101 protein-coding genes, 2 tRNA genes, 15 pseudogenes and 2 riboswitches (1 of these 120 only partly in view) are annotated in these 111641 nt (G+C 71.0%); of the genes and pseudogenes, 67 read left to right on the top strand and 51 right to left on the bottom strand.

Annotation, left to right across the window (positions count from 1 at the left end):
* Window positions 1-32: 32 nt before the first annotated feature.
* Window positions 33-1013, bottom strand: a complete 981-nt coding sequence (gene galE / locus AB0N14_RS15070; RefSeq protein WP_366026075.1) for a UDP-glucose 4-epimerase GalE — start codon at window positions 1011-1013, stop codon at window positions 33-35.
* A gap of 290 nt (window positions 1014-1303) precedes the next feature.
* On the opposite strand from galE, the gene AB0N14_RS15065 reads away from it, so the two are divergent.
* The 20 genes from AB0N14_RS15065 (at window position 1304) to AB0N14_RS14970 (ending at window position 22502) form a co-directional block, all read left to right on the top strand.
* Window positions 1304-3112: a DUF5941 domain-containing protein gene (locus tag AB0N14_RS15065; RefSeq protein ID WP_366026179.1), complete on the top strand. Its 1809-nt coding sequence runs from the start codon at window positions 1304-1306 to the stop codon at window positions 3110-3112.
* Window positions 3109-3861 (top strand): phosphocholine cytidylyltransferase family protein, encoded by a 753-nt coding sequence (locus AB0N14_RS15060; protein ID WP_366026074.1) that lies wholly within the window; start codon window positions 3109-3111, stop codon window positions 3859-3861. The genes AB0N14_RS15065 and AB0N14_RS15060 overlap by 4 nt, the downstream gene beginning before the upstream one ends.
* Window positions 3849-4910, top strand: a complete 1062-nt coding sequence (locus AB0N14_RS15055) for an iron-containing alcohol dehydrogenase family protein (RefSeq protein ID WP_366026073.1) — start codon at window positions 3849-3851, stop codon at window positions 4908-4910. Before AB0N14_RS15060 ends, AB0N14_RS15055 begins: the two co-directional genes overlap by 13 nt.
* Window positions 4888-5667, top strand: coding sequence for a CDP-alcohol phosphatidyltransferase family protein (locus AB0N14_RS15050; RefSeq protein WP_366026072.1), 780 nt, complete (start codon window positions 4888-4890; stop codon window positions 5665-5667). The genes AB0N14_RS15055 and AB0N14_RS15050 overlap by 23 nt, the downstream gene beginning before the upstream one ends.
* A gap of 38 nt (window positions 5668-5705) precedes the next feature.
* Window positions 5706-6578, top strand: a complete 873-nt coding sequence (locus AB0N14_RS15045; protein ID WP_366026178.1) for a glycosyltransferase — start codon at window positions 5706-5708, stop codon at window positions 6576-6578.
* 102 nt (window positions 6579-6680) lie between these two features.
* On the top strand, window positions 6681-7610 hold the full coding sequence (locus AB0N14_RS15040) for an ABC transporter permease (RefSeq protein WP_366026071.1): 930 nt from the start codon (window positions 6681-6683) through the stop codon (window positions 7608-7610).
* Complete coding sequence (locus AB0N14_RS15035) at window positions 7603-8391, top strand: ABC transporter ATP-binding protein (RefSeq protein ID WP_366026070.1); 789 nt, start codon at window positions 7603-7605, stop codon at window positions 8389-8391. Before AB0N14_RS15040 ends, AB0N14_RS15035 begins: the two co-directional genes overlap by 8 nt.
* 360 nt (window positions 8392-8751) lie before the next feature.
* Window positions 8752-9654 (top strand): squalene synthase HpnC, encoded by a 903-nt coding sequence (hpnC, locus tag AB0N14_RS15030; protein ID WP_366026069.1) that lies wholly within the window; start codon window positions 8752-8754, stop codon window positions 9652-9654.
* On the top strand, window positions 9651-10601 hold the full coding sequence (gene hpnD, locus AB0N14_RS15025) for a presqualene diphosphate synthase HpnD (protein ID WP_366026068.1): 951 nt from the start codon (window positions 9651-9653) through the stop codon (window positions 10599-10601). Before hpnC ends, hpnD begins: the two co-directional genes overlap by 4 nt.
* The gene (locus AB0N14_RS15020; protein ID WP_366026067.1) at window positions 10598-10786 is read left to right on the top strand and encodes a DUF6380 family protein; all 189 of its coding nucleotides are present in this window, start codon (window positions 10598-10600) and stop codon (window positions 10784-10786) included. Before hpnD ends, AB0N14_RS15020 begins: the two co-directional genes overlap by 4 nt.
* Window positions 10787-10839: 53 nt before the next feature.
* Window positions 10840-12228 (top strand): hydroxysqualene dehydroxylase HpnE, encoded by a 1389-nt coding sequence (hpnE, locus tag AB0N14_RS15015; protein ID WP_366026177.1) that lies wholly within the window; start codon window positions 10840-10842, stop codon window positions 12226-12228.
* Window positions 12225-13361, top strand: a complete 1137-nt coding sequence (locus AB0N14_RS15010; RefSeq protein ID WP_366026066.1) for a polyprenyl synthetase family protein — start codon at window positions 12225-12227, stop codon at window positions 13359-13361. The genes hpnE and AB0N14_RS15010 overlap by 4 nt, the downstream gene beginning before the upstream one ends.
* 117 nt (window positions 13362-13478) lie before the next feature.
* Window positions 13479-15479, top strand: a complete 2001-nt coding sequence (gene shc, locus AB0N14_RS15005; protein ID WP_366026065.1) for a squalene--hopene cyclase — start codon at window positions 13479-13481, stop codon at window positions 15477-15479.
* On the top strand, window positions 15479-16120 hold the full coding sequence (locus AB0N14_RS15000) for a 1-hydroxy-2-methyl-2-butenyl 4-diphosphate reductase (protein WP_366026064.1): 642 nt from the start codon (window positions 15479-15481) through the stop codon (window positions 16118-16120). The genes shc and AB0N14_RS15000 overlap by 1 nt, the downstream gene beginning before the upstream one ends.
* Window positions 16121-16125: 5 nt before the next feature.
* Window positions 16126-17148 (top strand): adenosyl-hopene transferase HpnH, encoded by a 1023-nt coding sequence (hpnH, locus tag AB0N14_RS14995; RefSeq protein WP_366026063.1) that lies wholly within the window; start codon window positions 16126-16128, stop codon window positions 17146-17148.
* Window positions 17149-17152: 4 nt separating this feature from the next.
* Window positions 17153-18310: a flavodoxin-dependent (E)-4-hydroxy-3-methylbut-2-enyl-diphosphate synthase gene (ispG, locus tag AB0N14_RS14990; protein ID WP_366026062.1), complete on the top strand. Its 1158-nt coding sequence runs from the start codon at window positions 17153-17155 to the stop codon at window positions 18308-18310.
* 27 nt (window positions 18311-18337) lie between these two features.
* A complete protein-coding gene (gene dxs, locus AB0N14_RS14985) occupies window positions 18338-20254 on the top strand; it encodes a 1-deoxy-D-xylulose-5-phosphate synthase (protein ID WP_366026061.1) in 1917 nt (638 codons plus the stop codon).
* Complete coding sequence (locus tag AB0N14_RS14980; protein WP_366026060.1) at window positions 20251-21648, top strand: aspartate aminotransferase family protein; 1398 nt, start codon at window positions 20251-20253, stop codon at window positions 21646-21648. The genes dxs and AB0N14_RS14980 overlap by 4 nt, the downstream gene beginning before the upstream one ends.
* Before the next feature lie 75 nt (window positions 21649-21723).
* Window positions 21724-22359 carry an XRE family transcriptional regulator gene (locus tag AB0N14_RS14975; protein WP_366026059.1) on the top strand — a complete coding sequence of 212 codons (636 nt, stop codon included), beginning with the start codon at window positions 21724-21726 and terminating at the stop codon, window positions 22357-22359.
* Window positions 22356-22502 carry a DUF6126 family protein gene (locus AB0N14_RS14970; protein ID WP_366026058.1) on the top strand — a complete coding sequence of 49 codons (147 nt, stop codon included), beginning with the start codon at window positions 22356-22358 and terminating at the stop codon, window positions 22500-22502. The genes AB0N14_RS14975 and AB0N14_RS14970 overlap by 4 nt, the downstream gene beginning before the upstream one ends.
* A 21-nt stretch (window positions 22503-22523) precedes the next feature.
* Here AB0N14_RS14970 and AB0N14_RS14965 read toward each other — a convergent pair whose 3' ends face one another.
* Window positions 22524-23321, bottom strand: coding sequence for a tyrosine-protein phosphatase (locus AB0N14_RS14965; protein ID WP_366026057.1), 798 nt, complete (start codon window positions 23319-23321; stop codon window positions 22524-22526).
* Between the two features lie 189 nt (window positions 23322-23510).
* Here AB0N14_RS14965 and AB0N14_RS14960 point away from each other — a divergent pair, with 189 nt between their 5' ends.
* The 3 genes from AB0N14_RS14960 to AB0N14_RS14950 all read left to right on the top strand — a co-directional run bounded on the left by AB0N14_RS14960 (window position 23511) and on the right by AB0N14_RS14950 (window position 28082).
* The gene (locus tag AB0N14_RS14960) at window positions 23511-25583 is read left to right on the top strand and encodes an alpha-galactosidase (protein WP_366026056.1); all 2073 of its coding nucleotides are present in this window, start codon (window positions 23511-23513) and stop codon (window positions 25581-25583) included.
* A 313-nt stretch (window positions 25584-25896) separates the two neighbouring features.
* A riboswitch (cyclic di-AMP (ydaO/yuaA leader) is annotated at window positions 25897-26053 on the top strand.
* A gap of 4 nt (window positions 26054-26057) precedes the next feature.
* Window positions 26058-26993, top strand: a complete 936-nt coding sequence (locus tag AB0N14_RS14955; protein WP_366026055.1) for a peptidoglycan DD-metalloendopeptidase family protein — start codon at window positions 26058-26060, stop codon at window positions 26991-26993.
* A 303-nt stretch (window positions 26994-27296) separates the two neighbouring features.
* On the top strand, window positions 27297-28082 hold the full coding sequence (locus tag AB0N14_RS14950; RefSeq protein WP_366026054.1) for an SGNH/GDSL hydrolase family protein: 786 nt from the start codon (window positions 27297-27299) through the stop codon (window positions 28080-28082).
* Window positions 28083-28495: 413 nt separating this feature from the next.
* On the opposite strand, the gene AB0N14_RS14945 is transcribed toward AB0N14_RS14950, so the two are convergent.
* Window positions 28496-29026, bottom strand: coding sequence for a carboxymuconolactone decarboxylase family protein (locus AB0N14_RS14945; RefSeq protein WP_366026053.1), 531 nt, complete (start codon window positions 29024-29026; stop codon window positions 28496-28498).
* 203 nt (window positions 29027-29229) lie between these two features.
* On the opposite strand from AB0N14_RS14945, the pseudogene AB0N14_RS14940 reads away from it, so the two are divergent.
* Window positions 29230-30857: pseudogene (locus AB0N14_RS14940) on the top strand (IS200/IS605 family accessory protein TnpB-related protein).
* Window positions 30858-31104: 247 nt separating this feature from the next.
* Window positions 31105-32343 (top strand): MBL fold metallo-hydrolase, encoded by a 1239-nt coding sequence (locus tag AB0N14_RS14935; protein WP_366026052.1) that lies wholly within the window; start codon window positions 31105-31107, stop codon window positions 32341-32343.
* Window positions 32344-32609: 266 nt separating this feature from the next.
* Here the strand turns inward: AB0N14_RS14935 and AB0N14_RS14930 are convergent, their stop codons facing one another.
* A complete protein-coding gene (locus tag AB0N14_RS14930) occupies window positions 32610-32831 on the bottom strand; it encodes a hypothetical protein (RefSeq protein WP_366026051.1) in 222 nt (73 codons plus the stop codon).
* Window positions 32832-33779: 948 nt separating this feature from the next.
* On the opposite strand from AB0N14_RS14930, the gene AB0N14_RS14925 reads away from it, so the two are divergent.
* Window positions 33780-36905 carry a DEAD/DEAH box helicase gene (locus AB0N14_RS14925; protein WP_366026050.1) on the top strand — a complete coding sequence of 1042 codons (3126 nt, stop codon included), beginning with the start codon at window positions 33780-33782 and terminating at the stop codon, window positions 36903-36905.
* Window positions 36902-38242, top strand: a complete 1341-nt coding sequence (locus AB0N14_RS14920) for an SWIM zinc finger family protein (protein ID WP_366026049.1) — start codon at window positions 36902-36904, stop codon at window positions 38240-38242. The genes AB0N14_RS14925 and AB0N14_RS14920 overlap by 4 nt, the downstream gene beginning before the upstream one ends.
* Before the next feature lie 253 nt (window positions 38243-38495).
* Here the strand turns inward: AB0N14_RS14920 and AB0N14_RS14915 are convergent, their stop codons facing one another.
* Complete coding sequence (locus AB0N14_RS14915) at window positions 38496-39029, bottom strand: AAA family ATPase (RefSeq protein ID WP_366026048.1); 534 nt, start codon at window positions 39027-39029, stop codon at window positions 38496-38498.
* An 85-nt stretch (window positions 39030-39114) separates the two neighbouring features.
* Between AB0N14_RS14915 and AB0N14_RS14910 the strand changes: the two genes are divergently transcribed.
* Together AB0N14_RS14910 and AB0N14_RS14905 are read left to right on the top strand one after the other, a co-directional pair.
* Entirely contained in the window at window positions 39115-39531 is a 417-nt protein-coding gene (locus AB0N14_RS14910; RefSeq protein WP_366026047.1) for a hypothetical protein, read from the top strand.
* A 58-nt stretch (window positions 39532-39589) separates the two neighbouring features.
* Window positions 39590-40116: pseudogene (locus tag AB0N14_RS14905) on the top strand (DUF4232 domain-containing protein); the annotation flags it as partial.
* Between the two features lie 75 nt (window positions 40117-40191).
* Here AB0N14_RS14905 and AB0N14_RS14900 read toward each other — a convergent pair.
* Both AB0N14_RS14900 and AB0N14_RS14895 read right to left on the bottom strand, forming a co-directional pair.
* Window positions 40192-40842, bottom strand: a complete 651-nt coding sequence (locus AB0N14_RS14900) for a DUF4360 domain-containing protein (protein ID WP_366026046.1) — start codon at window positions 40840-40842, stop codon at window positions 40192-40194.
* Between the two features lie 270 nt (window positions 40843-41112).
* A pseudogene (locus tag AB0N14_RS14895) lies at window positions 41113-42161 on the bottom strand (LacI family DNA-binding transcriptional regulator).
* A gap of 668 nt (window positions 42162-42829) precedes the next feature.
* Between AB0N14_RS14895 and AB0N14_RS14890 the strand changes: the two are divergent.
* The 12 genes and pseudogenes from AB0N14_RS14890 (at window position 42830) to AB0N14_RS14835 (ending at window position 51975) form a co-directional block, all read left to right on the top strand.
* The gene (locus AB0N14_RS14890) at window positions 42830-44713 is read left to right on the top strand and encodes an ATP-binding protein (protein WP_366026044.1); all 1884 of its coding nucleotides are present in this window, start codon (window positions 42830-42832) and stop codon (window positions 44711-44713) included.
* A 56-nt stretch (window positions 44714-44769) separates the two neighbouring features.
* Window positions 44770-45204, top strand: a complete 435-nt coding sequence (locus AB0N14_RS14885; protein ID WP_366026043.1) for a roadblock/LC7 domain-containing protein — start codon at window positions 44770-44772, stop codon at window positions 45202-45204.
* Window positions 45201-45577, top strand: a pseudogene (locus AB0N14_RS14880) (DUF742 domain-containing protein). Before AB0N14_RS14885 ends, AB0N14_RS14880 begins: the two are co-directional and overlap by 4 nt.
* Window positions 45555-46154, top strand: a complete 600-nt coding sequence (locus AB0N14_RS14875) for an ATP/GTP-binding protein (RefSeq protein ID WP_366026042.1) — start codon at window positions 45555-45557, stop codon at window positions 46152-46154. The pseudogene AB0N14_RS14880 and the gene AB0N14_RS14875 overlap by 23 nt, the downstream one beginning before the upstream one ends.
* On the top strand, window positions 46151-46720 hold the full coding sequence (locus AB0N14_RS14870; protein WP_366026041.1) for a GAF domain-containing protein: 570 nt from the start codon (window positions 46151-46153) through the stop codon (window positions 46718-46720). Before AB0N14_RS14875 ends, AB0N14_RS14870 begins: the two co-directional genes overlap by 4 nt.
* A gap of 266 nt (window positions 46721-46986) precedes the next feature.
* Window positions 46987-48015 carry an L-threonine 3-dehydrogenase gene (gene tdh, locus AB0N14_RS14865; RefSeq protein WP_366026040.1) on the top strand — a complete coding sequence of 343 codons (1029 nt, stop codon included), beginning with the start codon at window positions 46987-46989 and terminating at the stop codon, window positions 48013-48015.
* A gap of 40 nt (window positions 48016-48055) precedes the next feature.
* Complete coding sequence (locus AB0N14_RS14860) at window positions 48056-49255, top strand: glycine C-acetyltransferase (protein WP_366026039.1); 1200 nt, start codon at window positions 48056-48058, stop codon at window positions 49253-49255.
* A gap of 32 nt (window positions 49256-49287) precedes the next feature.
* Complete coding sequence (locus tag AB0N14_RS14855) at window positions 49288-50193, top strand: LysR family transcriptional regulator (RefSeq protein WP_366026038.1); 906 nt, start codon at window positions 49288-49290, stop codon at window positions 50191-50193.
* A gap of 87 nt (window positions 50194-50280) precedes the next feature.
* Window positions 50281-50868: an XRE family transcriptional regulator gene (locus AB0N14_RS14850; protein ID WP_366026037.1), complete on the top strand. Its 588-nt coding sequence runs from the start codon at window positions 50281-50283 to the stop codon at window positions 50866-50868.
* Window positions 50865-51395 carry a GNAT family N-acetyltransferase gene (locus tag AB0N14_RS14845; protein ID WP_366026036.1) on the top strand — a complete coding sequence of 177 codons (531 nt, stop codon included), beginning with the start codon at window positions 50865-50867 and terminating at the stop codon, window positions 51393-51395. Before AB0N14_RS14850 ends, AB0N14_RS14845 begins: the two co-directional genes overlap by 4 nt.
* Window positions 51396-51437: 42 nt before the next feature.
* Window positions 51438-51809 (top strand): MmcQ/YjbR family DNA-binding protein, encoded by a 372-nt coding sequence (locus tag AB0N14_RS14840; protein ID WP_366026035.1) that lies wholly within the window; start codon window positions 51438-51440, stop codon window positions 51807-51809.
* Window positions 51810-51901: 92 nt separating this feature from the next.
* Window positions 51902-51975, top strand: a tRNA-Pro gene (locus AB0N14_RS14835).
* Between the two features lie 225 nt (window positions 51976-52200).
* On the opposite strand, the gene AB0N14_RS14830 is transcribed toward AB0N14_RS14835, so the two are convergent.
* On the bottom strand, window positions 52201-52488 hold the full coding sequence (locus tag AB0N14_RS14830; RefSeq protein ID WP_366026034.1) for a hypothetical protein: 288 nt from the start codon (window positions 52486-52488) through the stop codon (window positions 52201-52203).
* Between the two features lie 409 nt (window positions 52489-52897).
* Between AB0N14_RS14830 and AB0N14_RS14825 the strand changes: the two are divergent.
* From AB0N14_RS14825 to AB0N14_RS14810, 4 genes and pseudogenes are all read left to right on the top strand, one after another.
* Window positions 52898-53734, top strand: a pseudogene (locus AB0N14_RS14825) (biosynthetic peptidoglycan transglycosylase); the annotation flags it as partial.
* A 103-nt stretch (window positions 53735-53837) separates the two neighbouring features.
* Complete coding sequence (locus AB0N14_RS14820) at window positions 53838-55343, top strand: penicillin-binding transpeptidase domain-containing protein (RefSeq protein ID WP_366026033.1); 1506 nt, start codon at window positions 53838-53840, stop codon at window positions 55341-55343.
* A gap of 315 nt (window positions 55344-55658) precedes the next feature.
* Window positions 55659-57164 (top strand): hypothetical protein, encoded by a 1506-nt coding sequence (locus AB0N14_RS14815; RefSeq protein ID WP_366026032.1) that lies wholly within the window; start codon window positions 55659-55661, stop codon window positions 57162-57164.
* A 4-nt stretch (window positions 57165-57168) separates the two neighbouring features.
* The gene (locus AB0N14_RS14810; RefSeq protein WP_366026031.1) at window positions 57169-58107 is read left to right on the top strand and encodes a lysylphosphatidylglycerol synthase domain-containing protein; all 939 of its coding nucleotides are present in this window, start codon (window positions 57169-57171) and stop codon (window positions 58105-58107) included.
* A gap of 51 nt (window positions 58108-58158) precedes the next feature.
* Here AB0N14_RS14810 and AB0N14_RS14805 read toward each other — a convergent pair whose 3' ends face one another.
* Together AB0N14_RS14805 and AB0N14_RS14800 are read right to left on the bottom strand one after the other, a co-directional pair.
* Window positions 58159-58905, bottom strand: coding sequence for a response regulator transcription factor (locus tag AB0N14_RS14805; RefSeq protein ID WP_366026030.1), 747 nt, complete (start codon window positions 58903-58905; stop codon window positions 58159-58161).
* Between the two features lie 56 nt (window positions 58906-58961).
* Window positions 58962-59744, bottom strand: a complete 783-nt coding sequence (locus tag AB0N14_RS14800; RefSeq protein ID WP_366026176.1) for an ABC transporter permease — start codon at window positions 59742-59744, stop codon at window positions 58962-58964.
* Between the two features lie 124 nt (window positions 59745-59868).
* Here AB0N14_RS14800 and AB0N14_RS14795 point away from each other — a divergent pair.
* A pseudogene (locus AB0N14_RS14795) lies at window positions 59869-60132 on the top strand (mobilization protein); the annotation flags it as partial.
* 83 nt (window positions 60133-60215) lie between these two features.
* Here AB0N14_RS14795 and AB0N14_RS14790 read toward each other — a convergent pair.
* The 5 genes and pseudogenes from AB0N14_RS14790 to AB0N14_RS14770 all read right to left on the bottom strand — a co-directional run.
* Window positions 60216-61220 (bottom strand): hypothetical protein, encoded by a 1005-nt coding sequence (locus AB0N14_RS14790; RefSeq protein WP_366026029.1) that lies wholly within the window; start codon window positions 61218-61220, stop codon window positions 60216-60218.
* Window positions 61221-61513: 293 nt separating this feature from the next.
* Window positions 61514-62059, bottom strand: coding sequence for an HAD domain-containing protein (locus AB0N14_RS14785; protein WP_366026028.1), 546 nt, complete (start codon window positions 62057-62059; stop codon window positions 61514-61516).
* 35 nt (window positions 62060-62094) lie between these two features.
* Complete coding sequence (locus tag AB0N14_RS14780) at window positions 62095-62787, bottom strand: class I SAM-dependent methyltransferase (protein ID WP_366026175.1); 693 nt, start codon at window positions 62785-62787, stop codon at window positions 62095-62097.
* Between the two features lies 1 nt (window position 62788).
* A pseudogene (locus AB0N14_RS14775) lies at window positions 62789-63109 on the bottom strand (aminoglycoside phosphotransferase family protein); the annotation flags it as partial.
* A pseudogene (locus AB0N14_RS14770) lies at window positions 63109-63552 on the bottom strand (hypothetical protein); the annotation flags it as partial. The pseudogenes AB0N14_RS14775 and AB0N14_RS14770, both read right to left, overlap by 1 nt.
* Here AB0N14_RS14770 and AB0N14_RS14765 point away from each other — a divergent pair.
* Both AB0N14_RS14765 and AB0N14_RS14760 read left to right on the top strand, forming a co-directional pair.
* Entirely contained in the window at window positions 63446-63763 is a 318-nt protein-coding gene (locus AB0N14_RS14765) for a hypothetical protein (RefSeq protein WP_366026184.1), read from the top strand. The pseudogene AB0N14_RS14770 and the gene AB0N14_RS14765 overlap by 107 nt on opposite strands.
* 81 nt (window positions 63764-63844) lie before the next feature.
* Window positions 63845-65133: pseudogene (locus AB0N14_RS14760) on the top strand (helix-turn-helix transcriptional regulator); the annotation flags it as partial.
* On the opposite strand, the gene AB0N14_RS14755 reads toward AB0N14_RS14760, so the two are convergent.
* The 16 genes and pseudogenes from AB0N14_RS14755 to AB0N14_RS14680 all read right to left on the bottom strand — a co-directional run bounded on the left by AB0N14_RS14755 (window position 65110) and on the right by AB0N14_RS14680 (window position 77590).
* Window positions 65110-65475: a DUF6000 family protein gene (locus AB0N14_RS14755; RefSeq protein WP_366026174.1), complete on the bottom strand. Its 366-nt coding sequence runs from the start codon at window positions 65473-65475 to the stop codon at window positions 65110-65112. The pseudogene AB0N14_RS14760 and the gene AB0N14_RS14755 sit on opposite strands and share 24 nt — an antisense overlap.
* A gap of 3 nt (window positions 65476-65478) precedes the next feature.
* A complete protein-coding gene (locus AB0N14_RS14750; protein WP_366026027.1) occupies window positions 65479-66144 on the bottom strand; it encodes a HEAT repeat domain-containing protein in 666 nt (221 codons plus the stop codon).
* Window positions 66145-66281: 137 nt separating this feature from the next.
* Window positions 66282-66653, bottom strand: coding sequence for a hypothetical protein (locus AB0N14_RS14745; RefSeq protein ID WP_366026026.1), 372 nt, complete (start codon window positions 66651-66653; stop codon window positions 66282-66284).
* A 48-nt stretch (window positions 66654-66701) separates the two neighbouring features.
* The gene (locus tag AB0N14_RS14740) at window positions 66702-67001 is read right to left on the bottom strand and encodes a muconolactone Delta-isomerase family protein (RefSeq protein ID WP_366026025.1); all 300 of its coding nucleotides are present in this window, start codon (window positions 66999-67001) and stop codon (window positions 66702-66704) included.
* 44 nt (window positions 67002-67045) lie between these two features.
* Window positions 67046-67654 (bottom strand): NAD(P)H:quinone oxidoreductase, encoded by a 609-nt coding sequence (gene wrbA / locus AB0N14_RS14735; RefSeq protein ID WP_366026024.1) that lies wholly within the window; start codon window positions 67652-67654, stop codon window positions 67046-67048.
* Window positions 67655-67816: 162 nt separating this feature from the next.
* A complete protein-coding gene (locus tag AB0N14_RS14730) occupies window positions 67817-68437 on the bottom strand; it encodes a TetR/AcrR family transcriptional regulator (protein WP_366026023.1) in 621 nt (206 codons plus the stop codon).
* A 123-nt stretch (window positions 68438-68560) separates the two neighbouring features.
* Window positions 68561-69958: a dihydrolipoyl dehydrogenase gene (lpdA, locus tag AB0N14_RS14725; protein WP_366026022.1), complete on the bottom strand. Its 1398-nt coding sequence runs from the start codon at window positions 69956-69958 to the stop codon at window positions 68561-68563.
* A 136-nt stretch (window positions 69959-70094) separates the two neighbouring features.
* Window positions 70095-71537 carry an NADP-dependent phosphogluconate dehydrogenase gene (gndA, locus tag AB0N14_RS14720; protein ID WP_366026021.1) on the bottom strand — a complete coding sequence of 481 codons (1443 nt, stop codon included), beginning with the start codon at window positions 71535-71537 and terminating at the stop codon, window positions 70095-70097.
* A gap of 156 nt (window positions 71538-71693) precedes the next feature.
* The gene (locus AB0N14_RS14715; RefSeq protein WP_366026173.1) at window positions 71694-72950 is read right to left on the bottom strand and encodes an arsenic transporter; all 1257 of its coding nucleotides are present in this window, start codon (window positions 72948-72950) and stop codon (window positions 71694-71696) included.
* Between the two features lie 113 nt (window positions 72951-73063).
* On the bottom strand, window positions 73064-73861 hold the full coding sequence (gene thiD, locus AB0N14_RS14710) for a bifunctional hydroxymethylpyrimidine kinase/phosphomethylpyrimidine kinase (RefSeq protein ID WP_366026020.1): 798 nt from the start codon (window positions 73859-73861) through the stop codon (window positions 73064-73066).
* A complete protein-coding gene (locus tag AB0N14_RS14705) occupies window positions 73858-75276 on the bottom strand; it encodes a cytosine permease (protein ID WP_366026019.1) in 1419 nt (472 codons plus the stop codon). Before AB0N14_RS14705 ends, thiD begins: the two co-directional genes overlap by 4 nt.
* Window positions 75268-75362: riboswitch (TPP riboswitch) on the bottom strand. Its footprint overlaps the gene before it by 9 nt.
* Before the next feature lie 91 nt (window positions 75363-75453).
* A pseudogene (locus tag AB0N14_RS14700) lies at window positions 75454-75636 on the bottom strand (jacalin-like lectin); the annotation flags it as partial.
* Between the two features lie 171 nt (window positions 75637-75807).
* Window positions 75808-76464, bottom strand: coding sequence for an endonuclease (locus AB0N14_RS14695; RefSeq protein ID WP_366026018.1), 657 nt, complete (start codon window positions 76462-76464; stop codon window positions 75808-75810).
* Between the two features lie 7 nt (window positions 76465-76471).
* Window positions 76472-76810 carry a DUF3140 domain-containing protein gene (locus AB0N14_RS14690; RefSeq protein ID WP_366026017.1) on the bottom strand — a complete coding sequence of 113 codons (339 nt, stop codon included), beginning with the start codon at window positions 76808-76810 and terminating at the stop codon, window positions 76472-76474.
* 43 nt (window positions 76811-76853) lie between these two features.
* Entirely contained in the window at window positions 76854-77336 is a 483-nt protein-coding gene (locus AB0N14_RS14685; protein WP_366026016.1) for a DNA starvation/stationary phase protection protein, read from the bottom strand.
* The gene (locus AB0N14_RS14680; protein ID WP_366026015.1) at window positions 77333-77590 is read right to left on the bottom strand and encodes a WhiB family transcriptional regulator; all 258 of its coding nucleotides are present in this window, start codon (window positions 77588-77590) and stop codon (window positions 77333-77335) included. The genes AB0N14_RS14685 and AB0N14_RS14680 overlap by 4 nt, the downstream gene beginning before the upstream one ends.
* 168 nt (window positions 77591-77758) lie before the next feature.
* On the opposite strand from AB0N14_RS14680, the gene AB0N14_RS14675 reads away from it, so the two are divergent.
* Window positions 77759-78952: a thiolase family protein gene (locus tag AB0N14_RS14675; RefSeq protein WP_366026014.1), complete on the top strand. Its 1194-nt coding sequence runs from the start codon at window positions 77759-77761 to the stop codon at window positions 78950-78952.
* Window positions 78953-79057: 105 nt separating this feature from the next.
* A complete protein-coding gene (locus AB0N14_RS14670; RefSeq protein ID WP_366026013.1) occupies window positions 79058-79831 on the top strand; it encodes a sulfite exporter TauE/SafE family protein in 774 nt (257 codons plus the stop codon).
* 1 nt (window position 79832) lies between these two features.
* On the opposite strand, the gene AB0N14_RS14665 is transcribed toward AB0N14_RS14670, so the two are convergent.
* Window positions 79833-80612 (bottom strand): HAD-IIA family hydrolase, encoded by a 780-nt coding sequence (locus tag AB0N14_RS14665; RefSeq protein ID WP_366026172.1) that lies wholly within the window; start codon window positions 80610-80612, stop codon window positions 79833-79835.
* Window positions 80613-80715: 103 nt separating this feature from the next.
* On the opposite strand from AB0N14_RS14665, the gene AB0N14_RS14660 reads away from it, so the two are divergent.
* Window positions 80716-81462: a cobalt-precorrin-6A reductase gene (locus tag AB0N14_RS14660; RefSeq protein WP_366026012.1), complete on the top strand. Its 747-nt coding sequence runs from the start codon at window positions 80716-80718 to the stop codon at window positions 81460-81462.
* Between the two features lie 61 nt (window positions 81463-81523).
* Here the strand turns inward: AB0N14_RS14660 and cobF are convergent, their stop codons facing one another.
* Window positions 81524-82294 carry a precorrin-6A synthase (deacetylating) gene (gene cobF, locus AB0N14_RS14655; protein WP_366026011.1) on the bottom strand — a complete coding sequence of 257 codons (771 nt, stop codon included), beginning with the start codon at window positions 82292-82294 and terminating at the stop codon, window positions 81524-81526.
* A 47-nt stretch (window positions 82295-82341) separates the two neighbouring features.
* A complete protein-coding gene (locus AB0N14_RS14650; protein WP_366026010.1) occupies window positions 82342-82866 on the bottom strand; it encodes a DUF309 domain-containing protein in 525 nt (174 codons plus the stop codon).
* A 99-nt stretch (window positions 82867-82965) separates the two neighbouring features.
* Between AB0N14_RS14650 and AB0N14_RS14645 the strand changes: the two genes are divergently transcribed.
* From AB0N14_RS14645 to AB0N14_RS14625, 5 genes and pseudogenes are all read left to right on the top strand, one after another.
* Window positions 82966-83039, top strand: a tRNA-Pro gene (locus tag AB0N14_RS14645).
* Window positions 83040-83177: 138 nt separating this feature from the next.
* Window positions 83178-83354: pseudogene (gene araD, locus AB0N14_RS14640) on the top strand (L-ribulose-5-phosphate 4-epimerase); the annotation flags it as partial.
* A gap of 361 nt (window positions 83355-83715) precedes the next feature.
* Window positions 83716-84258, top strand: coding sequence for a hypothetical protein (locus AB0N14_RS14635; protein WP_366026009.1), 543 nt, complete (start codon window positions 83716-83718; stop codon window positions 84256-84258).
* Between the two features lie 29 nt (window positions 84259-84287).
* Window positions 84288-84665, top strand: coding sequence for a DUF3566 domain-containing protein (locus tag AB0N14_RS14630; RefSeq protein ID WP_366026008.1), 378 nt, complete (start codon window positions 84288-84290; stop codon window positions 84663-84665).
* Window positions 84666-84708: 43 nt separating this feature from the next.
* Entirely contained in the window at window positions 84709-85497 is a 789-nt protein-coding gene (locus AB0N14_RS14625; RefSeq protein WP_366026171.1) for a DUF429 domain-containing protein, read from the top strand.
* An 87-nt stretch (window positions 85498-85584) separates the two neighbouring features.
* Here the strand turns inward: AB0N14_RS14625 and AB0N14_RS14620 are convergent, their stop codons facing one another.
* From AB0N14_RS14620 to AB0N14_RS14610, 3 genes are all read right to left on the bottom strand, one after another.
* Window positions 85585-87555: a collagenase gene (locus AB0N14_RS14620; protein WP_366026007.1), complete on the bottom strand. Its 1971-nt coding sequence runs from the start codon at window positions 87553-87555 to the stop codon at window positions 85585-85587.
* Between the two features lie 78 nt (window positions 87556-87633).
* Window positions 87634-88677: a LysR family transcriptional regulator gene (locus tag AB0N14_RS14615; RefSeq protein ID WP_366026006.1), complete on the bottom strand. Its 1044-nt coding sequence runs from the start codon at window positions 88675-88677 to the stop codon at window positions 87634-87636.
* Window positions 88678-88779: 102 nt separating this feature from the next.
* Window positions 88780-90222, bottom strand: coding sequence for a SpoIIE family protein phosphatase (locus AB0N14_RS14610; protein ID WP_366026005.1), 1443 nt, complete (start codon window positions 90220-90222; stop codon window positions 88780-88782).
* A gap of 45 nt (window positions 90223-90267) precedes the next feature.
* Between AB0N14_RS14610 and AB0N14_RS14605 the strand changes: the two genes are divergently transcribed.
* From AB0N14_RS14605 to AB0N14_RS14595, 3 genes are all read left to right on the top strand, one after another.
* On the top strand, window positions 90268-91080 hold the full coding sequence (locus tag AB0N14_RS14605; protein WP_366026004.1) for an SAM-dependent methyltransferase: 813 nt from the start codon (window positions 90268-90270) through the stop codon (window positions 91078-91080).
* 328 nt (window positions 91081-91408) lie between these two features.
* Window positions 91409-92398: an aldo/keto reductase gene (locus AB0N14_RS14600; RefSeq protein WP_366026003.1), complete on the top strand. Its 990-nt coding sequence runs from the start codon at window positions 91409-91411 to the stop codon at window positions 92396-92398.
* A 160-nt stretch (window positions 92399-92558) separates the two neighbouring features.
* Window positions 92559-93011: a DUF6098 family protein gene (locus AB0N14_RS14595; protein WP_366026002.1), complete on the top strand. Its 453-nt coding sequence runs from the start codon at window positions 92559-92561 to the stop codon at window positions 93009-93011.
* A gap of 66 nt (window positions 93012-93077) precedes the next feature.
* Here AB0N14_RS14595 and AB0N14_RS14590 read toward each other — a convergent pair whose 3' ends face one another.
* Complete coding sequence (locus AB0N14_RS14590) at window positions 93078-93251, bottom strand: CsbD family protein (RefSeq protein ID WP_366026000.1); 174 nt, start codon at window positions 93249-93251, stop codon at window positions 93078-93080.
* A gap of 248 nt (window positions 93252-93499) precedes the next feature.
* On the opposite strand from AB0N14_RS14590, the gene AB0N14_RS14585 reads away from it, so the two are divergent.
* The gene (locus tag AB0N14_RS14585; protein WP_366025999.1) at window positions 93500-94333 is read left to right on the top strand and encodes a hypothetical protein; all 834 of its coding nucleotides are present in this window, start codon (window positions 93500-93502) and stop codon (window positions 94331-94333) included.
* A 16-nt stretch (window positions 94334-94349) separates the two neighbouring features.
* Here AB0N14_RS14585 and AB0N14_RS14580 read toward each other — a convergent pair whose 3' ends face one another.
* The 3 genes from AB0N14_RS14580 to AB0N14_RS14570 form a co-directional block, all read right to left on the bottom strand.
* Window positions 94350-94817, bottom strand: a complete 468-nt coding sequence (locus tag AB0N14_RS14580) for a hypothetical protein (RefSeq protein WP_366025998.1) — start codon at window positions 94815-94817, stop codon at window positions 94350-94352.
* A 108-nt stretch (window positions 94818-94925) separates the two neighbouring features.
* Window positions 94926-95492: a cysteine hydrolase family protein gene (locus AB0N14_RS14575; RefSeq protein ID WP_366025997.1), complete on the bottom strand. Its 567-nt coding sequence runs from the start codon at window positions 95490-95492 to the stop codon at window positions 94926-94928.
* Between the two features lie 155 nt (window positions 95493-95647).
* Window positions 95648-96538: an LLM class F420-dependent oxidoreductase gene (locus AB0N14_RS14570; RefSeq protein ID WP_366025996.1), complete on the bottom strand. Its 891-nt coding sequence runs from the start codon at window positions 96536-96538 to the stop codon at window positions 95648-95650.
* 264 nt (window positions 96539-96802) lie between these two features.
* Here AB0N14_RS14570 and AB0N14_RS14565 point away from each other — a divergent pair, with 264 nt between their 5' ends.
* From AB0N14_RS14565 to AB0N14_RS14555, 3 genes are all read left to right on the top strand, one after another.
* Window positions 96803-97903 (top strand): hypothetical protein, encoded by a 1101-nt coding sequence (locus tag AB0N14_RS14565; protein ID WP_366025995.1) that lies wholly within the window; start codon window positions 96803-96805, stop codon window positions 97901-97903.
* A 131-nt stretch (window positions 97904-98034) separates the two neighbouring features.
* Entirely contained in the window at window positions 98035-98871 is an 837-nt protein-coding gene (locus AB0N14_RS14560; protein ID WP_366025994.1) for a universal stress protein, read from the top strand.
* A 200-nt stretch (window positions 98872-99071) separates the two neighbouring features.
* Window positions 99072-99755: an OsmC family protein gene (locus AB0N14_RS14555; protein WP_366025993.1), complete on the top strand. Its 684-nt coding sequence runs from the start codon at window positions 99072-99074 to the stop codon at window positions 99753-99755.
* On the opposite strand, the pseudogene AB0N14_RS14550 reads toward AB0N14_RS14555, so the two are convergent.
* From AB0N14_RS14550 to AB0N14_RS14535, 4 genes and pseudogenes are all read right to left on the bottom strand, one after another.
* Window positions 99712-99822, bottom strand: a pseudogene (locus tag AB0N14_RS14550) (PucR family transcriptional regulator); the annotation flags it as partial. The gene AB0N14_RS14555 and the pseudogene AB0N14_RS14550 overlap by 44 nt on opposite strands.
* 159 nt (window positions 99823-99981) lie before the next feature.
* Window positions 99982-100848 carry a sugar phosphate isomerase/epimerase gene (locus AB0N14_RS14545; protein ID WP_366025992.1) on the bottom strand — a complete coding sequence of 289 codons (867 nt, stop codon included), beginning with the start codon at window positions 100846-100848 and terminating at the stop codon, window positions 99982-99984.
* Window positions 100845-101864 carry a Gfo/Idh/MocA family oxidoreductase gene (locus tag AB0N14_RS14540; protein WP_366025991.1) on the bottom strand — a complete coding sequence of 340 codons (1020 nt, stop codon included), beginning with the start codon at window positions 101862-101864 and terminating at the stop codon, window positions 100845-100847. Before AB0N14_RS14540 ends, AB0N14_RS14545 begins: the two co-directional genes overlap by 4 nt.
* 30 nt (window positions 101865-101894) lie before the next feature.
* Window positions 101895-102730 (bottom strand): annotated as a pseudogene (locus tag AB0N14_RS14535) (MFS transporter); the annotation flags it as partial.
* A gap of 283 nt (window positions 102731-103013) precedes the next feature.
* Between AB0N14_RS14535 and AB0N14_RS14530 the strand changes: the two are divergent.
* A complete protein-coding gene (locus AB0N14_RS14530) occupies window positions 103014-104036 on the top strand; it encodes a Gfo/Idh/MocA family oxidoreductase (RefSeq protein WP_366025990.1) in 1023 nt (340 codons plus the stop codon).
* 104 nt (window positions 104037-104140) lie between these two features.
* On the opposite strand, the gene AB0N14_RS14525 is transcribed toward AB0N14_RS14530, so the two are convergent.
* Window positions 104141-105178, bottom strand: a complete 1038-nt coding sequence (locus AB0N14_RS14525; RefSeq protein WP_366026170.1) for a YihY/virulence factor BrkB family protein — start codon at window positions 105176-105178, stop codon at window positions 104141-104143.
* A gap of 257 nt (window positions 105179-105435) precedes the next feature.
* Between AB0N14_RS14525 and AB0N14_RS14520 the strand changes: the two genes are divergently transcribed.
* Window positions 105436-105795 carry a hypothetical protein gene (locus tag AB0N14_RS14520; protein ID WP_366025989.1) on the top strand — a complete coding sequence of 120 codons (360 nt, stop codon included), beginning with the start codon at window positions 105436-105438 and terminating at the stop codon, window positions 105793-105795.
* On the opposite strand, the pseudogene AB0N14_RS14515 reads toward AB0N14_RS14520, so the two are convergent.
* Window positions 105779-106243: pseudogene (locus tag AB0N14_RS14515) on the bottom strand (hypothetical protein); the annotation flags it as partial. The gene AB0N14_RS14520 and the pseudogene AB0N14_RS14515 overlap by 17 nt on opposite strands.
* 390 nt (window positions 106244-106633) lie before the next feature.
* On the opposite strand from AB0N14_RS14515, the gene AB0N14_RS14510 reads away from it, so the two are divergent.
* Complete coding sequence (locus AB0N14_RS14510; protein WP_366025988.1) at window positions 106634-107179, top strand: hypothetical protein; 546 nt, start codon at window positions 106634-106636, stop codon at window positions 107177-107179.
* A gap of 293 nt (window positions 107180-107472) precedes the next feature.
* Here AB0N14_RS14510 and AB0N14_RS14505 read toward each other — a convergent pair.
* From AB0N14_RS14505 to AB0N14_RS14490, 4 genes and pseudogenes are all read right to left on the bottom strand, one after another.
* Window positions 107473-108275, bottom strand: a pseudogene (locus AB0N14_RS14505) (MBL fold metallo-hydrolase).
* Window positions 108276-108417: 142 nt separating this feature from the next.
* A complete protein-coding gene (locus tag AB0N14_RS14500; RefSeq protein WP_366025987.1) occupies window positions 108418-108666 on the bottom strand; it encodes a LysR substrate-binding domain-containing protein in 249 nt (82 codons plus the stop codon).
* Window positions 108667-108714: 48 nt separating this feature from the next.
* Window positions 108715-109359 carry an FMN-binding negative transcriptional regulator gene (locus AB0N14_RS14495; RefSeq protein ID WP_366025986.1) on the bottom strand — a complete coding sequence of 215 codons (645 nt, stop codon included), beginning with the start codon at window positions 109357-109359 and terminating at the stop codon, window positions 108715-108717.
* 8 nt (window positions 109360-109367) lie between these two features.
* Window positions 109368-110324: a MerR family transcriptional regulator gene (locus tag AB0N14_RS14490; RefSeq protein ID WP_366025985.1), complete on the bottom strand. Its 957-nt coding sequence runs from the start codon at window positions 110322-110324 to the stop codon at window positions 109368-109370.
* A gap of 1011 nt (window positions 110325-111335) precedes the next feature.
* Between AB0N14_RS14490 and AB0N14_RS14485 the strand changes: the two genes are divergently transcribed.
* Window positions 111336-111641 carry the 5' portion of a phosphatase PAP2 family protein gene (locus AB0N14_RS14485; protein WP_366025984.1) on the top strand. 369 nt of this gene lie beyond the right edge of the window, so the window shows 306 of its 675 coding nt (coding positions 1-306); it begins with the start codon at window positions 111336-111338; its stop codon lies beyond the right edge, outside the window.

The following is a 111641-nucleotide window of genomic DNA, read 5'->3' as shown; positions in this document are numbered from 1 at the left end:
CGCGTACCCCCGCCGAAGGGCTCGCATCCCGCTCAGTCGTGGCGTGCCTCCGGGTGGTGCAGCAGCCACCCCTGCCAGGCCGACTCCACCATGTCGCGCACCCCGCGCCGGGCCCTCCAGCCCAGCTCCCGCTCGGCGAGCGCGGACGACGCGACCGCGCGGGGCGCGTCCCCGGGGCGGCGCGGCTCGACGACCGCGGGCGTGCTGTCACCGGTCACCTCGCCGATGAGCGTGACGAGCTCCCGTACCGAGACGCCCTCGCCGCGGCCGACGTTGACCGTCAGGTCGCCCGTCGCGCCCCCGGCCAGCCGCCGGGCCGCCGCGAGGTGCGCCTCGGCGAGGTCGGCGACGTGGATGTAGTCGCGGATACAGGTGCCGTCCGGTGTCGGATGGTCGTCGCCGAAGATCCGCGGGGCCTCGCCGCGGGTCAGTCGGTCGAAGACCATGGGCACGACGTTGAACACGCCCGTGTCGGCCAGCTCCGGCGCCGCCGCGCCCGCCACGTTGAAGTAGCGCAGACACACCGTCGCCATGCCCTGCGCCCGGCCCGCCGCCCGCACCAGCCACTCGCCCGCGAGCTTCGTCTCGCCGTACGGGCTCATCGGGGCACAGGGTGTGTCCTCCGTGATGAGGTCCACATCCGGGTCGCCGTACACGGCCGCGGACGACGAGAACAGAAACCGCCTGATCCCGGCCTCCGCGACCGCGTCCAGCAGCGTGGCGAGACCGCTCACGTTCTCCCGGTAGTAGTGCGTCGGCCGCTCCACGGACTCGCCGACCTGCTTGCGCGCCGCGAGGTGCACCACACCGGTCACCTCGTGCTCGGCCAGGACACCCTTGAGCAGCTCCCCGTCCAGCGCGGAGCCCCGCACCAGCGGAACGCCCTCCGGAAGCCGGGAGGGAACGCCGGCCGAGAGGTCGTCCAGGACCAGGACGCGCTCACCCTCGGCGACCATCGCCCGCGCCACATGGGCTCCGATGTACCCGGCCCCGCCGGTGATCAGCCATGTCATGGAGCCTCACCCTATGCCCGTCCGGCGAACGCCGTCCGGCCCCGCCCGCTGCTGCCGGGAATGGGTGGATCCGCACCCACGGTTTGTGGCCTGCCCGTCCCATCCCCGATGATGATCGCGGCGGTGGCCGCGCAGGCCGGGTTGATCAGCCCGTGAACGCCCGGTGAACACGGGCTTCCAGGCATCCGATAGCCTCTGCCGACATGCCGCCCGGCCCCTGCCCGGGTCTACCGCATCGCACACATGACCGGCGCCGGTACGCGCGTCGGGCCTCCAGGGAGTGAGTTCGTCTGTCGACCGCCATCCTCACCGGACAGCCGGTCCCCGGATCGTCGCTCGAGGGCGATCTGCGGTCCCTCGGCTTCGACGTGCGGGTCGCCACCGGCACCGGTGACGCCGAGGCCCTCGTCGCCGCCGTGCCGGCGGGCCAGCGGGTCGCGATCGTCGACGCACGCTTCGTGGGGCATCTGCACGCGCTGCGCCTCGGTCTGACCGACCCCCGCTTCCCGGCCGCCGCCGTGCCCGGTGCCGTCACCGCCCAGCCCGCCGCCCGCCAGGCCCTGGCCCGTGCTCTTGCCCGCGAGAACTCCGCCGCGGCCGGCGGTGCGGCCGTGGTCACCGACAACCTCGCCGAGCGCGTCACCGCAGCCCTCGACGCCGACGGGATCCCGGTCCACCGCCCCGAACTCGGCACCCTGGTCGCCGCCGTCCCCACCGACCCGCAGTCCCGCAACGAGGCACGGCAGGCGGTCGCCGCCGTCGACGACGAGGCCGTCCGGCTGCGCAGCGCCGTCAAGGCCCGCGACGGGTTCTTCACCACCCACTTCATCAGCCCGTACTCGCGCTACATCGCGCGCTGGTGCGCCCGCCGCGGTCTGACCCCCAACCAGGTCACCACCGCCTCGCTGCTCACCGCCCTCATCGCGGCGGCCGCCGCGGCCACCGGCACCCGCGGCGGGTTCGTCACGGCCGGCGTCCTGCTGATCCTGTCCTTCGTCCTGGACTGCACCGACGGCCAGCTCGCCCGCTACTCCCTGCAGTACTCGACGCTCGGCGCCTGGCTGGACGCCACCTTCGACCGGGTCAAGGAGTACGCCTACTACGCGGGCCTCGCCCTCGGCGCCGCGCGCGGCGGCGACGACGTGTGGGCGCTCGCGCTCGGCGCGATGCTCCTGCAGACGTGCCGGCACGTGGTCGACTTCGCGTTCAGCGAGGCCAACCACGACGCGACCGCCAACACCAGCCCCACCGCGGCCCTCTCCGACCGCCTGGACAGCGTCGGCTGGACGGTGTGGGTGCGCCGGATGATCGTTCTGCCGATCGGGGAGCGCTGGGCGCTGATAACCGTCCTGACGGCCGCCACCACCCCCCGTATCACCTTCGTCGTGCTGCTCATCGGCTGTGCGTTCGCGGCGACGTACACCACGGCGGGCCGGGTGCTCCGGTCGGTGACGCGCAAGGCGCGCCGCACCGACCGGGCGGCTCGGGCGTTGGCGGACCTCGCGGACGGCGGGCCGCTCGCCGAGCTGCTGACACGCATCGCGCGCCGGGTGTCCCTGCGAGCACCCGCCTGCACCGCACTGGTCGGCGGCGCCGTCGTCGTGCTCGCGGCCTCGCTCGCCGGATACGGCAGCTGGTGGCCCGTCCTGGGCGCCGTCCTCTACGTGCTTCAGTCGCCCCTGGCCCTCGCCCGGCCCCTCAAGGGCCCCCTCGACTGGCTCGTCCCCCCGCTCTTCCGGGCCGCCGAATACGGCACCGTCCTCATCCTCGCGGCGAAATCCGGAGTGAACGGAGTGCTACCGGCGGCTTTCGGACTCGTGGCGGCTGTCGCCTACCATCACTACGACACGGTGTACCGCATCCGCGGCGACGCCGGCGCGCCGCCGCACTGGCTGGTGCGCGCGATCGGGGGGCACGAGGGCCGGACGCTGCTCCTCACGGTTCTGGCCGCAACTCTCACCGCGGCCCAGTTCAAGGTCGCCCTCACGGCCCTCGCCGGGTACGTGGCCCTCGTGGTGCTCGTCGAGAGCATCCGCTTCTGGGTGGCCGCACACAAGGACGGCGCACCCGCCGTACACGATGAAGGAGAACCCGCATGATCGGCCTCGTGCTGGCGGCCGGCGCCGGACGGCGCCTGCGCCCCTACACCGACACTCTGCCCAAGGCTCTGGTGCCGGTGGGGCCCGAGGGCGCGGAGGACAACCTCACGGTCCTGGACCTCACGCTCGGCAACTTCGCCGAGGTGGGCCTGACCGAGGTCGGCGTCATCGTCGGCTACCGCAAGGAGGCCGTGTACGAGCGCAAGGCGGCCCTGGAACAGAAGTACGGCCTGAAGCTCACCCTGATCGACAACGACAAGGCCGAGGAGTGGAACAACGCCTACTCGCTGTGGTGCGGCCGTGACGCCCTCAAGGACGGCGTGATCCTCGCCAACGGCGACACCGTCCACCCGGTGTCGGTCGAGAAGACCCTGCTCGCCGCCCGCGGCGACGGCAAGAAGATCATCCTCGCCCTCGACACGGCGAAGAACCTCGCCGACGAGGAGATGAAGGTCGTCGTCGACCCCGAGAAGGGCGTTCGGCGGATCACCAAGCTGATGGACCCGGCCGAGGCGACCGGCGAGTACATCGGCGTCACCCTCATCGAGGGGGAGGCCGCCGAGGAGCTGGCCGACGCGCTCAAGGCCACCTTCGAGCGCGACCCGCAGCTGTACTACGAGGACGGCTACCAGGAGCTCGTCAACCGCGGCTTCAAGATCGACGTGGCGCCGATCGGCGACGTCCCGTGGGTCGAGATCGACAACCACGACGACCTGGCCCGGGGGCGGGAGATCGCGTGCCGGTACTGACGAGGCTCATCCCCTCGCCGGTCGTCGTCGACATCCGCCCGGGTGCCCTCGACGACCTGGCGGGCGTGCTCGCGGACGAGCGCATCTCCCACTCGGGGAAGCTCGCCGTCGCGGTCAGCGACGGCTCCGGCGCCCGCCTGCGGGAGCGGCTCTCCCCGAGCCTGCCCGGCGCCACCTGGTACGAGGTCGGCGGCGGCACCCTCGACGACGCGGTCCGGCTGGCCGGCGAGATGAAGTCCGGCCACTACGACGCGCTCGTGGGCCTGGGCGGAGGCAAGATCATCGACTGCGCCAAGTTCGCCGCGGCGCGCGTCGGCCTGCCCCTGGTCGCCGTGCCCACGAACCTCGCGCACGACGGCCTGTGCTCCCCGGTCGCCACCCTCGACAACGACGCGGGCCGCGGTTCGTACGGTGTGCCGAACCCGATCGCGGTCGTCATCGACCTCAACGTGATCCGCGAGGCACCCGCCCGTTTCGTGCGCTCCGGTATCGGCGACGCCATCTCGAACATCTCCGCGGTCGCGGACTGGGAGCTGGCCAACCGCGTCAACGGCGAGAAGATCGACGGCCTCGCCGCGGCCATGGCCCGGCAGGCCGGCGAGGCCGTCCTGCGCCACCCCGGAGGCATCGGCGACAACGACTTCCTCCAGGTCCTCGCCGAGGCGCTGGTCCTCAGCGGCATCGCCATGTCCGTGTCGGGCGACTCCCGCCCCTCCTCCGGGGCCTGCCACGAGATCAACCACGGCTTCGACCTGCTGTTCCCCAAGCGCGCGGCCGCCCACGGCGAACAGTGCGGCCTGGGCGCCGCCTTCGCGATGTACCTGCGCGGAGCGCACGAGGAGTCGGCGTTCATGGCCCAGGTCCTGCGCCGGCACGGGCTGCCCGTGCTGCCGCAGGAGATCGGCTTCACGGTGGACGAGTTCGTCCGGGTCGTGGAGTACGCCCCGCAGACCCGGCCCGGCCGCTACACGATCCTCGAACACCTCGACCTGAAGCCCGAACAGATCAAGGACACCTACGCCGACTATGTCAAGGCCATCGGTAGCTGAACTCCGGCCCGTCGTGCACCCCGCAGGGGTGAAGGACCGGCGCAGCGGCGAACACTGGATGGGACGCCTCTACATGCGAGAGGTGTCCCTGCGGGTCGACCGCTACCTGGTCAACACCAGGGTCACGCCCAACCAGCTCACATACCTGATGACCGTCTTCGGCGTGCTCGCGGCCCCGGCACTGCTCGTGCCGGGGATCCCGGGCGCCGTGCTCGGCGTGGTGTGCGTCCAGCTGTACCTGCTGCTGGACTGCGTCGACGGGGAGATCGCGCGCTGGAAGAAGCAGTACTCGCTGGGCGGGGTGTACCTGGACCGCGTCGGCGCCTACCTCACCGATGCCGCCGTGCTCGTCGGCTTCGGTCTGCGCGCCGCCGACCCGTGGGGCAGCGGCCGTATCGACTGGCTGTGGGCCTTCCTCGGGACGCTGGCCGCGCTCGGCGCCGTCCTGATCAAGGCCGAGACCGACCTGGTCGGCGTGGCCCGGCACCAGGCCGGGCTGCCGCCGGTGAAGGAGGCCGCCTCGGAGATGCGCTCCTCCGGCATGGCACTGGCCCGCAAGGCCGCCGCCGCGCTCAAGTTCCACCGGCTGATCCTGGGCATCGAGGCGTCCCTGCTGATCCTGGTCCTGGCGATCGTGGACACGGTGCGGGGCGACCTGTTCTTCGAGCGGCTCGGCGTGGCCGTGCTGGCCGGCATCGCGCTGCTCCAGACGGTCCTCCACCTCGTGTCCATCCTCGCCTCCAGCAGGCTGAAGTGAGCGGCTCCGCACAGGGCGGTGCCACCCCGGGCGGCACCATGAAGGTCGGGGCCGTCGTCATCACGATGGGCAACCGCCCGGCCGAGCTCCGCGCCCTCCTCGACTCGGTGGCCAAGCAGGACGGCGACCCGGTCGAGGTGGTCGTGGTCGGCAACGGCTCCCCGGTCCCGGACGTCCCCGACGGCGTCCGCACGGTCGAGCTGCCCGAGAACCTCGGCATCCCCGGCGGCCGCAACGTCGGCATCGAGGCCTTCGGCCCCGGCGGCACCGACGTCGACGTGCTGCTCTTCCTCGACGACGACGGCCTGCTCGCCCGCACCGACACCGCCGAGCTGTGCCGCGAGGCCTTCGCCGCCGACCCTCGGCTCGGCATCATCGGCTTCCGCATCGCCGACCCCGACACCGGCGAGACCCAGCGCCGCCACGTGCCCCGGCTGCGCGCCTCCGACCCGATGCGCTCCTCGCGGGTGACCACCTTCCTGGGCGGCGCCAACGCCGTCCGCACGAAGGTGTTCGCCGAGGTCGGCGGCCTGCCGGACGAGTTCTTCTACGCCCACGAGGAGACCGACCTGGCCTGGCGGGCCATGGACGCGGGCTGGATGATCGACTACCGGTCGGACATGGTGCTGTACCACCCCACGACCGCGCCCTCCCGGCACGCGGTCTACCACCGGATGGTCGCCCGCAACCGGGTGTGGCTCGCCCGCCGCAACCTGCCCGCCGTCCTCGTTCCGGTGTATCTGGGTGTCTGGATGCTCCTGACGCTGCTGCGCCGTCCCTCGCGGGCCGCCCTGAGGGCCTGGTTCGGCGGCTTCCGGGAGGGCTGGACGACCCCCTGCGGGCCCCGCCGGCCCATACGGTGGCGTACGGTCTGGCGGCTTACCCGACTGGGCCGGCCCCCGGTGATCTGACAAGCTCGGTACTCGGAAGCCAGCGGGCGGGGGCCCACATCGCGGCTCCCACCCGAGCGCGGGCCGTCCGCGCATCCCGAAAAACGGAGAGTCTGCCAACCTGTGAGTGAGACAACGCATGACGGGCGCGTCGCGGTGACCGCCGGCCCGTCCGCCGATGGCGGGCTGAGCCCGGCCGAGCTGGCCGCCAAGTACGGCCTGTCGGTCAGCGGTGCCCGGCCCGGACTCGTCCACTACGTCCGCCAGCTGTGGGGACGGCGTCACTTCATCCTCGCCTTCTCGCAGGCGAAGCTCACCGCCCAGTACAGCCAGGCCAAGCTCGGCCAGCTGTGGCAGGTCGCCACCCCGCTGCTGAACGCGCTCGTGTACTATTTCATCTTCGGGCTGATCCTGAAGGCCAGCCGGGGCATGTCGCACGGGACGTACATCCCGTTCCTCGTGACCGGCGTGTTCGTGTTCACCTTCACCCAGAGCTCGATCATGGCGGGCGTCCGGGCCATCTCCGGCAATCTGGGTCTGGTGCGGGCCCTGCACTTCCCGCGTGCCTCGCTGCCCATCTCGTTCGCGCTGCAGCAGCTCCAGCAGCTGCTCTTCTCGATGATCGTGCTGTTCGCCGTCGCCATCGGGTTCGGCAGCTACCCGAGGCTGTCCTGGCTGCTGATCGTCCCGGTCCTGGTGCTGCAGTTCCTCTTCAACACCGGCCTGTCCCTGATCGTGGCGCGGATGGGTGCCAAGACACCGGACCTCGCGCAGCTGATGCCCTTCATCCTGCGCACCTGGATGTACGCCTCCGGTGTCATGTTCTCCATCCACACCATGCTCGCCGGCCGCCCGGGATGGGTCGTCCGCGCGCTGCAGGCGAACCCGGCCGCCGTCTACATGGACCTGATGCGCTTCGCGCTCATCAAGAACTACGGCGCCGCCAACCTCCCTCCGCACGTGTGGGCCATCGCGCTGTTCTGGGCCGTCGTCGTCTTCGCCGGCGGGTTCGTGTACTTCTGGAAGGCGGAGGAGCGGTACGGCCGTGGCTGAGCAGAACACCGGGGCGAGGGTGCCCACCGTCATCGCCGACGACCTGCACATCGTCTACCGCGTCAACGGTGCCAGGACCGGCAAGGGCAGCGCGACCGCCGCTTTGAGCCGCATCCTCAAGCGGGGCTCCGACGATGCGGCGCGCGGTGTCCGCAGGGTGCACGCGGTCAGGGGAGTGTCGTTCGTCGCCTACCGCGGCGAGGCCATCGGCCTGATCGGCTCCAACGGCTCCGGCAAGTCCACCCTGCTGCGCGCCATCGCCGGACTGCTGCCCCCGGAGAAGGGCAGGGTCTACACCGACGGCCAGCCCTCGCTGCTCGGCGTCAACGCGGCCCTGATGAACGACCTGACGGGCGAGCGCAACGTCATCCTGGGCGGTCTGGCGATGGGTATGTCCCGGGAGGAGATCAAGGCCCGCTACCAGGAGATCGTCGACTTCTCGGGCATCAACGACAAGGGCGACTTCATCACCCTGCCGATGCGCACCTACTCCTCCGGCATGGCCGCCCGGCTTCGCTTCTCCATCGCCGCCGCCAAGGACCACGACGTCCTCATGATCGACGAGGCCCTCGCCACCGGCGACCGCGCCTTCCAGAAACGGTCCGAGGACCGCATCCGGGAACTGCGCAAGGAGGCGGGCACGGTGTTTCTGGTCAGTCACAACAACAAATCCATCCGTGACACCTGCGACCGCGTCCTGTGGCTGGAACGCGGTGATCTCCGGATGGACGGCCCCACAGAAGAGGTCCTCAAGGAGTACGAGAAGTTCACGGGCAAGTAATCCACACCGCCCCGGGCCCCGTCGCAACGTTTCGGCGGGGCCCCGCGTCTGCAAAGGAAACGTCAACTCGGGCTTTTCTCAGGAATCTTGGCGCCAATCGGTGTGTTGTTGTGATGTGCAGGACACCCCGCCGAAGCTTCCTGCGTTGTACAACGTAAGCTGTAACGGTGCTGATTCGCGGCAAGTGGGGCGATAATGCCATACACCCCCACACCTGTCGCGCTGCACGGGCAGCCGGGCGGCGTGTCCGAAAGAGGATGTATTGGGTCGGCGGTGTAGAACGGGAGATGTGACGGCAATGGCTACGGAAAGTCTCCAGCTCCGCGGGACATGCGCCGTCTCCGCGTCGGGCGGCGAGCGGTGACGCTAGCCGGGACGGCGCGCACCGGCGACCCGGAGCGCGGCACCCTCGACAAGGCCGTGGACGAGAACTTCCCCGTGGCACCGTTCTTCCTGCCGAGGGCCTGGCGGGAAGACCTCATGGCCGTCTACGGCTTCGCCCGGCTGGTCGACGACATCGGTGACGGCGATCTCGCCCCCGGTGGGTCCGACGCCCGCCTGCTCGGCGTGTCGCCCGAGGAGGCCGAGGACCGCCTGATCTTTTTGGACGCCTTCGAGGCCGATCTGCGCCGGGTCTTCGACGCGACACCCCGTCACCCCCTCCTGCGCCGGCTGCAGCCCACGGTCCGGCGCGCCGGCCTCACCCCCGAGCCGTTCCTCGGCCTGATTGCCGCCAACCGCCAGGACCAGCTCGTCAAGCGGTACGAGACGTACGACGACCTCCTCGCCTACTGCGAACTCTCCGCCAACCCGGTCGGCCGCCTCGTCCTCGCGGTGACCGGCACCTCCACCCCCGAGCGAGTCCGCCGCTCCGACGCGATCTGCACGGCGCTGCAGATCGTCGAACACCTGCAGGACGTCGCCGAGGACCTCGGCCGCGACCGCGTCTATCTGCCCGCCGCGGACATGAAGCGCTTCCACGTGCAGGAGGCGGACCTCGCCACACCCACAGCGGGCGCATCGGTGCGCGCACTGGTCGCGTACGAAGCAGAACGCGCCCGCGATCTCCTGAATGAAGGCGCCCCCCTGGTGGGTAGCGTCCACGGCAGGCTGAAGCTGCTGCTCGCGGGCTTCGTGGCGGGAGGAAGGGCGGCCATCCACGCGATCGCCGCAGCGCACCACGACGTACTTCCCGGCCCGCCCAAGCCCGGCAAGCTCCGGTTGCTGCGCGAGGTGGGCGTGACTCTGCGAGGAGAGGGGTGATCCGGACCGTGGAGTCGGAAGAACACGTGTCCCCACCGGTACTCGCCGCGTACCGCTACTGCGAGGCCGTGACCGGGCAGCAGGCCCGTAACTTCGCCTACGGGATCAGGCTCCTGCCGACGCCGAAGCGCCGCGCGATGTCGGCGCTCTACGCGTTCTCCCGGCGTGTCGACGACATCGGTGACGGCGCGCTGGCGGCCGACGTCAAGACGGCACGGCTGGAGGAGACCCGCGCGCTGCTGGCCCGTATCCGCGACGAGGAGGTGGCCGAGGACGACACCGACCCGGTCGCGGTCGCCCTCACCCATGCCGCCCGGCACTTCCCGATCCCCCTCGGCGGCCTCGACGAGCTCATCGACGGCGTCCTGATGGACGTACGCGGCGAGACCTACGAGACCTGGGACGATCTGAAGGTCTACTGCCGTTGTGTCGCCGGGGCCATCGGACGGCTCTCGCTCGGCGTGTTCGGCACGGAACCGGGGGCGCGCGGCACCGAGCGCGCGCCGGAGTATGCCGACACGCTCGGGCTCGCGCTGCAACTCACCAACATCCTCAGGGACATCCGTGAGGACGCCGAGGACGGGCGCGTCTACCTTCCCGCCGACGACCTGGCCAAGTTCGGCTGTTCGGCCGGGTTCCACGGACCGACCCCACCGGAGGGCTCCGACTTCGCGGGCCTCGTGCACTTCGAAGTGCGTCGGGCCCGCGCCCTTTTCGCCGAGGGCTACCGGCTGCTGCCCATGCTCGACCGGCGCAGCGGCGCCTGTGTCGCCGCCATGGCCGGCATCTACCGCCGGCTCCTGGACCGTATCGAGCGCGAACCGGAGGCCGTGCTGCGCGGCCGGGTCTCGCTGCCCGGGCGTGAGAAGGCGTACGTCGCTGTCCGCGGCCTGTCGGGGCTCGACGCGCGGAACGTGTCCCGACGGACCGTCAGGAGGCGTGTGTGATCGACACCCCGGAGAGCACGCACCTCACGCCGCTCCTTGACGGGCAAACGTTGCCCGCCGCGGCACTCGCCGCCTCTGAAAAGCGGCAGGCAACCCTCCGGTGCGGCGCGGCGTCCCTGACTGCGACGGCCTGCCGTGCATCGTTCAAGCACCACGGTGGACCGGCACGGGAGGAAGCACGATGAGCGACGGCACCCAGGCGGAGGACCCGGTCGCGGACACCGCGGGTCACCGCGGCATGCCGTCCTCGCCCGGGACGTCCGCCGTGGTGGTCGGGGGCGGGCTCGCCGGGATCACGGCCGCGCTGGCGCTCGCCGACGCCGGGGTGCGGGTCACCCTGCTGGAGGGACGGCCTCGGCTCGGCGGACTCGCGTTCTCCTTCCACCGCGGCGACCTGACCGTCGACAACGGTCAGCACGTCTACTTGCGCTGCTGCACCGCGTACCGCTGGTTCCTCGACCGCATCGACGCCTCCACGCTCGCGCCCCTGCAGGATCGTCTCGACGTGCCCGTCCTCGACGCGAACGCCGCACCGGGACGGCGGCTCGGCAGACTCCGGCGCGACGCGCTGCCCGTTCCCCTGCATCTCGGGCGCAGCCTGGCCACCTATCCGCATCTCTCGCTCGCCGAGCGCGCCAAAGTGGGGCGTGCCGCACTGGCGCTCCGGGCACTGGACCTCGCGGACCCCGCGCTCGACGCGCAGGACTTCGGCAGCTGGCTGGCCGCGCACGGTCAGTCGGCGCGTGCCGTCGAGGCACTGTGGGACCTGGTCGGGGTCGCCACCCTCAACGCGGTGGCCGGCGACGCCTCGCTCGGGCTCGCCGCGATGGTGTTCAAGACGGGCCTGCTGTCCGACCCGGGCGCGGCCGACATCGGCTGGGCACGCGTCCCGCTGGGCGAACTGCACGACCGGCTGGCCCGCAAGGCGCTCGACTCCGCGGGCGTCCGTACCGAGGTCCGTACACGCGCCACCTCCATCTCCACTGACGAAAACGGCCTCTGGAGCGTTCAGGTTCCCGGCGAGCGCATCGAAACGGACGCCGTCGTGCTCGCCGTACCGCAGCGCGAGGCCCACGATCTGCTGCCCCCCGGCGCCCTGGAGGCCCCCGAGCGGCTGCTGGACATCGGCACCGCGCCGATCCTCAACATCCATGTCGTCTACGACCGCAAGGTGCTCAACCGCCCGTTCTTCGCGGCCCTCGGGTCCCCGGTCCAGTGGGTCTTCGACCGCACCGAGGCCTCCGGACTGCGCGAGGGCCAGTACCTGGCGCTGTCGCAGTCGGCGGCCCAGGGGGAGATCGACGAGCCGGTCGCCGTACTCCGCGAGCGCTATCTGCCCGAGCTCCAGCGGCTGTTGCCCGCCACCTGCGGCGCCCAGGTGAAGGACTTCTTCGTGACCCGGGAGCGCACGGCGACGTTCGCCCCCAGCCCCGGCGTCGGGCGCCTCAGGCCCGGTGCCCGCACCAAAGCCCCCGGCCTCTGCCTGGCCGGAGCGTGGACCGCCACGGGGTGGCCCGCGACCATGGAGAGTGCGGTCCGCAGTGGCATCAGTGCGGCGGGCGCCGCACTCGGCGCGCTGGGCCGGTCCGGCGCCCACCTCCCCGATCTCTTCGAGGAGGCGGCATGAGCGTCGATTCGCCGGCAACAGGCCCCCGCACCCCCGGTATCGCAACAAGAGGAGAGACCGTGCCCACTGTGCCCCCGGCCGAGACGGCCGCCCCGAGGACCGCGGTGGACGTGTCCGCGCTCCTGGAGCGCGGCCGGACCCTGGCCACCCCGGTGCTGCGGTCGGCCGTCGACCGCCTGGCGCCGCCGATGGACACCGTCGCCGCCTACCACTTCGGCTGGATCGACGCCCAAGGCAACCCCGCGGACGGCGACGGCGGCAAGGCCGTGCGCCCCGCGCTGGCCCTGCTGTCCGCCGAGGCCGCCGGCCGGGCCCCCGAGGTGGGTGTGCCCGGCGCGGTCGCGGTCGAGCTGGTGCACAACTTCTCCCTGCTGCACGACGACCTGATGGACGGTGACGAGCAGCGCCGCCACCGCGACACCGTGTGGAAGGTGCACGGCCCCGCACAGGCCATCCTGGTCGGCGACGCGCTCTTCGCCCTGGCCAACGAGGTGCTGCTGGAGCTCGGCACCGTCGAGGCCGGGCGTGCCACCCGCCGGCTGACCACCGCCACCCGCGCCCTGATCGACGGTCAGGCCCAGGACATCTCCTACGAGCACCGCGAGCGGGTCACCGTCGCCGAGTGCCTGGAGATGGAGGGCAACAAGACCGGCGCCCTGCTCGCCTGCGCGTCCTCCATCGGCGCGGTCCTCGGCGGCGCGGACGACGCGACGGCCGACACGCTGGAGAAGTACGGCTACCACCTCGGCCTCGCCTTCCAGGCCGTCGACGACCTCCTCGGCATCTGGGGCGACCCGGAGGCCACCGGAAAGCAGACCTGGAGCGATCTGCGCCAGCGCAAGAAGTCGCTGCCGGTCGTGGCCGCGCTGGCGGCGGGCGGAAAAGCCTCCGAGCGGCTCGGCGAGTTGCTCGCAGAGGACGCCAAGAGCAGCGACTTCGAGAACTTCTCCGAGGAGGAGTTCGCCGCGCGCGCCGCGCTCATCGAGGAGGCCGGCGGCCGGGAATGGACCGCTCAGGAGGCGCGTCGCCAGCACGCGATCGCCATCGAAGCCCTGGACGCCGTCCGGATGCCCCCGGAGGTGCGCGACCGCTTCACGGCGCTCGCCGACTTCGTCGTCGTACGAAAGAGATGATCAGTATCGTTCGAATACACCTCGCGTAGTCGCCGGCCGATGCCCTGAGCGCACGAGCACCGGCCGACGGCGGACCCACAGCAGCACGATTTCGCACGACTGCACGAAGGGGAAGCCATGACAGCGACGACCGACGGAAGCCCCGGGGCCCTGCCGCCCCGTGCTGCCTCGGCCAGCGAAACCAGCGAACCGATCCCGGGGGCGGCCGGGGCCGGGGGCACTCGAGACGCCGCCGAGCGCGCCATGCGGCGCGCCACAGACTTCCTGCTCGCGCGGCAGGACGCCCAGGGCTGGTGGAAGGGCGACCTCGAGACCAACGTCACGATGGACGCCGAGGACCTGCTGCTGCGTCAGTTCCTCGGCATCCTTGACGAGAAGACCACCCACCCCGCCGCGCTGTTCATCCGCGGCGAGCAGCGCGACGACGGCACCTGGGCCACCTTCTACGGCGGACCCGGCGAACTGTCCACCACCATCGAGGCGTACGTCGCCCTGCGCCTGGCCGGCGACGCGCCGGACGAACCCCACATGGCCAAGGCGTCCGCCTGGATCCGCGAGCAGGGCGGCATCGCCGCCGCCCGTGTCTTCACCCGGATCTGGCTCGCCCTGTTCGGCTGGTGGAAGTGGGAGGACCTGCCCGAACTCCCGCCGGAGCTGATCTGGTTCCCGAAGTGGATGCCGCTGAACATCTACGACTTCGGCTGCTGGGCACGGCAGACCATCGTGCCGCTCACCATCGTCTCCGCCAAGCGTCCGGTGCGCCCCGCGCCGTTCCCGCTCGACGAGCTGCACACCGACCCGGACCACCCCGACCCGGAAAGAGACCTCGCCCCGGTGGCGAGCTGGGACGGGGTCTTCCAGCGGCTCGACAGGGCGCTGCACCAGTTCCGCAAGGTCGCCCCGCGCCGGCTGCGCAGAGCCGCCATGAACACCGCCGCCCGCTGGATCATCGAGCGACAGGAGAACGACGGCTGTTGGGGCGGGATCCAGCCGCCCGCGGTCTACTCGGTCATCGCCCTGCACCTGCTCGGCTACGACCTCCAGCACCCGGTGATGCGCGAGGGCCTCGCCTCGCTGGACCGTTTCGCCGTCTGGCGCGAGGACGGCGCCCGCATGATCGAGGCGTGCCAGTCCCCGGTGTGGGACACCTGTCTCGCGACCATCGCGCTCGCCGACGCGGGGGTGCCTGCCGACCACCCGCAGCTGGTCAAGGCGGCCGACTGGATGCTGGGCGAGCAGATCGTCCGGCCCGGCGACTGGTCGGTGCGCCGGCCCCAGCTGCCGCCGGGCGGCTGGGCGTTCGAGTTCCACAACGACAACTACCCCGACATCGACGACACCGCCGAGGTCGTCCTCGCGCTGCGCCGGGTCGAACACCACGACCTGGACCGGCTGGAGAAGGCCATCGGGCGCGGGGTGCGCTGGAACCTCGGCATGCAGTCGAAGAACGGCGCGTGGGGCGCCTTCGACGTGGACAACACGAGCCCGTTCCCCAACCGGCTGCCGTTCTGCGACTTCGGCGAGGTCATCGACCCGCCGTCCGCCGACGTCACCGCGCACGTCGTGGAGATGCTCGCGGTCGAGGGCCTCGCCCACGACCCGCGCACCCGCCGCGGCATCGAGTGGCTGCTGGCCGAACAGGAGCCGGACGGCTCGTGGTTCGGGCGCTGGGGCGTCAACTACGTCTACGGCACCGGGTCCGTGGTGCCCGCCCTGGTGGCGGCCGGCATCCCCGCGGCGCACCCGGCGATCCGCCGTGCCGTCGCCTGGCTGGAGAGCGTGCAGAACCACGACGGCGGCTGGGGCGAGGACCTGCGCTCCTACAAGGACGCCGGAAAGTGGAGCGGTAGGGGCGCCTCCACCGCCTCGCAGACGGCGTGGGCCCTGCTCGCGCTGCTGGCCGCGGGGGAGAGCGAGAGCAAGGCCGTGGAACGCGGTATCGAGTTCCTCGCGCAGACCCAGAACGAGGACGGCTCCTGGGACGAGCCGTACTTCACCGGCACCGGCTTCCCCTGGGACTTCTCCATCAACTACCACCTCTACCGGCAGGTCTTCCCGCTCACCGCACTCGGCCGTTACGTGCATGGCGAGCCGTTCGCCAAGGCCAAGGGGAGCTGATGAGCGTCAAGCCCGAGCCGACCCCGTTGCTGATCGCCTGCGCGCTCGGCATCGAGCACCTCGCCCTGCGCAGCGGCGGTCACAGCGGCGCGGACGGGCCCGTCACCATACTCCGCACGGGTATGGGACCCCGGGCGGCCGAACGCTCGGTCACCCGGGCGCTCGGCGAGCCGGGCTTCGCTCATGCGGCTGTCCTCGCCACGGGATTCTGCGCGGGACTCGCACCCGGGATGCACCCCGGTGACCTGGTCGTCGCCGAGGAGACCCGGGATCCGCGCGGCACCACGCCGTGCGAGGGCACCGACCTGCTCGTCAAGGAACTCCTGCACGCCGTCCCGGGGCGCACCGTCCACACCGGACCGCTCACCGGCTCGGACCACGTCGTGCGCGGTCAGGAGCGGTCCGAACTGCTCGCGACCGGCGCGATCGCGGTCGACATGGAGTCCGCGGCCACGCTCCTGAGCGCCGTTCGGACGGGCGCCCGCCCGGTTGCGGCCGTCCGGGTGGTCGTGGACGCTCCAGAACATGAACTCGTCCGTATCGGCACTGTTCGCGGTGGAATATCAGCTTTCCGTGTTCTTCGTGCCGTGCTGCCTGTTTTCTTTGAATGGCACCGTTCTTTGCTGCTCCCCAGGAGGTGAGCCAGATGGCCATGCCGCTGCGCCAGTCCATCAAGGTGGCGACCTATCTCTTCGAACAGAAGCTGCGCAGGCGGGACAAGTTTCCGCTCATCGTGGAGCTGGAACCGCTCTACGCCTGCAACCTGAAGTGTGAGGGCTGCGGCAAGATCCAGCATCCGGCGGGGGTGCTCAAGCAGCGCATGCCGGTGGCGCAGGCCGTGGGAGCGGTTCTGGAGTCCGGTGCGCCGATGGTGTCGATCGCGGGCGGCGAGCCGCTGATGCACCCGCAGATCGACGAGATCGTCCGGCAGTTGGTGGCGCGCAAGAAGTACGTCTTCCTGTGCACCAACGCCATGCTGCTGCGCAAGAAGATGGACAAGTTCACGCCGTCCCCGTACTTCGCGTTCGCCGTGCACATCGACGGCCTGCGTGAGCGTCACGACGAGTCCGTGGCGAAGGAGGGCGTGTTCGACGAGGCGGTGGAGGCCATCAAGGAGGCCAAGCGACGTGGCTTCCGGGTCACCACCAACTCGACCTTCTTCAACACGGACACCCCGCAGACCGTCATCGAGGTGCTCAACTACCTCAATGACGACCTGAAGGTGGACGAGATGATGATCTCGCCCGCCTACGCCTACGAGAAAGCACCCGACCAGGAGCACTTCCTCGGCGTCGAACAGACGCGTGAGCTGTTCAAGAAGGCGTTCGCGGGCGGCAACCGCGGCCGCTGGCGGCTCAACCACTCGCCGCTGTTCCTCGACTTCCTCGAGGGCAAGGTCGACTTCCCGTGCACCGCCTGGGCGATCCCGAACTACTCCCTCTTCGGCTGGCAGCGGCCCTGCTACCTGATGAGCGACGGGTACGTGCCGACGTACCGGGAGCTGATCGAGAAGACCGACTGGGACAAGTACGGCCGCGGCAAGGACCCGCGCTGCGCCAACTGCATGGCGCACTGCGGCTACGAGCCCACCGCCGTCCTCGCCACCATGGGCTCCCTGAAGGAGTCCCTGCGGGCCATGCGCGAGACCGTCCAGCAGAACAACGGGTGACGTGATGACCGCCGTTCCTCTGGGCGTCCCCGAGGTACCGGTCCGGCCGATCGCCGAGCGGCGCATGTCGCGGCAGATCCATGTCGGGCCGGTGGCGGTCGGGGGCGGGGCCCCGGTGTCGGTGCAGTCGATGACGACGACCCGTACGTCGGACATCGGCTCCACCCTGCAGCAGATCGCGGAACTCACCGCCTCCGGCTGCCAGATCGTCCGCGTCGCCTGCCCCACGCAGGACGACGCGGACGCCCTCGCCACGATCGCGCGCAAGTCGCAGATCCCGGTGATCGCCGACATCCACTTCCAGCCGAAGTACGTGTTCGCGGCGATCGAGGCGGGCTGCGCGGCCGTTCGGGTGAATCCCGGCAACATCAAGCAGTTCGACGACAAGGTGAAGGAGATCGCCCGGGCGGCCAAGGACCACGGCACCCCGATCCGGATCGGGGTGAACGCGGGTTCCCTGGACAAGCGGCTGCTGAAGAGGTACGGCAAGGCGACCCCGGAGGCGCTGGTGGAGTCCGCGCTGTGGGAGGCCTCGCTCTTCGAGGAGCACGACTTCCGGGACATCAAGATCTCCGTCAAGCACAACGACCCGGTCGTGATGATCGAGGCCTACCGGCAGCTCGCCGCCCAGTGCGACTACCCGCTGCACCTCGGCGTGACGGAGGCCGGTCCCGCCTTCCAGGGCACGATCAAGTCGGCGGTGGCGTTCGGCGCGTTGCTGTCGCAGGGCATCGGCGACACGATCCGGGTGTCGCTGTCGGCGCCTCCCGCCGAGGAGGTCAAGGTCGGCATCCAGATCCTTCAGTCGCTGGGCCTCAGGCAGCGGCGCCTGGAGATCGTCTCCTGCCCGTCCTGCGGGCGCGCCCAGGTCGACGTGTACAAGCTCGCGGACGAGGTCACCGCCGGCCTCGAGGGCATGGAGGTGCCGCTGCGGGTCGCGGTCATGGGCTGTGTGGTCAACGGCCCCGGGGAGGCACGGGAGGCGGACCTGGGGGTCGCCTCCGGCAACGGCAAGGGCCAGATCTTCGTCAAGGGTGAGGTCGTCAAGACCGTGCCCGAGTCGAAGATCGTGGAGACCCTCATCGAGGAGGCGATGAGGATCGCCGAACGGATGGAGAAGGACGGCGTCGGGCCGGGAGCGCCGGCCGTCACCGTGAGTTGAACAGCACGGACCGAGAGGGGGCCCGGCGTGACCATTCTGGAGAACATCCGGGGACCACGCGACCTGAAGGCGCTGTCCGAGGCGGAACTGAGTCAACTGGCCGAGGAGATCAGGGAGTTCCTGATCCACGCGGTCGCCAGGACCGGGGGACACCTGGGGCCCAATCTGGGGGTGGTGGAACTTTCCATCGCGCTCCACCGGGCCTACGAGTCACCGGTCGACCGCATCCTGTGGGACACCGGCCATCAGAGCTATGTGCACAAGATCCTGACCGGGCGTCAGGACTTCTCCAAGCTGCGCGGCAAGGGCGGTCTGTCCGGTTATCCGTCGCGTGAGGAGTCCGAGCACGACGTCATCGAGAACAGCCACGCGTCCACCGCGCTCGGCTGGGCCGACGGGCTCGCCAAGGCCCGCCAGGTGCGGGGGGAGAAGGGCCACATCGTCGCCGTCATCGGCGACGGCGCGCTCACCGGCGGCATGGCGTGGGAGGCGCTCAACAACATCGCCGCCGCCAAGGACCGCCCCCTGATCATCGTCGTCAACGACAACGAACGCTCCTACGCGCCCACCATCGGCGGCCTCGCCAACCACCTCGCCACCCTGCGCACCACCGACGGCTACGAGAAGGTCCTGGCCTGGGGCAAGGACGTGCTGCAGCGCACGCCCGTCATCGGCCCCACCGTCTACGAGGCCCTGCACGGCGCGAAGAAGGGCTTCAAGGACGCGTTCGCCCCGCAGGGCCTCTTCGAGGACCTGGGCCTGAAGTACGTCGGCCCGATCGACGGCCACGACATCTTGGCTGTCGAGTCCGCGCTGCGCCGCGCCAAGCGCTTCCACGGTCCCGTCCTCATCCACTGCCTTACCGAGAAGGGCCGCGGCTACGAGCCCGCCCTCGCCCACGAGGAGGACCACTTCCACACCGTCGGCGTGATGGACCCGCGCACCTGCGAGCCCCTCGCGCCGCCCAAGGCCCCGTCGTGGACCTCCGTCTTCGGCGACGAGATCGCCCGGATCGGAGAGGAGCGCGAGGACGTCGTCGCCATCACTGCGGCCATGCTGCACCCGGTGGGCCTCGGCAGGTTCGCCGAGCGGTTCCCCGACCGGGTCTGGGACGTGGGCATAGCCGAGCAGCACGCGGCGGTCTCCGCGGCCGGTCTCGCCACCGGCGGACTGCACCCCGTCGTCGCCGTCTACGCCACCTTCCTCAACCGCGCCTTCGACCAGCTCCTGATGGACGTCGCCCTGCACCGCTGCGGCGTCACCTTCGTGCTCGACCGGGCCGGGGTCACGGGCGTCGACGGACCCTCGCACAACGGCATGTGGGACATGTCCGTCCTGCAGGTCGTGCCGGGCCTGAGAATCGCCGCGCCACGCGACGCCGACCAGCTGCGGGCCCAGCTGCGGGAGGCGGTCGCGGTGGACGACGCGCCGACCCTGATCCGGTTCCCGAAGGAGTCGGTGGGCCCGGCGATCCCGGCCGTGGACCGGGTGGGCGGCCTGGACGTGCTGCACCGCGACGAGGCGCCCCAGGTGCTGCTCGTCGCCGTCGGCGTCATGGCGCCCGTCTGCCTGCGGGCCGCCGACCTGCTTCAGGCCCGCGGCGTCGGCTGCACGGTCGTCGATCTCCGCTGGGTCAAACCCGTCGACCCCTCCCTGCCGGGCCTGGCCGCCGAGCACCGGCTCGTCGCGGTCGTCGAGGACAACAGCCGCTCCGCCGGCGTGGGCTCCGCGGTCGCCCTCGCGCTCGGCGACGCCGACGTCGACGTACCGGTGCGGCGGTTCGGGATCCCGGAGCAGTTCCTCGCGCACGCCAAGCGCGGCGAGGTGCTCGCCGACATCGGCCTCACGCCCGTGGAGATCGCCGGGCGGATCAGTGCCTGCCTGGCCGCCAAGGACGAGCAGTCCAAGGACGTGCTGTCCCAGGAGAAAGTGAACGCGGAATGACCATCCCCACCGGGCAACGGGAGTTCGACCTCGGCGTGCTCCTGGCCGAACGCGGGGCCGAGCGCTACGAGCTGCACGCGAAGTACCTCAACCACCAGCTTCCGCGCATGCTGCACACCATCGGCTTCGACAAGGTCTACGAGCGGGCCGAGGGCGCCCACTTCTGGGACGCGGACGGCAACGAGTACCTGGACATGCTCGCCGGTTTCGGGGTGATGGGCCTCGGCCGCCACCACCCCGTGGTCCGCAAGGCGCTGCACGACGTGCTGGACGCCCAGCTCGCCGACCTCACCCGCTTCGACTGCCAGCCCCTGCCCGGCCTGCTGGCGGAGAAGCTGCTCGCCCACAGCCCGCACCTGGACCGGGTGTTCTTCGGCAACAGCGGCACGGAGGCGGTCGAGACCGCGCTGAAGTTCGCCCGGTTCGCCACCGGCAGGCCCAGGATCCTGTACTGCACCCACGCCTTCCACGGGCTGACCACCGGGTCGCTCTCCGTCAACGGCGAGGACGGCTTCCGCGACGGCTTCGCCCCCCTGCTGCCCGACACCCCCGTCCCGCTCGGCGACCTCGACGCCCTGGCCCGGGAGCTGAAGAAGGGGGACGTGGCGGCCCTCATCGTCGAGCCGATCCAGGGCAAGGGCGTCCACGAGGCCCCGCCCGGCCATCTGCGCGCCGCGCAGGAGCTGCTGCACAAGTACAAGGCGCTGCTCATCGCGGACGAGGTGCAGACCGGCCTCGGCCGCACCGGCGACTTCTACGCCTACCAGCACGAGGACGGCGTCGAGCCCGACCTGGTGTGCGTGGCGAAGGCGCTCTCCGGCGGCTACGTCCCGGTCGGCGCGACCCTCGGCAAGGACTGGATCTTCAAGAAGGTCTACTCGTCCATGGACCGGGTCCTCGTGCACTCCGCGAGCTTCGGGTCCAACGCGCAGGCGATGGCGGCCGGGCTCGCCGTCCTGTCCGTGATGGAGAACGAGCAGGTCGTCGCGAACGCCCGGGCCGTCGGGGAGCAGCTGAAGTCCCGGCTCACCGAGCTCGTCGACAAGTACGAGATGCTCAGCGAGATCCGCGGCCGGGGCCTGATGATCGGCATCGAGTTCGGCCGGCCCAGCTCGCTCAAGCTGCGCAGCCGGTGGACCGTGCTCCAGGCCGCCCGGAAGGGCCTGTTCGCGCAGATGGTCGTCGTGCCGCTGCTGCAGCGCCACCGGATCCTCACCCAGGTCTCCGGCGACCACCTGGAGGTGATCAAGCTGATCCCGCCGTTGATCATCGGTGAGGCGGACGTCGACCGGTTCGTGGACGCCTTCACCGCGGTGATGGACGACGCACACGGCGGCGGGCTGATGTGGGACTTCGGCAAGACTCTGATCAAGCAGGCGGTGGCGAACCGCTGACCCTCCGGGAGCCGGAGCTTTTGCCTCACAGGCAAGAAACTTGCCGCACAGGCAAGGCTCCGGCTCAATGGAGGCATGAGCTCTCCGGAGACCGATCCCGGCACCGGGCCTGAGGACGGGCCGTCCGAGGACCTGCCCGTCGTCGCGCCACAGCTGCGTGCGCTGCGCCGCCGCGCCGGGCTGACCCTGGAGGCCGCGGCCCGTGCCGCCGGGCTCTCGCCCGCGCACCTGTCCCGACTGGAGACCGGCCGGCGGCAGCCGTCGCTGCCCATGCTGCTGGCGCTCGCCCGTATCTACGGTACGACCGTCTCCGAACTGCTCGGCGAGACCGTCGCCGACCGGGACGCCGTCGTGCGGGCCGCCGACATGGAGCCCACCCGGGCGGGCGGCTGGGCGTACTGGCAGGCGGGCGGGGCCGGACGCGGCATGCAGGCCCTGCGGGTGCACATCCCTTACGGCACCCAGGGCGACATCGTGCGCGTCCACCCGGGCGAGGAATGGCTGTACGTCCTCAAGGGGCGGCTGCGGCTGCGCCTCGGCGACTCCACCCACGTGCTCGCGCCGGGGGACAGCGCGCACTTCGACTCGCTGACCCCGCACCGTCTCGCCGCCGCCGACCACGGCGGCACCGAACTGCTCTTCGTCCACACCCTGCTGCAGAGCCCGACCGCCGCGCTCTGCCTCGGCCCCACCCCTGGAGAGATGCCATGACCGAGCAACCGGAATCCCGCCCCCGCAAGGTGATGGAGGAGAAGTTCCCGCGCGGACTGTGGGTGCGGCTGATCGTCTACATCGCGGTCGGCCACCTGTTCGCCGCTTTCATCTACCTGCTGTTCCAGGTGGGCGCGAAGTGAGCGCCCATCCCGGACCGCGCTTCAGTCCAGCAGCCGGTCGCGCAGCCGCTCCCGCACCGCGGGCGTGATCCGCAGCCCCTTCTCCAGGTAGGTCTCGACACCGCCCCAGGTCTCCTCGACGGTCTCCAGCGCCGCCGCGAGGTACTCGGCGCGAGCGTCGAAGAGGGGGCTGAGCAGCTCCATCACCTCGGGGGAGTACGCGTCGGGCGACGAGCCGTTGCGGCGTACCTTGTAGCGGCGGTGCTTCGCGTTCGACTCCAGGTAGTCCGCGACGATCGCCTCACGCTCGACCCCGAGGGCGAGGAGCGTCACCGCGATCGACAGCCCCGCGCGGTCCTTGCCCGCGGCACAGTGCATCAACGCGGGCACGCTGTCCTCGGCCAGCGCGTGCAGCACCTGGGAGTGCTCGGCCGTGCGCTCCTTGATGATCGTGCGGTACGACAGGATCATCCTGTTCGCCGCCTTGCCGTCGGCGAGCAGCGCGCGCAGCTGCTCCAGGTCGCCGTCGCGGACCATCTTCCAGAACTCGGCGCCGTGCGCCGGGTCGGTCAGCGGCAGGTTGACGTTCCGCACGCCGGGCAGCTCGACGTCCGGGCCCTCCAGCTTCTTGTCCGCCGCGTTGCGGAAGTCGAAGATCGTGTGCAGGCCCAGCGAGGTGAGGAAGGTCGCGTCCCGCTCCGTCGCGTGCGCGAGGTGGCCGCTGCGGAAGAGCACTCCGCGCCGCACCCGCCGGCCGTCCACGGTCGGCAGGCCACCCACGTCGCGGAAGTTGCGTACGCCGGTCAGCTCGGGCTCGGTAGACGGGACCTGCTGCGTCACGAGGGCTCCTCCCATCCGTCCGCCGGCGCTGTTCGCCGGCGGGCCGCGCCTCGACGATACGGCACCGTGTGATCAGGCGATCGTCCCCGGGAGGGCGCACGCGTCGCGGACAGGCGTTGCCCGCGAGGCACCTCACAGCCGATGATGTTGGGGCCTGATCGCACCTGTTCGAATCTGTGGGGGCATGTGATGCTGGAGATCGCCGCGGACGGCCGCACCTGGCTGCTGTCAGGGCCCACGAGCAGCTACGCCCTGCGGCTCGCCGAGGACGACACGCTGCTGCACCTGCACTGGGGCCCGCGGATCACCCTCGCCGACGCCGAGGCGCTCGCCGCCCTGCCGGCACCGCCGTACCGGCCCTTCGAGTCCCCGCTCGACGGCCGCGAGGAGTACCCGGTCGAGGGCGGCCCCCGTTTCGTACGCCCTGCCCTGTCCGTGCGCACCGAGGAGCGCCGCGGCACCGAGTGGGCGTTCGAGGCGTACGAGGCCGACGGCGACGAACTGCGGCTGCGGTTCACCGACGCCGGACTACGGATCACCCTCCACTACCGGATGCGCGGCGACGTCGTAGAGCGCTGGGTGACCCTCGCCAACGACGGCCCCGCCCCCGCCGAACTCCTGCGCGCCGACTCCGCCACCTGGACCCTGCCCGAGCGCGGAGGGTGGCACCTCTCCCAACTGCACGGCCGTTGGGCGGCCGAGTCCCGGCTGGTGCGGTCCGACCTCACCTACGGCGAGAAGGTCATCGGCAGCCGCCGCGGCCACACCGGCCACCAGCACCTGCCGTGGGTCGCGCTCGACACCGGCGCCACCGAGGAGAGCGGCGAGGTCTACGGCTGCGCGCTCGCCTGGTCGGGCACCTGGCGGATCGCCGTGGCCCAGCTCCCGGACGCCCGGGTGCAGATCACCGGCGGCGCCGGGTACGACGACTCGGGTCTGCTGCTCCTTGCGCCGGGGGAGACGTACACCACCCCCGTCTTCGCGGGACTGTGGAGCGACGGCGGCCACGGCGGCGCGAGCCGCGCCTGGCACGCCTACCAGCGCGCGCACATCGTCCCGGACGCCGACCGGGACCGCCCCGTGCTCTACAACTCCTGGGAGGCCACCGAGTTCGACATCTCCGAGGAGCAGCAGGGGGCGCTGGCGCGGCGGGCGGCGGCCATAGGGGTGGAGCTGTTCGTGGTCGACGACGGCTGGTTCGGCACCCGTACCAGTGACCGCGCCGGTCTCGGCGACTGGCGGCCCAATCCGGACCGCTTCCCCTCCGGCATCAAACCGCTCGCCGACTACGTGCACGCCCTCGGCATGCAGTTCGGCATCTGGGTCGAGCCCGAGATGGTCAACCCGGACAGCGACCTCTACCGCGCCCACCCCGACTGGGTGCAGTACCAGCCGGGACGGAAGCGGACGGAGTTCCGCAACCAGCTCGTGCTCAACCTCGCCCGCGAGGACGTCCAGGAGTACCTCTGGGAGCAGCTCGACGCCCTGCTCTCCAGCGCCCCGATCGACTATGTGAAGTGGGACTTCAACCGCTGCTTCACCGACGCCGGCTGGCCCGGCGAGCCTTACCCGCAGCGGCTGTGGGTCGACCACGTGCGCGCCTTCTACGCCCTGCTGGACCGGTTGCGGGCCGCGCACCCCCATGTCGCCTTCGAGTCCTGCTCGGGCGGCGGCGGACGTGTCGACCTGGGCGTCATGAGCCGTACGGACCAGGTGTGGACGTCCGACAACACAGACCCGCTCGACCGCCTCGCCATCCAACACGGCTTCAGCCAGATCCATCCGGCCCGGGTGATGGCCGCCTGGGTCACCGACAGTCCGAACGCGATGCTCAACGGACGGGTGAGCTCGCTGCGCTTCCGGTTCGTCAGCGCCATGGCCGGAGTGCTCGGTGTCGGCGGCGACCTCGCGCAGTGGACCGAGGAGGAGCTGGCCGAGGCGCGCGACTGGGTCGGCCTCTACAAGGAGATCCGGCCCGTGGTCCAGCGCGGTGACCTGTACCGGCTGCGGCCGCCGGCGGGCGGGTTGAGCGCGGTGCAGTACGTCCTCGGCGACGAGACCGTCGTCCTCGCCTGGCTCCAGGCACAGCACTACGGCGAGCCGGTCGCCCCTCTGCGGCTGCGTGGCCTGGACCCGGCGGCGACGTACGAATGCCGGGAAACCGGCGAACTGCACCGCGGTGCGGTCCTTCTGCATCACGGGCTGCGGCCCGCGCTGCGCGGTGACTTCGACGCGACGGTCATCCGGCTGCGCCGGATCTGAATCTGAAAAATGGGCGTGCCCGAATTGACCGATTCCTTGTAACTCGCTCTGGATGAAGGGCTTCTGAAGAACCGACACGTGAGCAGTGTCATACGCGTGACGCTCCGCTGTCGCCATGTGCATGTAATTCGGTGATTGTTCAGGGAAATGGTGAAGCCCAGAGTCGCCGGATCGACGGAGCGTCACCGGGGGCTTCCGGTGAGGACAACGAGAAAGGTGCGCACCGGGAGGCGAACAGTTGTCGCTGCGCGTCCTGTTCGCTTACGTTTCCCATCCATCCGGGCGGAACGCCGAATCCTGCCGCCGTCCGGAGCCCGCACACACACCCATGCCCGGCAGGAGCGGGGGACCCACAGGAACCATGCCTGTTCCGGTCTCCGGAACGGCTAGGGGTAAAGCCGTGCGCGAGCACGGCCGGACATCTCCAGTCCGCACCCGACAGCTCACCTCGCAGGCGCCGGAGAGGAATTCACCATGCCCGCGAAGGGTAAGCACCGCCGTCCCAAGCCCCGGCGTTTCACCCGTTCCCTCGCCGTCGCCGGAACCGGCGGCGCCGCGTTCGCGCTGCCCCTGGTCGGGGCGGCCGGGGCCCATGCCGCCACCCCGGCCTCGTCCGTTGCCGAGAAGGCCGCCATCGCTTCCCAGGAGACCGTCACCGCTTCCCAGGGGACCGCAATCGCTACCGAGAAGGCCGCCACCGCGGTTCCCGTCACCGTGAAGCGGGGCGCGGACCGGGCGACCGGCAGCAGGACCTACACGGTCGAGGCCGGCGACTGGCTGGAGAAGATCGCCCGCGAACAGCACGTCGACGGCGGTTGGCACAGGCTCTACGAGGACAACCGCTCGGCCGTCGGCTCGGACCCGTCGCTCATCCACCCGGGCCTGAAGCTGACGTTGGACGGTGCCCGGGCCGCGACGAGGACGACCACCCCGCCCGCAGCAAAGTCCAAGGCCTCCAGGGCTGTCACGAGGAAGGCCGCCAGGACCGCCACGGTCTCCGCCGGTTTCACCCTGCCCGTCACGGGTGCCGTCCTCGGCACCGGTTACCACGTCGCGGGCGGCATGTGGTCCAGCGGCCACCACACCGGAGTGGACTTCGTCGTCCCGACCGGCACCAGTGTGAAGGCCGTCACCGAGGGCACCGTGGTCGCCGCCGGCTGGGGTGGCGCGTACGGCAACCAGGTCGTCATCAGGCTCGCCGACGGCCGCTACGCCCAGTACGCCCACCTGTCCCACATCTCCGTCGCCGCGGGCCAGACCGTCGCCGAGGGGCAGCAGGTCGGCCGGTCCGGCGCGACCGGCAATGTCACCGGACCGCATCTGCACTTCGAGATCCGCACGACCCCCGACTACGGGTCGGACGTCGATCCGGTGGCCTACCTGCGCTCCCACGGCGTGACCGTCGGCTGACGCCACCCGCCGCGATTTCCGCGAGGCCGGGCCCTGTTGGGGGTCCGGCCTCCGGCGTTCACGCGGTCCCGACAGGAGTGCGACCACGGCCCACAGTGATCGGGAAGCCACTTCCGGATCACCGGGTTCAGCGTCCGGCGGCTCGCCCAACACCCCTGATCGGGGGCGTATTCCTGATCGGCGCAGTTGCGGCGAGTGGTTTATCTCACCGTCCGTCAACCTTTTCCTACGGTCGCGTAGCTCACATCGCAAGGTGAATCATGGACCGATGTGGCAGACGATTCGAAGAATGACAACAGATCAGTGATCGGGTCGTACGTGGCGGTGGGGGACAGCTTCACCGAGGGTGTCGGCGACCCGGGGCCCGACGGGCAGTTCGTCGGCTGGGCCGACCGGTTCGCGGTCCTCCTCGCGGACCGGCGGCCCGAGGGCGACTTCCGGTACACGAACCTCGCCGTGCGCGGCAAACTGCTCGACCAGATCGTCGAGGACCAGGTCCCGAAGGCCGTCGAACTGGCTCCGGACCTGGTCTCGTTCTGCGCCGGCGGCAACGACATCATCCGGCCGGGCACCGACCCCGACGACGTCGCCGAGCGGTTCGAGCGGGCCGTCGCGGTCCTGACGTCCGCCGTCGGCACGGTGATGGTGACCACCGGGTTCGACACACGGAGCGTGCCGGTGCTCAAGCATCTGCGCGGCAAGATCGCCACCTACAACGGCCATGTGCGGGCGATCGCGGACCGGTACGGCTGCCCGGTCCTCGACCTGTGGTCGCTCAAGTCCGTGCAGGACCGGCGCGCCTGGGACGACGACCGTCTCCACCTCTCGCCCGAGGGCCACACCCACGTCGCCCTGCGGGCGGGCCAGGTTCTCGGCATGGAGGTGCCGGCCGACCCGGACCAGCCGTGGCCGCCCCTGCCGCCGCGCGGCACGTTCGAGGTACGGCGCGACGACATCCACTGGGCACGCGAGTACCTGGTGCCATGGATCGGACGGCGGCTGCGCGGAGAGTCGTCGGGGGACCGGGTGGTGGCCAAGGGGACGCTGTCGCCGGACGACATCAGGGTGCGGATCGCGCAGGCGGTGTGAGGCCCGGCCTCCTCCTCCCAGGAGGCCGGCCGTTCAGGCCGAAGCGGGGGTCCGTGGGCGGAGCCCCGGGCCGGTGGCTGGGGGCGGCAGCCCTCAGCCACCGGCCCGGACCGCGCCCTGCCGCCGGTGGCCGCGACCGGGGCGTCCACGCGGTCGATGCCCGCGCCGACGACCTCGGCGGCGACTGCCGAGCTGTCCGACGACGGCGTCGAAGCGCTCGCCGCCGCGGTCCACGGGCGAGGACCTGGGGCTCACCCAGGAGCTGAGCGCGGCGGTCCCGCAGAGCCGGGGCCGCTCATCCGGTCCGTCGGACACCCGCCTACGGAAGCCTCGAAGGAGTCGCCCGCTTCCTGTGGAGGGGCGGCACGGCGGTCGCCGGAGCCGGCCGGAACCGCATGCTCTCGGAGTGACCGCTACCGCGCGGAGGTCGTCCGCCGTTCCTCCACGGGCGGCACGTCGCAGGAGTCCTTGAAGCCCTGGCTCGTCAGTCCGAGCGCGGAGTTGGTGCGCGAGCGCAGGTTCTCCACCGCGACCATCGCCGTCAGCTCAACGAACGCCGGCTCGCCCAGGCGGCCCAGGAGCCGTGCCGCGAGGACGTCGTCGACAGCGGGCGGGGTGGCCGTCATCGCCTCGGCGTACTCCATGACGTCGCGCTCCAGTTCGGTGTACACGTCGCTGTCGCGCCAGCGCGGCACGTCGACCAGCTTCTCGCGCGCCATACCGCGCTCCCGGCTCACCCAGTACCCGAAGTCCATGCACCAGGCGCAGCCGATCGCCGCGGCCGACGCCATCTCGGCCAGCGCCTTCAGGTCCGGGTCCATCTTGTTCCACTTCGCCACCCACTGTTCGAACCGCAGATCGCTCCACAGCACGCGAGGCTGGTGGGCGAGCGCCTTGCCGGGGTCGAGGACCTTTCCGTACGTCCGCTTCGAGTACCACTCCATGATGCGGAAGAAGAGCGTGCGGCGCGGGGTTGTGAACTGCTGCCGCGGAACAGTGCACGAGCGTGATCTGGCGTACGTGAGTGAGTGGGCCGGCCACGGTGCGCGCGGGGGAACGAGGGTTCCCTTATCGCATGGGTGACCTCTTCGGGTGGTGGCGTTGAGTGCGGTGACGGAATTCTGCGGGTCTGGAGGGGGTGGTTTTGGTGGGTGGGCTGCGGGAGGTGGCGGCGCCGTTCGTGGTGCCCGGCCCGTGCGGGGTGGCCGTCCGGGACCGGCTCAAGCAGCTGACCGCGGATGACGAGCGGGTACTGCGTCTGGTCGGCGGCCACCTCGGGTCGCTCGCCTCGCGTGACCTGAAGGCGCGCTGTGCGGCTGGTCTGGATCATGACGGTGGTGCGTGGGCGGAGCGCAAGCGGGTGCTGACCGGGCAGTCGTCTGCGCGGTGGGCGGGGTCGATCACGAAGGCCACCCACGACCGGTGGGCCCTGGCCCGGCGCGCCCAGCTCGCGCATATCCAGGGCCTTCAGGCGCAGGTGCGCGCGGTCGCGCACCGGCTGTCCCTGCCCGTGGGCGACAAGGGCGGCAAGCATGCACCGGGTGGCTACCGCTCACGGCGCGAATGGCATGCGAAGTCGCGCCGCCTGCGCGTCCTGGAAGACCGGCTTCGGGCGGCGCGGGCCGACTGGCAGGCCGGGGTCGTGCATGTCGTACGCGGTGGCAAGCGGCGGTTGAACACCCGCCACCACCTTCAGGAAGCGGGACTCACCGAGGCCCGGTGGCGTGCCCGGTGGGAGGCCGGGCGCCGGTTCCTGCAGGCCGACGGGGAGTCGGGGAAGCGGTACGGCAACGAGACCATCCGCGTCACCCCCGACGGAGAGGTGAGCCTCAAACTCCCGGCCCCGCTCACCCACTTGGCGAACGCTCCGCACGGCCGGTACGTGCTCACCGCGCGGGTGGCGTTCGCGCACCGGGGCGAGCAGTGGCGCGACCGCATCAGCGTCAACCGGGCCGTCGCCTACCGCATCCACGAAGACCCGGTACGCGGCCGCTGGTACCTGACCGCCTCCTGGACCCTCCCCCCCGGCCACGACCGTGCCGCTCGCGGCGGCCCGCGCGAGGGGGATGGTCGGGGTGGACACCAACGCCGACCACCTCGCCGCCTGGCGCCTGGATGCCCACGGCAACCCCATCGGCGCACCGTTCCGGTTCGGCTACGACCTCACCGGTACCGCCTCCCAACGTGACGCCCAGGTCCGCCACGCCCTGATCCGTCTGCTGCACTTCGTCCAGCGCCACGGTCTCGCGATCGCGGTCGAGGATCTGGACTTCAGCGCGGACAAGACCCGCGAGAAATACGGGCGGCGCAAGCGGTTCCGCAAGCTGATCTGCGGCATGCCCACGGCCAGGTTGCGGGCACGGCTGGTGTCGATGGCCGCCGAACTCGGCATCCCCCTGATCGCCGTCGACCCCGCCTACACCTCCAAGTGGGGCGCGCAGCACTTGGCAGAAACCCCTGACCACGACCACCCGTACAACGACGCGCCACGACGCTGCTGCCGTGGCGATCGGACGACGCGCCCTCGGGCACCCGATCCGGCGACGGACGGCACCGCCCCTCGACGACCGGAGTGATCGTCGCGGGCATCGGACCGCCCAGGCCGGACCAGGCACCCCAGAGCGTGAGGGAACCCGCCCCCGCATCCCCGGCCCACGGACACGATCCCTGTCACCGGACGCGGAGCGAAGGCGGGCGACCAGGACATCCAACACCGTTCGGGATGTCCGCAGTGACCAGGCATGGGTCCAAGACCCACTCCTGCTCACTGGTTAGGAACGGTCAGGGAGATACGGGCCATGGGGCACCTCCAGTGCGTCGTTCCCGGGCGCTCAGTGCCGAGCGCCCACACGGGTACGACGGACCGGCGCGCACGGATGTGACATGCGGCGCGCACGGATGTGACATCCGGCCGGCGCGGCGAGTCGCGAACGGGACGGACGCCGCCGTGTGACATGGCCGACCCGGCACTGCCGTACGGGCCGACCATAATGAGGACCTCACCCACTCCACTGGAGGTGCCGTGACCGGTTTCGGTCCCCTGAGCTCCGGGCTCCGCGCGCTGCGACCCACCGCCTTCGGCGTGGATCCCAGCGGGGAGCGCCTTGCGCGCATCCGCAGATCACCGCACTTCGCGGACGGCGCCTTCGTGAACCCGGAGGGCACCCGGACCCGCCCCTCCGGCGGGTCCGCGCTGGAGCTGGCGAAGATGTACTTCCGCAAGGAGGACCGCGCCCGCCGCGCCCCGGCCGGCCCGATCCCGGTGCACCCGACGACCTACGCCGACCTGGCCAAGCCCCCGGCGAGCGGGCTGCGACTGACCTGGATGGGTCACTCCAGCGTGCTCGCGGAGATCGACGGGCACCGGGTGCTGTTCGACCCGGTGTGGGGGCAGCGCTGTTCGCCGTTCGACTTCGCCGGACCCAAGAGGCTGCACCCGGTGCCGCTGCCGCTGGCCGCGCTCGGCCCCGTCGATGTCGTCGTCATCTCCCACGACCACTACGACCACCTCGACCTGCCCACCATCAAGGCCCTGGCCGGCACGGACACCGTGTTCGCGATACCGCTCGGCGTCGGCGCCCACCTGGAGCACTGGGGTGTGTCCGCGGACCGCCTGCGCGAGCTGGACTGGCACGAGTCCACGCGGGTCGGCGGCCTCACGCTGACCGCCACCCCGGCCCGCCACTTCTGCGGCCGCGGCCTGCGCAACGGGCAGCACACGCTGTGGGCGTCGTGGTCCGTGGCGGGCGACGAGCACCGCATCTACCACAGCGGCGACACCGGCTACTTCGAGGGATTCAAGGACATCGGCGCGGCGCACGGCCCGTTCGACGCCACGATGATCCAGATCGGCGCGTACTCCGACTTCTGGCCCAAGAACCACACGGATTCTACGCCGCTGCCCGGTGCGTGGCCGGACATTCACATGTCGCCGGCGCAGGGGGTCCAGGCGCACCTTGACCTGCAAGGGGGCAGGCCGCATGGTGTGTTGCTGCCGATCCACTGGGGGACGTTCAACCTGGCTTTCCATGCGTGGGCGGAGCCGGGGGAGTGGACCAGGGACGCGGCTGAGGAGGTCGCGCAGGCTGTTGCTTCTCCCCGGCCTGGGGAGCCTTTCGAGCCGGCGGGGCATGTTCCCACGGGCCCGTGGTGGCGGTCCGTGTCCGGCCCGATCGCTCACCCGTGGCGCCGGCCGCGGCCGGTGGTGTCGGCTGCCGCTGAGGAGCGGAGCGAGGATCTCGACTTCGCGGGTGACGTGTGACACCGGGCGAGCATGAGATCGGCCCGCTCATAGAGATGTTGAGCCGGGTGTTCCGGTCCTGAGTATGACCGCGTGATCCGTGCGTTGGACGGGCCGCCTCGCAAGGAACCCTCGGATCCCTTTCGACAGTTCAAGGCCCCTGCCGACGTTGGATGGCTCGGCGCGGTTTTCGGTCCGAACGCACGTCGTGAGCCGCGGGGATGATGATCAGTGGCCGACCAACCGGTGACCTGACCGCAGCCCGTACCCACATGGTTGTGTCCGTACTACCCGATCACAGCCACGTGGAAGTACTCCCGTAGGCCTTCCTCCTTGGCACACTTGACGGACAGTTCGGTCAGCAGCCGGTTGATCGCGTCAGACACGACCTCGGCCCTCTGCTGCGTGACCTCACCGACGCGCAGGGGATCGCTCATGGAGGCGGACTGGTCCACGAGGAAGATGAAGCAACCCTGATTGGTCCGGCTGATCTCTGCTGTGTATGGCACTGCGCCCCCCTTGCTTCGAAGAGGATCACCATATCGAATGACCAGCACTTTCACATTGCCTTCACGGTCTAACGTCTGGAGAGGTGACCGCCGGTCACATGCAGTTCCACAGGTCGTCCGACATGAGCCCCAACAGCTTGATGGCCTCACGCCGGAGGGTCTGCTCGACAACGGTCGGAGCCAAGTGCTCCTCGGAGTCGTGGAGGACGTTCCCGACTTGTTTGGTGTCCAGGATTCAGGGTCAAGGCCCGGATACTGTGGCGCTGCACGTTGCATGAGCCGCGAGACGGCGAAGGCTCGACCGTCGGCGGGGGCCCGTAACTGGAACCGGCGGAGTGGGCGAGGGACGTGGCCGTGAAGGCCGGTCAGACCATCGCGTTCCCGGCCGGGCCAGCCGTTCGAGGCAGGCGGGGAGATCCCGACGGACCCGTGGTGGCGTACGGTATCCGCACCGCTCCCGCGGCCTTGGCGCCCCCATACCGTGCCAGCGGCTACCTCCACGGCCGGGCTGAAGTCGGCGGGGGAGCGGTGAGCATGGCGGCGGACGACCTGGCTGTCCTGGTCCAGATGCTCTCGGACATGGCACCCGAGAAACGCACACGCGTCCCGGATGCGGTCGACGGCCGCCACCGCGAGCGAAAGACGCCCGTGGAGCGGCATTTCGTGCCGTTGCCGACGCGAGGATCCGCGTCATGGTGCTTGGACTTTCACGTCCGGCAGGCGCCTGAGGAGGGCGCTGTCTCCTCAAGTACCTCGCAACGCCGAACGAGTCCCGACCGGTAGGCTGCGCCACGAGACAGAGTGTCCACCGATCTCGGAGAGCTTCACTACGGGGTTGTCCGCTCCGGTAGCGTTGAAGCAATCCGGTCGGTGGACTCACGGCTGGGGCAATCAGTAGGAAAACCGGCGGCAGGTGCGGCTGGGGGACATCGGCAGAGGAACCAGACGATGGCCACGGTCTACCGCGTGGTGACCATGAACGACGAAGGCCAGGAGCAGAGCGCTCGGTACTTCGATGTGGACGGCCGGGAGATCGATGATCCCCGGCTGTCCAAGGGGCGTATTCCTTCCCAGCATCGGCAGCCTGTGGACCCGCCTGTGACTTCCGAGCCGGGGTCCGGGACGGAGCAGGTATCACCCGTTCCCAGGACCGTCGTGTTCGACCCGGTGTGGTGGGAGGATCTGAGGGGTTGCGCGGCTGTATTCCTGCCGGGCGATCCCCCGCGCTCCGGACGGATCGCTTTCCACGCCCAGGGTGGGCGGCTGCCGGCCGGTGCTCCCACCGAAGAGCTCCTGGTGGTCCTGCCGCACGGTCGCGGCGGGCGGCGACGGACCGTTCCCGCGGTGGTGTGCTCGCTTGCCGACGTTCTGCCGTTGCTGCTGGACGAGCCGCCGGAGCGGCTTACCGCGACAGGGGTCGCATGGCGCCACGCGGCCCTCTACGCGCTGCACATGGCCGGCCGGGGACTGTTGCTGCCCGGGCTGAGTGCCGGCGGGTACGACGCGTGGAGGCTGGGGCCGTTCTCGCAGGAGGACGCCGGCTGGGTACAGGCATTGGCCGGATCCCTTGACCCCGCCGCGTACGCGACTCCGTTCGAGCAGGCCGGACGTGGACGTACTCCGCTGCTTCTGCCGCATCCGTACGACCGGCTGCGTCTGTTCCTGGACGCGGTGGCGGACTTGCTGCCGCGCACGCCCGCCGCTGCCGCCGCTGCCGGGCAGGCCGCTTTCGCCGGTCGGGACCCCAGGCATCTGCCGGGGCTGTGGGGCTGGGCCGTCAAGCTCGCCGACGGCCGGGACGCCGGTGTCCGGCTCTCTCTCCGGCTTGAACTGCCGTACATGGAGGGGTACTTCGACAGCGCCGACGACGGCACGGGCGCGGGCGCTGCGGACCGCCTCGGAGCGGTGGTGCGCTGTGTGCCCCAGGTGCGCTCGCTGGCGGATCCGTTGCTGCTCGCCGACCTGGCCGAGGTGCGGCGTGGGACCGTGGACGGATTCGGTCCGCGTGACCGTGCGCGGGTCGATGCGACGCTGCGTGCGGCCGCCGAGGTCTGGCCCGTACTCGCCGGACTGCGGGAACCGGCCGGGCAGGACGCACTGGACGTGGACGACGACGCCTTTCGCGCCCTGCTGGACGACGGCATTGGTGCCCTGGCACGGGTGGGTGTGGCGGTGCACCTGCCGAAGGACCTGGTCCGGGACCTCGTCGTACAGGCAGTCGTCGAGCCCGGGAGCGGTTCGCCGGACGAAGAACCGGAAGGATCGGGCTTCTTCACACCCGACGCGCTGCTCTCCTTCCGCTGGGAGCTGGCGGTGGGGGACCGCACTCTCACCCCTGCGGAGCTCGACCGGCTGGCACAGGCCGGGCGCTCGCTGGTGCGGCTGCGGGACCAGTGGGTCGTCGTCGACGAGGCGCTGGTACGCAAGGCCCGGAGCCGGCCACGCGAATTGGGCGCCCTGGAGGCACTGACGGCCGTTCTCACGGGCGAGGTGGCGGGCGGCGACGGATCCGTCACCCCGGTGCGGCCGAACGGATGGCTTACCATCCTTCGTGACCGGCTGACCGCACCGGAGCACGCCGCGGATGCCGAGCTGCTGCCTCCCGCCGGGCTGGAGGCCACCCTACGCGGGTACCAGCTGCGTGGGCTGGCCTGGCTCGACCGGCTCACCCGCCTCGGCCTGGGTGCTTGCCTCGCGGACGACATGGGGCTCGGCAAGACGATCACCGCCATCGCCCTCCACCTGCGCCGACAGGAGGATCCGAGGACGGCCTACGGCCCCACCCTGGTGGTATGTCCCGCCTCGCTGCTCGGCAACTGGGGGCGGGAGATCGACAGGTTCGCGCCCGGTGCGCCCTGGCGCCGCCATCACGGACCCGCACGCGACCTCGGCGACATCCGGCCCGGGGAGATAGTCCTCACCACCTACGGCACCCTCCGCCGCGACCTGCCCGACCTCTGCGAGGCCGGACCGTGGGGACTCGTCATCGCCGATGAGGCGCAGCACGCCAAGAACCCCGCCTCGGTCACCGCCAAGGCCATGCGCGCCCTCCCTGCCCAGGCCCGGGTAGCGCTCTCCGGCACACCGGTGGAGAACAACCTCACCGAACTCTGGTCGCTCCTGGACTGGGTTACGCCCGGTCTGCTCGGCCCGCTCACCGCCTTCCGGGACCGCTACGGCCGGGCCGCCGAACGCGCCGCCCGCGGCAGCCAGGCCGAGGCCGACGCGGCGGCCGCCGAACGGCTCGGCCGCCTCATCCGCCCCTTCGTGCTGCGCCGCCGCAAGACCGACCCGGGCATCGCGCCCGAACTGCCGCCCAAGACCGAGACCGACCACCCAGTCCGGCTGACCCGGGAACAGACAGTGCTGTACGAGGCACAGGTACGGGAGTCGATGGACGAGATCCGCAACGCACAGGGCATCACCCGGCACGCCCTGGTCCTCAAACTCCTTACTGCCCTCAAGCAGATCTGCAACCATCCCGGCCACTACCTGAAGGAGGACACGGCGGCCCGCCTCACCGGACGCAGCGGCAAGCTCGAACTCCTCGACGAACTGATCGACGTCCTCCTGGCCGAAAACGCTTCCGTGCTGGTCTTCACCCAGTACACGCGGATGGCGCGGATGCTGGAGGCGCACCTGGCCCGGCGCGGAGTGCGGACGCTCCTGCTGTACGGCGGGACACCGGTGCACCGCCGCGAGGAGATGGTCGACGCCTTCCAGAGAGGTGAGGTCCCGGTGTTCCTGCTCTCCCTGAAGGCAGCCGGCACCGGCCTCAACCTCACCCAGGCGTCCCACGTCGTCCACTATGACCGCTGGTGGAATCCCGCTGTCGAGGACCAGGCCACCGACCGCGCCTACCGTATCGGCCAGACCCAGCCGGTCCAGGTCCACCGCTTGATCACCGAAGGCACCGTCGAGGAGCGCATCGCACAGCTCATCTCGTCCAAGCGCGACCTGGCGGACTCGGTTTTCGGCGGAAACCGGCGGGAGGCCGCGATCAGCGATCTGACCGACGACGAACTCGCCGACCTGGTCGCCCTGCACACCACCACCGACCGGAGCAGCCGATGAGCCGCAACGGCACAGGGAAGCGCCCCGTTGATCTGGTCCTCCCGAAGCCTCCGCCGGTACCGGGACAGCGGAAGCTGACGGACGGGCCGTGGGGCATCCTGTGGATCACCGCCCTGGAAAGTCCCCGCAGACGGGACTCCGGGCACGCGGCCAGGCTCGACCGTGCCCGCACCTACGCCCGGCGCGGGGCGGTCGGAGACATCACCGTACGCGCGGGCGAACTGTCCGCCCGGGTCACCGGCAGCGGCCGCCGTCCGTACAAGGTCACGCTCCGCGTTTCCGAACTGCCCGAGGCGGAGGCGGACCGGCTGCTCGAGTCATGGACGGACGACGTCGACGCAGCCGCCGAACTGTCCCGCGGGGAGCTCGGCGAGGCAACCGCGCGCGTCACCGTCGCCGAAGACATCGCCCTGGTACCCAGACCCGGCCTCATCGACTACGAATGCACATGCCCCGACTGGGGCTTCCCCTGCAAACACGCGGCAGCGGTCTCCTACCAGTACGCCCGGGCCGTCGACGCCCGCCCCGACGCCCTCCTGCTGCTCCGCGGCCACCACTTCGACTTCGTGTGTGAGGAAGCAGCGCTCCGGTGCGCCGAACGCGAAGCCGCCGCTGCCGAACAGGCCGCCGAAGAAGCGGAACTGATCAGGGCGGGCGCGGCTCGCGGAGTCCCGGCCGGCGAGGCGTTCGCGCGGGCCAGGCAGGAAGGCGGACTGCCTCCCCTGCCGGAGCTTCCCGCCCCGGCGACCGGGCCCGTCACCGTCGGACCGTTCCCGGATCCGGGCCACGAGGACAGCCTTGTCGCCCCCGACCGGCTGCGCACACTGGCCGACGACGCGGCCCACCGTGCCGCCGACGCCTACAGCCACGCGGTCGCCACCGGAGGCACCCCCGCCGCCCGGCTCTGGCTCGACACCGACCCCTGGCTGGACACCGTCCGGCGCGCGGCACGAGCGGACGGCGATCCTCGCGTCGTCGGCCGCCTGCTGAACAGTTCAGACCGGGCGCGCGCCCGGCTCGCGCGGGCCAGCACCGCCTGGAAACACGGCGGCCAGCCCGCACTTGCCGTCCTCGACGGAGGCCAGGTGCCACCGCGTGCCGCGGAGACCGCGGCACGCGAACAACTCCTCACCCGACCGCTTCCCGGCCTGCCCGGCCCTCCCCTGTTGCGCCGCACCGGCGGCCGCCTCCAATTGGTCGGTCACGATGTCGAGTTGCGGTACGGACCGGACGGTCACTGGTACCCGTTCCGGAAGCAGTCCGGCCAGTGGTGGCCAGCCGGCCCTCCCTCCCAGGACGCCGGGGAGGCTGTGCTGCCAATCCTGCCGGGGACATGACCGGCCGGATCAGCTCCGATACCTCGTCCGGTGGATCACTCGGGTACGACTACCGCCCGTCCATGCCCACCAGCACACCGTAGGCTCGACCGACCGCAAGCCCTCAAACCGGACGACACCCAGCGACTCGCACAACGCCCACTCAGATCTCGAAGAGGCCCGGACCGGGTGAGTGCCTGAGCCGAAACACGATGGTTGTCACATAGGCAGGCTTGTTGTGACATGCGAGGTTTGACGCTGGAAGGTCGTTTTCTCAGCTCTTGACGGCATCTGCGATCTGCTGGGCGGCCTGGGCGGGAGTGAGGTGCGTGGTGTCGACGACCTCGGCGTCGGCATGCAACCACGTGCGGGCCGCCTCGGCGTAGGGCTCGAGGTATCGGAGACGGAACGGGGAGTTGGGGCCAAGAACGGTGTCGCCTGCGATGCGCTCGCGTAGGGTGTCCTGGTCGGCATGGAGGACGAAGTGCCGGACCTGAATGGCATGCTGGGAGAGGCCCGAGCTGATCTCGCGCCAGTACTTCTCGACCAAGACAGTCATGGGCATGATCAGGGTGCCGCCGGTGTAGTCGAGTACGCGGCGGGCAGTCTCGACCACGAGCGGCCGCCACGGCGGCCAGTGCTGGAAGTTGTCCGTCGTGGGCAACCCTGGCGTAATGTCCATGAGTGTCTCGCCGACCTTCTCGGCGTCGAACACCCGTGAGTCCGGGATCAGTTGCTGCACGAGTGCGCTGGTCGTCGTCTTGCCTGCGCCGTGGGTGCCGTTGAGCCATACGAGTACGGACTTCACGCTACTGAACTTGATCGGGCGATGTCGGGTGATTGCCCGACAGGTGGGGCATGGGTCGGGTAGATCTGTGCAGGTGACTGACTCCATGCCCCCCGAGGACGGCGAGCCCACCTCCTTCGTCGAGAAGACGAAGAACTGGTACGGGAAGCACAAGCCGAAGATCCGCGTCGCCCTCGGCGTGACTCTGGCCGTGGGCCTGGCGGTGGTCGCCCATCTCCACGAGAGGGCGGACGCCGAAAGGTACGACGCCGAGGACATCGGGGATTCCGAGTCGTTCTTTGATCGTGAAGCCACGGACGAGCCTCGTCAGTCCTTCCTCGACCCTGACCGCGACCCGTTCCTCCGCAGGCTCCCCGCCGGTCAGCGCGCCAGCGAGGAGGCCAACGCGATATACAGGGAGCTGAGGGGCTGCGATCTCCCTCCTGGTTACACCTGTGTTCGCCCGTGGTCCTTCCTGAGCCCGGACGACGAGGACGAGGACCCCGGCGAAGTCGCAGCCTGAGCGCCTGGGCGAGGGTCGCCGCGGCCTCGCATTCCTGTGCAGTGCCAGCGGATGCTCTATCGAGGTCGCCAAGGTCCGCAGCGTCCCCGACGACGAAGCGCCCTCCGCGGGGGGACCCTGCCCAGCCTCGGGGCTACGCCTGTACGCCGACGACGGCGACGCAGCCATGGGCCTGCGCGTCGTGAGCCTGCACCTGGAGAACTGCGGCACCGATGTCTACCGGCTCAACGGCTACCCGCAGCTCCAGGTCCAGGACGAGAGTCACGGGCGCGTCGACGGAGTGAGGATCGTCCACGGCGATGAGATCGCCTCCGGCACCGGAGCCGACGGCCTCCCTGAGCCGGTGACCCTGAAGCCGGGGGAGCGCGCCTACGCGGGTCTCGTGTGGCGGAACACCACCGAAGGCGGAACTCCCATGAACGCGCCGACGTTCGTGTGTGGGCCAAGCCCGGCGCACGCCCGGTGACGGTGACCCCGGAACTCGACCTCGGCACCACCGGGAAGCTCGGTGTCGGCCCGTGGAAGAAGGACACGGCATCGGGCTCCACCGGCACACGGCCGTCCACCGCGCCGTCCACGTCATGACGCCGGCCTGTCCCATGGGCAGCGGCGCCGCCGGCGGGCGGGCGGCGCCGCGCTCACTCGCCCGCCGGCTCTTGTTCAGGAGCGCGGACACTCCTTCCAGGCCATGTGGTAGACGGTGCTGATGTCTCCGTCGGTCGAGTCCATGGTCATGAAGCTGACCTTGCCCGGCGCGGACGTGCCCGCGGTGACCCGCAGTTCGGTGTTGATGTTGAAGTTCCGCTGCACTCCGCACGGTGCCCAGACGAGCTGCGCCCAGTCCGTACTGTCGGTGGCCTGCCAGTTGTCGTCGTAGGGGCCGTTGAAGGGGTGGCTGCGGTCCGCCGTGTTCGAGGAGCCCTGGAAGTAGTACGAGGCCCGCTGGGTGCCGCTCGCGCCCTGCTGGAGCGAGGCGAAGCCGCGGTAGTCGGCACTGGCGATGGCGTAGGTGAAGCCCTGCGGGACGTGCACGACCAGGTTGAGCTGGCAGTTCTTGCGGAAGGCGGTGGGGTCGGAGGTCCCACCGGCCTGGGCGAGGTAGTCGCTGTAGGTCACCGTGAAGGCGGTGTTGTCCTCCGAGACGGCGACGGCGGCGGTGCCCTGGGGGCAGCCGGAGCCGTTGACCGTGGCGATGTCGATGACGATCTTGTCCGGGGGCGGGTCGGTGAACACGGGTGAACTGTGCTGTGCCGGAATCGTGGTGGTGAGAAGAGCGGCGATCGCGCCGCTCAGGAGGAGTCCGCCGGCCATGGTTCTCCTTCGTTCGGTGGGGGGTGGACACACGTGGGCTGGTCATGAGCACGTCAAACTCGCCCGCGCGGACTCCCGGTCCGTGGAGAAACCATGAGCGAGATGTGAAGGCCGGGAGCGCTCGCATCGTACGCAGTCGCCCATCGGGGGGACAGGTCGATCCCCGGCCATTCATCGACGGGACCACGCGTGGAGGGTGTCGCAGGCGAACGCCGATTGCGGCCGCGCCTCGGCCCGTGCCGAGCCCTTGGTTGTGCCGCGCCGGTGGCTTCAGCGGGGGCGCAGTTCCCCCGAGCCGCGGGGGATGAGCCGGGTGGGTATCTCCGTGGTGCGGGCTCGGGAGCGGTCGCCGTCCAGGCGGGCCAGCGCGGTCGTCGCGGCCGCGGCGCCCATGGCCGCCGGGTCCTGGGCGACAACGGTGAGGGCGGGCTCGAGGACCTCGGCGAGCGGTATGTCGTCGAAGCCGACCAGCGCGACATCCCTGCGGCCCGCCCGGGCAAGGCCCAGCACGGCTCCCATGGACGCGAAGTTGTTCGCCGCGAACAGCGCCGTCGGCGGGTCCGCCAGGCTCAGCAGGCGCTCGGTGTCGGCGGCCGCCGACTGCATGTCGTGGCCGCCGGCCACCAGTGCCCTGTCGTACGGCAGCCCGGCTTCCGCGAGGGCGTCCCGGTAGCCCTGCAGACGCATGCGGCGGGTGTAGAGGTGGGTGGGCGTGTTGCCGATGAAGCCGATCCTGCGGTGGGCGTGTTGCCGATGAAGCCGATCCTGCGGTGGCCGTGCGCGATCAGGTGTGCGGTGCCCTCGCGTGCTCCCTGCCGGTTGGAGCTGAGCACGCTGTCCGCGGTCAGGCCGGTGCCGGGACGGTCGAGGAAGACCACCGGCAGTCCCGCGGAGCGCTCCGCCTTCAGGTACCCGTGGTCGGCTTTCACGATCGGCGCCATGAGCAGGGCGCTGACCCGGCGGGCAAGGAACGTCCCGACCAGAGAGCGTTCACGTTCGGCGTCCTGAGCGGAGGAGCCGACGAGGAGGGTGAGGCCCCGGCCGTGCGTCACCGACTCGATCCCGCTCACCACCGTGGCGAAGAACGGGTTGCTCATGTCCGGCACGATCAGCCCGATGGCGGTGTCGCTGCCGCCGAGGCGGATGTGCCGGGCCATGAGGTTGGGCCGGAAGCCCAGCCGCTGCACGGCCTCCATCACGCGCTCACGGGTCTCGGCGGCGACCGGCCCGTCACCGTTGAGCACCCGTGACACCGTCTTGGCGCTGACGCCGACCTGCTCCGCGACGTCGCTGAGCGTCGGTCGGCGTGCCACAGCCATGGTCGTATCCCCTCACATGAGGGTGGCGCGAGTGAGTCGTCCTCCTCCGCGCCACCCGTGGTGCTGTCAGTTCTCCGAGGGACCGGCCGCCCCCGCGGCCTGCTCGTCGGCAACGACAGTACCCGTGCCGTCGTCCTCCGGCGGAAGTGCACCCGTCATGATCGGCAGACCTCGGACGCCGGCTGGTCGCCCGGCTCGATCAGCTCCGTCCCGCGGCCGCCGATCAGCAGACGGCCGCCGACACTCCGGGTGACGATCCCGGGGGCGCCGTCCGGGGTTCCGAGGAGCGGAAGACCCCCGGCCCGGCTGACTCTTCGATCGGCGTTCGAGCGGGGCGAGGGCTGTGGGGCGGGAAATTCCTCAGCGACTCGCCTTTTGCATGTGACCGCTTCTGACCAGCTCTGATCGTTTCGATGACAAGCGGGAACGCGCGATCGACACGGTTATCGGTCTGTCGTACGACAGGTCATACCAGAGCGGGAAGCTCTCCGGGGGACTTTGTCAACAGCCCGCCCCGCCTGCCTCAAGGGTGACTACTCTGAGTGTCCGTCGGGCGACGCAGGGCCGGAACGTCGGCTCTCTCGACCGGCGCCGCGATGGCGCGTGCCCGAGTCGCGCAGACCCGCGGGAGCCCCCACGCCCCCGACGCACCCAGGACGAGGACGCCGATGTCTCACCTTCGCGCACCCGCCGCACGCGAAGACCGCCGCGAGGGCGGGCGGCACGGGCGGCCGGCCGCCCACGCGGTCCTTCCGCATCCCGAGATCCGGATACGGCCCCAACTGTGGCGTCTGGCCGTCCTGCCGCCCCTCGCGGTGGCCCTGGCCGCCTGCGCCGCCGTGCTCTTCGCGGTCCGTACCACCGGCGCACGCCCCACCCTCGCGCTCTGGGCCGTGCTCGCGGGCTCCCTCGGAGTCACCGTGGTGGGCATCGTGATCGCTGCCGTGGCCGCCGAGCGAGCCGCCCGGTCCGTGACCGGCCGGCTCGACGCGTTGCGCCGCGAGAGCGCCCGCGACGAGGCCGACCTGCGCGCCCTCGTGGAGGCGCTGCGCCACGGCGAGACACCGCCCCTGCGTGCGCCGCGCGGCACACCCGCCGCCGACGCCGACGAGTTCGAACAGCTCGCCGCCGAGCTGGCGCGCGCCCACGACGGCGCCGTCGCCGCGGTCGTCCAGGCGGCACAGCTCTCCAGCCGGGCGGGCAGCGAACAGAAGCTCGAGGTGTTCCTGAACCTCGCACGGCGGTTGCAGTCGCTCGTCCACCGGGAGATCTCCATCCTGGACGAGCTGGAGAACGACATCGAGGACCCCGACCTGCTCAAGGGCCTCTTCCACATCGACCACCTCGCCACCCGCATCCGGCGCCACGCCGAGAACCTCGCCGTCCTCGGCGGCGCCGTCTCCCGTCGGCAGTGGAGCAACCCGGTCCCCATGACCGAGGTGCTGCGCTCCGCGACCGCCGAGGTCGAGCAGTACACGCGGGTCCGGCTCGTGCCGCCGGTCGACGGCAGCCTGCGCGGACACGCCGTGGCCGACGTGATCCACCTGCTGGCCGAACTCGTCGAGAACGCCACGGTGTTCTCGCCGCCGCACACCCAGGTGGTGCTGCGTGCCAGCCTCGTCACCTCGGGACTCGCCGTGGAGGTCGAGGACCGCGGGCTCGGCATGCCCCAGGACGAGCAGAACAAGATGAACGCCCTGCTCGCCGACCCGGACCAGTTCAACGCCGCCGGTTTGCTGGCGGACGGCCGCATCGGCCTGTTCGTGGTCTCCCAGCTCGCCCGCCGGCACGGCATCCACGTGCGGTTGCAGACCAACCTCTACGGCGGTGTGCAGGCCGTGCTCGTCCTGCCGCAAGGGCTGCTCGGCCCGGCACCGGGGGCGGCCGCGACGATGACACCGGTGGCACCGCAGGGCACCGCGGTCGTTGCGGGCGGCTGGAGCACCGGAGGCGCATCCGGCTCCCGGAGTGCGGCGACCCGGACCAGCCCGCGGGACACGGCCATTTCCGCGAACCCGTGGCCCACCGTCACCGCGGCCGACCCGCACACCACGGCTGTCGCGGCCCCGCCCCACACCCGTCCCACCCCCCATCCCTCCGCCCGCGCGTCCGAACACCCCGTACCTCACGAACCGCGCTGGCCGGCACCCAACGGCATCCCGGCCGACCACGTCCGGAGCGCGTTGCCCGTCCGCGACACCGACGGACGACGGCCCACCCCCGCCGAGGCCCGGCCCGGCATCCACCCCGCCGACCGCGCGACCCTCGCCGATAACGCGACCAGACCGCCCGTGCCGCGCGTCGACACGGCGAGCGCGGGCCTGGGCAGACCCTCGCTGCCCCGCCGCCGCGCCCAGGAACACCTCGCGCCCCAACTCCGCGGCGGCCCGACCCCGCCCGTCCACCAGGACGCCAACCGGTACACCGGCCACGACCCGGGCCTGATGGCCGCGTTCCGGCGGGGCATCGGCCTCGCGGAGGCCCTTCGCGGGTCGAACCCGCCCGAACATGACCTGACAGACCGTCACGACGGGAGCGCTCCGGCCGGATGACCGTCCCGACCCCACCCGCTCCCGCAGACCCGCGTACCCCAAGGAGTCGATCCACCATGGCGAGCGAAGCGCCGACCGCCGGGGCTCATGACCTCGACTGGCTGATGAGCGGCCTCGTCCAGCGCGTACCGCACACCACGAGCGCGGTCCTCCTCTCCTGCGACGGGCTGGTGAAGGCCGGGCACGGCCTCGACCCGGACAGCGCCGACCACATGGCCGCCCTCGCCTCCGGCCTCCATGCCCTCGGCCGCAGCGCCGGCGTCCGCTTCGGGGACGGCGGCGACGTACGGCAGGTCGTCGTCGAACTCGACTCGACCCTGCTGTTCGTCACCACCGCCGGCTCCGGCACCTGTCTCGCCGTCCTGGCCGGCCGCGAGGCCGACGCGGCGGTCCTCGGCTACGAGATGGCGATGCTCGTCAAGAGCGTGCGGCCGTACCTGACGACCGCGCCCCGCCGAAGCGCCGACCAGCCCACGGCGATGCGGCCTTGAGCGTCACCGCGGCCGGTGACGGCCCTGGCTCGACGACGCTGCCGGGCGGCTGGTGCGTCCCTACACGATCAGCAACGGCCGCACCCGCCCGACCGCCGCGCTCGACCTCCTGTCACAGATGAGGGCCACCGGATCCACCCCCCTCGGCCCCCTCGGCCCGGAGCACGCCCAGGCGCTCGGCCTGTGCCGTTCGCCCGTCCCGGTCGCCGAGGTCGCCGCCCACCTGAGGCTGCCGGCGGCGGTCACGAAGGTGCTGCTGTCCGACCTCGTCGACTGCGGGGCGCTCACCACCAAGCCCCCCGCACACCACCACAACCCCACCGACCGGTCCCTTCTGGAGGCAGTGCTCGATGGACTACGACGACAGCTCTGATTCCTTCCCCACCGCGCTGAAGGTCCTGGTGGCGGGAGGGTTCGGCGTCGGCAAGACGACCTTCGTGGGCGCGGTGAGCGAGATCGCGCCGCTGAGCACGGAGGAACTGCTCACCACGGCCGGCGCCGCCACCGACCGCCTCGACGGCATCGAGGGCAAGGTCGAGACGACGGTGGCGATGGACTTCGGCCGTATCACCCTGGACCCGAAGCATGTGCTGTACCTGTTCGGGACGCCCGGACAGGAACGCTTCTGGTTCATGTGGGACGAGCTGTCGGAGGGCGCGCTCGGCGCGGTGATCGTCGCCGACACCCGGCGCCTGCAGGACTGCTTCGCCGCCGTCGACTTCTTCGAGCGCCGCGGCCTCGGAATCATCATCGCCGTCAACGGGTTCGACGGCGCCCACCGCTACGACCCGGAGGAGGTGCGCGCCGCCCTCGACCTGCATCCCGGGATCCCCGTCGTGCGCTGCGACGCCCGGATCTCCAGCTCCGGGATCCAGACCCTGCTCACGCTCGTCCGCCGCCTGCTCGCTCAGACGCCGGCACCCGCCACGAGCCGCGGAGCCAGCGCATGAGACTGAGCCGACTGCTCCTGACCCCTCAGGACGGGGACGCCCCCGAGCGCGTCCGCAGGCTGCGCCGACTCGGCCTCGGGGAGCGCGCGGAACCGGAATTCGACGCCTTCGCGGACCGGCTCGCGGGGCTCGCCGAGGTGCCGTACGCCATGGTGACCTTCGTCCAGGAACACCGTCAGTACTTCGCGGGACTTCACCAGCCCGACGACCGCCCCCTCACCGTGCCCGCGGACCCGGACGGCGCGGCCGGCGAACCGGCCCGCCACCTGGGCCGCGAGTACGGCTTCTGCCCGCATGTGGTCGTCCGGCGCAGGGCCCTGGTCCTGGAGGACGTCCGTGACTACCCCCGCTTCGCCGGCAATCCGCTCGTGGACGAGGCCGGCGTCCGCTCCTACCTGGGCGCCCCGCTCATGGACGGCACGGGCATCGCTCTCGGCACGGTCTGCGCCCTCGATGTGCGACCGCGCCCCTGGGGCCGCGCGGGCCTGGACACCATCAAGTCGCTGGCGGCGGAGCTCGCCGAGCGGATCGCCGCCAGGGAGACCGGTGATGCCGAGCGCGCCTGACGGCAGGACCCGAACGGTGCGGAGACGCGCGTGAAGGAAAGCGGTCGGCTGCGCGGGGCGTGAAGGAAAGCGGTCGGCTGCGCGGGGCGTGAAGGAAAGCGGTCGGCTGCGCGGGGCGTGAAGGAAAGCTGCGGTCGCGCTTAAGAAATCCTCGATGGACCGCCGATCCCCCATGCGGCAGATTTCTGAGCGACTTCACATCCTTCCCCCGGCGCGGGCCCCTTCGGCATGCCCTGCGCAGGGCCTCACTCCCAGGAGCCGTAGCGTTGAAGGCGCTGGTCAAGGACAAGGCGGAACCAGGGCTCCGGCTCACGGACGTTCCGGAGCCCACCGTCGGCCCAGGCGACGTACTGATCAAGGTGCTGCGGACCGGGATCTGCGGAACCGACCTGCACATCCGCGCCTGGAACGGCTGGGCGCGGCAGACGATCCGCACGCCCCTGGTCGTCGGGCACGAGTTCGTGGGCGAGGTCGTCGCCACCGGACGGGACGTCACCGATGTGGGCGTCGGTGACCGGGTCAGCGGCGAGGGCCACCTGGTGTGCGGGAAGTGCCGCAACTGCCTCGCCGGGCGCCGTCATCTGTGCCGGGCGACCGTCGGGCTCGGTGTCGGGCGGGACGGGGCGTTCGCCGAGTACGTGGTGCTGCCCGCCACGAACGTCTGGGTGCACCGCGTCCCCGTCGACCTCGATGTCGCCGCGATCTTCGACCCGTTCGGCAACGCCGTGCACACGGCCCTGTCCTTCCCGCTGGTCGGCGAGGACGTCCTGATCACCGGTGCCGGCCCCATCGGCCTGATGGCCGCCGCCGTGGCCCGGCATGCGGGCGCCCGCAACGTCGTCATCACCGACGTCAGCGAGGAGCGCCTGGACCTCGCCCGCAAGATCGGCGTGAGCCTCGCCCTGAACGTCTCCAGGGCGACCATCGCCGACGGCCAGCGCGAACTCGGCCTGCGCGAGGGCTTCGACATCGGCCTGGAGATGTCCGGCCGCCCCGAGGCGATGCGCGACATGATCGCCAACATGACGCACGGCGGCCGCATCGCGATGCTCGGTCTGCCGTCCCAGGAGTTCCCCGTCGACTGGGCGCGCATCGTCACCTCGATGATCACCATCAAGGGCATCTACGGCCGCGAGATGTTCGAAACGTGGTACGCGATGTCCGTCCTGCTGGAGGGCGGCCTCGACCTGGCACCCGTCATCACCGGCCGGTACGACTACCGCGACCACGAGGCCGCGTTCGCCGACGCGGCGAGCGGCCGCGGCGGCAAGATCATCCTCGACTGGGCTGCTTGATTTGTGGCTCGGTTCGCCTCTGCACTTGAAGGAGTGCTTCATGTTCACCTCCGTGCGCGACGACCTGCGCGCCACCCTCGACGAGATCCGCGCCGCCGGGCTGCACAAGCCCGAGCGCGTGATCGGCACCCCGCAGTCCGCGACCGTCAACGTCACCGCGGGCGGCCGCCCCGGCGAGGTGCTCAACTTCTGCGCCAACAACTACCTCGGCCTCGCCGACCACCCCGAGGTGATCACCGCCGCCCACGCGGCGCTGGACCGCTGGGGCTACGGCATGGCGTCGGTGCGCTTCATCTGCGGCACCCAGGAGGTCCACAAGGAGCTGGAGGCGCGCCTTTCGGCCTTCCTCGGCCAGGAGGACACCATCCTGTACTCCTCCTGCTTCGACGCCAACGGCGGTGTGTTCGAGACCCTGCTCGGCGAGCAGGACGCGGTCATCTCCGACGCCCTCAACCACGCCTCCATCATCGACGGCATCCGCCTGTCCAAGGCCCGCCGCTTCCGCTACGCCAACCGTGATCTCGCCGAGCTGGAACGGCAGTTGAAGGAGGCCGCCGAGGGTGGCGCCCGCCGCAAGCTGATCGTCACCGACGGCGTGTTCTCCATGGACGGCTACGTGGCCCCGTTGCGTGAGATCTGCGACCTCGCGGACCGCTACGACGCCATGGTGATGGTCGACGACTCGCACGCCGTCGGCTTCGTCGGCCCCGGCGGTCGCGGCACCCCCGAGCTGCACGGCGTCATGGACCGCGTCGACATCGTCACGGGCACCCTCGGCAAGGCGCTCGGCGGCGCCTCCGGCGGTTACGTCGCCGCCCGCGCCGAGATCGTCGCCCTGCTGCGCCAGCGCTCCCGGCCGTACCTCTTCTCCAACACCCTCGCCCCGGTGATCGCCGCGGCCTCCCTCAAGGTGCTCGACCTGCTGGAGTCGGCGGGCGATCTGCGCGAGAAGCTGAATGAGAACACCGCTCTCTTCCGCCGCCGGATGACCGAGGAGGGCTTCGACATCCTGCCGGGCGACCACCCGATCGCCCCGGTCATGATCGGTGACGCCGCGAAGGCCGGACGCATGGCCGAGCTGCTCCTGGAGCGGGGCGTGTACGTCATCGGCTTCTCCTACCCGGTGGTTCCGCAGGGCCAGGCCCGGATCCGGGTGCAGCTGTCCGCGGCGCACTCCACGGACGACGTCCACCGCGCCGTCGACGCCTTCGTGGCGGCCCGGGCGCAGCTGGACGTCTGAGGCGACCCGGACCTCTTGCGATAATCGTTCGCATGATCGAAGCGCGGCGGCTGCACATCCTCCGTGCGGTGGCCGACCACCGCACGGTGACGGCCGCTGCCGCCGCGCTCTACCTCACCCCCTCCGCGGTGTCCCAGCAGCTCACCGCGCTGGAACAGGAGACCGGCCACCGGCTCGTCGAGCGAGGCGCCAAGGGAGTACGGCTCACTCCGGCCGGCGAGATCCTGCTCAGCCACACCCATGCCGTCCTGGCCCAGCTGGAGCGCGCCGAGGCCGAGCTGGCGGCCTACGGCGCGGGCTCGGCGGGCACGGTGACGCTGGCTTCCTTCGCCACCGGCATCGGTCTGGTCGTCGCCCCCGCGCTGGCCCGGCTCGCCGGCAGCGCGCCCGGCATCCGGATCCGTGTCCAGGACGCGGAGGGCGACGAGAGCCTGCCGATGGTCCTCGACCGGCAGGTCGACGTGGCGGTCGCCGTGGAGTACCGGGGCGCGCCGGACGCCGACGATCCCCGGCTCACGCACATCCCGCTGTACGCCGAGCCCTTCGACGCGGTCGTACCGGTCACCCACCGTCTGGCCGGCGCCCCCGAGGTCCCGCTCGCCGAACTGGCCAAGGATCCGTGGATCGGCCCGTATCCCGGCAATCCCTGCCATGACGTGGTGGTCCTGGCCTGCGAGCACGCGGGGTTCCAGCCCCGCCTCGAGCACTCCTCGGACGACTTCCGGGCGGTCGTCGCCCTCGCCTCGGCGGACGCGGGGGTGGCGCTGGTGCCCCGCTCCGCCCTGTGCGGCATGGACCTCAGCGGCGTGATGGTCCGTCCGGTCGACGGTGTCGCGCCCACGCGCCGGGTCTTCGCGGCCGTGCGCCGGGGCGCGGAGGAGCATCCCCTGATCCGCCCGGTGCTGGACGCGCTGACGGAGGCGGCGACGGCGGACTGACGGGCTCGGCCTGTCTCCGGCGATCTGGAAACCCCCAGCGCCCGGACACCCCCGCGTGCCTCTCAGATCCGGGATACGATCCCGAATATGGGAACAGGAAACGGCCTCATCGACCTCATCGACTCCGTCGACGCCCGGCTCGCGGCCCGTCTCGCCGAACTGCGGGCCGAACGCGGCTGGTCGCTGGACGAGCTGTCCGAGCGCAGCGGCGTCAGCCGCTCGACCCTGTCCCGTGCCGAACGCGCCGAGATCAGCCCCACCGCCGCGCTGCTGAACCGGCTGTGCGCCGTCTACGGCCGTACGATGTCCCGGCTGCTCAGCGAGGTGGAGGCGGAGGCCGCGCAGGTGGTGCGCGCCGCCGACCAGTTGGTGTGGCAGGACACGACGTCCGGCTTCGTACGGCGGTCGGTGTCCCCTCCGCACCCCGGACTGCGCGGCGAAGTCGTCGAGGGACGGCTCACGGCGGGAGCCGACATCGCCTACGACCGGCCGCCCGTGCCAGGGCTCGAACAGCACATATGGGTCCTCGACGGAACGCTGCACGTGACCGCACAGGACGTCGAACACCGCCTCGGCGCCGGCGACTGCCTGCGGATGCGGGCCTGGGGGCCGACGCGGTTCCGCTGCCCGGGACCGGACGATGTGCGGTACACGCTGGTGGTGGTGCTCCCATGACCGTGATCGACAGACTCGGTGGGGAGGAGCTGCGGGCACGCTCCGAGGAACTGGCCGGTCTGCTGACCGACACCGTGCACAGCGGGGCGTCCATCGGCTTCCTCGCACCGCTGGACCGGGCAGCGGCCGTGGCCTGGTGGAAGGCACGGGCGGACGCGGTCGACGCGGGCGGCCTCGCGGTGTGGGTGGCCTGGGCGGGGGACCGGGTGACGGGCACGGTGAGCCTCGCCTTCCCGGACAAGCCGAACGGTCGCCACCGGGCCGAACTGGTCAAACTCATGGTGCACCGCGAGGCCCGCGGCAAGGGCCTTGCGCGCAGGCTGCTGGCCACCGCGGAGTTGGCCGCCGCCGAGGCCGGGATCACCCTGCTCCACCTGGACACGGAGACCGGCAGCCCCGCCGAGTCGCTGTACCGCTCCGCGGGCTGGACCAGGGTCGGCTCGATACCGGACTTCGCGGCGACCCCGGCGGGCGTCCTGCAGCCCACGACGATCTACTACAAGCAGGTGGCGCCGCTCCCTCGTTGACCGGCCGCCCGGTTGTCAGTGGTGTTGGCTACGGTGCGAGACATGCCGGACGCCGAAGACGTACGCCGTATCGCCCTCTCCCTGCCGGACAGCACGGAGAAGATCGCCTGGAGGATGCCCACGTTCCGGGTCGCGGGGAAGATGTTCGCCACGCTGCCCGAGGACGAGTCGTCCATGGCCGTGCGGTGCCCCAAGGAAGAGCGGGACGAACTGGTCCTGGCGGAGCCCGGGAAGTTCTGGGTCGCCGACCACGAGGCACAATTCGCCTGGATCCGGGTGCGCCTGGCCGTCCTGGAGGACGAGAGCGAGCTGCGCGACATCCTCGCCGACTCCTGGCGCCAGGCGGCGCCGCCCCGCCTCCTCGACCTCCATCCTGACTTGGGTCTCCCGGCGGGGGAGGGCTGCCGCGACTGAACGCCGGACAAAGGGATGCGCGACCAGGGCCCCGAGTGCGGTATTGTTTCTGTGCACGTTGGGCCAGGGGAAACCCCAGGTCAGACGGGCAACGGGACGTGGCGCAGCTTGGTAGCGCACTTGACTGGGGGTCAAGGGGTCGCAGGTTCAAATCCTGTCGTCCCGACTGGAGACAGTCGCAGGTCAGGGCCGGTTTCGGAGGCATCCGAAACCGGCCCTTGATCATTCTTGGGGACTAGTTGGGGACCGGCGTCGTTGACCGAGGTCAGCGGGTCACGACGATGGGGCTCGGCAGCGACCGCGGTGCGCGGAGCACGCTGAAGTGTGCGGAGAGCGCCGCCCCGGCGGCCGTGGTCTTGTGTACGTCCGGGTGCAGATAGCGCTAGCTTCGTCAGAAGGTGCCGGCAGCGCGCTCTCCACGCCGGTCGGCCTCGCCGGCGCCGCGGTCGTCATCGTCGCTCTCCTCGTGGTCGGCCTGCGGCGCCCCCTGGCCGAGCTCCCCACGAGGGGCTGAGAGCGTGTCCGAGATCGGGTGGCGGGGGATGTCCCGCCGGACTTCGGAGCCCTGTTTCCCGAGATCTTCGCTCATGACCTCCAGGGTGCGCCGCAGGGCGATGGCGGACCGGCCCAGGAACCGGTCCATGAACGAGTCGGCGAAGTCCTGGTCGGCCCAGGTCACCTCGACGACGCAGTGCAGTCAGCGTGTGCACGGCCAGTACCGCTCCCGGGCCGCCGGAGCCTGCGGCCCCGGGCGGGGCGGTCAACCCGCGCATGAACATTCGATGGGGACAGGGTGGGTCTGCAGGCAGATACCGAGACTGGAGCGGCGGCCTTCGAGGTCAAGTCAGATGCGGCCAGTGTCCGGCAGGTTTTGCCCACCGCATCCCCTCTTCTCAAGCAAAGACGACCCGCTGCCTTGCGCCTCTGGCCAGGGGGCGGCTGCATGCGTAGTGCGGGCGCACCTTACTCTTACAACATGTAGGAGCTGCCGGGGCGTGTAAGCGCGCTCCGGCAGACCCCAAGGGGGCACTCCGTGGGTGGCCTCTCGGCGCCGACGGAGCCGGGTCCTTGGCTGAGGAGTGGCGAGAATGAGCGAACACCGGCGCCGATCGCCGGGGAGGACCATACCGTCCGGCTCTGACGGTGTGCACAACGGTGGCCGGGCCGCGGCGCGCAGGGCTGCGCAGTCCCGGGACGGGCGTGCCCGCCGAACTGCGGGCACGCGACGTGCGGACGTCACACGGTCCCGTCGGCGGGGCCTGATCGACTACCCGCGGGCCGGCCGACGTGGTCTCCGGCGGTGGCTGCCGTCGTGGAAGCTGGTGTCGGGCACCTTCCTGCTGTTCGTCGTCGGCCTGCTGGGCCTGTTCGGCTATGCCTACGCCACGACGACCATTCCCAGCGCGAACCCCAATACCCAAGCGCAGAGCAACACCTTCTACTGGTCGGACGGCTCGGTGATGACCACGCAGGGGGCGACCAACCGGCAGAACGTCGACCTCGCCCAGGTGCCGAAGCTGGTGCAATGGGACTTCCTCGCCGCGGAGAACGCCACCTTCTACTCCGATCCAGGTGTTGATACGCAGGGCATGCTCCGAGCCGTTTACCACATGGCCACGGGCGGTGAGGTGCAGTCGGGGTCCACCATCACCCAGCAGTTCGTGAAGAACACCTACCTCAGTCAGGACCAGTCGGTCACCCGCAAGCTCAGGGAGATCATGATCTCCCTGAAGATCGGCGGGCAGATGTCCAAGCAGCAGATACTGCAGGGCTACCTCAACACCTGTTACTACGGCCGGGACGCCTACGGCATCGAGGCCGCGGCCCGTGCCTACTACCATGTGCACGCCTTCCAGCTGACCGTAAGCCAGGGGGCCTTCATCGCCGCAACGGTCAATGAGCCGAGCCTGCTGATGCACGCCGACACCGACCCGCAGGCCAAGGCCCAGGCCAAGGCGCGCTGGACGTACGTACTGGACCGCATGGTCAAGATCCACAAGCTCACCGACGCCCAGGAACAGCAGTACCTTGCGGCCGGATTCCCCACGCCCAAGCCGTACACGCCGTCGTCGGGGATGGCCGGGCAGACCGGTTACTTGGTGCAGACCGCAGAAAAATCACACGTCCCTCACGGACCAGCAGCTGGGCCACGGCGGCTACCAGATCTACACCACCTTCGACAAGAAGAAGGTCAGCGCCCTGGCGACGTCCGTCACGGCGATGGAGCAGAAGCACCTCGACCCGCAGTACCGCTCGGCCGACAAGGACGTCCAGGTCGGCGCGGCGTCGATCGATCCGTCCACCGGCGCGATCGTCGCGCTCTACGGAGGGCCCGGCTGGAACAAGGGGCACTGGACGGACAACGCGGACGCAACCGGCGTGCCGGTCGGCTCCACCTTCAAACCCGTCGACCTGGCCGCCGCCCTCGACCACGGCGCCGTCTTCTCGCCTGGGCAGCCGGCCGCACCGGTCACCCCGGATTCGAAGTTCGACGGCGACGACGGCATCACCATCAAGAACCGGCAAGGCCAGGAACTACCGGACCCGAAGGACCCCACGGGGCTCCTGCACCAGCGCAACGACGTGTCCACCAAGTGGGGTTACATCACTCTGCGCAAGGCGATGGAGCAGTCGGTCAACACCCCCTACGTCCAGCTCGGCGAATACGTCGGCTACGACAACGTGGAGGGCGAGGCCCTGAAGGCGGGGCTCCTGCGCACAAGCCTGCAGTACGACACCCCGGGCTTCTACATCGGTACCTCCACACCGTCGGCCATCCGGATGGCCGACGTGTACGCCACCTTCGACGACGGCGGGATCCAGCACGAGCCGTACTCGGTCACCAAGGTTGTCGCCGACGGCCGGCAGCTGCCCGGCTTCGACAAGCCCAAGGGCACCACGGCCATGCCCGCCTCGACCGCCGACACCGTCACCGACGTTCTACGAGGCGTCGTTGAACACGGCACCGGTACCAACGCCCAGGCCCTGGGGCGCCCGGCGGCCGGCAAGACGGGTACGACCGACGACTACAAGTCCGCCTGGTTCATCGGCTACACCCCGCAGCTGACCACGGCCGTGAGCATGTTCAAGGAGGACCCGAAGAACGCCGGCCTCCAGTCGATGCAGGGTGTCGGCGGCTACGCCAAGGTCTTCGGCGCCGACATGCCCACCGAGGTATGGACCGGCTACATGACAGCTGCCCTTCGGGGACAACCCGTTCAGCAGTTCCCGCCCGCACCGCAACTGGACCAGAGCACGGACGAATACGGCGCGCCCTCGCCCACCCCCTCCGCCACCGCGGCCCAGAGCACGCCCCCGGCCACCCCGACCGCGCCGGCCACCCCGTCCCCCACCACCGCACCGTGCCGCGGGCATGGGAAGCACTGTGTCAGTCCGAGTCCGACCGACACCGCCGGAACCACTGCCGGTACTGGCGGCGGCCTCCTCGGCGGCACAACCGGCGGCAATACGCCACCCTCATCCACACCGACGACCAGTACACCGGCGCCGACGAGCGTCCGGGGTGGGCCTTGAGCCGTCCCATGGCGGTAGGGCGCTGCCCAACTTGCCAGTGGGAGGGGGTCTGTACGGTCTTCGGGTCTGGCTCGTGGTCGGTGGTGACGCCGGGTGTCCGTCAGGGTAGGAGGATGCGGTGGCGGAGGAGGTCGAATCCGGCGCGTGCGTGCATCTGCCTCATGATCCTCTTGGTGCGGGTGTTGACGCCGCAGCGGCATGACCGCCGTGCCGGGCGCTTTGCGGAGAAGCGCGGAGGCGTCTTCTCACCCGTCTCTAACCCTACAAGTCGTAGTGTGGGGTGGCCTCCTACCAGTTGTAGGAGAATCCGGCTCCATGGCGTGCGACGACGAGAGGTGCAAGATGGCCGACGGCTCGAATGCCACGAAGACCAGCGCCCCACGCACCAGTCTTCCGGCGCAGTCCGCCGAGCCTCGTCGCCTGCGCGGGGAACCTTGGCTCGGAGCGGTCGCGGCCGCCTTCACGGTCGCCCAGCTCGTCCTCGTACGGCCGGATCTCGGTCTCGGCTGGGACGAGACGGTCTACGTCAGCCAGGTCAGCGGCCACGTTCCCGCCGCCTACTTCAGCGCGCCCCGCTCCCGCGGCATCTCGCTCCTCGCCGCCCCGATCGCATCGTGGTCCGACTCCACCGTCCTCCTCCGGATCTACCTGGCCGTCCTCTCCGGCCTGGCGCTCTACTTCGCCCTGCGCGTCTGGCGAGGACACTTCAGGCCCGGCGTCCTGGCCTTGGCCGGCGCCCTGTTCGCCTCCTTGTGGATGACGCTCTTCTACGGCCCCCAGGCCATGCCCAACTACTGGGTCGCCATCGGCGCCCTGGCCTGCGTCGGCTGCTTCCTGCGCGCTCGCGCGAACGCCCGGGACCGGGCGGCCTGGTGGGGAGTGTTCGCGGGCACGGCGCTGATGGCGTGCATGCGCCCGATGGACGCGGTCTACGTCGTGCTGCCCCTGCTCGTCCTCGCCCTGCGCCTGCTCGCCGTACTGGCCCTGGGCCTGATCGCGGGCGCCGGCGAATGGGTGATCGAGGCATACGTGAGCTACGGCGGTCTCGGGCAGCGCCTCTCCGCCGCCTCCGCCATTCAGGGCGGCCTCGGCTGGCACCTCGCCTTCGTCGACCAACTGCGCAGTCTGGGCGGACGTACCCTGTGCCGGCCCTGCACCGGATCGGCCCCCAGCCTGGTGGTGACCCTGTGGTGGTTCGCGCTGCCGCTCCTCGCCGTCCTGGGCTCTGTGGTCGCTGTCCGCGCCCGGCGCGCGCTGCCCGTTCTGCTCCCGGGGGCGTGCGCCGTCACGGCCGCTGTCCCCTATCTCTTCCTCATCGGCTACGCGGCCCCCCGGTTCCTGCTGCCCGCCTACGCCCTGCTCGCCCTCCCCGTCGCCCACGGCCTGGCCCACCTGGTCACCGCCCCGGCCCGTGGGACCGCGCGCACCCTGGCCGCCGGCCTACTGGCGGTCGGCCTGGCAGGCCATCTGGCCGTGCAGTACGTCGTCCTGGAACACACCGTGCACAGCTCCGCCGCCTCCCGTCGCGACTGGGCCCGCACCGCGGCCGCCCTCCACGCGCTCGGCGTACGGCAGCCGTGCCTGCTGAGCGGTTACGACGCCGTTCCGATCGCCTACTACACCGGTTGCGGCTCCGCACAGACGGCAGGCCACGACGCCAGCACCAGCGTCGCCGAACTGACGCGTGCCGCCCACCGCACATCCTTCGCCGTCCTCGCCCGACCGGGGGGACGTGCACCCGCGTACGCACGCACCTGGCCCGACGAGCGGGTCGGCGTTCTCCAGGCGTACGTGGCGCCCGACGCACAGCGGGGGAGGTGACCGCGTGTCCGCGACCGAGAGCCTGCCGGTCACCGCAGGCAGACGCCTGTACTTCCAACTGGGAATCACCCTGGTGGTGCTGGCCGCCGCCGGCGGGATGCTCGCCGCGCACCGGGCCACGCTGGACAGCGGTACCGACCGGCTGGCCGCTGCCGACGGGGAGTGGCTGGCGCTCGCCTGCATGGCCGCCGTGGCCACGTGGGTGTGCGCGGCCGTGGCGCAGCAGGGGGCGGTGGTCGAACGGCTGCCCAGGGGGCGGCTGGTGGCGGCGCAGTTCGCGGCCGGCGCCGCCAACCACCTCCTTCCGGCGGGGGCCGGAGCGGCGGTGGTCAATCTGCGGTTCCTGACGCGGTGCGGGCTGTCCACCCGGCGCTCGGCGACCGCGCTGGCGGTGAAGGCGGCCGTGGGCGGGATCGTCCGGTGCGTCCTGGGTGTAGCGCTGCTGGTCGCCTCGCCCGGCACGGTCCATCTCTCGGCGCGGGTCCCGCATGTGCTGGTCCTGCTGCCGGTGGCGGCCGGAGCCGTCGTTCTGGCAGTCGCGATCAGCCGCCGCCTCAGACGAGCGGTGAGCCGGGCCTTCGCCGACGTGCGCGACGTGCACCGGAGCCGGGCGCGGGCCTGTGCGCTGTGGGGCGGGTCGGTCGCGTTCGCTCTGCTGCACGCCGGTGTGATCGTTGCCGTGGTTCATGCGATCGGCCTCGGCCTCCCCACCGGCCGGGTCGTCATGGCCTACCTGGTCGCCAGCGGCGCGGCGGCGCTGCTGCCCACGCCGGGCGGACTGGGGTCCCTGGACGCCGCGCTCGCCCTCGCCCTCACGGCGGCCGGCGCGCCGGGACCGGCGGCGGTCTCGGCGGTCCTCGGCTACCGTCTGCTGACCGGGTGGCTGCCGATGGTCCCCGGGCTGCTGGTCCTGGCTCTGCTGGCCCGCCGCTCGGCACTGTGAACCGGCCGCCTGACTCGTACTCATCCTTCCCGGCCCTGTGAGTCCGGTTTCTCAGCCCTGCGGATCCGGCTGCCGCTCCAGCCGGTACCCGTGCCCGCGCAACGTGGTGATCCCTGGCAGCCGGGTGGGCTGTTCGCTCGCCTGCGCGGCCTCGGTGAGCCTCCGTCGCAGGCTCGCCATGGTCACGTCGAGGGTCTTGGTGGAGCCGAACCAGTTCTCGTCCCACACCTCGGCCATCAGTGTCTCGCGCGAGACCGCCTCGCCGATCCGCTCGGCCAGCACCGCGAGCAGGTCGAACTCCTTGGCCCGCAGCGGGACGTCGACGCCGTGCAGTGCGCAACGCCGGGCGGGGAGGTCGACGACCAGGTCGCCCAGCCGCACCGGCTCCCGGGCCGGTGCCGCCACCGCGTGCCGCCTGAGATGGGCCCGCAGCCGGGCGAGCAGCACGGTCAGGCTGAACGGCTTGACCAGGTAGTCGTCGGCCCCCACGTCCAGCCCGGCGATGATGTCGATGTCGTCGGTCCGTGCCGTCAGGACGACGATCAGCAGGTCGGGGAGGCGGGCGCGCAACTGCCGGGCGACGTCCAGGCCGTCCATGTCCGGCAGGCCCAGGTCCAGCAGCAGCACGTCGTACGGTGCCCGCGCTGCCTCCGCCAGCGCGCCGGCTCCGGTGCGGCACCACGTCGGAGCATAGTCGTGGCCGCGCAGGCCGGTTTCCAGGTGGCGGCCGATGGTTTCGTCGTCCTCGACGACGAGGACGCGCAGTCGGCTGCGGTCCGGTGCGGCGGACATGCGCATGGTCGACAGCCTAGAAGCCGCAGGGGCGAGGGGCTCGTCGCCGGTGTACGCCGAGTTCACAGCTCCCGGAGCTCTTCCACGGCGGGGCGGTGGCTGCCGCGGATGCCGTTGAGGGCCGCGGCGAGGATGGCGGCGAGGGCGGCTGCCCCGGTGAACGCGAGGTAGCCACCGGGGATCGACAGGGCCGCCGGTGGGGGATCGAAGACCCCGGTGAGGACCTTGACCAGCATCTCCGACAGGGCCCAGCCGATGAGGGCGCCTCCGGCCAGGCCGCCGGTGGCCAGGAGCGGGGCCTCGGAGAGGACCATGCCGCGCAGGTGGCGTGGCCGGGCGCCGAGGACGGTGGCGATGGCGAAGGTGCGACGGCGTTCGGCGAGTCCGAGGGCGAGGACGAGACCGCCGGCTCTGGCGGCGAGCAGGACGGCGAAGGCGAGCTCGATTCGGGTGAGGCCGGCCAGGTCGACGGAGGTCAGGCTTGTGCCGACGGTGCCGCGGGTCTGGGTGAGGTCGATGACGGTGGCCCGGGTGCCGAGCTGCTTGCGCAGCTGGGTGGCGATCTGTGGCTGGTTCGTGCCACCGGTGTCGAGGAGGAAGGCCCCGACCGCGTCGCTGCCGGTGGCCTTGGCGATGTAGGAGGCATTGGCGACGAAGAAGCTGTCCTTGGGGGCGGTGGGGAACTCCTTGGCGATACCGGCGTAGTGGAAGGTGACCGTGCGCAGGGCCTTGGTGCGGGCGTCCTGGATGCGCAGGTTGAGGGTGTCGCCGGGGGAGAGCTGGAAGTCGTTGACGGTCTCGACGCTGACCAGGAGGTTGTCCGGGCGCTGCGCGAGGCGGCGCATCAGCTGGTGGGCGGTGCCGCCCGCGAAGTAGGCGTCCTGGAGGGAGGTGTCCTTGGCGATGGTGTCCGGTCGGACGCCGTAGAGGTGCTGAAGGTCGGAGCCGACGTAGGCGAAGCGGTGCCCCACAACCCTCGCCCACGCCGAGACCGCCGGCCACAACCCCCGACGTCTCCTGGCTGAGGTAGGCGTCCAGCGGGAGCTCGACAGCGCCGAGCACCCCGCCGAGGTCCTCAACTGGCGCATCACCGCTCAGCCGAACAAGCGGTCGCAAGCGGCTCGCAGGCAAAGCACCATCAGCGGCGCATCGTCCATGTCCGCCACGCCACACCCGCCAGCCACACCAGTGGCCGATCGATCCCGGCCAGAATCGCTACGAAACGGCCGGTAACGCGGAGACCCACGCGCCCCCCGTGCGACATGTTCCCCGAGGGAACAGCGAACGTGTTCCCTCGGGGAACGCCCGACTCGTTGTCAGGACCACGGGTCATCGCAGTCTTCGACGTCAGCCATGCCCGGGTGCAGCATTGTGCGCAGGCAACGGTGGAGGCCACTGCCCCTGGCGGTCTCGACGGCGCGCATCCACGGCAACGGCGCCATCAACCGAGCTGTCTCGTCGGTAGCGAGGTCGTCCAGCATGGCGCGCAGTTCGTCCGGGACCGGCAGGTCGGTTAGGCACATCCATCCCAGCGCGGCGCTCACGCGTACCGCGGGCGGTCGTGCGGGGTCGGACCAGCGGGCCCGCATCCACACCACCGTCCCCCGGCCCTGGTGCGCCCGGGCCAGCTGCGCGATCGCCAGGACCAAGCCTGCGCGTGCGGCCGGGTTGTGCTCGGTGAGCAGGCGGGAGTGGAATGTAGTGAGGATGTCCTGCGCGCGGCCAGAGGCAGCCGCCAGGGCATATGCGGTGGCGATGCGCACTGCGGGGGCGGGGTCGTCGAGCCTGGCCAGGAGGAGATCGGTGTCCGCGGTGATCGCTTCGCGGGCGGCCTGCACCGACCAGTTCTGCAGGTAGCCGGTGACCTCGAAGGACCATTCGTCATCACTGCGGAACCGCAGCATGTCGGCACGCGTGCATACGCCCTGGTGCCGCATGCGCGCCACCTCGCCCACCACGGTCAGGGCCTCGGCATGGTGGCGGACCTCCGGACCGGTACCGATTCGAATCAGGAAAGGCACCGTCGGCGCGGCCGCCGCCCTCATATCGTTGGCACACAGGCCGATCAGCGTGCGGAGTGCACCATCAACGGCGGCGGCGTCGCCCGAGCGCAACCGTTCCATGGCCTCCCGGACCCTGGCACCCTCCGGGAAGCGGTCCCATGGCACCTCCTCAAGCAGAAGCCCGTCCTTGGCCCCCGGACGGATACCCGCCACCACCGCGCGAACGTCGAGGGGACCACCCACTTGGTCGAGCGGATCTCCGTCCACGAACGCCCGCCCCACCGCCCGGTACGCCGGGTCGCTCTCCCACGAATTCACCCAGCAACCTCCACGACGGCTCCTATGGCCCGGCGGCACGGTGCTGAAAGATGGAGCCGAATCATGCAGCTGATCATGCCAGTCGGCACAGACAGCACGCCGTGGCCAGCCAGCCCGGATGTCCCCGTTGAAGACGCTTCCGCAGGGTGCGCTCTGGGCGGGCAACGATCACGTACAACCTGGGAACAAGCCTCGCTCAGGGCTTACATGAGCGTTGATCAGCATGCTCCGCCAGTCCCCAGGCTCCGTTACCCCTGCGCTCTTGCTGCTCGTGGCAGCGAAGGCATCAGTCGTCAGGCGGCGCGGGCTGTGGGTAACTGCGAGGCCCACGTCGTGACCTCGGTCAGGTGCTCGGGCTGCAGCCCGAGGTGTGGGTCGGGCTGAACGAGGAGAGTCGCCGTTCCCTTGACGGTGCGCTCCGCCGCCCAGGCGTGGTCGAGGCCGGCGAAGTCGTCGTCGATCCAGACGGCGGGGGTGTCTGCCAGCCAGGCGTCGACGTGGTCGCGCTTCCAGAGGTAGCCGTTGGGGTGGCTGGTGGTGATCTGGGGGCGCGGCAGGTCGACGTACGGCAGGTTCGGGAGACCCAGGAGGGGGCCGATGAGGGTGGTGGCGTCCTGCCGCCAGCTGGTGCACCAGACGGGGGTGACCAGGCCGGTACGGATCACATCCGTGAGCAGGCAGCCGTGGTCGGGATGGAGCCAGACGGTGACCGGGTTGTCGGCGCTCCGCCCGGTGGGGACGACGTCGTGGCGGGCGTGAGTGGCCGGGATCGAGCCGTCCGCGTCGGGGAAGGGTATGAGGACGCCGTCGATGTCGAGGAGCAGGTAGGGCGGGCGCATCGGTTCCTCCAGGGGAAGCCGGGGCGAATGGCTGGTCAGAGCTTGCGAGCGCGGATCAGCAGGGTGGTGGGCCAGTGGCCCATGCGGGGGTCGTGGAACTCCTGGGCCGAGGTGAGCCAGAACCCGGCCTGGCTGAGGTGCCTCTCCCAGCGGTCGATGGCGAACTCCCAGCGGGCAATGGGGAGCCGGGTGCGGTCGGGGAGGGTGACGAAGTCGCGGCGGGGCCGATCGTCGCCGGAGGGGCTGCGGCCGCCGCGCTGCGGGTGGGGAACGGAGAAGGCGAGCACCCGGCCGGGCGTGAGGCGTTGGGCGATGGCCGGGAGCAGGAGCTCGGGGGCGACGAGCCCTACGGCGCCGAAGACGGAGTAGATCGCGTCGAACTGCTCGTCGGAGGCGTGCAAGTAGTGCAGGGCGTGGCTGGCGACGATGGTGAGGTTGTTCAGCCGTCCGTAGTGGGAGCGGGCGCGGCGGACCTGGAGGCCGACCAGGTCGACGCCGGTGACGTGAGCGCCGTGGCGGGTGGCGAGGTGGGCGGCGTTGTGGCCGGGGCCGCAGCCGAGTTCCAGGAGTCGCTTGCCGCGCAGGCCGGGGCCGAGGATCTCGGCTCCGGGACCTTGGCCGGGTCTCGTGGTCCATTCCATCCGGGCAGGTACGGCGAGGGGTTCGGCGAGTCCGGCGGTGATGCGCTGGAGGGCGTGGGTGTGCCATGGGGATGCCTGGGCGAGCACGTCAGATCTCCGGGAGGTGGAGGATGTCGGTGAAGTGGCGGCGGACGGCCTTGACGTAGGCGGGGTCGGTGGCCGGGTCGTCGATCCAGCGGACGGACTGCTCCATGAACCACTCGACGGCCCACATGCGGTGCCAGCCCAGGGCCCAGTTCTCGGCGGTGAGCCCGCCGCGCGGGGCGAGGACGTCGGGGGTTCCGCCGGCGGTGACGTACTGCTCCAGGAAGACACGCAGGCGCACAGGGTGCGGGGCCTCGATGGTGCCGTGCCAGCTGGCGAGGTCGAGCAGGCCGAAGCCGGTGAAGGCGCGGGCGAAGTCGAGCAAATCCCGCCCATCTCGTCGTCCAGGTCGAAGACGACGGAGGTGGCGGCGGGGAAGAACCAGCACGGGCCGACGTTGGAGATGTGCCCGTCGAGCTCGACCTTGTTGAGCGCCATGAGCGTGGCCGCCTCGCGGAGCATCCGCAGGTGATCGGCGGTGATCTGCGGGAGTCCGAGACCGGCGAGGTGCTCGTCACGTAAGAGGTAGGCGTACACCTCGTACGAGGTGGCCAGGACGCGGGCCGCGTCGGAGGTGGACTCGCCGTGGTTCTTGATGAAGTCGAGCGCGAGCTGCTCGACCGCACTCTCGGTCGTCTCGTCCACGTTCAGGAGCTGGGACTTGACCAGCTCCCAGTCGGCGACGAGCCAGGTGCGGGACTCGAAGCGGAAGAAGTACTCGGCCGGGTCGATGGTGATGCGCCAGCCGTCGACCTGGATGCCGGGCAGGCGGCTCCAGCGCGGGTCGAACGCCTCGGGCAGTTCGACCGTGATGGCCGTGGTGTCGATGGTGGTCACCGTGTCTCCGTCTCTGATCGGCCGGGTCCGGGCACAGGAATGCCCGAACCAGGTGTGGGCGTACGGAACTTCGGGGAGCCGCCCGGACCAAGGGGGAGCCTGGCTCACGGTCGCACCGTTCCGGGCGGCTACTGATAAGTGAACCGGTGGTCACGCTCAGTGGGTACGGTGGAAGGCAGTTGAAGCGGTATACGCGGTTTACAGCTCCAGGGCGGAGGCGATCGTGGCGGCGCAGAGAGATCCCAACTCCCGTCTGCGCGAAGTCATCGACGCGGTCGACTGCACCTACGAGGCCCTCGCCCGAGACGTGCGGCGCATCGCCGCCGAGAACGGCGAGATCCTCCAGACCAACAAGTCGACCATCTCGCACTGGGTGAACGGCACTCGCACCCCTTCCGGCCGGGTAGGCCAGTACCTGGCCGAGGCGCTGTCTCGCCGAGCGGGACGCACGATCACTCATACCGAGATCGGCTTCCATGCCGGTGATGCCGAAGAGCCAGCGGAATCCGACCCCGTCCTCGCCGTCACCGACCTGGGGCGGGCCGACGTTGAGCGCCGCCGCTTCCTCGCCATCGCGGCCTTCACCACCGCCGGCGTCGCCATGCCGCTCAGCCATGACCACGAGGCCACAGCCCGCATGCTCCGTGCTCGCACCGGAACGTCCCTGGTCGGTGGAGAGGACGTGGACGTTGTACGACAGATCACCGCGGCCTTCAGCGCCGCGGACGAGCGTCTCGGCGGCGGGCACGGTCTGACCACGGTGACCGCCTACCTCGCTGACACCGCCGCCCCTATGCTGCGCGGACGCTTCCCCAGCGAAGCCTTACGCCGGGCAGCGTTCGGCGCGGTTGCCGAACCCGCCTACCTCGCAGGGTGGAAGCACCACGACCTGGGCCAGGAAGGCGCGGCCCAGCGCTACTACCAGGTTGGCTACCAGCTCGCCTGCGAAGCTGACCCCCACGGCCACGCCGCCTGGATGATGCGCGCCCTCGCCCACCAGGCCCTGAGTCTCAAGCAGCCCCACCACTGCGTCGACCTCGTCGAAGGCGCCCTGCGGCGCGGCCTCGGCTACGTCGACGGCCAGACCGAGGCCCTCCTCCACATCACCCACGCTCGTGCCTACGCGGCGACCGACGAGAGCCCGTCGGCCGCACGTGCCCTCCTTGCCGCCGAAGACGCCCTCCTTCGGGACGATGGCCCCAGCCCAGCTACTCCCGCGTCAGCGGCCCCGCCGCCGGCACCGTGGCCAGCCACACGGCCCGCACCCTGACCGACCTCGCCGACCACATCGGCACCGAACAACAGCACCGCCACGCTCTCACCCGCTGGGACCCTGAGAAGTACAAGCGGGTTCATGCCCTCACCCACGCCGACCTCGGCGACAGCCTCGCCGCCCAGGCCCGCGCCGACGAGGCCGTCGCCGCGTGGCCCCAGGCACTGGTCCTCATGGCGGGCATGACCTCCGACCGGACCTGGAACGCGGTCACCTCAATCCGCTCCACCCTCGCCGTCCAGGGGGAAGCAGTAGGCGCTGCCGGAGTAGCAGACCTCGCTGGCCAGGAGCAGGTCTCCGGTGCGCTCGCGGAATGGTTCGCGGCGGTCGACACCGATCAGCCAGGCGGCGGTGAGGCGCGAGCGCCATTCGTAGGCGAGGAGGGCTTTCAGTTCGGCGTCAGCGATGGTGGCGGCGTCCTCTATCAGGTGGCGGGCGAAGCGTTTGGCGTGCGGCCACCCCGGCCGGAGGACGCGCGCGCTGTTCAGTTCGAGGTAGCGCGGGTGGTCCGAGTCCTTCCTCGTCACATAGCGCTCGATTACGTAGCCGTAGCCGATCTCCTCGGGGTGCTGGAACGGCATCGGTCACCTCTCCGGGTATAGGTCGGTACGGTTGATCCAGGTGGGGGCGACGAAGATGTTGTCGCCGGCTGGGGCTTCGGAGGCTTCCAGCAGGGACCAGGTGCGGGACTCTTCGACCAGGTGCTCCCAGGGCGCGGTCCAGTCGAGTTCCCAGTCCAGGCCGGTGCCGGAGATGCCGTACGTGCGGCCGGCGTCCACCCGCCAGAATTGGGAGTAGAGGTTCACCTGGGCGTGGTCGGCCAGGTCGTTGATGATCTCGGCGAAGTGGGCCGAGGGCCAGCCAGGGGCGTCGTCCGCAGCGGTGGCTCGTAGGCGCGCGGTGAGCGGCGGGACGACAGGGCTGCGGGGGCCGAGTTCGGTCAGGGCCCAGCGGATGCCGACGGGCTCACTCCAGTCCGGTGGCGTCGCCCGTTCCAGGCAGGCGCGGTATGCGCGGCGCAGGGGCTCGACCGCGCCGTCGATCTCCAGGCCCGCCAGGGCCATCGCCGCCCATTTCCGGACGGTGGGGTCGTCGCTGCCCATGAGGGCGATCAGAGCGGGGCCGCAGCGTGGGTCCGCTACCTCTTCGAAGACCTCGATGGCGGTCAGCTGACCGAAGCTGCCAGGGTGGGCAGTCCGTAAGTCTGCTATGTCCAGAAAATTCCTTCGACGCTCACTCCTGGGGGGCAAGGAGTCGCAGGTTCAAATCCTGTCGTCCCGACTTGCGAAACAGCGGGTCGGAGGCCGTATCGGAGGATGCCGATACGGCCTCCGACTCATTTCCGGGGGGGGGATCGCGGCGACCGGTCCGCTGCTTTGCCGTCCCCTCAGTCGAGTTTGGTCACCTGGTAGTGGCTGATGGACCAGCCGTCGGCAGATCGCCTGATCAGCACACTGAGAGTGACCTTGATCGTCGGGCGGTCGGTGAAGGAGAAGTCGACGCCCAGGTATCCGAGCACGACATCCTCGGCGACCTGCCTTGTTTCCAGAATGCGGTACTCCGCCGTCAGTCCGATCGGCTGGGAGTCGTAGTACTCGGCGACCGCTTGACGGCCGACACCGTAAGGGTGAAGTCCCTGGAAGATCGCGTCTTCGGTGAAGCACGAGGCGACCTGCTGCGGCTTGTGAGCATCGACGCCCGACTTCCACCGGTCCATGACGCCACGCAGGATCTCTTCGTGCTCTGCCGTGCTGCTCATCAGGATTGTCCTCTCGCACTCTCTCGTGGGTGAGGGGCAGAGCTGGTTTCAGGCGGCGCCTGGCCTGCCGGGGTCGTTGGGGTGTGGCTGTACGGCGGTGACCACCGCGGTCATCCAGGGCCACAGGGGCAGCGTGCCGAGGACCTTCTCACGGAGCTCGTCCTCGTCGGCGGCGCGCCACAGTCCGATGCTGCGCAGTTCGCCCACCGGGCGCCACAGCCGGACCAGGTGGCCGGCGGTGGCGAGCTCCTTGGCCCGGACGGCTTCGGCGGCGCGACGCCGGTCGACCTCGGCGGGTTCGGTGCCCTCGGGGACAGTGGTGGTGAGCTCCACAAGGAACTCCTTCATGGTCATTTCCCTTCTGCGCGGTGTCGTCTCGCGCCGTTGGCTGGTCAGGCGGCCTTGACCTGTGCGGCGATCTGTACGACGCGTTCGGCCTGGATGCGGGCGGCGGTGCGGGTGGTGTCGTCGACGGGGTTGCTGCCCTGGCCGTCCGCGTGGGAGGTGCCGTAGGGGTTGCCGTCGATGAACTTGGCGGGATCGGTGAAGCCGGGGGTGACGATGATGCCGCCGAAGTGGTGGACGGAGTTGTAGAGGGCGAGAAGCGTCGACTCGTGGCCGGCGTGGGCGGTCGCGGTGGAGACGAAGCCGCTGTACACCTTGTCGGCGAGCCTGCCCTGTGCCCAGAGGCCGCCGAGGGTGTCGATGAACTGCTTGAGCTGTGAGGAGACGTTGCCGAAGCGGGTGGGGGTGCCGAAGACGACGGCGTCGGCCCAATCGATGTCGTCGGGGGTGGCTTCGGGGATGTCCGCGGTGGCGGTGTGGTTGGCGGCCCAGGCGGGGTTGGAGTCGATGGCGCTTCGGGGGGCCAGTTCCGCGGCCTTCAGCTGGCGGACTTCGGCTCCGGCCTTGGTGGCGGCGTCGTGGAGTTCCTTCGCGATCTCGGCGATCGTGCCCGTGGACGAGTAGTAGACGATCGCGAGCTTCACCGGGGTGGCCATAACAGCGAATTCCCTTCGTAAGGGGGTGGTGCGGTAGGCGAAATAGCCGACCGGTCGTCTAAACTAGGCGACCGCTCGGCAAAAGTCAGTACGCAGGGCCCTGAGCTGGTCCGTCCGCCTCACCGGACGCCCGGGCTCGGTGAGGCGGACGGGGGACGGGCGTCACACAGCGATCCGCTGCTCCTCGGACGCGCGAGCACCCAGCAGGGCCAGGCAGTTCAGCCACAGGGCGCTGAGCTGCGACGTGTTGTTGTAGAGCTTGGCGAACAGCACCTGGCCCTCGAGTTGCGCGACAACCGAGCGAGCGGCTTGGTCCGTGTCGGTGACGGTGACCTCTCCACGTGCGAGAGCCTCGGAGATGACTGCCTCCACCATGGCGACCTGTGCCTCGAAGATCTGCTGCAGGCGCTCACGTATCGCCTCGGTCTGGTTGCTCAGCTCCAGGGTGAGGTTGCCGAACATGCACCCCGAGACGGAGCCGCAACTGGCCTGACCGGCGCGCTGAGCCGCTTCGGTCTCCTCGAGCAGCTGCCGGAGCCGCTCCAGGGGCTCCGCCTCACTGCGCAGAATGCGGGCCCAGTCGCGCTGTTGAGCGGCCCAGTGTTCATCGAGGACGGCCAGTGCCAGAGCCTCTTTGGACTCGAAGAAGTAGTAGAAGCTGCCCTTGGGCACCCCGGCCGTCTTGCAGATCTCGGCCACGCCCAATGCGGAGTATCCCCGCAGTTCGATGAGCGACTGCGCAGCTGTGAGGATCTTCTCCTTGGCGTCACTGGTGCGTCCCATACCACGCAGTATACGACCACCCGCCTACTACCTGGCCTGGACGGAGAAGACTTGGCCGGAGAAGACCTGGCTTGGACGGAGAAGACCGTGCCGGGCGCAGCGAGTCGTGTGCGGGCCGGTCCCTCACAGGTTGATCATGTGCCCGGCCAGACCGTGCAACGCGTCCTGGACGGCTTCGCTCAGCGTGGGATGCGCGTGCACGTTCCTCACGAGCTCGGTCACCGTCAGGTCCCATTTCTGGGCGAGGGTCAGTTCCGGGAGCAGTTCCGTGACGTCCGGCCCGATCAGGTGGCCCCCCAGGAGTTCGCCGTGGCGGGCATCGCTGACGAGCTTCACGAAGCCGGCAGTTTCGCCGAATCCGTGCGCCTTGGCGTTCGCGGTGAAGGGGAACTTGGCGACGCGGACGTCGAATCCCTCGTTCCTGGCCTCCGTCTCGGTCCAGCCGAAGCTCGCGATCTGGGGCCGGCAGAAGGTGGCGCGGGGAATCATGCGGTAGTCGAGTTCCATCGTCTCGGCGCCCGCGATGGTCTCCGCGGCGATGACGCCCATGGCCTCCGCCGTGTGCGCGAGCATCAGTTTCGCCGTCACGTCCCCGATGGCGAAGATGTGCGACTGGCTGGTGCGGCACCGGCCGTCGACGTCGATCGCGCCGCGATCCGTGAGCCGGACGCCCGCGTTCGCCAGCCCGTATCCGGCCGTACGGGGCTGAAAGCCCGTGGCCTGGAGCACCTTCTCCGCTTCGAGTGTCTTTTCCTGGCCGGCCTGCGAGACGACGACGCGGACGCCGTCCGCGGTCTCCTCCATGGACTCCACGCGGGTGGAGGTCATGACCGTGATCCCCTGCCGGCGGAACTGCCGGGCGAGCTCCGCGGAGACCTCCTCGTCCTCCAGGGGAGCGACCCGGTCGAGGAACTCGACCAGCGTGACCTGGACGCCGTAGGCCCGCAGCAGGTAGGCGAACTCCACCCCGATGGCACCGGCGCCCGCGATGACGATGCTGGCCGGCAGGCTGTCGGAGAGGATCTGCTCCTCGTAGGTCACGATGCGCTTGCCGAGACGGGTGCCCGGCAGCAGCTTGACGGTCGAGCCGGTGGCGATGATGCAGTGGGCGAAGGTGAGGGTGGCCTCTTCACCGGACATCCGGACGTTCATGGTGTGCGGGTCGATGAACGACCCCTGGCCCTCGAACTGCGCGATGCCGTTCTTGCGCATGAGGTAGCCGACACCTTTGGCCCGTCCGTCGGCCACCTTGCGGCTCCTGAGGTAGGCCGCCCGGTAGTCGAGGCCGACCTGCCCGTCGAACTTCAGGCCGTAGGTGTCCGCTTCGTGGACGACGAGGTGCGCCAGTTCCGCGTTCCTCAACAGCGCCTTCGCAGGGATGCACCCGATGTTCAGACAGATGCCGCCCCAGAACCGTCCTTCGACGATGGCGGTCCTCAGGCCGAGTTGGGCGGCGCGAATGGCTGCCACATAACCGCCGGGACCTGCCCCCAGGACCACGACATCGAACTCCGCGTTCATGGATCGACCTTACCGTCGAATCATGTTTTCGCCCGCTTGATCAAACGGCTTCGCCCGGCCTGGGCCGGGCCCGCCGGTTCGGCATGTCGGTGTCCGGGCCGGGCTCCCGCTCGGGGAGCCCGGTGGTGCGCCGGTCTCAGATGACCTCCGTCTCCGTACGGCCCGGCGTGCCCCAGAGGGTGTGGTAGCTGCCCTCGCGGTCGACGCGCCGGTAGGTGTGGGCGCCGAAGTAGTCGCGCTGGCCCTGGGTGAGCGCGGCCGGCAGGCGGTCGGCGCGCAGGGAGTCGTAGTACGACAGCGCGGCGGAGAACGCGGGCACCGGCACGCCCCGACGGGCCGCGGTGGCGATCACCTCGCGCCACGGCACCTGCGCCTCGGCGATCTCCGCGGCGAAACCCGCGTCCGACAGCAGGCTGACCAGGCGCGGATCGGCCGCGTAGGCGGCACGTATGCGGTCCAGGAAGGCGGCGCGGATGATGCAGCCGCCGCGCCAGATCTTCGCGACGGCCCCCAGGTCGATCTTCCAGTCGAACTGCTTGGCCGCGTCCAGGATCATCTTCCAGCCCTGGTCGTAGGCGATCAGTTTGGAGGCGTACAGGGCCTGCTCCACCTGCGCGGTGAAACGCTCGGCCTCGTACGGGGTCAGGTCCCAGTTCGTGCCGCCGGGCAGCCCCCGGTACGCGGCGCGCAGCGAGGACTGGCCGGATGCGGCGCGGGCGAAGGTGGCCTGGGCGATCGCGGTCACCGGGGAGCCCAGTTCCAGCGCGGTCTGCACGGTCCAGCGCCCGGTGCCCTTCTGCCCGGCCGAGTCGGCGACGACGTCCACGAACGGCCTGCCGGTCGCCGCGTCCACATGGGACAGCACCTCCGCCGTGATCTCGATCAGATACGAGTCCAGGCGCCCCTTGTTCCACTGGCGGAAGATCTCCGCGATCGTGGCGGGGGAGAAGCCGGCCACCTGGCGCAGCAGGTCGTAGGCCTCGCCGATCAGCTGCATGTCGGCGTACTCGATGCCGTTGTGGACCATCTTCACGAAGTGCCCGGCGCCGTCGGTGCCGACATGGGTCGCGCACGGTTCGCCGTCCACCTTGGCGCTGATCTTCTCGAACATCGGGCCGAGCGCGGCGTACGACTCCGGTGAGCCGCCGGGCATGATGCTCGGCCCGTGCAGTGCCCCCTCCTCGCCGCCGGAGACACCCACGCCGACGAAGTGGATACCGCGCTCGCGCAGCGCCCGCTCACGGAGCCGGGTGTCGGCGAAGTGCGCGTTGCCACCGTCGATGATCATGTCGCCGGGCTCCAGGAGCGGGGCGAACTCCTCGATCACGGCATCGGTCGCCGCCCCCGCCTGCACCATGATCATCAGGCGGCGGGGTCGCTCCACCGCCGCCACGAACTCCTCGGCCGTCTCGGCGGCCACGAACGCGCCCTCGTGCCCGAAGTCCTCGATCAGCGCCTTCGTCCTGGCCGGGGTGCGGTTGTGCACGGCGACGGTGTACCCGTTGCGCGCGAAGTTCCGGGCCAGGTTGCGGCCCATCACCGCGAGCCCGGTGACGCCGATCTGCGCGGTCGCCTGCATGCTGTGCTCCTTGGGTCCGGATCCGCCGCCCCCGCGTGTGGGGCGGGCGCGGCGGATGTCGCTCGGTACGGCTCGTACCGCCGTACCGATGTACGGACGGCGGGGCGGGAGTTGCTCACCGCCCGGTAGCCGGAACGCCCGGAACCCGGAGCCGGCTCACGTCCCGACGACGTGGAGGGACGCCCACAGCGCCACCACCGCGCCCGCAAGCGCGGTCGGCACGGCGATCGCGCCGAGGCGTGTGAACTCCTTGAGGTCGACGCCGTGGTCGTGCTGGTGGACGATCCGGCGCCACAGCAGTGTGGCCAGCGAACCGGCGTAGGTGAGGTTGGGGCCGATGTTCACGCCGAGCAGGACGGCGAGCACCGCTCCGGGACCGGACGGGGCGGCCAGCGGCAGCAGCACCAGGACCGCCGGCAGATTGTTGATCAGGTTGGCCAGCACGGCCGCCAGGGCCGCGACGCCGAGCAACGCGGGCAGACCGGTGCCGCCGGGGATGACATGCCCGAGAGCGCCGGCGAGACCGTTGTCGACGACCGCGCGCACCACGACGCCGAGCGCCAGCACGAACGCCAGGAAGGACGGCGCCGCCGCGCGCACCACCGTCAGCGGGGTGGCCCGGCGCCGGAGGAGTCCGCGCACGGCCAGCACCAGCGCCCCGGCCGCCGCCGACCACGCCGGGTCGACACCGAACGCGGAGGCCACCACGAACCCCGCCAGCGTGCAGGCGACCGTCACCAGCGCGAACAGCGGCAGCCTCGGCGGCTCGCCGTGGTCCTCGTCGGTGGCTCCCGCGTCCAGGTCGTGGCGGAAGAAACGCCGGAAGACGACATACTCGACGGCCACCGCCACCAGCCACGGCAGCACCATCAGCGCGGCGAAACGGGTGAAGCTCAGCCCGGCCGCACCGAACGCGAGCAGGTTGGTGAGATTGGAGACCGGCAGTAGCAGCGAGGCGGTGTTCGACAGATGGGTACAGGCGTACAGGTGCGGCTTCGGGCGGGCGCCCATGCGGGCCGCGGTGGCGAACACGACGGGCGTGAGCAGCACGACGGTGGCGTCCAGGCTGAGCACCGCGGTGATCAGCGAGGCGAGGGCGAACACGGCGGTCAGCAACCGCCCGGGACGGCCCGCCGCCCAGCGCGCCATCCAGGCGCCGCAGGCCTGGAACAGCCCCTCTACGTCACAGAAGTGGGCCAGCACCAGCACGGCCGCCAGGAAGCCGACCACCGGGCCCAGGCGCTCGGCCTCGGCCTGCGCGTGGTCCAGGGAGATGGCGCCGGTCAGGATGACGATCCCGGCGGCCGGAACCGCCCAGACCGCCTCCGGCAGCTTGAAGGGACGCACCACCGCGCCGGCCAGGACGGCGACGAGGAGCACGACGGAGAGGGCCTCGGCGAGCGGGGTGTTCAGGGTTCGGTCCTTCCGCGAAAGGATCGGCGGTGCCCGTCCATCACACCAGATCCGCCTGTGACGCCTTGACCCGAGGCACCCCCTTGAGGGCGGGCTCCTTTCCCCGGCCACCGTCACGTGCGCGCACGCAGCCTCCAGCCGTGGTCCACCGGTCCGATGCCGGCGCCGAGCGCGAAGCCCGCCGCGATCGCCTCCGTGACGTACTCCTTGGCCTGCCGCACCGCCTCCGGCACCGTGAGGCCCTGCGCGAGACCGACCGCGACGGCCGAGGCGAGGGTGCAGCCCGTGCCGTGGGTGTGGCGGTTGTCGTGGCGTGCGGCGCGCAGCCAGTGCTCCTGCCGGCCGTCCGTGAGCAGGTCGGTGGCCTCGCCGGGCAGATGGCCGCCCTTCACGAGCACCCACCGGGGCCCGTACGACAGCAGGCGGTCGGCTGCGCGGCGCATGCCCGCCTCGTCGGTCACCGTGATGCCGGTCAGCTCCGCGACCTCGTCCAGGTTCGGCGTGGTCACCGTGGCGAGCGGCAGCAGCCTGGTCCGTACGGCCTCCAGGGCGTCGTCGGCGAGCAGCCGGTCGCCGTGCTTGGAGACGCTCACCGGGTCCACGACGACCGGTGCCGGCATGTCCCCGAGCAGGTCGGCCACCGTCTGGACCAGCGCGGGTGAGGCGAGCATGCCCGTCTTGACCGCCTGTACTCCGATGTCGTCGACGACGCTGCGGTACTGGGCGCGCACCGCCTCCACGGGCAGCTCCCACGCCCCCTGCACCCCCACGGAGTTCTGCGCCGTGACCGCGGTGATCACGCTCATACCGTGGGCGCCGAGCGCCAGCATGGTCTTCAGGTCGGCCTGGATCCCGGCGCCGCCGCCGGAGTCGGAGCCGGCGATGGTCAGGACACGGGGCGGCGCGGTCATGCGCGGCCCTCCTCTCGGACGCGCACGCGGCTCTCCTCCCGGACGCGCAGCGGGGCGTAGAGCGCGAGCGCGACCAGGAACGCCACGTAGTAGGAGACGTCGGCGCCGTGCAGCGCGTGGGCGGCCGGGCCCACGTACAGTCCAGTGTCCATGAACGGCACCGCCGCGGCGAAGGCGCCGACGAACGCCAGCAGCGGCGGCCACACGGAGCGCGGCCGGGCGGTCCCGGCGGCGAGGTCGACCGCGGTGCCGCGCCGGGCGAGCCAGTCGACGACCACGATCGCCACGAACCCGGGGATCCAGTAGCTCACGAACAGCAGCACGTTCTGGAAGCGGGCGGTGGTGTTCGCCGCGTGCATCCACAGCACCAGCGGGAAGCCGAGCACCACGGCGAGGGCGGCGGCCAGCGGACGCGGCAGGCGCACCCCGACGGTCTGCAACGCCAGGGAGCCGCTGTAGTCGTTCATCGCGTTGCTGGCGAGCGCCGCGAGCGCCACGGCCAGCAGCCCGAAGGCACCGGCCGCGCCCCCGCCCAGCACATGGTCCACGCCCGCGGCCGTCTGGTCCGTCAGCACCGAGGCGCCCCACAGTCCGAGGACCTGCACGGCCACGAAGGACACCACGAGACCGAGCAGCGTGCACCAGAACATCCGGGACCGTGAGGTGCCGCGCGGCAGATAGCGGCTGAAGTCGCTGGCGTACGGCGCCCAGGACAGCGACAGGCTGAGCGCGATGGTGCTAGTCAGCACGAAGGCGCCCACCCGGTCCGCGCCGTGCGCGGTGCCCGTCCAGGCGGGGTGCACGCTGCCCGCCATGCGCAGGGCGATCAGTGCGAAGGCGGCTGCCAGCACGAAGGTCATGACGAGCTGCAGCCGGTGGATCGCCTCGTAGCCGAGGACCCCCAGAGCTCCTTGGGCGAGCATCACCACCAGGACGCCCAGCCAGAACGGCCAGCCGGCGAGCCGCGCCAGCGCATCGCCGCCGAACAGCCCGATCAGCGCGTCCCAGGCGATCGAGGACAGCCACTGCAGCACCCCGGGCAGCACCACCGCGCGCCCGAACGCCAGCCGGGCGAGCGGCAGCTGGCCGGCTCCGGTGCGGCTGCCCCAGGTGCTCAGATAGGCGGTGGGCACCGCGCCCAGCACCGTGCCGAGGACGATGGCGGTGAGCGCGGTGGTGAAGTCCAGGCCGAGCGCGATGCCGATGGTCCCGGTGAACACGCCGGTCATGGTCAGATTGGGGGCGAACCACACGGTGAACAGCCGGCCCGCCCCGCCGTAACGATTCGTCTCGGGGACCGGCTCGATGCCGTGGCCCTCGACCCTGAGGTCGCCGGGAGCGGTGGGCATCCGCCCGTCGAAGACGGTGTTCCGGCCGCCTGTGGGCAGCCCGCCCGAGACATGCGCCGATGGCATGGAAGACATCCCTCCGCCAGTACGAACTGGTTCAGGTTCGACGGGTGTGATCTCAGCCCGCAGATGGGGCACCCCGTGTCCGGTACGGCGGCAAGACTAACCCGAGGACGGGAATCAGCCATACGTGAGGGCCGCTGCCGGGTCGGTCAGCGGCCCTCGAGAGGTCTTGGTGGCGCGTCAGCGCCGGGTGTAGATGAAGCCGATCTTGTCGACCTCGTCACCGGAGCGCCCGTGGAATCCCGCGATCTGCCAGCCGGAGGGCGCCGTACGGGTCACGCAGTCGGACGTCGTGGTACCGCCCGCCAGGCTGCGGCCGAGGTTGGTCGTGAACTTCGCGGAGAAGATCCTCGTGCGGCCGTCGGCGAGTCCTTGAGGGAATGCGCTTTCTCCGCTCCCGGTGAAGCTTTCACCTGCCGGTCGCCGCGGTGTCGGCGACGCCGAGGGGCCGGCGTCGGGCACGGGAGGGCTCGCGGCGGGCGCTGCCGGGACAACTCGTTCTGCGCCCACAGGGCACCCACCCCGAGCCCGCCCTCACGCCGCGTGCTCCCGTACCTCTTCCGCCAGCTTCTTGTCGAGTGCGGCGCGCACCAACGCCGCTGCCAGCACCGCCGGTTCGGTTTCCTTCGCCAGCTTCAGCAACTGCTCCGGGTCCTTCGGCAGCCCCAGTCGCTCCGCACCCGACAGTGCCTTCGCGTCCAGGTAGGGAGCCACCTCGGGCCACACGCGCTGCACCTCGCGCAGGAAGATGTCCGCGCCGGCCGGTCCGATCCCCGGTATCTCCTGCAACAGCCGGCGCAGGGCAGAGACGTCGCCGTCGGCCGCCTTCCGCAGCCGCCGCAGGTCTCCGCCCCAACGCTCCGTCAGCAACTCGGCGCTGTCGCCCAATTGGGTCGCCGTCCGCTCGTCGTAGCGCCGGTAGCCGCCCCGCCCCAGCGCGTCGACCCGCTCCTGCCAGTCCGCCTCAGCCATGTGGCGCGGGTCCTTCAGGCCCGCCTCCTGAAGCGCCCGCACCGTGGCCAGGGCGATCGGGGAGCGGATGCGGGCGCTGAGCAGCAGGGCCATCAACAGCAGCCGGTACAGCGGCTGCGGGGCGTCCTTGAGCCGGATCCCCGCCTCCTCCGCGTAGGTCTGCCCGTGCTCGCCGACGAGTTCCCCGATCACCCCGGCGGCTCTGTCGTCCCGTCCCATGGCGGCCTCACCGTGACGCCTTGAGCGGGTCGTGCCCCAGCGTCATGAGCCGGTGGCGCAGGTGCTCGTCCTCGGCCTCCGGCTCGTTCTCCACGTCCACCTCGGAGGTGACCGTGTCCACCACCTTGCGCATGACCTGGACGTCGTCGTCGGTGAGGTCGGTGCGCCGCTTCTGCAGGATCGACAGGACGTGTCGCCCGGTGGGCGTGCCCGCCTCCTCCGGCAGTGGCTCGCTCTCCTCCTCGGCGTCCCGGACCCGCAGCCAGGCCGCCAGTTCCTGGGAGGTCATGTTCACCACCCGGTGGAAGTCCTCCCACAGCGCGTCCATCTCCAGGGCGTCGGTCATGGCTTACTCCTCTCCACCCTCGACGGTCGGGTTCCGCTCGGTCTCACTCCTCGCGCGGCCAGTTCTCGGCCTCGAACATCCAGCGCTGCTTCTCCAGCTCCGCGGTGATCCCGATCAGCAGGTCCTGGGTGACGGGATCGGCCTCAGCGGTGGCGTCGATCCGCTTGCGCAGCCGCCCGATCGCCGCTTCCAGCGACTCCACCATCAGGCCCACGACGTCGGTGTCCCGCAGCCAGCCCTCCTTCGTGCCGGGCAGGCCGTAGGCGGACGCGATGGTCTCCGGGCGGCCGTCCGGCGGCACACCGAGCGCGGACGCACGTTCGGCGACCGTGTCGGCGTACGAGCGTGCGGTGTCGACCACCTCGTCGAGCTGGAGGTGGATCGAACGGAACCTGGGGCCGACGATGTTCCAGTGGGCCTGCTTCCCGATCAGGGACAGCCCGAGCAGATCCACCAGGGTCTCCTGCAGGGCCTCCCCGGTGACCCGGCGTGCGGGCTCGGGCAGCGTGCTGTGCACCACGGTCATCGCGCGCTTCTCCTTATCGGTCGGTCTTTCGTGGCACGGAGCAGTTCGGCACGCTCCTGCTCGCCGGTGCCGCCCCACACGCCCGCCGTCTGCCCGTTGCCCAACGCCCAGTCCAGGCACTCGCCCATGACGGGGCAGCGGCGGCAGACGCGCTTGGCGGCGGCGGTCTCCTCGACGGCGGGCCCCGCCGTCCCGACGGGGAAGAACAACTCGGGGTCCTCACCCACGCACGCCGCTTGCCGCAACCACTCCATGCGCGCCCGGGTCCCCAGGACCGATCAGGTGAAACCCGGCGGGAGCGCCCCCCTTCCCCCGCACCACCGGCGAGCTTCCCGGCGACCGCCCGGCGGTCTATAGTTCAAAACTAGCGGTGCTAATTAACTAGCCCCGCTCCATCGCCGAGGCCGGTCAGGAGTTCCGTCGTGCGTACCGTCCACTTCGCGGCAGCCCGCCGCACCCCCATCGGCAGGCTGCGCGGCGCACTGTCCACCGTGCGGCCCGACGACCTCGCGGCCACCGTGATCCGCGGCCTGGTCGCGGACGTGCCCGCGCTCGACCCGGCCCGCATCGACGACGTCTACTGGGGCGCCGCCAACCAGGCCGGCGAGGACAACCGCAACGTCGCCCGCATGGCCGCCCTCCTCGCCGGCCTGCCCGAGTCCGTCCCGGGGGCTACGGTCAACCGGCTGTGCGCCTCCGGCCTGGAGGCGGTGACGACGGCCGCCCGCGCCATCGCCGCGGGTGAGGCCGACATCGTGCTCGCGGGCGGCTCGGAGTCCATGAGCCGGGCCCCCTTCGTGCTGCCCCGCCCCGACGAGGCCCTGCCGCAGCGCATCGAGACGGCCGACACCCGCCTCGGCTGGCGGCTGGTCAACCCGGCGATGAAGGACCTGTACGGCCTGCTCACCATGGGGGAGACCGCCGAGGAGGTCGCCGAGCGGTACGGCGTCCCGCGCGAACGCCAGGACGACTTCGCGCTGCGCAGCCACCGGCGGGCGGCCGAGGCCCGCAAGAACGGGCTCTTCGACGCCGAACTCCTGCCAGTGACCCGACCCGACGGCGTTGTCGTCACCGCCGACGAAGGCGTCCGCGAGGACACGTCGTACGAGAAACTCGCCCGCCTCAAGCCGGTGTTCCGCGAGGGCGGCACCGTCACCGCGGGCAACGCCTCGCCCATGAACGACGGCGCCGCCGGTCTCCTCCTCGTCAGCGAGGAGGTCCTCGACGAACTGGGCCTCGACTCCCTCGGCCGGTACGTGGCCGGGGCCTCGGCCGGCGTGCACCCGGACGTCATGGGCATAGGCCCCGTCCCCGCCACCGAGAAGGCCCTGGCACGGGTGGGCTGGACGATCGGCGACATCCAGGAGGCCGAGCTCAACGAGGCGTTCGCCGCCCAGGCCCTCGCCTGCGCCGACCGGCTCGGCCTCGACCCGGAGCTGGTCAACCCGACCGGCGGCGCCATTGCCCTCGGCCACCCGCTCGGCTGCTCGGGCGCCCGCATCCTGACCACCCTCCTGCACCGCATGCGCCGCACCGGTGCCGCCCGAGGGCTCGCGACGATGTGCGTGGGCGTGGGGCAGGGCAGCACGGTGCTCGTCGAGCGTCCGCGGGTGTAGGAGAAGCGGGGCGCGGCGCAGGGTTCAGGGGCCGCCTCACCAAGGGCCCATCTGGCGAGACGCCCCTGACGTGGCCAGATGCGTGGGCATAGCATCGGTCCCCGCATGAACACGATGACGCTCTGGGACATATCGCCGTGGGGGTTCGCCGCGCTGGCCGCTGCCGCGCTCCTCGTCGGCTTCTCCAAGACCGCCGTGAGCGGCGCCAACACGGTCAGCCTCGCCATCTTCGCCACCGTCCTGCCCGCCCGGGCCTCGACCGGCGTCCTGCTGCCGATCCTGATCGTCGGCGACGTCCTCGCCGTCCTCACCTACCGCCGCCACGCCCACTGGCCCACCCTGTGGCGCCTGTTCCCGGCGGTCGCCGCGGGCGTCGTCGTGGGGACGCTGTTCCTGGTGTGGGCCGACGACGCGGTCGTACGGACCTCGATCGGCGCGATCCTGCTGCTGATGGCGGCGGTCACGGTGTGGCGCCGCCGGCATGCCGACCGGGACGACGAACCCGACGCGGTGACCACGCGCGCCGGCCGCATGAAGGCCCGCACCTACGGCGTCCTCGGCGGCTTCACCACGATGGTCGCGAACGCGGGCGGCCCCGTGATGTCGATGTACCTGCTCTCCGCGGGCTTCCGCAAACTGGGCTTCCTCGGCACCTCGGCCTTCTTCTTCCTGATCGTCAACGTCTCCAAGGTGCCCTTCAGCGCCGGCCTCGGCCTGATCGACGGCCGCTCCCTGCTGCTGGACGCGGCGCTCGCGGTGTTCGTGCTGCCTGGGGCCGTCATCGGCAGGTGGGCGGTGAACCGGATCAACCAGCGCCTGTTCGAGCAACTGGTGATCGCGGCGACCGTGGTGGGCGCCCTCCAGCTCCTGCTGCGCTGAGCTATCGGAGCAGCGCGGGCAGGTCCGCGAAGGAGTCGAGGACGTGGTGGGGCTCGCCGCCGGCGTCCCGGTGGGTCTGCGGCTGGTACTTGCCGGTCTTCACGAGGACTCCGGTGAGCCCGGCGCGCTGGGCCGCGAGCACATCGGACTCGATGTCGTCGCCCACCATGAGCGCCTGGCCGGCATCCACCCCGAGGCGGGTCAGCGCGGCCTCGAAGAAGGCGGGCGACGGCTTGCCGGTGACCTCGGCCTCCGTGTGCGCGGCCTGCTCCAGGCCGAGCAGGAACGCGCCCGAGTCCAGCCGCAGCCCCCGGTCGGTGCGCCAGTACAGGTTGCGGTGCATGGCGACCAGCCGCGCGCCCTGCTGAAGGTGGCCGAAGGCCCGGTTGAGCGCCGCGTAGTCGAACTCGGGACCGGCGCCACCGAGGATCACCACGTCCGGGACGGCGTCCTCGTCGTCGACGAGAAAGACGTCCGTCAGGTCCTCCCGGATGTCACCGCTGGTGAGCAGCGAGCACCGCGCACCCGGGCAGTGCTCGGCGAGGTACGCGGCGGTCACGGCGGGCGCGGTGAGGATGTCCTCGGCGGCCACGGGGAAGCCGGCCTCGGACAGGGTCTCGGCGATCGAGGCACGGGTGCGGGACGTCGTGTTGGTGATGAGGGCGACCGCGTATCCGGACTCACGGATCTCCCGCAGCGCGTCGACCGTGCCCGGCAGCGGCTGCCACGAGACGGTGAGGACGCCGTCGATGTCGATGAGGACGGCACGCACTGCGTCGATGTCGGGCATGCCAGGACGATAACGAGCACGGTGCTGGAAGGCCGTACGGCATGCGGGAAGGTTCCTGCACAACGTGATCCGAGGCAGCCGTACCCTCGTCGTCATGTCCTCGCACGTCCTGATCCTCGGCGGCACCACCGAGGCACGCGAACTCGCCGCGGCGCTGGCGTCCCGCCCCGGCGTCCGCGTGACCACGTCCCTGGCCGGACGGGTGTCCCGGCCGGGGGCCGTCGACGGCGAGGTACGCGTCGGGGGCTTCGGCGGCGCGGAGGGGCTGGCCGCCTGGCTGCGTGAGTACCGCGTGGACGCCGTGGTCGACGCCACGCACCCGTTCGCCGCGGGCATCACGGCCAACACCGCACGCGCCGCCGCCGCCACCGGCGTCCCCGCCGTGGTGCTCCGCAGACCCGGCTGGAACGCCGGCCCCGGCGACCGCTGGCACGAGGCGGCCTCGCTCACCGACGCGGCGGACCGTCTGCCGCGGCTCGGCCGGCGCGTCTTCCTCACCACCGGCCGAGGGGGCCTCGCCGCCTTCGCGCACCTGACCGGCCTGCACTTCCTCCTGCGGTCGGTGGACCCGCCCGAGCCGCCCATGCCACCGGACACGCGGGTACTGCTGGCGCGCGGACCGTTCACGGTCGAGGACGAGACGGTAGTCCTGCGCGAGCACCGCATCGACGTGCTCGTGACCAAGGACAGCGGGGGAGAGGCGACCGCCGCGAAGCTGACGGCCGCCCGGGAACTCGGCCTGCCCGTCGTCGTCGTACGCCGCCCTCCGCTGCCGCAGGGCGTGACGGTGGTGCCGGACGTGGCGGACGTGCTGGCCCGGCTGGGGCTCAGGGGGCCCTGACGAGGGCGTGGGCACGGTCGGCACCCGGGTGCCCGCGCGGTCCGCAGCCCCCCCGCCCCCGCTACTCCCGGGGACGCCTGCGCAGTAGATACGTGTCCATGATCCAGCCCTTGCGCTCCCGCGCCTCGGCGCGCAGCCGCTCGATGCGCTCGGCCGTCTGAGCGAGGGGGCCGGAGACGAGTATCTCGTCCGGCGTACCGATGTACGCGCCCCAGTAGATGTCGATGTCCTGGTCCGCGTACTTCCGGAACGCCTGGTGCGCGTCCAGCATCACCACCACGTCGTCGACCCCCTCCGGGAAGCCCTCCGCGAGGCGGCGGCCGGTGGTGATCTGCACCGGCCCGGCAACCCGGTTCAGTCCCGTGCGGTGCTTCGCGACCAGGGCCGAGACGCTGCTGACGCCCGGCACGACCTCGTACGAGAACGTCACCGTGCCCCGCTCGAGGACCTCCTGGAGGATCCCGAGGGTGCTGTCGTACAGCGCGGGGTCGCCCCACACCAGGAACGCGCCGCTCTCGTCCTCGCCCAGCTCCTCGGCGATGAGCCGCTCGTAGATCCCGGCGCGCGCCGAGCGCCAGTCGCCGACCGCGGGGGAGTAGGCGACGCCGCCCGCGGCCCGGTCCCGCTCGGGATCGCGCGCCTCGACCAGGCGGTACGACCCCTGGGGCAGGTGTGCGTCGAGGATGTCACGGCGCAGCTGCACCAGGTCGGACTTCACCTCGCCCTTGTCGAGGAGGAAGAACACATCCGTGCTCTTCAGCGCCTTCACCGCCTGCAGGGTCAGCTGGTCGGGGTCGCCCGCCCCGATGCCGATGACATGAATCTTTCGCACGCCCCGAGTCTGCCGTACGCCACCGACAGTCCCGGCGCCCCGCCCCCCTACGGCCGCGCCCCACGCAACCGGGGAGCCGACTCCCGTGCGTCGACGGTCGCCGCGTCCCGCTCCACCGCCGCCGCCAACTCCCGGGCCCAACCCACCACGTCGGCCACCTCCAGCCCGTACGGCCGGTCCCGTCCCGTCCCCGACGCCCACGCCTCGACGGCCCCGGCGCCGCGCCGCAGCAGCCGGGCGCCCCCGGTGACATTGCCCCGGGCCGCGTGCGTTAGACCGACCGCCAGCTGCGCGAGCCCGCGCCACAGGGCCCGTTCCTCCTCGGGCCCCGACTTCCAGGCGTCCTCGAAGACCTCGTGCGCATGGAACGGCCTTCCGGCGTCCAGCAGCGCCTGCGCCTCGGCGACGGTCTCCTCCGGGGTGCGCACGACGCCCTCCGGCTGGCGTGCCACGCCCTCCGCCCCGTACGGCAGCGGCCGTCCCAGACCGTCCCGCGGCCGCGCGTTGCGGGCCCGCCCCTCCGCGTCCCGGTCGCGTCCGCGGCCCGCCCGAACTCCCGATGCGTCGCTCATTCCCCGATTGTCCCGCCTCGCCGGCCCCTTTCGGGGCGGGGCCCGTCGTGGGGTAAAGTTCTGTCCGCGTCATCACGCGGGGCACCGCGGGAGACGCACCGGGACGTGGCGCAGCTTGGTAGCGCACTTGACTGGGGGTCAAGGGGTCGCAGGTTCAAATCCTGTCGTCCCGACTTGGAAAGTCGCAGATCAGGGGTCGTTTCAGAGCGCATCTGAAACGACCCCTTGATCATTCTGGGAACCACTCTCGATGCCTCGGCCATCACCGCCCGACTGGCGCAGTACGGGCTGCGGCGGGTCGCCCTCGTCCCCACAACGGTCCCTTCGCCTGGGGCGCCACCGCCCGCAAGTCCCTTGAACACGCGATCATCTGCGAGGCGGTCGCCGACATCGCCCTCCACACCCTCAGCCTCGCCCCCAACGCCCCTTCGCCCAGCCACCTGCTCGATCGCCGCAAGCACGGTACCGACGCCGACTATGGCAATCCGGACATGACAACGGCCTCCGGATGGCCGGCGCACGTCGCCGCGGCCTGGTCGGGCTGTACCCGGCGTACAACCCGACTCGTCTGTTCTTGGAGGTCCTCACAGGTCGCACTGAACGCACCCCCATACCGCCACCGCCACCGGACGGGTACCGCTGCCGGTCCGTGGGTCGTCACCCGAACAGCGTCTGTGGCGCCGCCCGCCCCCACCTCGCCGTATCGGCCCCGTCCGCAAGGTCTTCCCGCACTGTCGCCGGCGTGGAAGGGCTGCTCGCAGCGGCAGTTCGGGATGCAGGAGGACATTCCCGCACATAGCGTCGGCATCGCACAGCGGGTGCCCGTTCGGCGTGGGAGGTCGGTCGGTCATGGGATCTCTCACCGAGCGGCACAGTCGTCCGCAGGGCTCGCTGCTCGTGCGGCGGTGGCGTCAGGCGGCGGAGCGGCATCTCACGCCGCTCCAGCGGTCGTTGCTGGTGACATGGATCTCCTTCGGAGTGACCTTCGGCACGGTGCGGATCATCACGCACGGCATCCGGGGCGGATGGCTGCCCTGGGGGAACATCTCCGCGGCCGGCGAGCACCTGCACCACTACAACTTCGGCATCGCCACCCTCGCCGGCGTGGGCCTGATCGCCGTACGCGGTGACGAGCGGGCCATCGGGCATCCCGCCGTCGCGGCCGCCTACGGGTGCGGGACCGCACTGATCCTCGACGAGTTCGCCCTGCTGCTGGACCTCCAAGACGTCTACTGGGCCAAGCAGGGCCGGATCAGCGTCGACGCCTCCATCGGCTTTCTGTCCGCGCTCGGCACGTACCTGACCGCCAAACCCTTCTGGCACGAGGTCGGCCGGATCACGCGGCACCACATCGCCACGACGGCCGAGCGGGGCGTGTCGGCGGCCGTCTGAACGGCTTCGTGAGGCGTGAGGAGGACTCCATGAGCGCGACCCCCGGCGCTACGGACGGCCCAGGCTCCGGCGGGCGGCGGGACGGGGGCCGTCCCGTTCCGCGCAGGCCTCGCGCACGACTGCGGCTGTCCGGGGCCGATCCCTGGTCGGTCATGACGACCAGCTTCCTGATATCGCTCACTCTGGGGGTCTGCTCGATCGTGACCGTCGCCCTGCTGTGGGTGCTGCTGACCGTGGTCGGAGCGGTGGCCTGGCGGTCGCTGGGCTGGGCGCTCGCCCTCACCGCCGGCGTCGCGGTGCTCGAGGTCGCCCTGACCACGGCACTGGCGACCCTGGCCGCCTTCATCTACAACATGTCGGCCGGCCTCGTGGGCGGCGTCGAGCTGACGGTGACCGAGGACGAGTAGCGGGTGGACCCGGCCGGCGTGCTGCGGGAGCATTCCGGGCGTGATGCGACGACAGGCGGTGACGGTCGGTGTCGATCTCGCCGCGAGCGCCCGGCGCACCGCCGTGTGCCGGATGACGTGGGGCGACGGGCCAGGGGTGACGGCGGAGTTCCTCGAGCCCGAGGGGGACGACGGCCTGCTGGCCGTGATCCGGTCGGCCGACAAGACCGGCCTGGACTGTCCTCTCGGCTGGCCGTCGAGCTTCGTGGCGACGGTCGAGGCGCATCACCGGGGTGAACGGCTGCCGCCTCCCGCCGGGTACGGGGAACACGCGGACGGAAGGCCGGGCCTTGACCCGCTGCGGTTCCGGCTGACGGACGACATCACCTGGAAGGCGACCGCCATGCGGCCCCCGCTGTCGGTGTCCACCGATCTGCTGGGTGTCGTGGCGCTGCGGGCGGCGCGGCTGCTGGACGCCTTCGCGGCGACGGGGGTGGAGGTGCCCCGGGACGGCTCCGGACCGGTCGCCGAGGTCTACCCGGCTGCCGCGCTGCGGCGCTGGGGGATCCGCCCCGCCGGCAGTTACAAGAGAGCGGCGCCCGAGGCGCGGGCCGTCCGCGAGCACATCATCGGCTCGGTCGAGGCCGGGTTGGGGGCGCCCCTGCCCGGGGCCGTCCGGGAGCGGTGCGCCGACAGCCACGACCACCTCGACGCCCTGGTCTGCGCCCTGGTCGCCCGCGCCGTCCTGGTCGGGGACACCGTGGGGCCGCGTACCGCGGACGAGCGCACCGCAGCGGCACGGGAGGGCTGGATCCACCTGCCGGGGACGGACCTCGCGGCACTCCACCGCTGAACCGGCGGTGTCGCCGTGCGGCCTTCCGCCCGATCACATCGAGGAGGCCGACCGGCTGCCGCGCGGCCGGCCGGCCTGTCGGGCGGACTACCGCCGCGGAGGCGTGTCGCCGTGCCGGAGGCCGGCCGTGCCCGGGCCGGCGCAGACGCCCGCGGCGCACGCGGTGAGCCAAGTGTCGAAGTCGGCGTCGTAACGGGCGCCGACGCCGTCGTACACGGCGTGGCCGCCCGGGTAGTCGCCCACCCGGAAGCGGGCGAGCATCCGCTGGATGTCCTCCGGGTGCTTTTCGAGCATGTAGCGGACCGCGAGGTAGCCCCACGGGTAGGTGCGGGTCACGTCGCTGTTGGCGTAGGTGTTCTGGAACAGCGTGCTCAGTGTGTAGGTGTGCCTGCCCGCCTCGGCGACCGCCTGGTCGTCGGTCATGCCGCGGTAGCTGTAGGAGACGTATTCGGCCAGGCCTTCGATCCACCAGACGTCCGGCACCGCCGTCTGCCGGGAGAAGTCGCCCTGCATGTCGTCGCGGGCGTCCAGGTAGTGCGTGTACTCGTGGTTGAGGTTCCAGATCCGGGCCGTGAAGCCGTCGTCGTACCCCTTCTGGTACATGATCGACAGGGGCTGGTTGCGGGGGTCGGCCGGATCCCCCACCAGGGTGATGCCGCCGTTGTCCGTGCTGACGCCGAAGATCGCCCCGGCGTAGGTCCGGTAGTCGGCGCGGTCGGCGGACACGACGAGCTGGACGGTCGATTCGTACTGGCCGGGTATCGGTCCCTCGTCCTTGACGAGGGTGTGGAAGTACGGGTCCTGGCCGGTCAGGCTCGCGCACGTGGCGTCGAGGTCGGCGGCGGTCAGCGCCTGCGCCCGGATGGTGTGGGTCGCGTCGCAGGTGTGGGTGACGGGCAGAGCCGCCTTCGCCAGTCTGCCGGCGAGGTCGCAGACGCCGTAGTACGAGCAGTGGTCCTCGTCGTAGGAGTCCAGCTGGGTCGCGACCGCGACCCACAGCCCGGCTGTGGGCCCGGTGATCCGCGATTCCTTCAAAAGGCCCTTGACCAGCGGCCGGACCGTGGCCCGGAGGCCGGGATGCTCGATGTGGCGGGCCAGGATCATGCCCGCGTTGGAATCCAGGTAGGCACGGTCGGTCCGCAGCAGGTTCCGGTGGCCGAGCGCGAACGCGTGGAGCGTGTCGAGGATGCGTGGGTCGGCCGTGACCGCGTCGATGTAGGCGGTGTTCCAGTTTCCGCGCCAGAGGGGCGTGTAGACGTCGTTGACGGCTGCCACCATGCCGACGACGGCGTCGTAGGAGCTGTTGTATCCGTTCAGCACCCTGCGGTAGACGTTCAGGTAACGGCTCTGAAGGTCGGCGCTGTCGGTGAGGACGATGACGTCGCCCAGGACGTCGCCGTTCGCGGAGGTGACGTCCCGCGCATGCGGGCGGGCGAAGAAGGCGTCCAGGCCCCGGGTCGTGGCCGTGGTCAGGGCCGTGCCGTAGGGACCGACGTCGGACGGGTTGTTGAACTGCACGTAGTAGCCGGCACGCAGGAACAGGACGAGTTGCCATATGCCGGCCGAGTTGTCGCCGCCGTATCGCCGCGCCGCGTGCGTGAAGGCGTGGGCGACGGTGACCATCTGCGGCTCACGGAAGATCGCATGTGCGTCGGTACCGGTGACGGCGAACAGGCTGTTGACGCATTCCACGGTCGAGGTGGCGACGAAGGCCACGAGTGCGGACCCGCTCCGGCCGCCGAAGTCGGAGGGGGCGCAGGGCCTCGCTCCGGACGCGGCCTTCGAGCCGGTGGCGGTGGACGGTTGATGCGCGGGCGACTCCGCCCGGAGGGGCGGAAGCCGGTCCGGAGCGACCCGTCGGCCCTGCACGGCCCGGTCCGAGGCGCCGAAGTCCGGGCCGGTCGGAGGCACGGGAGGTGTCGTGGTCCGGGATGCGGTGACGGTATCGGTGCGTGCCGGGGGTGGGGCGGCGAGCGCCGGTGTCGTCAGGAGGCCGACGGCGGCACAGACGGCGAGGGGGCCGACCACGCGTCTGGGCAGGGCGAAGCGGTAGCGCATCTGGGCTCCTTCACGGATAGATGCGCCTCGGAAACGGTGATGAGGCGTGAGAGGCACCTTCTCAATGGCCGTTGGGCCTCACAATGGGGTGTGGTGTGACATAGCACATTGCATGGCGGGGCATAACACCTGGCCTGGCATCCGGCCGGATGCTCGCCGGAGCCACGTCACGGTCACACGCCACGTCCGTGAGGCCCACGTCCTCAGGTGCGGAGAGCGAGCGACGAGGTCCTGGTAGGCCGTGGTGGCGGACACGTGGAGCGTCTCGGCCAGTTCCTCGGGAACCCTGTCGCGCCTCCAGGCCAGCACGTAGCGGCACCAGAGCGGTGTGCCCGTCAGTGGTTTGACCAGCACGCCCGGCGTCGGCCGGAGTGTCGCCTGCACCAGGGACACCCCGAGGCCGTCGGCGATCATGTGCTGCAACTGCGTCTGGTCGCCGAGGAATTCGTGCACCACCGCAGGAGAGAAACCGGCCGCCTCGCAGGCCGCGTAGAACACTCCCGGCCAGCCCGCTCCGTCGTCGGGTGTCACGAACCATGCCTCCTCCGCCAGGTCGGCGAGCGCGACCTGAGGGTGGTGTCTGAGCCGGTGGCGCGCCGGCAGAGCCACGAACGTCGGCTCGGTGACGATCCCCCGATGTGCCACCGCGGCCGAATGGCGCAACTCCCTGCCCGGGTAGTCCGCGGCGATCGCCGCCTCCACCACGCCCTCCTGAAGGAGCTCGACGATCCGGGAGGACGCGTACACGCTGCTCACCGTGAGCGACACGTCCGGCAGCCGGCGCCGGACCCGGACCACCATGCCCGGCAGAATCGGGGAGTTGGTCGCGGCCACGCGCAGGGCCCGACGTGTTCTCGCAGTGCTCCCGCACGGACGGCGCCCGATCGCCTTGACACGGGCGAGGACATCCCGCGCCCGGGCCACGACCTCCACGCCGTACCTGGTGAGCCGCACGCCCGATGCACCACGCTCGAACAATTGCTCACCGAAGTGGCGCTCGATGCGCTGGAGTTGGGTGCCCATGGCCGGTTGCGAGTACCCCAGGTCCGCCGCGGCCCGGCCCACGCTCCCCGCGTCGGCGATCGCGTACAGCACGCGCAGGTGCCGAAGCTCCAACTCCATCGGCCCTCTCCCCTCCGCGTCACCGCCCCCGGACGGTACCGGCGGAGGGGAAGCGTTCCATCGCTCCGTCCCGCCCACAAGACGGTGATGAGCCCAGGTCGTTCAGTTCCGCACGGGCGTCAGTTCGGCGAGGAGGACGGTCCGGTCGTCCGTGCCGTCCGTGGCCGGTGTGTCGTGCAGCAGCCGCCGGCCCAGCGCTTGCAGGGCGCCCGGGCCGGTGGAGTCCGCGGACCCGGCGGCGTACGAGTCCAGGAGGCCGGCGAGGGCGTCGATGCCCTGGTCGATGTCGGTGTGGCGGGACTCCACCAGGCCGTCGCTGTAGAGCAGCAGCAGCGAGGGTTCGGGAACGTGCAGCACGGTCGGCTCGTAGGTGCCCGTGCCGAGGCCGAGCGGCAGACCGGCGCTGGTGAGCGAGACCGGTGCGGCCCGTCCGTCCGGGCCCCGGATCAGCGGCGGAGGGTGACCGGCGCCGACGAACGTGCAGGTACGCCGTTGCGCGTCCCACTCGGCGTACATGCAGGTGGCGAAGGAGGCACCGGGGGTGTCGCAGGCGAGCGCGTCGAGCCGGCGCATCAGCTCCGCCGGGGCGATGTCGAGGCCCGCCAGAGTGCGCACCGCGGTACGCAGCTGGATCATGGCGACCGCCGACTCCGGGCCGTGGCCCATGGCGTCCCCGACGACCAGGCCGATACGGCCGCCCGGCCGGGACAAGACGTCGAACCAGTCCCCCCCGATGATGTTGTCGTGTCCGGCGGGAAGATAGCCGTGGGCGATGCGGCAGCCGTCAAACTCCTGCGCGGTGGCGGGGAGCAGGCTTCGCCGGATGGCCAGAGCGGTGCGGCGCTCACGCTCGTACCGCCGTGCGTTGTCCAGGGCCACGCAGGCCCGCGCGGCCAGCGACTCGACGGCCGCGGCCTCGTCGAGGCGGAAGCGGGCCCGGTGCGGGCCACGACTGCCGACGATGAAACCGACGGCGGTGCCGCGCAGATGCAACGGCACCACGAGGAAGGAAACCGTCTGCAGGAGCCGGTTGATCCGGGCCGCGTCGCCGCCGGAGGCGGTGAGGCGTTCGGTGGTGTGGGCGTCGACCGCGTCGAGCAGTTGCGTGCGCCGGGTGGCCAGGGCGCGTGCGTAGGGCGTCTCCCGTGGGAAGACGATCACCTCGCCGACCGGCAGTATGCCCTCCCAGTCCTCCGCCGCGTCCGTTCCCACGCGCAGCGCGAGCCGGCGGGCCTCGATCTGCGGGGGGTCCGCCACGGCGTAGGCGTTCTCCTCGACGAGCCAGCGCTGCAGCAGGTACACCGATGCCGCGTCGCAGAACCCGGGCGTCAGCGCGTGCACGATATGACTGCCGGTCAGGTGCAGGTCGAGCTCGGAGCCGATGACGTCGGCCGCCGGGGAGAACGGAAGCCGACGGGGCGAGCTCGCGGCCGCCGGTGCTTCGTCGAAGTGGCTGCGCGCTTCGTTCCGCAGGGTCGTGCCTTTCCGGGTGGTGGCCGGTGCGGCCGGCGGCAGGGGATCGCCTCGCCGCGTGGTCGCTGGCAACTATATGATGGGATATCAAGATCACTGGAGACGGGGGGAGTTGGGGTGCCGAGTCACGAGGGTCTCCCGCAGGGCGTCGATCCCGACAAGGCGAGCGTCGCCCGGATGTACGACGCCATGCTGGGCGGGCAGCACAACTTCGCGATCGACCGGGAGGCGCTGGCGGCGTTCACCGCCATCGACCCCCAGGTCCGCACCCTGGCGCGGGCCAACCGTGCCTTTCTCCGGCGGGCCGTGCGCTTCCTGATCGGGGCCGGGGTGCGGCAGTTCATCGACCTCGGTTCGGGCATTCCCACCCAGGGCAACGTCCACGAGGTGGCGCAGGAGGCCAGCCCTGGAGCGCGAGTGATCTACGTGGACAACGACCCGGTGGCCGTGGCCCACAGCGCTTCCCTGCTCGCCGACAACCCGCACGCGGACATCGTCGACGCCGACATCCGAAGGCCGCAGGACATCCTGTCCTCGCCACAGGTGCGGAAACTGATCGACTTCGAGCAGCCGGTCGCCGTACTGATGATCACGATCCTGCACTTCATCACGCCCGAGGAGGACCCGGCCGGCCTCGTGGCCGCCTTCCGGGACGCCGTCCCCGAGGGCGGCTGGCTGGCGATGAGCCATGCCACGGACCAGGACCGGCCGGACACGGCCGCCGCCGTGGGCAAGCTGTACCGGTCCCGGGCGACGTCGCCGGTCACCGCACGCTCCCGCGACGAGATCCTCGCCCTCTTCGACGGCTTCGACCTGGTGGAGCCCGGCCTGGTCCACGTACCGCTGTGGCGACCGGACCCGGAGGACCCGGTGCCGGACAACCCGCGGGAATACTGGGTGTACGCGGGCGTGGGCCGCAAGGTCCGCTGAGGAAGCCCCGCTCCGGCCGCCGCCTTGACTTCGAGTGCACGCGAAGATCTAGCGTGCACGGCATGGCTCACCGGGAACAGGCCGTGGGCGGCGGGCGCCGGGCGGCCGCCCGCAGCATGGTCGCGTGCCGGACCTCGGCGCACGCCGGACCCTGCCACCTGCCGGACGGTGCCGCATGCGGACCTCCGGGATGCCGCTGCGGCGGATTCGCTGCTCCATGGAGTTGAGGAGCCCGGGAAGGCCGCGAGGCCGCGGGCACGGTGAGCCTCGCGCTTCGCACGCACCCGCGGAGCGAAGGACAGCATCGCAAGGAAGGGCTGAGACGCACATGAAGCAGCGCAGGCTTCGGGACCTGGAGGTTTCCGCCATCGGTCTCGGCTGCATGGGGATGTCCGCCTTCTACGGCACCGCCGACGAGGACGAGGGCATCAGGACCATCCGGCGCGCCCTCGAGCTGGGCGTCACGTTCCTGGACACCGCACAGCTCTACGGCCCGCTCACCAACGAGACGCTGATCGGCCGTGCGATCAAGGGACACCGCGACGAGTACGTGATCGCGACCAAGTTCAACTACCGGATGGACGACGCCGTCCCCGGGGACATCAGCACCATCGGGCGGCAGGACGGCTCGGCCGAGCATGTACGCAGCTCCGTCCATGGCTCGCTCAAGCGGCTCGGGACTGACTACATCGACCTGTACTACCAGCACCGCGTCGACCCGAACGTACCGATCGAGGAGACCGTCGGGGCGATGGCGGAGCTGGTCGCGGAGGGCAAGGTACGCCACATCGGCCTCAGCGAGGCGGGGGCGGAGACGCTGCGCCGCGCGAACGCCGTCCACCCGATCACCGCGGTGCAGACCGAGTACTCGCTGTGGTCGCGCGACCCGGAGGCCGCGGTGCTGCCCACCTGCCGTGAGCTGGGGATCGGGTTCGTCCCCTACTCGCCCCTGGGGCGCGGCTTCCTCGCGGGCCGGTTCACCTCGCCGGACGAACTCGACGAGGGCGACTTCCGGCGCAACGGCCCCCGCTTCACCGGGGAGAACCTGAAGGCGAACCTCAGGCTGACCGAGAAGGTGAAGGAGATCGCCACCGAGAAGGGCGTGACGCCGGCGCAGCTAGCTCTCGCCTGGGTGCTCGCGCAGGGCGAGGACCTGGTCCCGATCCCGGGCACCAAGCGCCGCACCTACCTCGAACAGAACGCCGCCGCGGTCGACGTCGAGCTGACGAAGGACGACCTCGCCCGGATCGACGCCGAACTCCCGCCGCCGGCGGGCGACCGCTACGACGAGGCGGGGATGGCGGCCGTCGACCTCTAGAACGGCGGCCGTGGATCTCCCTCATACCCCAGGGATTGCCCCTCGGCACACGGGTACCCGGTGGTGACCACGGTGCCGGAGCGCATCCGTGCCGTCGTGGTGGGGAACCGGTGGTGCACGAGCCACCAGGGCATGGGCGACCGTGAGGAGGAGCGACCGTATGAACGCCACGGACGACCTTCCCGTTGTGCGGACCCTCGGCGAACTGGGGGCCCTGGTGGACCGCGACTGCGACCTCTATGTCCGCTGGTCGCGCGGACCCTCCGCCGATCTGGGGAACGCGAAGAGCAGGGACGACCTCACCGGCGTCCCGATGCCGGGGCTGTCGGCCAACCCCCTCCGGGTCGAGCCCTGGTGGGGGGACCGGCCCGTCGAGCTGTGGGTGGCCCGGCGGCTGCACGACTACTCGCACCTGCCCCGTGAGAAGGGGGCGGGTGTGCGTCCCTGGGTTCTGCGGGGCCGGGTCGAGGGGCGCGGGCCCGACAACGAGCCGCTGGTACGGGACGTCGAGCCGGTCGGCTGGGTCGACGAGAAGGTCATCAGGGAGGCCCAGACCGAGGTCGACCGCCAGTCCGGCTCCTGGGGGCCGCTGCGCCGCGACGACGGACGCTGAGCGGCCGGACACGCGGTGGGGCCCCCGGTCCACCGGACCGGGGGCCCGCCCATGGGCGCGGCCGGGTCAGCGCTTGAAGATGTCCTTCGCCTTCTCCTTCATCTGGCGCATGTCGCCCTTCGACTTCTTGCCTCGACCTTCGGCCGTCACGGACTCATTGCCGAGCGCGCGGCCGAACGTCTCCTTGATCTTGCCCTTGGCCTGTTCGAACTTCGCCTTGGCCTTCTGTTCTCCAGCCACCGTTTTCCTCCACGTCGCATTTCGACTGGGGGTCACTCACTACGTCGAGTGATCGGTGGTGCGGCACCCAAACATGGCCGGGCCGATCGGCACCGTGCCGGCGCATCTCCTGCCGCTCCCCCTATGACGGCTGTCATGATGGGGCTATGGCCGCTGTCATAACCAGCCGACCGGGTGCGGGGACGACGAGTCGAGGGGGCAGGGTGAGGGACGTTTCTTCACGGCTGATGTGGGAGCTTTCGGAGCCGGTGCACGACCTTGTGTACTTCGCCCCGGAGGCGCGCCAGGCCGCCGACGAGGCCGGGATGCGCGGTTTCTGGATGGGCTACTTCGGTCTGCGCGCCGCGCCGCTCGGTCCTGTTCCCGCGGCGGTCGTGACCAGCAGCTTCTATGTCTTCCACCCGGACCGGGTGGCGCGGGCGCTGCCCGACGCGTGGCGGTACGCGACACCGTCGGACCTGCTCGCGGCCAGGGAGCGGGCGGTGGACCGCGCCATGCGGCGGCTGTACGGGGACGAGGCCGTGCACGGCGAGCTGATGGCGGAGGCGGCGGATCTCGCCTGGGACGCGGCCCAGGCGGCCGACACCGCCGGACGGGTGCTCGGCGCGGCCAACCAGGCGCTGGAACGCCCTGCCCAGCCGCACGTACGGCTCTGGCAGGCGGCGACCACGCTCCGCGAACACCGCGGTGACGGGCATGTCGCCGTGTTGGTGAGCCGGGGCATCGGCCCGGTCGAGGCGATGGTGCTCAAGGCCGCCGCGGGCGAGTCGGACGGCGCGTTGCTGCGGGAGGGCCGGAAATGGGACGCCGTCACCTGGCAGGGCACCGAGGCGCTGTTGCGGGAGCGCGGGTGGATCGACGGCGGCGGGCGTCTGACCGATGCGGGAGCGGCCGAGCGCGACGCGATCGAGGAGGCGACCGACGCCGCCGCGGAGGGGCCGTGGCGGGCGCTCGGTCACGATGCCACCACGCGACTGGCCGAACTGCTCGCCCCGCTGGCCCGGACGGTGGTGGCCTCGGGAGTGATCCCGTCCGGCAACCCGGTCGGGGTCACCGGCGTCGGGGTGCGCGGCCCCGCGTGAATGGGGAGAAGCGGGATCAGTCCCAGAGGGGATACGTCACCACGCGTCCGAACCCGTCCGGCCTGCCGTCGGTGTAGGTGAGGGTCATCCGGGTGTAGTGCTGCAGCTGCGGGCGCTTCTTCCAGGGCTGCGGGTGGTCGAGCCGCACGGTGACCGGATACGAGTGGAACCTGCCCGCCGCGCAGTACGGCTTGCAGTCGTTGACCATGTTGACGGCCTCGGCCACGGCCGAGCTCGACCCCCACTGCGACCAGTGGACCGAGGACAGGAGGCTGTTGCCGTCACCACAGGCGATCATGAAGGCGCCGGGCTGTACCTCCGGTTGCCAGAAACAGTCGACGACGACGGGGCGCCCGGACTGCCGTTGCACGGTGTGTGCGGCCGACGGCACCGTGGCCGGGGCGGCGGAAGCCGTCCCCATGACCGCTGCCAGTGATGCGGCGGCACCGAGCAGGACCGCCTTGGTGAGTGTGTGATTGCGCATGTCCGCTCCCGCCCGTCTGTCTCCGGACTCCCGTGCCACGCTACGACCGCGCCAGGGGGTCGCACCACTTGTACCCAGTACGGAAGGTTCATCCCGCGTCGGGCAGATTCATCCCCCGTCGGCCGGTGCGAACGTCACCTCCGCCGTGCCGACCGTTCCGCCGCGGCGCCCGGGGGCGCTGTGCCAGTTCCAGTACAGGTTGGTGTGCGCGATCACCTGCTCCGGGGACGGCGCGCCGTACTCCGTCAGGTCCTCCGTCGTGTGCGCGTCACCGACCAGCGTCACGTCGTAGCCGCGGACGAAGGCGCCGTGGAGGGTGGAGCGTATGCATGCGTCGGTCTGGGCACCGGTGACGACGAGCCGGCCCACTCCGCGTTCGGCGAGCACCGATCCCAGCTCGGTGTCCTCGAACGAGTCGCCGTAGAGCTTGTGCACCAGGGGCTCGTCATCGCGGCGCACCAGCTCCGGCACGTACTCCCAGCTCTCGCTGCCCCGCTTGAGCTGGTCGTCGGAGTGCTGCACCCAGACCACGGGCACATCCTCCTCGCGGGCCCTGTCGACCAGCGTGCCGATGTTCGCGATCACGCTGTCGCGGCGGGGCGTGCCCGCCATCACCCCCTTCTGGACGTCGATGACGAGCAGCGCGGTGTTCGGCCGGTCGGGCAGGGTCGTCATGGGGACTCCGTTGTCTCGTCTTCGGTCAGTGAACCTGTGCGACGACCACAGTAGGACGGGGCACTGACATTGATGCTGATACTCAGGTTCCGGTGGCCGTGACCCGGGCACTGACTGACGTCCTGAGCATCAACGGACCCCGGATCGCGCGTCCGTCAGCTCAGCAGTGCGGTCAGGCGGCGCCAGGCTTCCCGGGGGAGGGAGTCGCGTGGCTGGTCGTCGACCACCTGGAGGGCCACGTGGTCCGCGCCCGCCGCCAGATGGGCCTCGATCCGTTCCCGGATCCGGTCGTCGTCGCCCCAGGCGAACAGCGCGTCGACCAGCCGGTCGCTGCCGCCGCCCGCGAAGTCGTCCTCGGTGAAGCCGAACCGGGCGAGCGCCTTGGTGTAGTTGGGCAGCCCGAGGTAGACGGCGAGGCCGCCGCGGGCCGTCGCGCGGGCGCGGTCCGGGTCCGTCTCCAGGACCACCTTCGTCTCGGGTGCCAGCAGTGGGCCGTCACCGAGGATCGCGCGGGCCTCGGCCGTATGGTCGGTGGTCACCAGGTACGGGTGCGAGCCCGCGGCGCGGTCGCGGGACAGCTCCAGCATCTTCGGCCCGAGCGCGGCCAGCACACGGCGCCCCGCCGGTACCCCGGCGGCGTCGAGCTCGTCCAGATAGCCGACCATGGCCGAGTAGGGGCGGCGGTACTGGTCCGCGAGTTTCGCATGGCTCACGCCGAGGCCGAGCAGGAAGCGCCCCGGGTGGGTCCGCTCCAGCTCCGCGACGCTCGCCGCCGTGTCGCCGGCCTCGTACTGCCAGATGCTCTGGATGCCGGTCGCCACGACGAGCCGCGAGGTCGCCTCGATCAGCGGTACCGCGTGGCGCACCGCGCTGCTGCTGCCCAACCAGACCGCACCGAAGCCGAGTTCCTGCAGTTCGGCGGCGGCGTCGGCGAGTTCGCCGCGCCTGGCCGGATCCTCCGAACGCAGTCCGGCACTCCAGATGCCGTACCGCCCGACGCTTTCCTTCAGCGAGCCCACGCTGTCCGTGCTGGTGACGTCGCCCATCGGCCCCGATCCCTCCGTACCCGGTACGGTGCGCTGCCCACGCACCACTTGATCACAGCAGAGCCCAACGGCCGCCCGACGCCGCGTATTCCACGCCGTGTCGCTCACGGATCGGCGCCCGGACGGACCGATCGGACGGACCGGCCGACCCGGCCAGAGGTGGCGCCTTCACGTCGCCCCTGCGCCGCGAAACCCGGGCGGCAACGCTCCTATAGGCTGCTCGCTTCGGTTCCCACAGTCCGCGAGTGCCCGGGAGAGTTCCCCGTGACCGTACCGATCGTCCCGTCCGCAGCAGACGCGCCAGCGGCGGCAGACGCAGCAGGCGAAGAGTTCTGGGTCGAGCCGGGAGCCGTCCCGGCCGCCGCGGAACCCGAGCTCGCCGAGGCGGTGGCGCGTGACGCCCGCGAGTTCGGGGTGTACGCGCGGACCGGAGGCTGGGCGTTCGCGCTGAAGGTGGCTCGCAGCGTACGGCCCGGCGGACAGCCGGCGGGGGAGACCCCGAAGATCTCCGCCCAGCGGTTCGCCGAGCTGGCGGGATGCTCCGCGGAGCGGGTCATGCGCTACTACAAGGCCTGGGACAAGGCCGCCGACGACGGGCTCGTCCCGCACTTCGAGATCCTCGTCCCGGGCCAGGAGATCGACCTGCCGGACTCCGACGCATGGCTCTCCTACTACAGCCCCCGCTCCAGCGCGTCCTCCGAGCGCGGTACCGCCATCGCGGCGGCGGCCGAGGCCGAGGGCATCCGCCCCACCAAGGCGCTGGAGGTCGCCGAGAACCCCACCGCGCTGCGTGCCGCGATCCTCGCCGACCCCGCCACCGCCCGGACCGCGCGGGCCGCGCTGCTGGACCGGCTGAAGGAGGACCCGGCCCTGCAGACCGAACTGGCCCGTGACGTCGTCCGCACCGACGAGCTGAAGAAGGCGGCGGCCGGCGAGAGCCGGGTGGCGGACCGCATCGGCTACGTCCGGCAGATCGCCGAGAACGGCCAGGTCAGGACCCCGGCCGGGCAGATGATCGACGCGCCCGCCGACCTCCGCGCGGAGGCCGAGCGCCATCTGTCCCTCCTCGACGAACTCGACGAGGGCGAAGAGGCCGGACAGTGGGCGGCGGAGGCGTACGACACGGTGAAGGAACTCCTCGCCCGGACCGTCGAGTCCGATCCCGAACTGCGCCGCCAGGAGCGGCGGACGAAATTCTACAGCAGCCTCCAGCGAGCGACGAAGGTCTTCGAGGAGCTCACCCTGGATGACGCCGACGACCTCGACGACCTGTACGAGGACGACATGCTCCAGCGCCTGGAAGAGCTTCAGACGGCGATCAGCAGCTGCATCGCGACCCTCCGCAAGGCCGCCCCGGCACGGTAGGGGGCCGAAGGTCCCCCACGAGGGGCCGAAGTGCCCCTCTCCCTGCTCCGCGACCGGTGTGACGGTGAAGGTGAGCCGCTCCGGAGCCGGTCGCGGAGCGGTTCGGAGCCGGACGAAAGGCGGTGGGAAGCATGCAGCCGCCTCTGGTCGTGGGCGTCGACGGATCGGACTGCAGCCTGGTGGCGGTGGACTGGGCGACCGACGAGGCGGCCCGGCACGGGCTGCCCCTGCGGCTGCTGTACGCCTTCGGGGGTGAGCGTGACGAGGACGACGTGCCCCCGGACGTCGTCGCCACCGCCACGGAACGTGCCCGGCGCCGCAACCCGGAGGTGAGGGTCACCGCCGACATCCTGCCCGAGGACCCGGTGGACGCGTTGCTGCGCGCGGTGCACCACGCCTCCGCCGTGGTGACGGGCAGCCGTGGCCGCGGCCGGCTGACGGGGCTGCTCCTCGGCTCGGTCAGCCTCACCGTCGCGGGCCGTGCCCGCGGGCCGGTGATCGTGGTGCGCGGAGACCGGGCCGGCCTGGAGGGCACGCACGAGCGGATCCTGCTCGGCGCCGGGGAGCCCGGCACGAGCGGCGCCGCGGTGCGGTTCGCCCTCCGCGAGGCAGAGGTGCGGCACTGTGTTCTCGACGTCGTCCGTGTCTGGCACCGCCCCGCGCACCGGCCCATCGAACACCCCCTGCTGGTCGGGGACCCGGCGCTGTGCTGCGAGGAGCGGGCGGCCACCCTGATCGACGCCCTGCTCCAGGACGCCGTGGCCGACCATCCGGACGTCCGGGTGCACCGGTCCACGGTCGAGGGAACCGCACGCAGGGTTCTCCTGCACCGCTCGGCCGCCGAGGACCTCGTGATCATCGGCGTCCGGCGCGGCCACGACCGCCGGGCACTCCACCTGGGCCGGGTGGCCCACACGCTGCTTCACCACGCCGAGTGCCCGGTGGCCGTCGTACCGGAGTCGCACTGAAGGGTGGAGCAGGGACGTTCGGGTCCCCGGCATGGGCTGTTCGGCCTCAGCGGCGGGGGAGCGGACGCGGTGCACTGGAGGTGTCGGCACAAGCGACCGCACCCCGAGGAGACACGGAAGCCGGAGGCCCGGCACATCGAGGTGGAGCACGGCGCGTGAGCGCCCGCCGGCGCCGCGCGCCGAGTCTGGACGGTGACATCGTGAACGCAAGGCAACGGCTCGCGGACGGCGTACGCACCCGGCGCGGTCGCACGGTCACCGTCTCCGGGTTCACGCCCGAAGGAATGCCCCCGAACATGGCGCGCGTCGTCCTCGGCATCACCTGTGAACCCCGCGACCGGGGCGAGACCCTGGCCTCGCTGACGCCCGAGGAGGCCCGGCGTGTCGCCGGGCTGCTGCTCCATCAGGCCGCCTCCTTCGCCCCGCGGGTCCCGGGGCCGCCGGGCCACGCGGACGCCGTGCCGATCGCCGCGGACGCCTACGAGGTACGGCTGCGCGGTCACATATTGGCCGTGGACCAGCCGGTGCCGGACGGCGGTACCGACACGGCCCCCACTCCCGTGGAGCTCCTCGTGGCGTCGCTGACCGCGTGCGTTGCGCACTGCGCCGGCCGGTTCCTCGAGCGCCACGACCTCAGCCGTGAGGGGCTGCGGATCGAGACGGACTTCCGTACGGCGTCCGGCCGGGCGCCGCGCGTGAGCTCGCTCCGCCTGCGGGTGCGCGCGCCCGCGCTCCCCGCCGGACGACGGGACGCCCTGCGGGCGGCGGCGTCCCGCTGCACGGTCAGGAACACTCTGGTCGCACCGCCGGAGATCGTCATCGCCCTCACCGACGACGGGATCAGAGGGGCTTCGCCGGCCGGTCCGGCAGACGGGCGCCGATGACCGCCGTCCGGAGCATGTAGCGGTGGGCGGGGTCGACCGGCTCGGCGTCGGTGAGCTCGGGATGGACATTGCCGGGAACCGGCAATGTCCATTGGGCCGGTGGCCACGCACGATGTGCGCAGGGAGTACCAGGAAGGTCCCGGTGCCGGACACCGGCAGGTGTGCCGCACCGGGACTCGGCTCCCGGAGGCCGCACCCGGGCAGGCACGGCCGCCGGTCGCGAGGCTCACACGGTGAGTTCCTTGCGGATGCGGTCCAGCATGAAGGCGGAGGACTCGCGGGCGCGTTCCTCCCAGGCGAAGACACAGGCCGTGGCGACGCCGTCGAAGTTCAGCTCGCGCAGGGTGCCGAAGAAGGCGTCCCAGTCGACCTCGCCCTGACCGATGTCGAGGTGCTGGTGGATGCGGGCCGGGGTGCCGGGCGGGTTGAGGATGTAGCGCAGGCCCGACGACCCCTTGTGGTTGAAGGAGTCGGCGATGTGCACGTGCTGGAGCTTGTCGCCGGCGTAGCGCAGCATCGCCGCGATGTCCGCCTTCGGGTCGGTCCCCGAGAGGTGGAAGGAGTGCGGGGCGCAGTACAGGTAGTTCACCCAGGGCTTGTTGATCGCGCGGACGAGGTCGACCGCAGGGGTGCTCTCCTCGCAGAAGTCGTCCGGATGCGCCTCCAGGTTGAGGGCGATGCCCTCGCGTTCGAAGACCGGGAGGAGTTCCTCCATCGAGCGCCAGAACGCCGCCTCGCTCTCGGCGGCGCGCTCCGGGCGGCCGTTGAACTCCGAGTTCATCAGCGGACATCCGAGGTCCGCGGTGATCTCGATCATCCGCTTCCAGTAGCGGACCGCGGCCAGCCGCTCGGTCTCGTCGGGGGAGGACCACTTGTACAGCGGCAGCACGGAGGACAGCTGGACGCCGTGCGTACGCAGGGAGTTCTTCAGCTGTGCGACGCGCTCGTCGTCCGCGCGCGGGTGCAGGAAGAAGGGCATGAAGTCGTCGCGCGGCGACAACTCGATGTACTCGTAGCCGAGTTCGGCGACGGTGCGCACCATGTCGTCCATCGGCAGGGCGCGGAACATGTACGGGTCGAGGGCGATTTTCATGCGGTGCCTCCGTAGCAGGCCGGGCGGGGCTTCATGTCGACGGTGACGACCTGGCCGCCCGCCTCCAGGGACCGGACGGCGGCGTCGGTGATGACGGTGGCGGCATAGCCGTCCCAGGCGGACGGGCCGGTGGGCTCGGTGCCGGCCGCGACGGCGTCGACCCACTCGCGGAACTCGGTGTCGAAGGCCTCGGCGAAGCGGCCCTTCCAGTCCTGCAGGACGGCCGTGCCGTGCCGTCCGGCGGTGCGGACGCCGACGGCGGCGGGGTCGGGCAGCCGGACCAGGCCTTCCTCGCCGACGGTCTCGCACTGGATGTCGTAGCCGTACTGGCAGTTGACGAAGACCTCCAGGTCGATGCGGATCCCGTTCGCCGTCTCGAAGTACATGATCTGCGGGTCCTCGAGGTGGTCGAACCGCTTGCTCGTGGCGCGCGGGGTGATCACCTGGGCGGAGACGATCTCGTCGTCCAGCAGCCAGCGCAGCACGTCGATCTCGTGCACGGCCGTGTCCTGCGCGGCCATGGCCGAGGTGTAGGAGTCCGGCACGGTCGGGTTGCGGTGGGCGCAGTGCACGATCAGCGGGGCGCCGAGGGAGCCGGAGGCGATGACCTCCTTCATCTGGCGGGCGCCGGCGTCGGAGCGGCGCATGAACCCGACCTGGACGAGACGGCGGCCGTGGGCGCGTTCGGCGTCGACGATGCGCAGGCAGTCCTCGGCGGTGGTGGCGAGCGGCTTCTCGCAGAACACCGGCTTTCCGGCCGCGATCGCGTTCAGGACGTGCTCGGCATGGGTGGGGCCCCAGGAGGTGACGAGGACGGCGTCCACGTCGGGGGAGCCGATCAGATCGGTGCCGGTGGGCAGGGCGGTCGCGCCGACGCGGGCGGCGACCTCCGCGGCACGGGCGGCGTCGATGTCGGTCACGGCGGTCACGGCGGCCCCGGTGACGACCTCGGTCAGGCGCCGTATGTGGTCCTGGCCGATCATTCCGGCGCCGATGACGCCTACGCGTACGGTCATGGTCCATTCCTTCACAAGAGGGCGGGGAGGTCAGGAGAAGCGCGTGCGGAGTTCGGCCTCGAGGGTTTCGAGGGTGCGGCCCTTGGTCTCGGGGACGTAGAGCTTGACGAAGGTGAGGGAGAAGACGCCCGCCACCACGAACAGGAAGAAGGTGTTGGAGATCCCGATCCCGGAGACCAGGGACGGGAAGACCAGGCCGATCACGAAGTTGGTCAGCCACAGCACCACCGCTGCCACGCCCATGCCGAACCCGCGCATCCGCATCGGGAAGATCTCCGACAGCATCAGCCAGGTCACCGGCGAGATGGCGCCCTGCTGGAAGGCGAGGAACGTGACGGTCATGGCGAGGACGGCGTAGGCGCGGCCGTCGCCGGGGGGCAGCACCAGGGAGAAGACGCAGATCAGCAACAGTGGGCGGTCGTGCCGACCTGACCGGTCATCAGCATCGGACGGCGGTTGACGCGGCCGAGCAGCCAGATGCCGACGAAGGTGGCGAGGACCGAGATCACGCCGTTGGCGATGTTCGCCGTCAGGGCGCTGTCGGCGGCGAAGCCCGCGTCGGTGAGGATCTGGGTGCCGTAGTACATGATCGTGTTGACGCCGGTGATCTGCTGCACGATCGCGATGCCGAAGCCGACGAACATCAGCTTGCGCACCCACGGCGTGGACCTCATGTCCTGCCGGCCGCCCAGCTTCTCCTGCTCCTCCTTCACGGCGAGCGCGGAGACCTCGGCGAGTTCGGCCTCGGCCCGCTGCCGGGAGCGCACCTGCTTGAGGACTTCCAAGGCGTCGTTGAAGCGGGTCCTGGAGGCCAGCCAGCGGGGGCTCTCCGGCATGACCAGCATGCCGAACCAGAGCGCGACGGCGGAAGCGCTGTGTCCGGCGGCCGGGGGTGAGACCGCCTTGTTGTCACTGGAGCGCTGCACTAGCGCGCTCTAGTGACAGGTACTATGAGGCGGCCGGCAGGGGATGTCAACGGCGTCGCACAGCACGGAATGCCCGCGGGGTGTCGCGCGGGGCGCAGTCGAGCCGATATGGACGCGGCGTCGTCGGCCGGCGTGCTGGGGCCTGGGCGCCCGCCTCCGCTCAGTCGCCACTTATGCTTTCGGTTCGAATGACGTGTGTCGGTCACGGAACAAGAGGTGGGGCATGGTCGGCGAACCCGTGCGGTGGGGAATTCTCGCGACGGGAGGGATCGCGGCCGCGTTCACGGCGGACCTGATGGACCTGCCGGAGGCGGAGGTCGTGGCGGTGGCGTCGCGGAGCACGGAGTCGGCCGAGAGCTTCGCGGGACGGTTCGGGATACCGCGGGCGTACGGCGACTGGGGCGCCCTCGCTGCGGACGACGACATCGATGTCGTGTACGTCGCCACTCCGCACTCGGCCCATCGGGCCGCTGCCGGGCTGTGCCTGGAGGCGGGCCGGAGCGTGCTCTGCGAGAAGCCGTTCACGCTGAACGTGCGTGAGGCCGAGGAACTGGTGGAGTTGGCGAGGCAGCGCGGGGTCTTCCTCATGGAAGCCATGTGGATGTACTGCAACCCGCTGGTCCGGCGCGTGGCCGACCTGGTGCGCGAGGGCGCGATCGGTGAAGTGCGCTCGGTGCAGGCGGACTTCGGCATCGCTGGGGACTTCCCGCCCTCCCACCGGCTGCGGGACCCGGGGCAGGGCGGGGGCGCGCTGCTCGACCTGGGCGTTTACCCGGTTTCGTTCGCGCAGTTGCTGCTCGGTGAGCCCTCGGACGTGGCAGCGCGAGCGGTGCTCTCGCAGGAGGGCGCCGATCTGCAGACGGGAGCGCTGCTCTCCTGGGAGAGCGGTGCTCAGGCTCTGGTGCACTGCTCCATCATCGGTGAGTCTCCCAGAACCGCCACGGTCACCGGTTCGCGCGGCCGCATCGACATTCCGCACACCTTCTTCCATCCCGACCGCTTTGTACTGCATCGCGACGGCCGCGAGCCCGAGGAGTTCCCGGCCGACCCGGCGAACGGCCCCGTCAACAGCTTCCGTCACGAGGCCGTCGAGGTCATGCGCGCCCTCCGCGCCGGTGAGACCGAGTCTCCCCTCGTCCCTCTGGACGGCACGCTCGCCGTGATGCGGACGCTCGACGCGATACGGGACCACATCGGCGTCCGCTACCCCGGAGAGGTCAACGAGCCCGTAGTCGCGGGGGCTTGAGCGCGCGAGGGACGCACCCGCGCCAAGGGCCGAGCGCGACACGCAAGCGCACGGGGGTTCGTCGGTCCCGCGCGCACACGCTCGTCCCCACGGCTGCGGGCGGTTCAGGACCCTTCCAGGCGGCGCCGGTCCTCCTCGTCCCACTTCCGGGTGTCGCGAGGCCGGGCGTACGGCTCCGCCTCGGGCGGGTAGCCGCCGGCGACGGCCCGCTGCCGTGCGACTTCCGCATCGAACTCCAGGCCCAGCAAGATCGCCAGATTGGTGATCCACAACCAGACCAGGAAGACGATCACGCCCGCCATCGTGCCGTAGGTCTTGTTGTAGGAGGCGAAGTCGGCCACGTAGAACGCGAAGCCGGCCGAGGCGATCATCCAGATCACCAGGGCCAGGAAGCTCCCCGGGGTGAGCCACCGCCACCCGGTCACCCTCGCGTTCGGGCTCGCCCAGTACAGGATGGCGATCATCAGGGTGACCAGGAGGACCAGCACGGGCCACTTGGCGATCGACCACGCCGTCAGCGCGGTGCCACCGATGCCGAGCGCGGCCCCCGCGTGACGGGCCACACCGCCGGTGAACACCACGATCAGGGCGCTGACCACGGCCAGCACCAGCAGCACCACCGTCACCCCCACTCGCACCGGGAGGATCTTCCACGCCGGGCGGCCCTCGGGCACGTCGTAGACGGCGTTCGCCGCACGGATGAAGGCGGCAACGTAGCCGGACGCCGACCACACCGCCAGCACCACACCGACGACCGCCATCACCGAGCCGGTGCCGGTATTGCCCTGCAGTTGCTGCACCGCCCGTGTGAGGATGTCGCGCACCGAGCCGGGGGCGAACTGTTTGACATTGGCCAGCACCTGGTTGGTGGTCGACTTGCCGGTCAGGCCCAGCATCGACACCAGCACCAGCAGCGCCGGGAACAGGGAGAGCACCCCGTAATAGGTCAAGGCCGCCGCCCGGTCGGTCAGCTCGTCGTTCTTGAACTCCCGCAGCGAGCCTTTCAGTACCGCGCCCCACGACCGCCTGGGCAGCTTCGTCGGCGCGTCCGGGGCCCGCCGCTCCACGTCGGCCCCCGGCCCGAACTGCTCTTCGCCACGATCGACATGATCCCTGTGCCGCAACTTCGGTAGCCGAGCCATACCCGCCGGGTATCCCGAGCCCGAGGATTCACCCGCGTACGCGGTATCGATCGGCGCTTTCGCCTTGCGAAGCCGGCCATCGCACGGCTGGCCCGGCTTTCTATTCCCCGTGATTCCGGTGATGTGTTTCACGCGCTCGTTTATTGTTCAACTATGTAGGCGTGCGTAGCTTGGGTGGGGCCGAAACCCGGCACATTTCATCGTTCGCAGTCGCAGACCAGCGGACTGTGCAAGGAGAGAAGACCATGGGAAAGCTCATGCGGCGCATCGGGACCGGAGGTGTTTCCGTGATATTCGTCGGAAGCGCCCTCCTCGCCGTCGGCGGACCGGCTGCCGCGGCCACCCCCGAGGTGGACGGCCACTCCAGCGTGAGGACAGTTGCCGTCCAGGATCTGAAGGCAGATCCGAAGGCAGATCCGAAGGCAGATCCGAAGGCCGTCGCCGTCCACGGCGGATCCGGAGACCGGAGCCAAGGCCACCGTCATGTCGGCGAGCGCCGGACGGACGGTCGTCCCCTTGACCCGTGGATCGCGGACCAGCTGGCTGTGCTCGACCCGTGGATCATGGATCAGCTGGCGCTGTTCGCGCCTTCCGCCGCGGTCACGGCGACGCCCTGAGATATCTCGCACTCGGTGGCCGGTCGCGGATTCGGGAACCGGTGGCGGCGAATCCGTCTCGAGCGTGGTCGAAGACGGGGCGGTAGGCGTCCCACTTCGCGTCCGGGGCCGAGAGGTAGATGTCGTACTCCCGTCCGCCTGCACGGCCGTAACCCAGATCGACGGCGCGGAAAGCGCGGACGCGGCCTTTGAAGGTGAACTCCCACACGGCCGCAGGCTCCCCGCGGAATGTCGTCTGCTGCATACGCAGCCTCCGGTACGTCGGATAGTTGGCCTTCGTGTTCTTCTCGATGTCCAGGAAGTGCGCTTCGAGGTTCGCCCCCGCGGGGTCCACCGTGCCGATCGTGATGCCGGCCAGACCCGTCGGGTCGGTGTAGGTGACCTCGTCACCGGTGCGTGGGCCGGCCCTCCAGCCGTCCGGGATGGGGAGGGAGACGCCGAGCTGTTTGTTCAAACGGGCCGCTCGGCTCTTCCCGAGCGGCCCGTGGCCGGGCCGTCAGGCACCGGCCCTGATCCGCGCGGCCGGCGCGGGGAACTCGGTCCTGCGCGCGATGGACTGCACCCGACGTGACGGACCTCGACCCGAACCGGGCCACCGTACGCGCCGGTCACGATTGCCCAACTGTGCAGAGGCGCCTCGCCGGTGCACCCCAGTCATCAGCACGGGGCGCCCCGGAGGACCGCAGGAGGAGGCGGCACCCGTGGTCCGTTGAGTGTCCCGGGGCATCCCCACTGTTGACGCGTACACGTACGCCTACTGGTGGACGCGTGTAGACTCCGGCACACTCCCTTCTGCGCCACCTGCACACCTTCGTCGGCATCAGCAGGAGGAATCCGAATGAGCAGTTCCGCCGCCCAGTTCCGCCTTCGGCCGCAACCGCGCGCCCGGGTCGTGGCCGGCATCCTGGCCCTCGTCCTGACGGTGCTCTTCGCGCCCGGAGTGGGCCTGGCCTCGTCGGACAACGCGTACGCCGTCACCAAGTTGACCCAGGCCCAGGCGGAGAGCATGTTCCGCAGCGCCGGCATCACCTGGTCCTCGTCCGGCAACTGCACGAACCGCAACAACTCCACCTGTACGTCGTTCGAGCAGCTCAACCTCGCCACCGCTCAGGGCGCCGTCACCCTGAAGAAGGCCAGCGGCTGCGCGCTCAACATCACCGGCGGCACCGAGACCGGCCACGCCAGCGGCACGTACTCGCACTGGAACGGCTACAAGCTCGACTACAGCAAGTACACCTGCATCGGCAACTACATCAAGACCTACTTCAGCTATTCCGGCCTGCGCGGCGACGGTTACCCGATGTGGACGTCCGGTTCCGGCAACGTCTACACCGACGAGGGCAGCCACTGGGACGTCCTCTACTACAACTGCGGCGGCTGCTGACCGGCGCGTCCCCCAGGCAGGCCGCCGCCCCCAGGCAGGCCGCTTGCCACCCGCCGCGTGCCGACCAGCGCGCGGCGGGTCGGCTCCTGTCTCCCCGCGTCGGCCGTGGCGAGGAAGCCGCCGGTTCCCGGTGGGGGAGAGGCGTCCTCGGCGGACGTCGTCAGCGGCCGGGGACCGGCAGGAGACCCTCCGTGTGCTGGGGACGGCGTCCGCGGATGAGATCGATCCGTACGAGTGGCATCTGTTTCGTTCCTTACTTGGCTGTTGCCGGCGTGCCGACCGGTACGAGGGCGTCAGGGGGTCAGCGGCAGCCATGTGCCGTGGGGCGCGACCCGTAGGAGGGAGGACAGGCCGGCCTCGTGGAAGGCCAGTTCGATCTCCGGCAGTCCTTCGGAGAAGTGGGCCCAGCCGTCGTAGTGGGCCGGAATCACGGCATCCGCGCCCAGGACTGCTGCCGCGGCGGCGGCCCGGCGGCTGTCCAGGGACAGGGGCCGTCCGTCGAACTTCGCCGGGACGCGTGCCGCTCCCGCGTGCAGGACGGCCGCGTCGATGTCCGGTACCCGGCGGGAGATCTCCGCGACCGTGCGGATCGAGGCGTTGTCGCCGCTGATGTACACGGTGGGAAGTCCCTGCCCGGACAGGACGAATCCGGTGACCTCGCAGTTGACGTTTCCGTCGGCGTCGCGCTCGCCGTCCTCCGGACCGTGCACGGCCGGAACCGCCAGCACGGTCAGATCGCCGCCCCGTCCGGGCGGGGCAGGGAGTGGCTCGTCCACGGGGAGAGGCCGATGGCCGGTGAGCCGAGCCGCTGGGCGGCCAGCGGCCCGGTGAGTACCAGCGGGGCGTTCTTCGCGAACGCGCGGCCTCGCTCGTCGAGATTGTCCGGATGGGCTTCGTGGCTGACCAGGACGAGGTCGACCGGTCCCACCGCGCCCTCGTCGGCGGCGGGTCCGGCGGTCTTGGCGAGATACCCATGGGGGCCCGCCTCGTCGAAGGTCGGATCGCTGACGATGCGCAGGCCGCCGATGTCGATGACGGCCGTCGGGCCGCCCAGGACGGTGACCGCGCATTCCCGCCGGGACAGCCCTGTGCTCATCGCGACCCTCGCAGAATGTCCCTGATCGTTTCGCTCACACCGTCGATGCTAGTGATGGCGCTTGTGCCATGTGTAATGCCTGTGGTGACGCGGCCGTGCGTGGCAGGCATGGCTGCTGCTCACCGCCTGGCGGAGGCGGGCATCACTCCGACGTCGTCCGTACGGCGGCATCCAGGAACCGGCGGATCAGTGTCCGCTGGGCGTCGGGCAGGTGAGCGGGGCTGACCGGGATCGGCGGTGCGTTGGTCAGGGGAACGAAGCGAACCGCGGGGTGCCGGGTACGGCGCTGCGCGACCTCCGGGACGATGCCGATGCCCCGTCCCGTGGCCACCGTCTCCAGCCGCTCGTCGTAGTTCGCCGTTTCGATGATCTGGGCCGGACGCTGGTCCACGGGCCATGATGCCGCGCGCGGTGTCGCAAGCCGGCGCGGCGCGGGTGGTCAGGCGGGCGCGGCGTGCGGGTTGTGGGCACGGACCGCGGCGGCGACCGCCGCGTCGTCGGACTGGCCGCGGACTTCGAGGCCCGCCACGACTCCCTCGACGTTCTCCCGCGGCTGGTTCTGGTTGAGCTTGAACTTGGCCTCGATGCGGCTGATGACCAGCTCGACGCCGACGACGGCGCGCAGCTGGCGCTCGATGAACTTCGCCGGGGCCTGGTCGACGGACCAGGGCTCGTCGTGGCCGGCCTCGTGCCGGTCGGTCAGGCGGCGCATCTGTGCCTCGATCCAGCCCGGATCGTCATGCACGAGCAGCCGCCCGTAGACGTGCGCGGTCACGTAGTTCCAGGTCGGGACCACGCGGTGGTGCTCGCGCTTGGTGGCGTACCAGGTCGGTGTTATGTAGGCCTGGGGTCCACGGACGATCACCATGGCCTCGCCCTGCACCGGCTCACGCCACTGGTTGTTGGCGCGGGCCATGTGACCGATCAGGGCGCCGTGTTCACCGGTGTCGGGGTCGTACTCGAAGGGCAGCAGGGTGGCCAGCAGGCCCTGCGGGGTCATGGTGATCAGGTCGGACGCTCCGTGGTTGACCAGCAGGTCACGGACGGCGCCTTCGTCGGGTACGAAGTGTTTGGGGACGTACACATGCATCCTTAAAGGGGGTTCTCGCGCAGCCAGGTCAGGACCTGCTGGGCGTGCTCGTTCGGCGGGAAGATCGGGTAGAAGGCGTGCTCGATCACGCCGTCGCGGATGATGAGCGTGAGCCGCTTGAACAGCCGCATCCCGTCGACTTCGAAGGCGGGCAGGCCAAGGGTGTCGGCGAGGCCGAGGGCGGCGTCGGAGAGCATGTCGAAGGGCAGACGGAGCCGCTCCACGACCTCGTTCTGGTAGTCGCTGTCCTGGCTGGACAGCCCGTACACGCGGCCGGCACCGGCTTCGAGGAGGTCCTGGAAGTGGTCGCGGAAGCCGCACGTCTCGGGGGTGCAGCCGCGGGCGCCCGGGATGGAGTTCCAGCCTTCCGGCAGGTCGGTGCCGGGGCGGCCGGTGAGGGGGTAGATGTAGATCACGGTGCGGCGGGGACCGAGCGCATCCAGGCGGATCGGTGTGCCCGCCGTATCGAGGAGCGTGATCGGCGGCATTGTCGTGCCGGGCAGATGGGCGGCGGCACCGTCGTCCTCGGGGGCGGGCAGGTCCGCGGGCAGGGTCAGGTAGTCCGCACCTGCTGTTCCGGCCTCCTTGCCCGGTACGGCACTGCTGCCCCGGTGGGCCGCGACCTGCAGATTGGTGATCAGGGTCGCGCGGCGGGCGTTCAGGGCCTCGATGCGCTCGGTGAGCTCGTCGATGGCCTCCCGGTAGGTGGCCAGCGAGGCGGGACAGTCGTCGGCGTGCAGGCTCCCGGCAGCCAGGCACTCCAGGAAGGGCCGGGTGCGCTCGACGGGGATGCCCAGTCGGTGGAGGGTCCTGATCTCCCGTACGAGGCGTACGTCGTCCTCGGTGTAGTCGCGGTAGCCGTTGACGAGACGCTCGGGCGTGATCAACCCCAGCGATTCGTAGTACCGCACTGCTTTCGTCGTCACGTCGGCCCGACGTGCGAGCTCACTGATCTTCATGCCGTTCACCTCGCCTGCCCCAACGCTAAACCTTGCCCTGCGGGGCAAGGTCAAGCGCCGGTCCGGTCGGCCGTGACGCCGTTCAGCAGCCGGTGCCGTCGATGGCGCGGACGTCGCCGCGGGTTCCGCCGCGGGGACGGCCTATTCGATGTGGCGACCGGTGAGATCGCCGAGGATCCCTTCGCCCGGGCCCATGCGGAGCGGGTGCGTCGCGCTGGGCAAGGTGCAGGCCAAGCGGCCAGGTGGCGGCATCGTGGCCAGAAAGCCACGCCACGCCTGGAGGGAGTCCGCAGGGCGCCGACGTGTGGGGGAGCGGATTTCCCGGCGGATCGGTGGCGTCTGAAGCCCCGCGTGGGGGCGACCCCGAAGCCAGGACAGCGGCCGCTGTGCCAGAGTGTTGACGCGCGGGCCATCCGACGGCGGTTGGCCGCGACCGCAGTGTCGGGCAGGGTGGCAAATGGAGACTGATGCCGAGCGCGGCATCGCGGTAGCGGCGGGGGCATGGCGTCAACAGCCCCGACGGCAGGGGGAGGTGTATCGCATCCGCCGGATGGTCTGCGACGGTGTGCGGGCTCTCCCCTGTCTCGGTCATGAGCGGGGTGTTCGGCTCGACCGCCGCCACGTAGGAGGCCGCGGCGTGGGCCACCAGGTGAGCGGCCGGTTGGCCCTTGGTGCGAAACGGCGGATCGGCAGGCCCTTGGGGCAGAGTGGGAGTCGGCTGGTGGGGCACGGTGTGCGGCAGGTGGTGCACGCACACATGGGCCGCGGCGTGCCCGGACTTACGGTCACCGGAGTCGTCCGGAAACAACGTCCCGCCGTCCTGGGGCGCGGTCGCTGGCGAGGGCATCGGCAGGTCGATCCGCCGGTCGTTGACCGGCTCGTGGTCCCACGGGGACCCGGACACAAACCACTGCTGCGCATGGCAGACAGGAAGGCCACCGAAAGCAGGCCGGGCAGCCCTCAAGAGGGCCTGGAGCAAACTACCGCAGGTCGACCGGACGCGGTGGGCGTGTGACCGGCCGGTCGGCGCCAGCGGTGCTGCCCCGGTCGCTGCGCGCGTGGCTCGGGCCGATCGCGGCCCCCGCCGCGCTGCTGGTCGGCGTGCTCGGGGTCCTGTACGCCGGCCGCAGCGAGCCCGGCAGGGTGGACAGGTGGATCATCCAGCCGACGGCGGACAGTGTGCGGCCGCCCTGGAGGCGCGTCGCTCTGGCTTTGGACTTCTTGGGAGAACCCGCCGGATCGGCGATGCTGGTCGTGGCCATCGTGGCGGGCTGCCTGCTGCTTCGGCGCCCTCGCGCGGCGGTGCTCGTCGTTGCC

The organism is Streptomyces sp. NPDC051104, assembly GCF_040682835.1.
GTDB lineage: Bacteria > Actinomycetota > Actinomycetes > Streptomycetales > Streptomycetaceae > Streptomyces > Streptomyces cynarae.
Note: the sequence above shows the minus strand (reverse complement) of the source record. Positions and strands in the feature narration are given on the sequence as shown.

Excerpts from the sequence above, each read along its gene's own strand:
- hpnH (WP_366026063.1), top strand. The coding sequence starts at position 16,126 with ATGGCCATGCCGCTGCGCCAGTCCATCAAGGTGGCGACCTATCTCTTC.
- AB0N14_RS15050 (WP_366026072.1), top strand. The coding sequence starts at position 4,888 with ATGTCAAGGCCATCGGTAGCTGAACTCCGGCCCGTCGTGCACCCCGCA.
- AB0N14_RS14890 (WP_366026044.1), top strand. The coding sequence starts at position 42,830 with ATGTCTCACCTTCGCGCACCCGCCGCACGCGAAGACCGCCGCGAGGGC.
- wrbA (WP_366026024.1), bottom strand. The coding sequence starts at position 67,654 with ATGGCCACCCCGGTGAAGCTCGCGATCGTCTACTACTCGTCCACGGGC.
- AB0N14_RS14525 (WP_366026170.1), bottom strand. The coding sequence starts at position 105,178 with ATGGCTCGGCTACCGAAGTTGCGGCACAGGGATCATGTCGATCGTGGC.
- AB0N14_RS14975 (WP_366026059.1), top strand. The coding sequence starts at position 21,724 with ATGAGCTCTCCGGAGACCGATCCCGGCACCGGGCCTGAGGACGGGCCG.
- AB0N14_RS14575 (WP_366025997.1), bottom strand. The coding sequence starts at position 95,492 with ATGACGACCCTGCCCGACCGGCCGAACACCGCGCTGCTCGTCATCGAC.
- AB0N14_RS14510 (WP_366025988.1), top strand. The coding sequence starts at position 106,634 with ATGAGCAGTTCCGCCGCCCAGTTCCGCCTTCGGCCGCAACCGCGCGCC.
- AB0N14_RS14910 (WP_366026047.1), top strand. The coding sequence starts at position 39,115 with ATGCCCCCCGAGGACGGCGAGCCCACCTCCTTCGTCGAGAAGACGAAG.
- AB0N14_RS14840 (WP_366026035.1), top strand. The coding sequence starts at position 51,438 with ATGCCGGACGCCGAAGACGTACGCCGTATCGCCCTCTCCCTGCCGGAC.
- AB0N14_RS14730 (WP_366026023.1), bottom strand. The coding sequence starts at position 68,437 with ATGGGACGCACCAGTGACGCCAAGGAGAAGATCCTCACAGCTGCGCAG.
- AB0N14_RS14755 (WP_366026174.1), bottom strand. The coding sequence starts at position 65,475 with ATGCCGTTCCAGCACCCCGAGGAGATCGGCTACGGCTACGTAATCGAG.
- AB0N14_RS14745 (WP_366026026.1), bottom strand. The coding sequence starts at position 66,653 with ATGAGCAGCACGGCAGAGCACGAAGAGATCCTGCGTGGCGTCATGGAC.
- AB0N14_RS14960 (WP_366026056.1), top strand. The coding sequence starts at position 23,511 with ATGCTGGAGATCGCCGCGGACGGCCGCACCTGGCTGCTGTCAGGGCCC.
- AB0N14_RS14625 (WP_366026171.1), top strand. The coding sequence starts at position 84,709 with ATGCGACGACAGGCGGTGACGGTCGGTGTCGATCTCGCCGCGAGCGCC.
- AB0N14_RS14650 (WP_366026010.1), bottom strand. The coding sequence starts at position 82,866 with ATGAGCGACGCATCGGGAGTTCGGGCGGGCCGCGGACGCGACCGGGAC.
- AB0N14_RS14850 (WP_366026037.1), top strand. The coding sequence starts at position 50,281 with ATGGGAACAGGAAACGGCCTCATCGACCTCATCGACTCCGTCGACGCC.
- AB0N14_RS14530 (WP_366025990.1), top strand. The coding sequence starts at position 103,014 with ATGGTCGGCGAACCCGTGCGGTGGGGAATTCTCGCGACGGGAGGGATC.
- AB0N14_RS14805 (WP_366026030.1), bottom strand. The coding sequence starts at position 58,905 with ATGCGCATGTCCGCCGCACCGGACCGCAGCCGACTGCGCGTCCTCGTC.
- AB0N14_RS14600 (WP_366026003.1), top strand. The coding sequence starts at position 91,409 with ATGAAGCAGCGCAGGCTTCGGGACCTGGAGGTTTCCGCCATCGGTCTC.
- AB0N14_RS14670 (WP_366026013.1), top strand. The coding sequence starts at position 79,058 with ATGAACACGATGACGCTCTGGGACATATCGCCGTGGGGGTTCGCCGCG.
- AB0N14_RS14595 (WP_366026002.1), top strand. The coding sequence starts at position 92,559 with ATGAACGCCACGGACGACCTTCCCGTTGTGCGGACCCTCGGCGAACTG.
- AB0N14_RS14920 (WP_366026049.1), top strand. The coding sequence starts at position 36,902 with ATGAGCCGCAACGGCACAGGGAAGCGCCCCGTTGATCTGGTCCTCCCG.
- AB0N14_RS14635 (WP_366026009.1), top strand. The coding sequence starts at position 83,716 with ATGGGATCTCTCACCGAGCGGCACAGTCGTCCGCAGGGCTCGCTGCTC.
- AB0N14_RS14900 (WP_366026046.1), bottom strand. The coding sequence starts at position 40,842 with ATGGCCGGCGGACTCCTCCTGAGCGGCGCGATCGCCGCTCTTCTCACC.
- AB0N14_RS15045 (WP_366026178.1), top strand. The coding sequence starts at position 5,706 with ATGAAGGTCGGGGCCGTCGTCATCACGATGGGCAACCGCCCGGCCGAG.
- hpnE (WP_366026177.1), top strand. The coding sequence starts at position 10,840 with ATGCCGTCCTCGCCCGGGACGTCCGCCGTGGTGGTCGGGGGCGGGCTC.
- AB0N14_RS14490 (WP_366025985.1), bottom strand. The coding sequence starts at position 110,324 with ATGAAGATCAGTGAGCTCGCACGTCGGGCCGACGTGACGACGAAAGCA.
- AB0N14_RS14925 (WP_366026050.1), top strand. The coding sequence starts at position 33,780 with ATGGCCACGGTCTACCGCGTGGTGACCATGAACGACGAAGGCCAGGAG.
- AB0N14_RS14785 (WP_366026028.1), bottom strand. The coding sequence starts at position 62,059 with ATGCGCCCGCCCTACCTGCTCCTCGACATCGACGGCGTCCTCATACCC.
- AB0N14_RS14580 (WP_366025998.1), bottom strand. The coding sequence starts at position 94,817 with ATGCGCAATCACACACTCACCAAGGCGGTCCTGCTCGGTGCCGCCGCA.
- AB0N14_RS14620 (WP_366026007.1), bottom strand. The coding sequence starts at position 87,555 with ATGCGCTACCGCTTCGCCCTGCCCAGACGCGTGGTCGGCCCCCTCGCC.
- AB0N14_RS14540 (WP_366025991.1), bottom strand. The coding sequence starts at position 101,864 with ATGACCGTACGCGTAGGCGTCATCGGCGCCGGAATGATCGGCCAGGAC.
- AB0N14_RS14705 (WP_366026019.1), bottom strand. The coding sequence starts at position 75,276 with ATGCCATCGGCGCATGTCTCGGGCGGGCTGCCCACAGGCGGCCGGAAC.
- ispG (WP_366026062.1), top strand. The coding sequence starts at position 17,153 with ATGACCGCCGTTCCTCTGGGCGTCCCCGAGGTACCGGTCCGGCCGATC.
- AB0N14_RS14870 (WP_366026041.1), top strand. The coding sequence starts at position 46,151 with ATGAGACTGAGCCGACTGCTCCTGACCCCTCAGGACGGGGACGCCCCC.
- AB0N14_RS14945 (WP_366026053.1), bottom strand. The coding sequence starts at position 29,026 with ATGGAGTGGTACTCGAAGCGGACGTACGGAAAGGTCCTCGACCCCGGC.
- AB0N14_RS14520 (WP_366025989.1), top strand. The coding sequence starts at position 105,436 with ATGCGGCGCATCGGGACCGGAGGTGTTTCCGTGATATTCGTCGGAAGC.
- AB0N14_RS14685 (WP_366026016.1), bottom strand. The coding sequence starts at position 77,336 with ATGACCGTGGTGCACAGCACGCTGCCCGAGCCCGCACGCCGGGTCACC.
- AB0N14_RS14615 (WP_366026006.1), bottom strand. The coding sequence starts at position 88,677 with ATGGAGTTGGAGCTTCGGCACCTGCGCGTGCTGTACGCGATCGCCGAC.
- AB0N14_RS14815 (WP_366026032.1), top strand. The coding sequence starts at position 55,659 with ATGGCGTGCGACGACGAGAGGTGCAAGATGGCCGACGGCTCGAATGCC.
- AB0N14_RS14875 (WP_366026042.1), top strand. The coding sequence starts at position 45,555 with ATGGACTACGACGACAGCTCTGATTCCTTCCCCACCGCGCTGAAGGTC.
- gndA (WP_366026021.1), bottom strand. The coding sequence starts at position 71,537 with ATGCAGGCGACCGCGCAGATCGGCGTCACCGGGCTCGCGGTGATGGGC.
- AB0N14_RS14630 (WP_366026008.1), top strand. The coding sequence starts at position 84,288 with ATGAGCGCGACCCCCGGCGCTACGGACGGCCCAGGCTCCGGCGGGCGG.
- AB0N14_RS14680 (WP_366026015.1), bottom strand. The coding sequence starts at position 77,590 with ATGGAGTGGTTGCGGCAAGCGGCGTGCGTGGGTGAGGACCCCGAGTTG.
- AB0N14_RS14845 (WP_366026036.1), top strand. The coding sequence starts at position 50,865 with ATGACCGTGATCGACAGACTCGGTGGGGAGGAGCTGCGGGCACGCTCC.
- AB0N14_RS15000 (WP_366026064.1), top strand. The coding sequence starts at position 15,479 with ATGAGCGTCAAGCCCGAGCCGACCCCGTTGCTGATCGCCTGCGCGCTC.
- AB0N14_RS14980 (WP_366026060.1), top strand. The coding sequence starts at position 20,251 with ATGACCATCCCCACCGGGCAACGGGAGTTCGACCTCGGCGTGCTCCTG.
- AB0N14_RS14570 (WP_366025996.1), bottom strand. The coding sequence starts at position 96,538 with ATGGGCGACGTCACCAGCACGGACAGCGTGGGCTCGCTGAAGGAAAGC.
- AB0N14_RS14740 (WP_366026025.1), bottom strand. The coding sequence starts at position 67,001 with ATGAAGGAGTTCCTTGTGGAGCTCACCACCACTGTCCCCGAGGGCACC.
- AB0N14_RS14860 (WP_366026039.1), top strand. The coding sequence starts at position 48,056 with ATGTTCACCTCCGTGCGCGACGACCTGCGCGCCACCCTCGACGAGATC.
- AB0N14_RS14885 (WP_366026043.1), top strand. The coding sequence starts at position 44,770 with ATGGCGAGCGAAGCGCCGACCGCCGGGGCTCATGACCTCGACTGGCTG.
- AB0N14_RS14970 (WP_366026058.1), top strand. The coding sequence starts at position 22,356 with ATGACCGAGCAACCGGAATCCCGCCCCCGCAAGGTGATGGAGGAGAAG.
- AB0N14_RS14800 (WP_366026176.1), bottom strand. The coding sequence starts at position 59,744 with ATGCGCCGCCTCGCGCAGCGCCCGGACAACCTCCTGGTCAGCGTCGAG.
- AB0N14_RS14695 (WP_366026018.1), bottom strand. The coding sequence starts at position 76,464 with ATGGGACGGGACGACAGAGCCGCCGGGGTGATCGGGGAACTCGTCGGC.
- AB0N14_RS15010 (WP_366026066.1), top strand. The coding sequence starts at position 12,225 with ATGAGCGTCGATTCGCCGGCAACAGGCCCCCGCACCCCCGGTATCGCA.
- galE (WP_366026075.1), bottom strand. The coding sequence starts at position 1,013 with ATGACATGGCTGATCACCGGCGGGGCCGGGTACATCGGAGCCCATGTG.
- AB0N14_RS14955 (WP_366026055.1), top strand. The coding sequence starts at position 26,058 with ATGCCCGCGAAGGGTAAGCACCGCCGTCCCAAGCCCCGGCGTTTCACC.
- lpdA (WP_366026022.1), bottom strand. The coding sequence starts at position 69,958 with ATGAACGCGGAGTTCGATGTCGTGGTCCTGGGGGCAGGTCCCGGCGGT.
- AB0N14_RS14560 (WP_366025994.1), top strand. The coding sequence starts at position 98,035 with ATGCAGCCGCCTCTGGTCGTGGGCGTCGACGGATCGGACTGCAGCCTG.
- thiD (WP_366026020.1), bottom strand. The coding sequence starts at position 73,861 with ATGACCGCGCCGCCCCGTGTCCTGACCATCGCCGGCTCCGACTCCGGC.
- AB0N14_RS14690 (WP_366026017.1), bottom strand. The coding sequence starts at position 76,810 with ATGACCGACGCCCTGGAGATGGACGCGCTGTGGGAGGACTTCCACCGG.
- AB0N14_RS14855 (WP_366026038.1), top strand. The coding sequence starts at position 49,288 with ATGATCGAAGCGCGGCGGCTGCACATCCTCCGTGCGGTGGCCGACCAC.
- AB0N14_RS14660 (WP_366026012.1), top strand. The coding sequence starts at position 80,716 with ATGTCCTCGCACGTCCTGATCCTCGGCGGCACCACCGAGGCACGCGAA.
- shc (WP_366026065.1), top strand. The coding sequence starts at position 13,479 with ATGACAGCGACGACCGACGGAAGCCCCGGGGCCCTGCCGCCCCGTGCT.
- AB0N14_RS15060 (WP_366026074.1), top strand. The coding sequence starts at position 3,109 with ATGATCGGCCTCGTGCTGGCGGCCGGCGCCGGACGGCGCCTGCGCCCC.
- AB0N14_RS14545 (WP_366025992.1), bottom strand. The coding sequence starts at position 100,848 with ATGAAAATCGCCCTCGACCCGTACATGTTCCGCGCCCTGCCGATGGAC.